The sequence below is a fragment of the Rugamonas sp. GW822-FHT03B10 genome (assembly GCF_058801745.1).
Genome location: NZ_JBXANP010000013.1, coordinates 1 through 114,508, shown reverse-complemented (window position 1 = coordinate 114,508; position 114,508 = coordinate 1). Strand labels below are relative to the sequence as shown.

Genomic DNA, 114,508 nt, shown 5'->3' with positions numbered 1-114,508 from the left:
CGCCGAACATGATGGGCAGGATGAAGCCGCCCAGGCCGCCGGCCAGGCCCACCACGCCGGACACGGCGCCGATGTTGTCGCTGAAGTCGTCGGCGATGAATTTGAAGACCGACGCCTTGCCCACCGCCATGGCCGTGCCGACGATGAACAGCAGGGCCGTGAACATCCAGGGCTTGACGGCCAGGTGCAGCACCATGTCGCCGTTGACGGTCTTGACCACCATGTCGGTCGGCGGGTACGACAGCAGGAAGAAGCAGACCCAGCACACCCACATCACGGCCCAGGTGACCTTGTGGGCGCCGTAGCGGTCCGCGATCCAGCCGCCCACGGCGCGCAGCACGCCGCCCGGCAGCGAGAAGCAGGCGGCCAGCAAGGCGGCCAGGTGCAGGTCGAAGCCGTATTCGGCCACGTAATACTTGGTCATCCACAGGGCCAGGCCCACGTAGCCGCCGAACACGACCGAGTAGTACTGGCAGTAGCGCCAGACGCGGCGGTCCTTGAGCACCGCCAGCTGCTGGGTGAACGTGACGCTGTTGGCCACCAGGTGCGACGGGTCGCTGTAGGTGAAGGCCCAGAACGCCAGCGCCGTCACCAGCATGGTGATGGCGTAGACGGTCGGCAGCATCTGCCAGCCGTACGCCAGGATGATGCCGGGGGCGACGAACTTGGTCAGCGCCGCGCCGGAGTTGCCGGCGCCGAAGATGCCCATGGCCAGGCCGCGGCGCTCCTTGGGGAACCAGCGCGCCACGTAGGGCGTGCCGACCGAGAACGAACCGCCGGCCAGGCCGACGAACAGGCCCAGGGTGAGGAACTGCCAGTATTCGGTGGCGCGGCCGATCAGGTAGATGGGGATGACGGAGGCCATCATCACGGCGAAGAATACGATGCGGCCGCCGAAGCGGTCGCACCAGATGCCCAGCGGGACGCGCACCAGCGAGCCACTCAGCACGGGCATGGCGGCCAGCAGGCCGAATTCCGTTTCATTCAGCCCCAGCGACTTCTTGATGGGGATACCGAGCACGGCGAACATCATCCAGATCGCGAAACAGATGGTGAAGGCCGTGGTGCTACTGACCAGCACCTGTATCGCCTTTCTCTTATTTTCCACTTGGCTTCTCCTGACACACTATGGGATGACGTCAGGTTACGCGTCCGCAACCAGAGACACTATCAGCCGTAGGGCTAATTCGACACGGCAATCAGGCTAGCCCCATCAGCCGAAAGAACTAGTTGTAACATCCAGTCGTTGTAACAATTGCATGGAACTGATGCCGCCCTGCCCCGGGCCCGGTCCGCAACCGCCGCCGCCGCCGCCGGGAAGGGCCACCAGGTCGGCCAGCGTGGCCCGGTCCAGCACCCCCAGGTAGGCGGCCGTGGCCTGGCCCAGCAGGCCCTTCAGGCCGCAACAGCTGGCGTACGGGCACACGTCGCGCGCCGCGTCGAAGCAGGCCGCCATATAGAAGTCGTTCTCCGTGTGGCGCACCACGGCGCCCACGCTGATGTCCTCGGGCGCCTTGGCCAGCCGCAGGCCGCCGTTGCGGCCGCGCACGGTCTGGACCAGGCCCGTCAGGCCCAATTGATACACCACCTTCATCAGGTGGTTCTTCGAAATGCCGTGCTGGCTGGCGATGTCCTGGATGGTCACCAGCTTGCCGGCCTGGCCCGCCAGGTGGATCAGCGTGCGCAGCGTGTAGTCGGTATATGCGGTCAGCCTCATGGCTCCCCCCGTTGTCGGTCTGGAAATTCTGAACGTGAAAACGCCCCTCATGAAGGCGTTGTTGGATTATTGATGCATCCAAAATATTTGTTCATAACTTGGATCAAGAAAAACATACATTTGTTATGCTTCTTTAAGCCGGCGGCCTATGATGCGTATCAGACGAGCACAAACACAGCAGCTCGCCCCGATTTACCACACCAACCATGAGGATCTTAGCCATGCACGCTACGCGCAAACTCTGGACCTGGCTGGCCGTCATCTGTGTTCTATCCTTCACCGTACTCGGGTGGGTAGGCGCGGAGATTTACCTGACAGCCCCGCCTATCCCTAAACACATCGCCACCACCGATGGCCAACAGCTCTTCTCGGGCGAACAGGTCCAGCGCGGCCAGGAAGCCTGGCTGTCGGCCGGCGGCCAGCAACTGGGCACCGTCTGGGGCCACGGCAGCTACGTGGCACCCGACTGGTCGGCCGACTGGCTGCACCGCGAGGCGCTGGCCCTGCGCGAGATCTGGGCCCAGAACGAGTACAAGGTGCCGTTCGAGCAGCTCAACAAGGCCACCCAGGGCGCGCTCAACGCCCGCCTGCAGGAGGAGATGCGCCGCAACACCTACGACAAGGCCAGCGACACCATCACGCTGTCGGCCGACCGTGCCGCCGCCGTGCGCGTCGTGGCCGAGCACTACATGGGCCTGTTCGGCACCGATCCGAAACTGGAGCCGCTGCGCATCCAGTACGCGATGAACGCCAACTCGCTGCCCGACCATGACGACCTGCAGGCGCTGCCCGCGTTCATCTTCTGGTCCTCGTGGGCGGCCGCCACCGACCGTCCGGGCGCCACCCTGCTAAGCTACACCAGCAACTGGCCGAGCGAACCGCTGATCAACAACCGTCCGACGGCCACCGCCGGCATCTGGTCGGTCGCCTCCATCGTCCTGATGATCGGCGCCATCGCCGCCATGATCATGTACCACTCGACCGCCAAGGAAGAGGAAGATCCGGTCCCACCGAAGAACGATCCGCTGTTCAGCCTGAAGGCCACGCCTTCCATGCTGGCCACCAAGAAGTACTTCTTCGTCGTCATCGGCCTGATCCTGGCCCAGGTCGGCATGGGCGCCATCACGGCCCACTACGCCGTCGAAGGCCATAGCTTCTTCGGCTTCCCGCTGGCCGACATCCTGCCGTTCACCGTCAGCCGCACCATCCACACCCAGTTCGCCGTGCTGTGGATCGCCACCGCCTGGCTGGCCACCGGCCTGTACATCGCCCCCGCCATCTCGGGCCACGAGCCGAAGTTCCAGAAGCTGGGCGTGAACGTGCTGTTCTACGCGCTGCTGTTCATCGTCGTCGGCTCCACCGCCATGGGCTGGATCGGCTCGGTCGCCCACAAGGGCAGCGCCTTCTCGTTCTGGCTCGGTAACCAGGGCCTGGAATTCACCAGCATGGGCCGTATCTGGCAGATCCTGCTGTTCGTCGGCCTGCTGTTCTGGGTCCTGCTGCTCGGCCGCGGCCTGTGGCCGGCGCTGAAGAAGCCATCGGAGAGCCGCGGCCTGATCGCCATGGTGTTCCTGTCGGCCCTGTGCATCGGCGGCTTCTACGCCACCTCGCTGACCTGGGGTCGCACCACCCACTACTCGATGATCGAATACTGGCGCTGGTGGCTGGTCCACCTGTGGGTCGAGGGCTTCTTCGAAGTGTTCGCCACGGCCGTCATCGCCCTGCTGTTCTCGCGCCTCGGCCTGATCCGCACCGCCACCGCCAACAGCGCCATCGTGCTCGAGACCATCGTGTTCCTGTTCGGCGGCATCCTGGGCACGCTGCACCACCTGTACTTCACCGGCACGCCGACCTTCGTGATCGCCATCGGCGCCATGTTCTCGGCCCTGGAAGTGGTGCCGCTGTCGATGATCGGCGTGGAAGCGTACCGCAACTACCAGCGCTCGAAGGCCGCACCATGGGTCCAGAGCTACAAGTGGTCGATCCTGTGCTTCATCGCCGTCGGCTTCTGGAACACGGTGGGCGCCGGCCTGCTGGGCTTCTCGATCAACACCCCGATCGCGCTGTACTACATGCAGGGCCTGAACCTGACGGCCGCCCACGGCCACGCCGCCCTGTTCGGCGTGTACGGCATGCTCGGCATCGGCCTGATGCTGTTCTGCCTGCGCGGCCTGTCGGCCCGCACGGCCTGGGCCGACAGCCTGCTCAAGCCCATGTTCTGGCTGCTCAACATCGGCCTGGCCATGATGGTGTTCATCTCGCTGGTGCCAGCCGGCATCTACCAGGCCTGGGCCAGCATCACCGAAGGCATGTGGTTCGCCCGCTCGCCTGAAGTGGTGCACTCGAAAGTGATGGAGACGCTGGTGTGGCTGCGCGTTCCCGGCGACATCGTGTTCGCCCTGGGCACGCTGTTCCTGGCCCTGTTCGCATGGCGCCTGATGACCGGCGGCAGCAAGGCCACCGCGTCGCAGGCGGCCGTGACCGGCGCCGACCGCGCCTGATCGGAGCAGTAGCTGATCCGGGCCGCGCAGGCGGCCCATCCCCCGGGGAGGCGCGCGCCGCCTCCCCACTTTGATTAAATTGAACTGGAGTGTTAACATGTCCCACGATTGCTCGCAACCGACCGGCCCCGATGGCATCTATCCCTTCGACGCGCGCGGCGTTGCCAAACGCTTCCGCCACGCCGCCATCTTCGGCGCGCTGGATTCCCTGAACCCCGGAGAAGTCATGCGCTTTTGTAACGACCACGACCCGCTGCCGCTGCTGAACCAGATCGCCAACTTCTTCGGCCCGCGCGTGAAGGTCGCCTACGTGTCGCGCCAGCCCGGCCAGGTCATCATCGACTTCCTGGTCGCGGCCTGACCGCCGGCATGGACTACTACGCCATCAAGCACTTCCACATGGGCTGCGCCGCCATGAGCGGCAGCCTGTTCCTGCTGCGCGGTTACTGGATGCTGCGCCATCCGGCCCGCCTGCAGCAGCGCTGGGTGCGCACGGCGCCGCACGTGATCGACACGGCGCTGCTGGCCAGCGCCCTGACCATGGTAGTCCTGTCCCACCAATATCCGTTCGTGCAAGGCTGGCTCACCGCCAAGGTGCTGGCCCTGCTGCTGTACATCGTGCTGGGCACCATCGCCCTCAAGCGCGGCAAGACCCGCGCCGTGCGCGGCACCGCGTTCGCGGCCGCCGTCGCCTCCTTCCTCTACATCGGCAGCGTCGCCTTCACCAAGCAAGTCTGGCCGTTCTGAGCGCGCCGCCGCGCGCGCCTCGCGTTTGGATAATCTGGATCAAGGATTGCCGCGCATCGACCGAGATTCGGTAACTTACATCAAGGAAAGTCTTCCACCCGGACCGTAGCATGGAACCGTCATCCACTTAAGAGATGACGCCATCAACCAACAAGGTGAAGAAGATGCAGAAAAAATACAAACTTGCCGCGACCTGGCTGGCCAGCGTCACCGCCGCTCTCAGCATGGTTCCCGTCAACGCTGCCGCCCCTGCGGCCCCGGCTGCCGAAGCCGCCCTGCCCGTTGTCGTGCAGGAACTGGTGGCGCCGCCCGCGCTGCCCGCGCGCATCACGCGCACCACGCCCGCGCGCGTGGTCGTCAACCTGACGGTGGAGGAAGTGGAACGCGAGATCGCCCCCGGCACGCGCTACACCTTCTGGACCTTCGGCGGCACCGTGCCGGGCAAGATGATCCGCGTGCGCGAAGGCGACACGGTCGAACTGCACCTGAAGAACCTGCCCGGCAACAAGCTGCCCCACAACATCGACCTGCACGCCGTGACCGGCCCTGGCGGCGGCGCCGCGCAGACCCTGATCGCACCGGGCAACGAGGCCACGTTCACCTTCAAGACCCTCAACCCCGGCCTGTTCGTGTACCACTGCGCCACGGCGCCGGTCGATATGCACATCGGCAACGGCATGTACGGCATGATCCTGGTCGAACCGAAGGAAGGCCTGCCGCCGGTCGACAAGGAATTCTACGTGATGCAGGGCGAGTTCTACACCTCCGGCGCCTACCGCGCCCCCGGCCTGCAGGCGTTCGACATGCAAAAGACCATCGACGAGAAGCCGACCTACGTGCTGTTCAACGGCGCCGACGGCGCGCTGACCGGCGCCAAGTCGCTCAAGGCCAACGCCAACGAGAAGGTGCGCATGTACTTCGGCGTGGGCGGCCCCAACATCACCTCCAGCTTCCACATCATCGGCACCATCTTCGACAAGGTGTACACGGAGGGCGGCAAGCACTACCAGGAGAACGTGCAGACCACCATGGTGCCGGCCGGCGGCTCGACCATCGTCGAATTCGTGCCGCGCGTGCCGGGCAACCTGACGCTGGTCGACCACTCGCTGTCGCGCGCGTTCAACAAGGGCGCCATCGGCCTGCTGAACATCAGCGGCCCGGATCGTCCGGACATCTACAGCAAGGGCATCAAGACGCCATTGCCCGGCGTGGTGGCCAAGGCCGCGCCGGCGGCGCCCGCCGCGCCGGTGGTGGCCGGCTCCGCCCACGCGGCCCAGCAGGTGCGCGGCAAGCAAGTGTTCGAGAGCACCTGCGCGGCCTGCCACCAGGCCGACGGCAAGGGCGTGGCCGGCGTGTTCCCGCCACTGGCCAACTCGGACTTCTTCCAGCAACGTCCGTATGAGATGGCGCACATCGTCATCAACGGCCGCAGCGGCGAGCTGGTGGTCAACGGCGACCACTACAACGGCGTGATGCCGGCCCAGAGCCTGGACGACGACGACGTGGCGGCCGTGATCAACTACGTCAACGTGGAGCTCAACAAGGGCAAGCCGGTGATCAGCCCGGCGCAGGTGCGCGACATGCGCAAGGCCAAGTAATCATGGCCACCGCGCCACGCCATCTGCTGGCCGGGTGCCTGGCGGCGCTGCTGTGCGCCGCCGGCGCCAGCGGCGGCGAATACCGCCCGCTGCCCGGCGGCCGGCTGCGCAGCGTGCTGCCGGCCGATGGCGTGGCGTCCGACGCCACCGTGGCCCCGTTCCGGATGCGCACCCGCCCCGTCACCAACGGCGAGTTCCGCGCCTTCGTGCGCGCGCATCCGGAATGGGAACGCGGCCAGGCGCCGGCCCTGTTCGCCTCACCCACCTACCTGCAAACGTGGGGCAGCGCGGACGACCCCGCGCCGCTGGCGGACGACGCGCCCGTGACCCGCGTGAGCTGGTACGCGGCCTCCGCTTTTTGCGCCAGCGAGCAGGCCCGCCTGCCGCGCTGGTATGAATGGGAATTCGCGGCCGCCGCCGACGAGCGCCGGCCCGACGCCCGCGACGACCCGGCCTGGCTGGCCCGCATCCTCGACTGGTACGCCTCGCCCGGCACCCAGCCGCCCCGCTCCGTGGCCGCCAACGCGCCCAACTACTACGGCCTGTACGACATGCACGGCCTGATCTGGGAATGGGTGGACGACTACAGCGGCCTGTTCGTGAACGCCGACAGCCGCGCGCGCGGCGAACAGAAATCGCTCGACTACTGCGGCGGCGCCGCCGTGTCGCTGGCCGACCGCCGCAACTACGCGGTGCTGATGCGCCTGGCCCTGCTGGCGGCCATGGAAAGCCAGCAGGACGGCGCCAACCTCGGCTTCCGCTGCGCCCGCGACCCCGCCCCCTGACGCCTCTCCCTGAACTCTAGGACTTCATCATGACCATCCGTTCAACCCTCGTACGCGGCGCGCTGGCCGGCGCGCTGCTGGCCGCCTGCGCCCTGCCCGCCACGGCGCCGCTGGCCGCCGCCGCCACGCCCGTGGCCCGGCCGACCTACGCCGGCGCCTCGCTGTACCAGCTCGACACCGCCCTCACCGACAGCACCGGCCAGCGCGGCAGCCTGCGCGACATGGCCGGCCAGGTGGCCATCGTCACCATGTTCTACGGCGACTGCAACGCCGCCTGCCCGGTGGTGATCGAGACGCTCAAGCGCACGGTGGCGGCGCTGGGCCCGCAGGGCCGCAAGCTCAAGGTGCTGATGGTGAGCCTGGACCCGTTCCACGATTCGCCGGTGTCGCTGGCGCAGCTGGCCAAGGTCCACCAACTCGACACCAGCCAGTTCAAACTGGCCGTGGCCAGGGACGAGGCGCAGACCCGCACGCTGGCGGCCGCCCTCAACATCAAGTTCCGCGTGATGGGCAGCGGCGAGATCAACCACACCACGCGCATCGTGCTGCTCGACGGCGGCGGCAACGTGCTGGGCGCCAGCAGCAAGCTCGACACCACGCCCGAACCGGAGTTCGTCAAGCAGATCGCGGCCGCGCTGAAGGCCGGCTGAAACGCGCCCGACAGCGCCGGTTCCATTTTTTTTAACCTGAATCAAGAATTAAGAAAGATGTTGCGGGAGTCGTTGACCACACCATATCTAGTGGTTAATCTGTAGATCCAAACTACAGATAGTATCCGGAGGGATTGTGGGCGAAGCCATACAACAAACATACATCATCAAGCGCGACGGCTCGCGCCAGCATTTCGACGCCGCCAAGATCGTCGCCGCCCTGCAAGGCGCCGGCCTGGCCACCGGCGAATTCGACGCAGACGGCGCCAGCCGCCTGGCCCAGGTGACCGTGCTGCGCCTGAGCGACATGACGGACCTGGCGCAACTGACCGTCGAGCGCGTGCAGGACACCGTGGAAGCCGTGCTGTACGACGCCGGCCACCGCAAGACCCTGCGCGCCTACGTGGTCTACCGCGAACAGCACCGCAGCCTGCGCCAGGACCGCAAATCGCTGGTGGACGTGGAATCGTCGATCAACGAATATTTGAACCAGCAGGACTGGCGCGTGAACGCCAACGCCAACCAGGGCTACTCGCTCGGCGGCCTGATCCTCAACGTATCGGGCAAGGTGATCGCCAACTACTGGCTCAACCACGTGTACCCGCCCGAAGTGGGCCAGGCCCACCGCGATGCCGACATCCACATCCACGACCTCGACATGCTGGCCGGCTACTGCGCCGGCTGGTCGCTGCGCACCCTGCTCAACGAAGGCCTGAACGGCGTGCCGGGCAAGGTCGAATCGAGCCCGCCCAAGCACATGTCGAGCGCCATCGGCCAGATCGTCAACTTCCTCGGCACGCTGCAGAACGAATGGGCCGGCGCGCAGGCGTTCAGTTCCTTCGACACCTACATGGCGCCCTACATCCGCAAGGACAGCCTGAGCTACGAGGAGGTCAAGCAGTACGTGCAGGAGCTGATCTACAACCTCAACGTGCCGTCGCGCTGGGGCACTCAGACCCCGTTCACCAACCTCACGTTCGACTGGGTGTGCCCGGAAGACCTGCGCGAACAGGTGCCCGTGATCGCCGGCCAGGAAATGCCGTTCACCTACGGCGACCTGCAGGACGAGATGGACATGATCAACCGCGCCTACATCGAGATCATGATGACGGGCGACGCCAAGGGGCGCGCGTTCACCTTCCCGATCCCGACCTACAACATCACCGAGGACTTCGCGTGGGAGAGCCCGAACGCGGAACTGCTGTTCGAGATGACGGCGCGCTACGGCCTGCCCTACTTCCAGAACTTCATCAACTCGGAGCTGAAGCCGAACATGATCCGCTCCATGTGCTGCCGCCTGCAGCTGGACCTGCGCGAATTGCTCAAGCGCGGCAACGGCCTGTTCGGCTCGGCCGAGCAGACCGGCTCGCTGGGCGTGGTGACGGTCAACTGCGCGCGCCTGGGCCACCTGCACCGCGGCGACGAGGCCGGCCTGCTGGCCGCGCTGGACCGCCTGCTCCAGCTGGGCAAGCACAGCCTGGAGATCAAGCGCAAGGTGATCCAGCGCCACATGGACAACGGCCTGTTCCCGTACACCAAACGCTACCTGGGCACGCTGCGCAACCACTTCTCCACGCTGGGCGTGAACGGCATCAACGAGATGATCCGCAACTTCAGCGGCGACGCCGACGACATCACCACGCCGATGGGCCGCGACTTCGCGCTGCGCCTGCTGGACCACGTGCGCGCGCGCATGCTGGAGTTCCAGGACGAGACGGGCCACATGTACAACCTGGAGGCCACCCCGGCCGAGGGCACGACCTACCGCTTCGCCAAGGAAGACCGCAAGCGCTACCCCGACATCCTGCAGGCCGGCACCAAGGACATGCCCTACTACACCAACTCCTCGCAACTGCCGGTCGGCTACACCGACGACCCGTTCGAGGCGCTGGAACAGCAGGACGCGCTGCAGCGCAAATACACGGGCGGCACCGTGCTGCACCTGTACATGACGGAGGCGCTGTCCAGTCCCGCCGCCTGCCGCACGCTGGTGCGCCGCGCGCTGGGCCGCTTCGGCCTGCCGTACATCACGATCACGCCGACGTTCTCGATCTGCCCCAAGCACGGCTATCTGAGCGGCAGCCACAAGTTCTGTCCCAAATGCGATGCAGACCTGATCGCACGCCAGCAACGCGACGTTGCGACCATCTAAACGAAAGGAACCACCATGAACGATATGAGCCACAATATGAGCCACACCGTGCAAGCCATGCCACGCACCGTGGTGCTGAACGACGCCGACCGCCAGCCGTGCGAGATCTGGACCCGCGTGATGGGCTACCACCGTCCCGTGTCGTCCTTCAACACGGGCAAGAAGGGCGAGTTCTACGAGCGCAAATACTTCCAGGAGCCGCAACCCACCGCGGCCTGCTGATCATGGAGGCCGGCCAGCTCAAGGTGGGCGGCTTCACGCCGTTCACCGCCACCGACTACCCCGGCCATCTGGCCGCGGTGGTCTTCGTGCAGGGATGCGCGTGGCGCTGCGGCTACTGCCACAACCCGCACCTGCAATCGCGTCCCAAGCGCAGCCCGCTGGCCTGGTCCAGCGTGCTGAAGGTGCTGCAGAAGCGGGCCGGCCTGATCGACGGCGTGGTCTTCAGCGGCGGCGAACCCACCACCGATCCGGCGTTGCCGGCGGCCGTGGACGAAGTGCGCGCGCTGGGATTCAAAGTGGGCCTGCACACGGCCTGCATCTACCCGGACCGGCTGCGCGAACTGCTGCCCAAGCTGGACTGGGTCGGATTCGACGTCAAGGCGCCGTTCGCCGACTACGCGGCCGTGACGGGCGCGCCCGGCAGCGGCGTGGACGCGGAAGCGTGCGCGCGCGCCATCCTGGAGAGCGGCATCCCCTACGAATGCCGCACCACCGTGCATCCCACCCTGCTCAAACCGGACGGCATCATCTCCCTGGCCTCCACGCTCGCCGGCATGGGGGTGAAGAACTACGTGCTGCAGGAATTCCGCTCGCAGGGCTGCGGCGACGCGGCACTGAACACCGGCGCGGTGGCGGGGTACCCCGGCCCGGCCATCGTCAGCGCCGTGTCCGACATGTTCCCCCACTTCACCATGCGGCGCAGCCACTAAAACAAACCGGGGTCAGGTCATGCCATTACGCAACTTGCGCGCAAGTTGCGTAATGGCATGACCTGACCCCGGTTTTCTGGGACTGGCCGCTTACTGGCTCTGCAGGCGTCGCACGCCATCCACGAACCGCGCCAGCGTGGCCGACAGGGCGCCGCGCGGCAGCATCGCTTCAATCAGCTGGAACTTGCCGCGCGTGGCCTTGGCCTTCTGCAACGCCTGCTGCAATTGTTCGCGCGTCTCGGCGCGATAGCCATCGCCGCCCAGCGCCGGCGCGGCGTCCGCGAAGTGCCAGTCGCTCAGGTCGTTGTAGCGGGCCGTGGGCTGGAACGTGCGCAGCATCTCCCAGCCGCAGTTGTTGAACACGATGACGATGGGGTCCCAGCCATAACGCTGGCAGTTGCCAAGCTCCCAGCCCGTCATCTGGAACGCGCCGTCGCCCACCAGGATGATGGGGCGCTCGCCGCTCGATGCCTGCAAGCCCAGCCCCGCCGGCACGCCGTAGCCCATGGTGGCGTAGTAGCCGGGCGCCAGCAGCGCCGTGTTCTCGATGTCGAGCGCCGTGAAGAAGCAGTCGCCGATGTCGGACACGATCGGCATGCGGCCATGGCCGGCCATCAGGTCGTTGACGGCGCGGGCGATGTCCATCGGCTCGATGCGCGCGCCGTCGGCCCGCAGTTCGTGCGGGTAGCGGGCCGTCTTGTGCTCGGGCGCCTGCGGCGCCAGCGATTGGGCGCTCTCCAGCAGGCCGTCCAGCAACGCCTCCAGCGGAATGTCGGGGTAGACGTGGTAGCCCATCGTGACCTGGCCGTCGAGCGCCAGGATGGCGCGCCGCATGTCGATCTTGCGCTCGGAGACGCCGAAATTGGTGTCGGAGATGAGTGCGCCCAGCATCAGCAGCGCGTCCGATTGCTCCACCGCCTGGGTGATGGCCGGATCGCCGGCCACGCCGAGGTAGGTGCCCAGCAGCGGCGCGTCCGTCTCGGCCAGCAGGCCGCGCCCCATGATGGTGGTGGCCACCGGCACGCGCAGCAGCTTGGCCAGCCGCGCGACCTTGTCCTCGACGCCGAAGCGGCGGATCTCGATGCCGACCAAGAGCACGGGGTTGCGCGCGCGCGCCAGGCGCGCCAGCAGCTCCTGCACGCACGCCTGCAGCGCTTCCGCGTCATGCGCGGGCGCGGGCAGGCGCGGCACGGGTTCGCACGGCACGGCCACCATGTCGCGCGGCAGTTCGATGTAGACGGGACGCGACTGGCTCTGGCAGTTGCGCAGCGCGCGGGCGATCTGCGCCGGCGCCGTCTCGGCGTTGTCCAGCACCACCTGGTCGCAGGTGATCTCGCGGAAGATGGCCAGCTGCGAATCGAGCGTGCGGGTCTGGTGGTGCAGCAGGAAGCCGTTGCGGCGCTCGTGCGCGGCCGGCGCGCCGGAGATGACCACCATCGGCACCTTCTCCGCGTACGACGAGGCGACGGCGTTGACCATGTTGAGCGCGCCGGCGCCGTATGTGACCACGGCCACCCCGAGCCCGCCGCCCTGGAAGCGGGCCGCCGCGTCGGCCGCGAAGCCCACGCCCGGCTCGTGGCTCAGCGTGTACAGCGGCAGCACCTGCGATTGTTCGACCTGCTGGAAGAACGGCAGCACGAAGTCGCCGGGCAGGCCGAACAGTTCGCGCGCGCCGTGCGCCTTGAGCGCGTGCAGCAGGGATAGGGATAGGTTCATGGTGTTGTCTCCTCGGGTAGATTTGATGGGGGCGCTGGAGGGGCCGATCGGGCGCCCTCCAGCATGGCCACGACCTCCGCGACGGCCTGGTCGGCCTGGGCGGGGTCGAAATCGGTATGGAACCGCTTCTTGATGCCCATGTGCTGCAGCAGCACATGGTGGGTGGGGACGACGGCGTGCCGTTCCAGGCAGTTGCGCGTGCATTCGAGCGCGCAGCCGTCGATGGCGACGACGACGCGGCCGGACTTGGCCAGCTTGACCAGCGGCGGCACGTCGCCGCCGACGCCGGCGATGCACGACATTTCAGCCACGCCGCGCCGGTCCAGTTGCAGCGCCACCTGGTTGGCGGTCTGCGCGGCGCTGGAACAGCCGGAACACGCGTAGACCAGCGGCAGATCCTTGTGTTTTCCAGCCATCGCGTGCTCCTCCGTTCAGTGATGCATCAGCCGCGCTTGGCGACGCCGGGTCTTAAGCCTTGCAGCCAACGTTGCAGCGCCTGGCGCGCCAGGTCCAGCATGGGCGCTTCGATCGCGTCCAGCGTGTTCTTGACCAGCAGGCCCAGTTCCGTGTCGCCCTCCATCGAGAGACGGCGGCAGAAGAACAGCGTGTCCGGATCCTCCTCGCGGCGCGCCAGGGCCAGGAAGTCGCGCGCGCTGGCGGCGATCTCCAGGTCCACCTGCGGCGCGCGGGGGCGCGCGGCGAAGCGCTCGCCCTGCCATTCGAAGTCGAACGACACGGACGCGTCGCGCACGGTGATGCGCAGGCTGCGCCCTTGCAGGCTGGCGCGCACGTCGGCCGGCAGGTGCTGGCGCAAGGTCAGGTTCAGGCCCGTGACGAACAGCAGCGAGCCGGGGAACGGCGGCAGGCGGCCGAAGAAGGCGGCCACGGGCGCCGGCAGCGTCTGGCCGCCGCGTTTGATGGTTGGATTCGCGCTTTGCATCATGCCGCCCTCCCCGCTTGTTGTTCCAGTCCCGGCTTGCCGTACCAGTAGCCGTTGCAGGCCTCGGCCGGCATCCAGTCGGCCAGCATGGCGTTGGCCGCCGCGCCGGACATGTCGCCACGGCGCACGGCGTCGTAGCTTTCGATCACGCGCGCCGTGTGCTGCGATTGCGGGCTCAGCCGCACCACGTCCACGCCCAGTTTGCTCATCTGGTCCAGTTCCTCGATCAGGTTGTACACCAGCGCGGACTGGGTCTGGGTGCCGTTCAGCACGAGGAACGGGGCGTCCTCGCGGGTCTGCATCAGCAGGCCGTCCGGGTAGTCCAGGCAGCTGAAGCGGCAGTCGTCCTTGGGCAGGTTGCGGTTGCGGGCCGTGAAGCAGCGCGCCGAGAACGCCAGCGGCATGCGGCCGTAGGCGAAGATCTCCGTCTCCATGCCTTGCGGACGGCCGTCCTGCATATGTTCCAGGCCATCGCGGCTCATCTCCAGCGGCATCACCCAGCGGCGCGCGCCCAGTTGGCCCATCAGCTGTAGCGTGGGCGGGTTGTAGACGTTCACGTGCGGGCCGGCCACGAACGGTATGCCGCCGGCCAGCAGGTGCACGGCGCCCATGTCGTTGGCCTCCACGGCGTAGCTGCCATTGCCGGTCAGGCGGCGCAGCGTCGTCACGTCCGAACCCGATTCCAGCAGGGCCAGGGTGGACAGCACCACTTCCTTGCCGGCCGCCTCCAGCTTGGCGGCGATCTCCAGCCAGTCGGCCAGGCGCAGCTCATGGCGGCGCGAGCAGACGGCTTCCCCAAGGTAGACGATATCGACCGGCGTGGTCGCGATCTCCTCGTAGAACTTCATTACGGTGTCGCGGGGCCAGTAGTACAAAATGGGCCCCAGGGCGAGTTTCAACATGCTTGCTCCCTAAGAGATTATTTCCAGGACCGGTGGTAGGCGCCCAGCGTGTGCTGCTGGCCTTCGGCCACCCGGTTCAATTCCGTCATCCAGTCCGGCTTGACGGAGTAACGCGCGGCGTTGTTCTTGGCCTGGTCGATGGCGTCGCGCCACACGCGCGTGACCTGCGCCACGTAGGCCGGGCTGCGCTGGCGGCCCTCGATCTTCACGGCGCGCACGCCCATGCTGATCAGCTGCGGCAGCAGTTCCAGCGTGTTCAGGCTGGTCGGCTCCTCGACGGCGTAGTAGGTCTCGCCCTCCACATTGAAGCGGCCCTTGCACAGCGTGGGGTAGCTGGCGTTCTCCTGTTCCTCGTAACGGTCGATCAGCACTCCGTTGAGGCGCGATTCCAGCCCCTTCGGGCCCTGCTGCCAGCGCACCGCCTTGGCCGGCGAGCACACGCCGTGGGTGTTGGGCGATTCGCCCGTGGCGTAGGACGACAGCGCGCAGCGCCCTTCCACCATCACGCACAGGCTGCCGAAGCCGAACACCTCGATCTCCACCGTCGTGTTGGCGGCCACCGACTCCACCTGCGCCAGCGACAGCACGCGCGGCAGCACGGCGCGCTGCACGTTGAAGTGCTTCTGGTAGAAGTTGATGGCCTCGTAGTTGGTGGCCGAGCCCTGCACCGACAGATGCAGCCGCAGGTCGGGGTGGTGCTCGGCCGCGTACTGCATCAGGCCCGGGTCGGCCAGGATCACGGCGTCCACCCCGGCGCCGGACGCGCGGTCGATGGCGGTGCGCCACAGGCCGCTGGCGGCCGGCTGCGGATAGGTGTTCAGGGCCAGCAGCACCTTGCGCCCGCGGCTATGGGCGTACTCGATGCCCTGGGCGATGGCCGCGTCGTCGAAATTGAGGCCGGCGAAGTTGCGGGCGTTGGTGGCGTCGCGGAAGCCCAGATAGACGCAATCGGCGCCGTTGTCGATGGCGGACTTGAGCGCCGGCAGGCTGCCGGCGGGGCAAACCAGTTCGATGCCGGCTGGGCTTGCGGCCGGACTGGATGTTTCGGATAAATTGCTCATGTGTGCGAGATCAATGCTAGGGTGAACCGGCCGCACCCGCTGCGGCCGGTGAAAAAAATGGCGGCGTCGGGGCCGCTCAGGCGGCCAGTGGCGGCGGCTGGGTGCCGTTCAGCATGTAGTCGATCAGTTCGCGCACGGGGCGCATGGCGGCGCCGAACGGCAAGGCCTCGCTGCCGCGGAAGAACAGGCCGCGCTTGCGGTCCCCCTCCAGCGCGAAGGCCAGTTGGGTGTCGATGCAGAACTGGCCGGCCCTGGCGTCTCCGTCGCGCCAGCCGCACTGCTGCAGGCATTCGATGCCCACCGTGCACGGCTTGGGACGGGCCTTCGATTGCAGCTTGCCTTCCTTGTCCAGGTAGCGCATCAGCCATGGCGTGCGCACGGCGCGCGCCGGCAGGCCGGCCGCGCTCATGAAGGTGACGGTGTCCTGCTCGCCCGCCTCCAGCAGCACGTCCTTGAACGTCTGGTGCGCGTCGCCCTCGGTGCTGACGGCGAACGGCGTGCCCAGTTGCACCGCGCTGGCGCCCATGCCGATCAAGTCCCTGACCTGCTGGTGCGAATGCACGCCGCCGGCCGCGATCAGGGGGATGCGTTCGCGTTCCAGGCCCAGTTCGCGCAGCAGCGCGTGGGCGCCTTCGAGCACGGTGGCGAAGCCGAAGCGCGGATCCTTGACGGCCTCGGTGCTGGGCGCGCCCAGGTGGCCGGCCGCGAAGCGGGGATTCTCGATGACGATGGCGTCCGGCAGGCGGTTGCGGCGCATCCATTTCTTGATCAGCAGGCCGATGCCGCGCGCGTCCGACAGCACGGGGATCAGCGCCACGTTCGGATGTTCAGCCGTCAGCTCGGGCAGGTCCAGCGGCAGCCCGGCGCCGACCACCAACGCATCGGCGCCGCTGGCGCAGGACTGGCGTATCAGGTCCGCGTACTGGCTCACCGCGCGCATCACGTTCACGGCGATCATGCCCTTGCCGGCGGCGATGCCGCGCGCCAGGCCGATCTCGCGGTCCAGCGCCGTCAGGTTGGCCGCCTCGATCAGGCCCTGGTCCTTGCTGCGTCCGGTCCGTTCCATCAGGTCCGGATGGTGGCGCCGCAGGTCCACGCTGGCGATGGTGCCCATCGCGCCCTCGCGCGCGACGCTGCCGGCCAGCCGGTGCGCGGACACACCCACCCCCATGCCGCCCTGCACGATGGGGAGCAGCAGCTTGTCCCGGATGTGGAACCTATTCAAAACAGTCAACAGCATAAAAGGCCTTCCTGATTGCAAGCCCGAACTGTAACGCTCATGCATCGTTGGAATCCTTGATGTGTATCAAAGATTTTCGGCTTGCCAGAATGTGACAATGCAACTCAATACTTCGCCAAGGAATAATCATGAGCAGCATCGGCACATTTTTAGGACGCGACCACCAGCAATGCGACGACCAGTACGCCCTGGCCGAGGCCCGCGTGGTGGGCAAACAATGGGAACTGGCCAGCGGCGACTTCGCCGCCTTCCGCGCCATGCTGGAGCACCACCTGGGCATGGAGGAACAGCTGATGTTCCCGGCGCTGGAGCAGGCCATGGGCCACAGCGGCGGCCCCACGGCCGTCATGCGCGGCGAGCATGGTCACATGCGCGAACTGGTGCAGGGGATGGTCGACGCCATCGCTGTCCAGGACGGCGACGAATTCTTCAACCATGCCGACACGCTGCGCATGCTGATGCGCCAGCACAATCTCAAAGAGGAGGGCATCCTCTACCCCATGGCCGACCGCTTCCTGGGCGGGCAGCTGCCCCAGTTGCTGGACCAGATGCGCGCCTTCGAGGCGGCGGCCGCACAAGGAGCACTGTCATGAGCGACGCCAACGCGCAATGGGTGGACCAGGATCTGGACGTGGGCGGGCTGGAACCGCCGGAACCGATGGTCCTGATTCTGGAGGCACTGGACCGGCTGGAGGGGCGCCAGCGCCTGCGCGTGCTGATCGACCGCGAGCCGCACCCGCTGTACCGGGTGCTGGAGCGTAACGGCTACGCCCACAGCATCTCGACCCTTCCCGACTACCGTTTCGAACTGCTGATCTGGGATCCGCAGCAGGCCGGCTGAACCGACTGACCCTCCGCTACCGCGCCCCACCCACACCATGCAACGCGCCCTGTCGTTCGATCAAAATCCGCCGTTGGCGCTTCCCATGCGCTATTTCCTCAGCGCGCCGCTGTTCGCCGCGCTGGCCGCCGCCCTGCTGCTGTGGCAGGGCGACGCCGCGCTGGCCTCGCGCTGGACGCCGGCCACGCTGGCCCTCACCCACCTGCTCACCCTCGGTTGCCTCAGCATGACCATGGTGGGCGCGCTGCTGCAGATGCTGCCCGTGGTGGCGGGCATCGGCCTGCCGCACGCGCGGCCCGTGGCCGTCGTCGTCCACATCGCCCTGTGCGCCGGCACCCTGCTGCTGGCCAGCGCCTTCTGGCTGGAGACACCGACCTTGTTCCAGCTGGCCCTGGCGGCGCTGCTGACGGCGCTCTGCCTGCTGCTGGTGGCCTGCACGGTCGGCCTGTGGCAGCAGCATGCGAGCGGCGCCACCGCCACCGTGGCCGCGATCCGCCTGTCGCTGGCGGCGCTGGCCATCACCATCGTGCTGGGCGGCCTGCTGGCCGGCGCGCTCGCCTGGCCGGAGCTGCTGTCGCTGCCGCTACCCGCGCTCACCGACGTCCACGCCATGTGGGGCCTGTTCGGCTGGGTGGGGCTGCTGGTGGTGGGCGTGGCGTTCCAGGTGGTGCCCATGTTCCAGGTGACGGAACCGTATCCGCAATGGCTCACGCGCTCCTTCACCACCGTCCTGTTCCTGTTGCTGCTGGCCTGCTCCATCGCCGCCACCATGGACCAGCCGCAAGAGCGCTGGTTCCACACGGCCGTCCAATCGGCCATCGTCGGCGGCTACGGCCTGTTCGCCGCCATCACGCTGGCGCTGCTGGCGCGGCGCAAGCGGCCCAAGGCCGATCCCACCACCCTGTTCTGGCGCACCGCCATGGCCAGCCTGCTGGCGGCGCTGGTGCTGTGGCTGCTGCCCGTGGCCGCCGGCGACGCCGCCCACCCGCTGGCGCTGGGCGTGCTGTTCATCGCCGGCTTCGCGCTCACCACCATCAACGGCATGCTGTACAAGATCGTGCCCTTCCTCACCTGGTACCACCTGCAGGAAGCGATCGGTCGCGGCGCGCCCAACGTCAACAAGATCATCCCCGAACGCCATGCGCGCGCGCAGTTCGCGCTGCACCTGACGGCGCTGCTGCTGCTGGTGGCAGCCTGCTACCTGCCGCAGCAACTGGCGCGGCCGGCCGGCGCCGCCATGTGCGCGTCGTGCCTGATGTTGTGGTTTAACCTGCTGCGGGTCATGCGCATGTACCGCCGCCTGCAGCGCCAAGCACAAACCGGCAAGCAACTGGCGCCGGCCTGAACGTCCTGTCCCCGAACGAGAACATCATGACCTTAGAACACTGGATACGCGTGAACACGCGGCAGATGGCGCCCCGCTCGACGGCGCTGCTCAAACTGATCTTCAGCGACCCCGATCTGGCCGGCGACGAGCCGGTCTGGCTGCACGAACTGATACGGCTGATGGCCCCCTTCGGCCTCGATGAACGCGCCACCCGCACCAGCGTGTTCCGCCTGACCGAACAAGGCTGCCTGCAATCGCGCCGCCATGGCCGCCGCGCCAGCTACGAGGTGGCGCCGTCCGCCGCCGAAGGCCTGCGCGCCGCGTGGCGCCGCCTGAACGCCGCCCCCGAGCGGCACTGGGATGGCGACTGGACGCTGCTGATCAACGCTGGCGGGCGCATCGGCGCGGCCACCTACACGACCTTGCGCAAAGCCCTGGCCAACCACGGTTACTGCGCGCTGGCGCCCAACGTGCTGGCCCGCCCCACCGACCACGAAACGCGCGGCCAGGACGATCTGGCCGAGTTGGGCGAGGAACCGCATCTCGAAATCTTCAAGGTCAGCGGACGCCAGGTGACGGGCGGCCGCGACCCGGCCGAATTCGGACGCGAAGCTTGGGACTTGAGCGCCGCCCGCGCCGACTACGAGCGCTTCATTCAGCAATGCGCCTCGCTGCGCGAAGCGCTCCACAGCGGCCAGGCGCCGACGCCGGAGCAGGCGTTCGTCATCCGTGTGCTGGTGGGGCTGGCCTGGCACCAGTGCCGCCACAACGACCCCATGCTGCCGCAGGAATTCCTGCCTGCGGACTGGCCGGCCCGTACCGCGTTCGATATGTACCGTGAATTGCGGCGCTACACGCAGGTAGGCGCGCAGCGCCACGTGCACAGCGCGCCCGTCGTGCTACCGGTCATGCTGACAAGGCCGATGCCGGAGCTGTGCGCACAGGCGGCCTGACGCCTGCCGCAACCGGGCCGGCCCCGCTGGCGCGGGGAACCGGCCCATTTTTTTTGACCAAACCGAAGTACAGGGAGACGGCATGAGGCCCTTCAAAAATTCGGGCTTGGTCTAAACCATTCTAATCCGGCAGGAACCGCTCTAATTCGCGCTAAAACCATAGAGTCGAGGTCTAAAACGGTCTAAAAAATCGGGGGCGAAGACTAATTCCGTCTATTTTTTGAGGGCGAAAGTCTAAAACGGTCTAAGAATCCGTTCCCTGCCACAACTTTTAGACTGATTTTGATTGCCGCGATACCGGTCTAAAACTTGGCGATCCACATGAAAATTTAGTCCGTTTTAGACTGTTTGCCCGAAAAATTAGACCGAATTAGAGTTTTGGCCCGACTTTTTAGACCGTTTTAGAATTGCGCTCCTGCGTTTTAGAGTGATTTAGAGCTGACCAGAGCAAATTAGACAGTTTTAGGCGAATGCGGGATTTTTGAAGGCACAGACCCTCTCTACCAGATCAGTCCTACATTGCCGCGACAATTCCCAAGGCGCTGTATCCGACAGGCTGACGCGTGGGCATCATGCATGGCACACTAGCGCTTTTCCCGCCGCGCCACGCGGCCCAGCAGAGGAATCGCCATGAACCAGCCCCGCCAACTGTTACGCCGCATGTTCGACGCGGCCGTCGCCGCCGCCCAGCCGGCGCTATGCCTGCCTCCCCACCTGCCGCAGCCGCCCAAAGGCCGCACGCTGGTAATCGGCGCCGGCAAAGCCTCCGCCGAAATGGCACGCGCGCTGGAACGGCACTGGCCCGGGCCATTGCAAGGACTGGTGGTGACGCGCTACGGCTACAGCGTGCCATGCCAGCGCATCGAGATCGCGGAGGCGGCGCATCCGGTGCCGGACGAAGCGGGATTGCAAGCGGCGCGCCGCATCCGCGCCATGGTCGATGGACTGACGGCGGACGACCTCGTGATCTGCCTGATTTCCGGCGGCGGCTCATCGCTGCTGGTACTGCCCGACGATGCCCTCACGCTGGCCGACAAGCAAGCCATCAACACCGCCCTGCTCAAGAGCGGCGCGACGATCGGTGAAATGAACTGTGTGCGCCGTCACCTGTCTGCCATCAAAGGCGGACGGCTGGGGGCGGCCTGCCATCCGGCGCGGGTGGTCACACTGCTGATCTCGGACGTGCCGGGCGATGACCCGGCCGACATCGCCAGCGGCCCCACCTGCGCCGACGCCAGCACTTGCGCCGACGCGTTGGCGATCGTGCGCCGCTATGGCATCGACGCGGCGCCGCATATCATCGCCCTGCTGGAAAGCGGCGCTGCGGAAACCATCAAGCCGGGCGACCCGCGCCTGGCCGGCAGCGAGATCCGCATGATCGCCACACCGCAAATGGCGCTCGAAGCGGCGGCCGCCGTGGCCCGCGCGGCCGGCGTCACGCCCTATATTCTGGGCGACAGCATCGAGGGCGAAGCGCGCGACGTGGGCATCGTCATGGCCGGCATAGCGCGGCAAGCGGCGACGCGAGGACAGCCATTCGCACCGCCATGCGTGCTGCTATCAGGCGGCGAAACGACCGTCACCGTGCGTGGCAATGGACGCGGCGGACGCAATGTCGAGTTCCTGCTATCGCTGGGGATCGCGCTCAATGGCCACCCGGCCATCCATGCCATCGCCTGCGACACGGACGGCGTGGACGGACAAGAGGAAATCGCCGGCGCCCTGCTCGGGCCGGACACGCTGGAACGGGCCTGGACGCTGGGCATCAAGCCGCGCGACGCGCTGGCCGACAACGACGGCCACGGCTTCTTCCAGGCGCTCGGCGACTCGGTCATTTGCGGCCCCACGCTGACCAACGTCAACGACTTCCGCGCCATCCTGATCGACGCGCCATCGCCGCCGCCATCGGAGGTTTAAGGACGACGGTCAGCCCTGCTGCGCCGGCCGCCAGCGTTTGAGCCGCAACGCATTGCTCACCACGGACACGCTGGAAAATGCCATCGCCGCGCCCGCGATCATCGGGTTGAGCAGGCCGAAAGCGGCCAGCGGCACCCCCACCAGGTTGAAGATGAAGGCCCAGAACAGGTTCTGCCGGATATTGCTGTAGGTGCGGCGCGAGATATCAATGGCGTCCACCAGCAGGCGCGGATCGCCGCGCATCAGCGTCACGCCCGCCGTCTGCATGGCCACGTCCGTGCCGCTGCCCATGGCCACGCCCACGTCGGCCGACGCCAGCGCGGGCGCGTCGTTGATGCCGTCGCCCACCATCGCCACCCGTTTGCCGGCCTTGCGCAACTCGGCGATCACCGCGCCTTTGGCTTGCGGCAGCACCTGCGCATGCACTTCGTCGATGCCGAGCTCCCGGCCGATGTGATCGGCCGCGCCCTGGTTGTCGCCGGTGAGCATGACGGTCCGCACGCCCAGCGCGTGCAGGCGCTCCACGGCCTGACGGCTTTCCGGCTTGACGGCATCGCCAAACGCCAGCATGCCGATCAGGGCCGGCGACGGGCCGAGCCGCGCCAGCCACGAAACGGTGGCGCCGCCCTGCTCCTGCGCGCGCGCCTGCCCGCGTAGCGGCTCGACACTCAGGCCATGCTGGTCCAGCATGCGCTCATTACCAAGCGCCAGCGGCTGACCGTCCACCACCGCCGTCACCCCGTAACCGGGCACCGCCTTCATGTCCTGCGCGGCCAGCGGCGCGATCTTGTCGGCCTGCGCGGCGTCGCGCATGGCGCGTGCCAGCGGGTGTTCGCTACCTTGCTGCACGGCCGCCGCCAGCGCAAGCAACCGCTCATGATCGCCATCGACCGCGACATGGGCCATCAGTCGTGGCTGCCCTACCGTGAGCGTGCCGGTCTTATCGAACGCCACCACCTGCACGCCATGCAGCAGTTCCAGCGCTTCCGCGTCCTTGATCAGGATGCCGTGGCGGGCTGCGACGCCGGTGCCGGCCATGATGGCCGTCGGCGTGGCCAGTCCCAGCGCACACGGGCAGGCGATGACCAGCACGGCCACCGCATTGAGGATGGCTGTGCTCCAGCCGGCGCCCGCCAGCCACCAGCCCACGCAGGTGAGCGCCGCGATGGCCACGATGGCCGGCACGAACACGGCGCTGACCTGATCGACCAGGCGCTGGATCGGCGCCTTGGCCGCTTGCGCATCCTCCACCGCGCGGATGATCCGCGCCAGCGTCGACTCGGTGCCCACCGCGCTGGTGCGGGCCACGAACAAGCCTTCGCCGTTGACGGCGCCGCCGATCACCTTCTCGCCCGGCCCCTTGCTGACGGGCAGACTCTCGCCGGTCAGCATGGATTCGTCGACGTGGGTGCCGCCTTCCAGGATCACGCCATCCATCGGAATGCGCTCGCCGGGGCGCACCTGCACCTCGTCGCCCACCCTGAGCGCGGCGGCCGGCACCTCGCGCCATGCGGAGCCGCTGCGCACGCGCGCCGTCTCAGGACGCAGCGATTGCAGGGCGCGGATCGCCTCCGTGGTCTGGCGCTTGGCGCGCGCTTCCAGCCATTTGCCCAGCCGGACCAGCGTGATGACGACCGACGCCGCCTCGAAATACAGGTTCATCGTGCCGCCCGGCTGCGTCAACCACAGGTACAAGCTCAATCCATAGGCCGACGAGGTGCCCAGCGCGACCAGCAAGTCCATATTGCCGGTGCGCGCCAGCAGCGCCTTCCAGGCGGCGCGGTAGAAGCGCGCACCGATCCAGAACTGGACCGGCGTGGCCAGCGCCCATTGCAGCCAGGCCGGCAGCATCAGGTGGAAGCCGAACAACTCCGCCACCATGGGCGTCAGCAGCGGCAGCGTGAGGGCGGCCGAGATGGCGATCTGCCACGGTTCGGATATCCGGCGGGCGGCGGCCGGCGCGGCGACGTCCGCAGGCACGTCGGCGGGGCTGGCTTCATAACCAGCCTTCGTCACAGCCGTCGCCAGCCGCGCCATGTCCACCTCGTCCCCGGCCACCGTCACGCTGGCCCGCTCCGTGGCCAGGTTGACGCTGGCCGACAGCACGCCAGGCACCGCCGACAATGCCTTCTCCACGCGACCCGCGCAGGACGCGCAGGTCATGCCGCCGATGGCGAGCGTGTATTCATGGGTCGGCACATCGTAGCCGGCCTTGCGCACCACACCGGCCAACGTGGCGGCCGACAGTCCCGCGTCGCCCGTCACCCGGGCCACTTCGCTGGCCAGGTTGACGGACACGCTGCGCACGCCGGGGGCGGCGGCCAGCGCCTTTTCCACCCGCCCCGCGCACGAGGCGCACGTCATGCCCGAGATGGGCAGGTCCAATTCCTTGATGCTGACTGCGGTCATTCCTTACTCCGGTAGCGGTACACATGCAACAGTGTGTACCTTACCACCGTTGTAAGGTCAAGCGCATGGCGTGCGGATCAGTCGTCGTCGCGCTCATGGTGCCCGGCCTGACCGGCCGCATGCTCGCCCGCACCGCTCAGCGCCGGGATGCCGGCCGGCGCGTAATGCCATTGCAGCGCGCCGAAGCCCAGCACGGCGGCCAGCAATACCACGGCCAGCGGCCGCCATGCGCTGCGGATCGCATCAGCCGCCGCCCCGCGCTTGAGGCCCGTGACCATGGCCGCCGCCAGATTCTCGCCATGCAGGCGGCTGCTCACCACCACCGCCGCCACGTGCAGCGCCACCAATCCCAGCATCAGGTTGGCCAGCAGTTCGTGGGTTTCCTCCAGCACGTCGCCGCCCAGATCCTGGTACAGCGTCCAACCCGTGGCGCCGATGGCCAGCGCCAGGCCCAGCATGCCGACAATGGCCAGCGCGCCGGCCGGATTGTGCCCCACGTAATGCGCCGGCTTGCGCTGCGCCAGGCCGCGCAGGTAGGCGAGCGCCATGCCCGGTCCGCGCACGAAATCGGTGAAGCGCGCATGACGCGTGCCGACCACGCCCCACAACAGCCGGAACACCACCAGCCCCACCATGCTGTAGCCCAGCGTGACGTGCAGCAGCCGCAGGCCATCCTGCTCCGCCGTCAAATACGCGCCGGCGAAGCACAGCGCCATCAGCCAGTGGAACACGCGCACCGGCGCGTCCCATACCAGCACTTTGCCATCGGCGGTCGGTGCGGCCGCACCATTCGATACACTCATCTTGCTCTCCTTGATCAATTGCGATCGGCCGATGTCCGACCTCTCATGATGTGCATGATCGGACGTACACATTAAGTAAATCTTACGCATCCAACAGGCAGGCCCGCCGTGCTAGACTAAGCCTGCCCCAACCCGGCCATGCGGCCAGCCAGGAACATGCCAGAAGACTTGAAGCAGGATGATTTGAGCAGCACGGAAGCGGCGCGGCGTCTGGAACAGGACGGCCCGAACGCCTTGCCCGTGTCCCGCCCGCGCACCGCGCTGCACCTGCTGATCGGTGTCGTCTTTGAACCGATGTTCCTGCTGCTGGTGGCCTGCGGCGCCATCTACCTGCTGCTGGGCGACCAGAACGAAGCGCTCATGCTGCTGGGCTTCGTGTTCGTGGTGATGGCCATCTCCTTCGTCCAGCAGCGGCGCACCGAACGATCGCTCGAAGCGCTGCGCGTGCTGTCCAGTCCTGTGGCCATGGTCATGCGCGATGGCCAGGTCAGCAAAGTGCCGGCGGCCACCCTCGTGTGCGGCGACATCGTCCTCATCGCCGAGGGCGACCGCGTTCCGGCCGACCTGTCGCTGCTGACAGCCACCAATCTGACGGTGGACGAATCCATGCTGACCGGGGAATCGGTCCCCGTCACCAAGTACGCCGCCGCGCCGGATGCGCCGCCCGATGTGGCCGCGCCCGACACGCCGCAAGCCGTCTGCCAGGCCTATTCCGGCACGCTCGTCACGCAGGGCACCGCGCGCGGGCGCGTGATCGCGACCGGGCCGCGCAGCGCGCTGGGGCGCATCGGCCAGTCGCTGGCGGCCATCGGCGCGCAACCGACGCCGGTGCAGGCGGAAACGGCGCGCGTGGTCAAGCTGGTGGCCGCCGCCGGCCTGGCGCTGGCCGTGTGCCTGGCGCTGTTCTACTGGCTGCGTCTGGGCGACTGGCTGCATGGCCTGCTGGCCGGCCTCACGCTGGCCATGGCCATCCTGCCCGAGGAATTGCCGGTGGTGCTGACCATCTTCCTGGGCCTGGGCGCATGGCGGCTGGCGCGCGAGAAGGTGCTCGCGCGCAGCATCCCCGCCATCGAACTGCTGGGCGCCACCACCGTGCTGTGCGTCGACAAGACCGGCACCCTGACCATGAACCGCATGCAGTTGCGCGCCCTCTGGTGCGACGACGCCCGCTACGACACGGTGGCCAACGCCGCCATGCCGCTGCAGGAGGAGCTGCACGGCGTGCTCGAATACGCCGTGCTGGCCAGCCACCGGCGCGCGTTCGACCCGATGGAGACGGCCATCGCCTCGGCCGGCAAACACCTGCTGGCCAATACCGAACACCTGCACGACGACTGGACGCTGGTGGACGACTACCCGCTCTCGCCGGAGATGCTGGCCAAGTCGCGCGTCTGGCAGTCGCCCGACCACAGCGCGCTGCTGATCGCGGCCAAAGGCGCGCCCGAGGCGATCATGGACCTGTGCCACCTGCCGCCCGAGCGCTGCGCCGCCATCGCGGCCCAGGTGACGGCCATGGCCGGCGAGGGCTTGCGCGTGCTGGGCGTGGCGCGCGCGGAATTCAGCACCCCCGTCACCGCACCCGCGCCTGTCGCCGCGCCCGGCCTGCCGGACAAGCAGCACGATTTCGATTTCGAGTTCCTGGGCCTGGTGGCGCTGGAAGACCCGGTGCGCGCCGACGTGCCCGAGGCGATCGCGCAGTGCCGCCGCGCCGGCATGCAGGTGGTGATGATCACCGGCGACCATCCATCCACGGCCCGCTCCATCGCCCGCCAGGCCGGCTTGACCGCCGACGGCGAACCCATCACCGGCGCCGAGCTGGAGACGATGGACGACGCGGCGCTGGCCGCGCGCCTGTCCGGCACCCACATCTTCTGCCGCGTGCAGCCGGCGCAGAAGCTGCGGCTGGTGCAGGCCTTCCGCGCGCGCGGCGAGGTGGTGGCCATGACCGGCGACGGCGTGAACGACGCGCCGGCCCTGAAGGCGGCCGACATCGGCGTGGCCATGGGCGTGCGCGGCACGGACGTGGCGCGCGAGGCGGCCGCGCTGGTGCTGCTGAACGACGATTTCGCCTCGCTGGTGACGGCCGTGCGCCACGGACGGCGCGTGTTCGCCAACCTGCGCAAGGCCATCGCCTTCATCGTGGCGGTGCACGTGCCGATCGTCGGCCTGTCGTTCATCCCGGTGCTGTTCGGCTGGCCGGTGTTGCTGATGCCGGTCCATATCCTGTTCCTGCAACTGATCATCGACCCCGCCTGCTCGGTCGTGTTCGAAGCGGAGGCGATCGAGCCGCACGCCATGACGGCGCCGCCGCGCGCGGCCAATGCGCGCCTGTTCGACCGCGAGGTGCTGATGCGGGGGCTGGTCCAGGGCATTGGCCTGCTGGCCATCCTGCTGGCGCAGTCGCTGGTGTTGCGCGCCATCGGCACGGATGGCGCGCAGGAACGGGCGCTCGCCTTCATCGCCCTGGTCTGCTCCAATCTGGGTCTCATCTTCGCCAACCGGACCTGGAGCGGCATGAGCTGGCGCAGCGCCGGCGCCGTCAACCACGCCTACCGCTGGAGCAGCGCCGCCACGCTGACGCTGCTGGCCCTGGTGCTGGGCGTACCGGGCGTGCGTGCCCTGTTTGGATTCGCGCTGCCCCCGGCGCCGCTGGTGGCGGCGGCGATGGGCACCGCGTTGGTCAGCACGCTCTGGTTCGAGGCGTGCAAGCACATGCTGAACCGGCGGGCGACGACGGCGATCGGTCAGTGCGACAAGTCGATGCCGTAAAGGGCGAAGCCCTTGCCGCCGCCGTCGTCCGCCTGCAACTGGCGCACATTCGTCAGACCGGCATCGCGCGCCAGCCGCTCCATGCCCGGCGGCGCGTGGAACACCACGGGGCCGGCATGCGCCACCGGCGCGAATCGCCAACTGCGGGCGGCGCCGTGGATGCCGCGGGTCAGATGCCGGGCGGCGCGGATGTAGGCGATCAGCACATCGCGGCTCGCGTCCGGCGCGGCCAGCACGGTCTTGCCGCCGTCCAGTCCGGGGAAACCGCCGCCGCCGTTGGCGCGGAAGCTGTTGGTGGCCACCACGAACGACTGCTCCGGCGCCACCGGCACGCCCCGGTAGCGCAGCGCCACGATGCGCTGGCCCACGGGGCGCGTGACATCGATCTCGTAGCGCACGTCGGGATCGGTGAGCATGTCGAAATTGAAGCCGGCGAAGGCCGTGTCGACCAGTTCCTGCGGCGCGCCCGCCGCCGGGTCTATGCGGTGGAAGCGGCCCGCCGCCTTCTCCAGCCACGCGCGCAGCTCCGCACCCGTCACTTTGACCGCGTATAAAGCGTTCGGGTACAGATACAGGTCGGCCGCGTTGTTCAGCGCCACCGGGCCCGGTTTGACGTCGGTGTAATCGCCCGGTCCGGCGGCCCCCGTCTTGAACGGCGAGGCCATCGACAGCACCGGCAGCGCGGCGTACTGCGGCAAACTGGCACGCACGTGGCGACGCACATAGTCGGTCTGGGCCAGGTTCACCAGTTCGATCGCGCTGGGGTCGCCCACATCGGCGAAATAGCTGGCCATGCGGAAGTCGCTATGCCCCAGCGGCGCCTGCACATAGGCGATGGTGGCCGCGTGTTCGTCCGCCACCAGCGGCGCGATGGCCGGATCGGCCGCCACGAAACTGCGGTCGGCGTTCTGGATGCCGCGCGCCTCGACCGTGGTGCGCTGCCGGTCCACCTGCCAGCGCTGGCCATCGTAGCGCAGGTGCAGGCCGATCACGCCCAGGTACTTGCCCCACAGGCTGGCCATCACGGTCGGCACGCCAAACACGGTGCCGCGCACCTTGTCCACGCCCGGCAGGTTGAAGGCGGGGACGGTGCTGGCGGCATCGGGGAAGGTCTGGTGCGCGTGGCCGATCAGCATCGCATCCACGCCGGGCACCTGGGCCAGATACAGGCCGGCGTTCTCCATGGCGGGCGTGTAGGGCGCGCCGTCGATGCCGCCGTGGGCCATGGCCACCACCAGGTCGGCGCCTTCGGCCCGCATCCGGGGGATGTACTTCTGCGCCGTTTCGCGCACGCCCTCCGCGTAGACCTTGCCTTCGAGCGCGCGCTTGTCCCAGTCGAGGATGCCCGGCGGGGTGAAGCCGATGATGCCGATGCGGATCGTCGCGCGCAGCGGCTTGCCATCCGGCCCGGTGGCGCTGACCTCTTTGTCGAGGATGCGGTAGGGCGCGAACAACGGCTGGTGCGTGCGGCTGCTGTAGACGTTGGCCAGCACCAGCGGGAAGCGGGGGCCGGCGCAGCGCGGTGCGGCCGGGTCCACGCCGTCCACCTGGAACGCGCTGCCCGTGACCCGGCTCAGGTAGGCCAGGCCGTAATTGAACTCGTGGTTGCCGATGCCGGCGCCCTCCACGCCCAGCGCGTCGAGCGCGCGGTAGATGGCCAGCGCCCGGTCGCACGGCGGCGGCGCCACCAGCGCCTGGTAGTCGGCCAGCGCCGTGCCCTGGATCGCGTCGCCGTTATCGAGCAGCAGCGTGTTGGGGAATTCGGCGCGGGCCTGGCGGATCAGCGTGGCCGTGCGTTCCAGGCCGATGGACGGTTCCGGCTTGAGCTTGTAATAATCATAACTGAGCACGGTCGCGTGCAGGTCGGTCGTCTCCAGCACGGCCAGCGTGGCGGCGCTGCCGGCCGGGGGCGCGGCCAGCGCCGTCGGCGTCCAGAACAACGCACAAGAGAGCAGCGGCAGGGTCAGGGCGGACAGGGGAAACACGGCATGCATGGGCGGCTCGGTCGTATGATTTTCGCAATGTCGGCCGCATGATACGCCCGCCGGGGACGCCGGTCCAGCCGGCGTGCCACGAGACGGGCCCGGAACACCCCTCGCTGGAGTATAATCCGGGGTTTGATTTCAGCCTAGAGAAGATCCAATATGGAAGCCGAACGCATCAACGCCCTCTCCGCCCTGCTCGCCGATCTCACGACGCGCGAAGCCGAACTTCGGAGGTATCTTTGACTTCGATAAGAAGTCGGAGAAACTAGAGCAAGTCAACGAGGAACTGGAAGACCCCACGGTCTGGAACGATCCCAAGCGCGCCCAGGACCTCGGTAAAGAGAAAAAATCGCTGGAGTCGGTGGTGTTCGCCCTCACCAAGGCCCACGCCGACCTGGCCGACATGAACGACCTGTTCGCCATGGCCAAGGAGGAAAACGACGACGACACGCTGGAAGCGGTGATCGGCGACACGGAAGAAATCCGCAAGGTCATCGAAGGCATGGAATTCCGCCGGATGTTCAACAATCCGATGGACCCCAACAACTGCTTCATCGACATCCAGGCCGGCGCCGGCGGCACGGAGGCCCAGGACTGGGCCTCGATGCTGCTGCGCCAGTACCTGCGCTATTGCGAACGCAAGGGCTTCAAGGTCGAGATCATGGAGCAGTCGGACGGCGAGGTGGCCGGCATCAAGACCGCCACGCTCAAGGTGGAGGGCGAATACGCCTACGGCCACCTGCGCACGGAGACCGGCGTGCACCGCCTGGTGCGCAAGTCGCCGTTCGACTCGGCCAACGGCCGCCACACCTCGTTCACGTCGCTGTTCGTGTACCCCGAGGTGGACGACTCGATCGACATCGAGGTGAACCCGGCCGACCTGCGCGTGGACACCTACCGCGCATCGGGCGCCGGCGGTCAGCACATCAACAAGACCGACTCCGCCGTCCGTCTGACCCACATGCCGACCGGGATCGTGGTGCAGTGCCAGAACGACCGCTCGCAGCACCGCAACCGCGCCGAGGCGATGGAGATGCTGAAGGCCAAGCTGTACGAGCAGGAACTGCGCAAGCGCATGAGCGAGCAGCAGAAGCTGGAGGATTCGAAGACGGACGTGGGCTGGGGCCACCAGATCCGCTCCTACGTGCTGGACCAATCCCGCATCAAGGACTTGCGCACCAACTTCGAGACCGGCAACACCAAGGGTGTGCTGGACGGCGACCTGGACGAGTTCATCTCGGCCTCCCTCAAGCAAGGCGTTTAAGGCATGAGTACTCCGCAGCGCGCTTTCATCTTCGACATGGACGGCACGATCGTCGACAACATGGCCTTCCACACCCAGTCGTGGGTGGCCTTCTTCGAACGCCGTGGCCACCGGATCGACCCGGACGAGTTCTTCCGGGCCACGGCCGGCCGCCAGGGGCACGAGATAATGCGCCACTATCTGGGCGAGCATCTGACGAAGGAGGAAAGCGCGCAGCTGGACTTTGAAAAGGAGTCGCTGTACCGCGAGCTGTACGCGCCGCACCTGGCCACCGTGCGCGGCTTCGACCAGTTCATCGCCGCCGCCAAGGGCGCCGGCGTGGCGCTGGCCGTGGCCACGGCCGCGCCCAACGACAACATCAGCTTCACGCTCGACGGGCTGAACCTGCGCGGCCACTTCCGCGCCGTCGTCGGCGCGGCCGACGTGGCGCGCGGCAAACCGAACCCGGACGTGTTCCAGCTGGCGGCCCAGCGCAGCGGCGCCCTGCCAGCCCACAGCATCGTGTTCGAGGACGCGCCGCTGGGCGTGGAGGCGGCGCGCCGCGCCGGCATGCGCGCCGTGGCCCTGACCACCACGCTGCCGGCTGAAGCCTTCGCCCAATTCGACAACGTGATTTGCATCGCGCGCGACTTCAGCGAGCTCGATATCGAACAACTGTTCGCCGCCGCGCCGGCGGCCACCGCAATCTGAATAAAAACATCCATCTACGAGAACAATATGACCACCGATCTTCAAGAACAAGCAGCCGCCCCGGACGAAAACAAGATCATCGCCGAACGCCGCGCCAAGCTGGCCGCGTTGCGCGAACAGGGCGTCGCCTTCCCCAACGACTTCAAGCCGCAGCACAAGGCGGCCGACCTGCACGAGCAGTATGGCCAGAAGTCGCGCGAGGAACTGGAAGAGCACCCCGTCACCGTGGTGCTGGCCGGCCGCATGATGCTCAAGCGCGAAGCGGGCAAGAAGGCCGCCTTCGCCACGCTGCAGGACGCATCCGGCCCGCGCGCCGACGGCCGCATCCAGATCTACGCCACGCTGGACCTGACCGGCGAGGCGGCCATGGCCGCCCTGCACCACTACGACCTGGGCGACATCCTGGGCGTGGTCGGCACCCTGTTCAAGACCAAGACCGATGAACTGACGATCAAGGTCTCCGAACTGCGCCTGATCACCAAGTCGCTGCGCCCGCTGCCCGACAAGTTCCACGGCCTGGCCGACCAGGAGACCAAGTACCGCCAGCGCTACGTGGACCTGATCATGAACGAGGAGACGCGCCGCACCTTCAAGGCCCGCACGGCAGCCATCTCGTCGATCCGCCGCTTCATGGACGCCAACGGCTTCATGGAAGTGGAGACGCCGATGCTGCACACCATTCCCGGCGGCGCAGCGGCCAAGCCCTTCGTCACCCACCACAACGCGCTGGACATGGAAATGTACCTGCGCATCGCGCCCGAGCTGTACCTGAAGCGCCTGGTGGTGGGCGGTTTCGACCGCGTGTTCGAGATCAACCGCAACTTCCGCAACGAAGGCGTGTCGATCCGTCACAACCCTGAATTCACGATGATGGAGTTCTACGCGGCCTACACCGACTACAAGTGGCTGATGGACTTCACCGAGGCCGTGATCCGCCAGGCCGCCATCGACGCGCACGGCACGGCCACCCTGACCTACGGCGGCCGCGAGCTGGACCTGGCCAAGCCGTTCCACCGCCTGACCATCGTGGGCGCCATCAACAAGTACGCGCCGCACTACACCAACGAGCAGCTGCACGACGCCGCCTTCATCACGGCCGAACTGGCCAAGTTCGGCGTCAAGCCGCACGCGCACTCGGGCCTGGGCGCGCTGCAACTGGCGCTGTTCGAGGAGACGGCCGAGGCGCAGCTGTGGGAGCCGACCTACATCATCGACTACCCGGTCGAAGTGTCGCCGCTGGCGCGCGCCTCGGACACGGTGCCCGGCATCACCGAGCGCTTCGAGCTGTTCATGGTGGGCCGCGAGATCGCCAACGGCTTCTCCGAGTTGAACGACGCGGAAGACCAGTCGGCCCGCTTCCTGGCCCAGGTGGCGGCCAAGGACGCCGGTGACGAGGAAGCCATGTTCTACGACGCCGACTACATCCGCGCGCTGGAATACGGCATGCCGCCGGCCGGCGGTTGCGGCATCGGCATCGACCGTCTGATGATGATCATCACCGACTCGCCCAACATCCGCGACGTGCTGCTGTTCCCGCACCTGCGCCGCGAAGAGTAAGCGCCGCGTCGCATGAAATAAAAAGCCGCCCGGTCGCAAAACCGGGCGGCTTTTTTTGCATGGGACTTCTCCCATTCGTCGTTCCCGCGAAGGCGGGAACGACACTATCTATTCCAAGAGCACCGCTTTACTGGATCACGCGGTAGCAAGGCGTGTAGTGCTTGCCCGCCAGCTTCATGCGGTGCTGGGCCACGAACGACGCCAGGAGCGCGTCCATCGGCCCCATGATGGAGGCGTCGCCGTGGATTTCGAAGTGGCCGTGCTTCTCGATCGCGCGGATGCCCTCGTCCTTCACGTTGCCGGCCACCACGCCGGAGAAGGCGCGCCGCAGGTTGGCCGCCAGCAGGTGCACTTCCTGGTTCTTGTGCAGGCTCAGGTTGCGCATGTTCTCGTGCGTGGGCGCGAACGGCATCTGGAATGCGTGGTCGATCTTCAGCAGCCAGTTGTAATAATAGGCGTCGCTGCGCGACTTGCGGAATTCGCGCACCTGCTTGATCCCGGCCTGCATCTCGCGCGCCACCAGTTCCGGATCGTCGATGATGATCTTGTAGCGCTGCTGCGCCTCCGGCCCCAGCGTGTCGTGGATGAACTGGTTGATCTGCACGAAGTATTCGCGCGACGTCTCCGGCCCCGTGAACACGAGCGGGAACGGGATGTCGGCGTTGTCCGGATGCAGCAGGATGCCCAGGATGTAGAGGATCTCCTCGGCCGTGCCGGCGCCGCCGGGGAACACGACGATGCCATGGCCGGTGCGCACGAACGCCTCCAGCCGCTTCTCGATGTCGGGCATGATCACGAGCGCGTTGACGATGGGGTTGGGCGACTCGGCGGCGATGATGCCCGGCTCCGAGATGCCCAGGTAGCGGCCCGTGTCCATGCGCTGCTTGGCGTGGCCGATGGTGGCGCCCTTCATCGGGCCCTTCATCGCGCCCGGCCCGCAGCCGGTGCAGATATCAAGCCCGCGCAGGCCCATCTGGTAGCCCACCTCCTTCGAGTAGTTGTACTCGGCGCGGTTGATCGAGTGGCCGCCCCAGCACACCACCAGGTTGGGATTGAGCTGCGGCTTGAGGATGCCGGCGTTGCGCAGGATGTGGAACACGGCGTCGGTGATGCCCTCCGTGCTATCGAGGTTGAACTCGGGGTTGTCCGTCACCTCGTTGCTGACGAAGATGATGTCGCGCAGCACCGCGAACAGGTGCTCGTGGATGCCCTTGATCATTTTGCCGTCCACGAAGGCGATCCCCGGCGCGCCCTTGATATCGAGCTTGATGCCGCGCTCGCGCTGGATGATGCTGATCTCGAACGACTTGTAGCGCTCCAGCAGTTCCTTTCCATCGTCGATGGTGCTGCCGCAATTGAGCACGGCCAGCGCGCAGTTGCGGAAGACTTTATAGAGGCCGCCCTGGCTGGTGTCGAGCAGCTTGTTTACTTCGGCCTTGGACAGGACTTCCAGCTGTCCCTCCGGCGCGATCAGGGTATCGACAACGTCATGTTCCATGATACAAAAATCCTTATTCAAATTCGCCGCAACTTGATGGCTTGCACTGCCAATATACGACAACTGAGCGCATTTGGGGCCGGAGAATGCGATGCGCGGCGGCGCCGGCCCGCGCGGCCATTATTATCACAACCGCCACAATTTCGCAGGCGGCGCCGCAAAAGATGCGCCCGGAGGGAATTGTGGATTAAAATGCCGCACCCGGAACACCGGCGTGCTGCGTTGCGCCCCCAAGCTTATCCAGCCAGGGCGCGGCCTGCCACCCACTTTTATCGACCATAATAAACTTTAGGAGAAACCGCATGAGCGGTGCTACCCAAACCAACCAGGAAGTCGCCGTCCCAGAGTTCAAACAGATCATGGGACACCCAGCTCCGCTTTGGATGTTGTTCATGACCGAGTTCTGGGAACGCTTCGCGTTCTACGGCATCCGCTGGGCCCTGGTGCTCTACATCGTCGCCCAGTTCTACCACGGCGACGCCGCCGGCGAGCAGTTCGCCAACCTGACCTACGGTTCCTACCTCGCGCTCGTGTATGCGGGCGCCCTGTTCGGCGGCTACGTGGCCGACCGCGTGCTGGGCTACCAGCGCTCCATCATCGTCGGCGCCATCTTCATGTCCGCCGGCCTGTTCATGATCGCGCTGCCCGATCCGAACATCTTCAAAATGGGCCTGGCCACCATCATCGTCGGCAACGGCATGTTCAAGCCGAACATCTCGACCATGGTGGGCAAACTGTACTCGCTGGGCGACGAGCGCCGCGATTCGGGCTTCACCATTTTCTACATGGGCATCAACGCCGGCGCGCTGCTCGCCCCCGTGCTGACCGAATACCTGGCCACGAAAATCTTCGGCACCGGCGGCATGCCGGCCTATAAGGTGGTGTTCATCTCGGCCGGCGTGGGCATGCTGATCAGCCTGTTCTGGTTCGGCGTCGGCCGCCGCGGCCTGAACGGCATCGGCGCGCCCGACGCGCAGATGCAGGACCCCAAGCGCATGCTGTGGGTGGCGCTGGGCGCGCTGTGCGTGATCCCCGTGGTCTACATGCTGCTGGCCGTGGGCGCCAACAACCTGCAGGGCGTGCTGTCGGTGCTGTTCATCATCCTGTCCGTGATGCTGATGATCGAAGGTATCCGCAACGGCAAGGTGGCGCGCGACAAGGTGATCGCCATGCTGGTGATCTTCTTCTTCAACATCATGTTCTGGATGTTCTTCGAACAGGCGGGCAGCTCGTTCACCTTCCTGGCCGACAAGATCGTCGACCGCATCATGTTCGGCTGGGAGTTCCCGAACGCCTACTTCCAGACGGTGAACTCGATCGCCATCATCACGCTGGCGCCGGTGATCGCCTTCATCTGGGTGGCCATGGGCCGCAAGAACGTCAACCCGTCCATCGCCCGCAAGTTCGGCCTGGGCCTGATCTTCAACGGCCTGGCCTTCGGCCTGCTGATGTTCGCGCTGTCGTCGCTGGTCGACGTGCACAACAAGATCCCGTTCTGGACCCTGTTCATGGTGTACGTGATCCAGTCCGTCGGTGAACTGTGCCTGTCGCCGATCGGCCTGTCGATGGTGACCAAGCTGGCGCCTACCCGCCTGGTGGGCCTGGGCATGGGCGGCTGGTTCCTCTCGACCGGCATCGGCAACAACCTGTCGGGCATCTTCGCCAGCTTCGTCAGCGGCGAAAAAGGCATGTCGGTGTCGTCCGCGCTGGAAGGCTACACCATGGGCTTCTACTCGCTGATGGCCGGCGGCATCCTGCTGTTCCTGATCGCGCCGCTGATCAGCAAGCTGATGCACGGCGTCAAATAAGCATCGCTTGACACCGGCAACGGCGGCCCGCGGGCCGCCGTTGTCGTTTGCGCGGCGCCTGTCAGGGCTTGCGCAGCGGGTGGGCGTCCAACCAATCCTGCAGGCGCCGCGCCGCGTCCGGCGGCAGGTGCAAACCGAGCTTGGAGCGCCGCCACAGGATGTCCTGCGCGCTGCGCGCCCACTCGTAGCGGCGCAGGTAGTCCACCTCCGCCTCGTACAAGCCGGCCACGATCTCCTCGCCCATGGCGCCCGGCGCCCCGCGCCCCGCCAGCAAGGTGTGCATGCGCGTGCCGTACGCGCGCGCGTAGCGCGCCACCAAGGCCGTGGGCAGCCAGCCATAGCGCAGCTGCTGTTCGCGCTGCCACTGGTCGAATTCGAGCACGGCGCGGTTCTGCGGCGTGGCGCCGAACAGGTCGCCGCCAGGCAGGCAGGCGCCGGCCGTCCAGCCGCCATGCCGGTTGTCGAGCGCGCGCGCGATGGTGTCCACCGCCTCCTCGGCCAGCTTGCGGAAGGTGGTGATCTTGCCGCCGAATACGCTCAGCAGCGGCGCACCGCCCGCCCCCTGCTCCACCTCGAGCCGGTAGTCGCGCGTGACGGCCTTGGCGTCCGCCGCCTCGTCCTCCACCAGCGGACGCACGCCGGCGTAGCTCCACACCACATCGACCGGCGCCACCGGCGCGGCGAAGTATTCGCTGGCCAGTTCGCACAAATAGCTGGTTTCGTCGGCCGTGATGGCGACCTGGCCGGGGTCGCCCTGGTAATCGAGGTCGGTGGTGCCGATCAGCGTGAACTCGTGTTCATAGGGGATGGCGAACACGATGCGTCCGTCCGGATGCTGGAAGATGTAGGCGTAATCGTGCGCGAACAGGCGCCGCACGACGATGTGGCTGCCCTTGATCAGCCGCAGCTGGCGCGCTTGCGCCCGCGGCGCCGCCGCTTGCAGGAAGGCCGCCGTCCACGGCCCGGCCGCGTTGACCAGGTAGCGCGCGTTGACCCGGATGCGGCCGCAATCGACCTTGTCCAGCAAGGCCTGCCAGCGCTCGCCGTCGCGCCGGGCCGAGTCGCAGGTGGTGCGGGTGAGGACGGTGGCGCCCCGCTCGGCCGCGTCGATCGCGTTCAGCACCACCAGCCGCGCGTCGTCCACCCAGCCATCGGAATAGACGAAGCCGCGGGTGAACACGGGCTTGAGCGGCTGGCCGGCCGGATGGCAGCGCAGCGCGATGCCGGACGACGCGGGCAGCAATTCGCGCCGGGCCAGGCTGTCGTACAGCAGCAGGCCGGCCCGGATCATCCACGCCGGACGCTGGCCGCGCGCGTGCGGCATCACGAAGCGCAACGGCCGCATGATGTGGGGCGCGCTGCGCAGCAGCACCTCGCGCTCCAGCAGCGCCTTGCGCACCAGGCCGAACTCATAATATTCGAGGTAGCGCAGGCCGCCATGGATCAGCTTGGTGGAGGCCGACGAGGTGTGGGAGGCCAGATCGTCCTTCTCGCACAGCACGACCGACAGCCCGCGCCCGGCCGCGTCGCGCGCGATGCCGGCGCCGTTGATGCCGCCGCCCACCACGAGGATGTCGCAATCTATCGTATGCTGCGGTTCTGTCATGGAATTCCCGCCAGGCCGATCGCCGCCCAAGCCGCCGGAGTGGCGGTGTTGGATTCATTATAAGGACTTCCCGCACGCCACCGCCAGTATCGTGGCGCGGCACGACGCGGCGGGACGCAGCGCGGCGGGGCGATTGGTCTATAATTCCCACCACTTCGCAACCATGAGTATCCTGTCTTGAGTGCTTCCCAACCCGCCACCTCCCCCTTGTTCAAGCGCCGTAACATCGTGCGCGGCCTGATCGCCGTCGTGCTGGCCGGCCTGATCGCCGTCGGCCTGCTGGTCGCCTACCTGCTGCTGGTGATCGCCCCCAACCTGCCGTCGCTCGACGTGATCACCGACTACCGGCCCAAGATCCCGCTGCGCATCTACACGGCCGACAAGGTGCTGATCGGCGAATTCGGCGAGGAACACCGCGACTTCATCCCCATCAAGGACATGCCGGAGATGATGAAGAAGGCCCTGCTCGCCATCGAGGACACGCGCTTCTACGAGCATGGCGGCATCGACTGGCTGCGCGCGCTGGGCGCGGCCCGCTCCAACCTGGGCGGCAGCTTCCGCCAGGGCGGCTCCACCATCACCATGCAGGTGGCGCGCAACTTCTTCCTCACCCGCGACAAGGTCATCGCCCGCAAGCTCAACGAGGTCATGCTGGCCTATAAGATCGAGGCGGCGCTCAGCAAGGACCAGATCCTGGAGCTGTACATGAACCAGATCTACCTGGGCCAGCGCTCGTTCGGCTTCGGCAGCGCGGCCCAGGTCTACTACGGCAAGCCGCTGAAGGACCTCAGCATCGGCGAGATGGCCATGCTGGCCGGCCTGCCCAAGAACCCGGCCCACCACAACCCGGCCGTCAATCCCAAGCGTGCCAAGCAGCGCCAGCACGTGGTGCTCAAGCGCATGCGCGAACTCGATTACATCACGGAAGACCAGTACCAGAAGGCCCTGCGCGAACCGCTGCGCGTGAACAACCGCGGCCAGGAGTTCGACACCCACGCCGAATACGTGGCCGAGCTGGCGCGCCAGGTGGTGTACGCCAAGTTCAAGGAAGACTCCTACAACAAGGGCATCAGCGTCTACACCACCATCCTCAAGGCCGACCAGGACGCGGCCTACGAATCGGTGCGCAGCAACGTGCTGGCCTACGACCAGCGCCACGGCTACCGGGGCCCGGAGGCGTACATCGAACTGCCGGCCGGCGACGAGGAACGCGACGACGCCATCGAGGAAGCGCTGCAGAAGCGCCCCGGCAGCGACCGGTTGATCCCGGCTGTGGTGCTGGAGGCGGGCCCCAAGAACGTCAAGGTGCAGGATCCGTTCGGCCAGGAGATCAGCATCAGCGGCGACGGCCTGCGGCTGGCCGCGCCCGCGCTGGCGGCCAACGCCAAGGACGGCTTGAAGCTGCGCCCCGGCGCCATCGTGCGCATCATGCGCGGCGAGAAGAACGCCTGGGTCATCACCCAGGTGCCGCAGGTGGCGGCGGCCTTCGTGTCGATCGACGCCGTCACCGGCGCCTACCACGCGCTGGTGGGCGGGTTCGACTACAACCTGCAGAAGTTCAACCACGTGACGCAGGCGTGGCGCCAGCCCGGCTCCTCGATCAAGCCCTTCATCTATTCGGCCGCGCTGGAGAAAGGCTTCTCGCCGGCCACCATCATCAACGACGTGCCGCTCGAACTGACGGGCGCCGAGACGGGCAACGAGACCTGGCGTCCCGGCAATGACGATGGCGTGTACGACGGCCCGATCACCATGCGCACGGCGCTGGCCAAGTCCAAGAACGTGGCCTCGGTGCGCATCCTGCGCAACATCACGGTCGGCTACGCGCACGACTACCTGGGCAAGTTCGGCTTCGACCTGGGCCGCCAGCCCAAGAACCTGACGCTGGCGCTGGGCACGGGCGCCGTCACGCCGCTGCAACTGGCCGGCGCCTACGCCGTGTTCGCCAACGGCGGCTACCAGATCGAACCCTACCTGATCGCGCGCATCGTGGACGGCAACGGCGCCGTGATCTCGGAGACCAAGCCGCCGGCCGGTCTGGAAGAGAATTCACGGGTGATCGACGTGCGCAACGCCTTCGTCACCGACAGCATGCTGCGCGAGGTGACGCGCAGCGGCACCGGCGCGGCGGCCGCCAAACTGGGCCGCCCCGACATCGCCGGCAAGACCGGCACCACCAGCGACGCCGTGGACGGCTGGTTCTCCGGCTATGGCGGCGGCATCGTGGCCGTGTCGTGGATGGGTTACGACGATCCCAAGTCGCTGGGCGGACGCGAATTCGGCGCCACGGTGGCCATGCCGATCTGGATGGATTACATGCGGGTGGCCCTGCAAAAGCGCCCGCCGCAGGAGCGGCCGGTGCCGGCCGGCCTGACCCAGGTCGACGGGGAATGGCTGTACGATGAATTCATGGGCGACGCGGCCGTCCATTCGCTCGACATGGGCGACGCGGCGCCGGTACCGGACGCGCCGGCGGCCGACCAGGCGCCGGCCGAGAAGCCGGCCATCAACTAGGCGCCCGCACATCGTCGTTCCCGCCCATGGAACGCGAGCGATTGCTTAGCGCACGCGTCCCATGGGTACCCGCGTTCGCGGGTACGACGAGCTTACATTGCCGGACTTGGGGTTGCGTTCACGCCGTGCGCGCCGCCGCCAGGTGCCCGCGCACGAAGCGCACCGTGCTTTCCGCGAACTGGTCGGGCGTGACCTTGGCGGCGCGGTACTTCCAGCGCTTGACGTACCAGTCCTGGAACATGGCCATGCAGTGGGCCGCCAGCAGCGCCGCGGCGCCGTCCGGGCGCGCCGGCACGCGCTCGACCAGCTCGACGATCAGCGCCTGCACGTACAACTCCGATTCCTTGGCCATGGCGCGCTGCTGCGGCGGCAGCGCGCGCGAGTCCATGAAGACGAAATAGAACCACGGCTGCAGGATCTCGGACAGGAAGATGGAGGCGCGGATCAGCGCCTCCAGCCGGTCGAGCGGATCGTCCACGTGGGCGAACATGCGCGGCACTTCCTGGGTGGCGTGCCGCACCACCTCCTCGATCATTTCGGCCAGCTGGTCCTTGCCGCTGATGTAGCCGTACAAGCCGCCCATCGACAAGCCCGTCTCGCGGCACAGGTCGCGCAAGTTCATGGCGCGGAAGCCCACCTCGTTGGCGAGGCGGAAGGTGGCGTTGAAGATTTTCTCCAGATTCTCCAGCGCCGGCTTGCGGCGCTTGACGCCGATGCGCTCGGCGTAACGGTCGAGCAGGAAGGCCCAGATGTTGGCGCCATCGAGCGGCGTCATGCGCTGGAACTGTTGGAACGTGAAGTGGACAGGCAAGATCACCCCGGAGATTGATTTCGGGAACGATTATAGCGCAGGAAAACAACTGTCCCGGCCGATTTTCCAATTTCGGCGCCTGAATTCGACCAGCGCCGAAACATTGATCGAAGCACAATGTTACAGTCCAAAAACCGAGCGAGCGCTCGTTTTATTCCTGCCGGAGAGCGGGAGGGAACGGGGGCCGCCGGGGTACGACGGCCGCCGCCAAGGCGCTTCGTGCGCGGCGCAACGGCCGTCCCTTCCCTTGATAACCTTACGGAGACAACATGAAACACCGCTTCTGGAAAACCCTGTCGCTATTGCTGATCGCGCTCACGGCGCTTCCCGCCCCGTCCTGGGCCACCGGCTACACCCAGACCAAATACCCGATCGTGCTGGTGCACGGCCTGTTCGGCTTCGACAGCCTGGGCCCGGTCGACTACTTCTACGGCATCGCCTCCGCCCTGCAAAGCGGCGGCGCCAAGGTCTACGTCACCACCGTGTCGGCCGCCAACAGCACGGAGGTGCGCGGCGAACAGCTGCTGACCCAGGTCCAGCAGATCCTGGCCGCCACCGGCGCCACCAAGGTCAACCTGATCGGCCATAGCCACGGCGGCCCCACGTCGCGTTACGTGGCCTCCGTGCGGCCCGACCTGGTGGCCTCGGTCAGCAGCGTCGGCGGCGTGAACAAAGGTTCGCGCGTGGCCGACGTGCTGATCGGCGCCGTGCCCGACGTCACCTACACGGTGGCCAACGCCGTCGCCGGCCTGATCAGCTTCCTGTCGGGCAGCCCCACGCTGCCGCAGGATTCCGTGGCCGCCGCCCAGTCGCTCAGCACGGCCGGCACGGCCGCCTTCAACAGCCGCCATCCGGAAGGCGTGCCCACCACGGCCTGCGGCGAGGGCGCCTACCAGGTCAACGGCGTGTACTACTTCTCGTGGAGCGGCGCCCAGCCCTACACCAACGTGTTCGACATCAGCGACCCCGTGCTGGCCCTCACCGCGCTGGCCTTCAACGGCGCCAAGAACGATGGCTTGGTCAGCAGCTGCTCGAGCCACCTGGGCCGCGTGATCCGCGACGACTACGCCATGAACCACCTGGACGAGGTGAACCAGATGATCGGCATCACCAACCTGTTCGAGACCAGCCCGGTCACCATCTTCCGCCAGCAGGCCAACCGCCTGCAAGGCCTGGGCCTGTAAGGGAGCAGCCATGAACGCACGCGCAAAGCTGTTGCGGGCCGGCGGGCTGGCACTGGTCGCCGCCGTCCTGTACCTCACGCTGCACCAGCCGCAGGCGCCGGCCCAGGCCGCCCGCTCCGACCCGAACTACTTTGCGTTCGTGCGTTCGATGGACGGCACCACGCCCGACGGCGAGGTGCGCCAGAACGACGCCGACCAACTGGTGATCGACGCCGAACTGGCGCACCTGTTCGACTACTATCTGGCCGGACTGGGCGAGCGCTCGCTGGACGCGATCCGCACCGAGATCGGGCGCGAGCTCGATCGGCGCCTGAAACCGGCCGCCGCCGCCAAGGCGCGCCGCCTGCTGGGACAATACCTGGACTACAAGGCCGCGCTGGTGGACCTGGAGCGCGGCCTGCCCAAACCGGCCAGCCTGACCGACGGCGCGCGCGCGCGGCTGGAGGCCATGCAGCAGCTGCGCCACCGCTATTTCAGCCAGGACGAGATCGACGGCCTGTTCGGCGACAGCGACGCCTACGACACGGACGCCATCGCCCGCATGGAGATCAACGCCGACACCACGCTCACGCCGGCCCAGCGCCAGCAGAAGCTGGCCGCGCTCGACGCCAAGCTGCCCGCCGCCCTGCGCGAGCAACGCGACGCGCCCACCCGCGTGCTGCGGCTCGAGGACGACGTGCAGCGGCGCCGCGCGCAGGGCGCGGGCGACAACGAGATCTACCAGCTGCGCGCCGCCACGCTGTCGCCGGCCGCCGCCGACCGGCTGGCGGAGCTGGACCGCGAGCAGGCCGACTGGCAGCGCCGCATCGCGGCCTACCAGCAGCAGCGCCGCCAGTTGCAGGCGCGCGCCACGCCGCCCAGCGCGGCCGAACTGCAGCAACTGCGCGACGCCGGCTTCACCCCGCTCGAGCAGAAGCGCCTGCCCGCCTACGAATAGATGCCACACTGCTTGCGGCGCCTCAAGCTTGGTGCGGCTGGACCGCCACAACGGCCCGCCGCATCGCCGCGGCGAAGAATTTCGATGCTACAATTCTTGCATATCGAACATCTTCCGGGTGCGGCATGGCGATGTCACGGCTCAGCGTCACCATCAGCGCGCCCATCATCCTGATCGGGGCGCTGGCCATCGGCCTGAACGCCTATCTGAGCGTCGGCAAGCTCGATCGCACGCTCACCGAGCTTGAGCAGTCGCGCCTGCACCTGATCCTCGACGACCTGCGCGCCAATCTGGAGACGGGGCTGGACCTGGGCCTGCCCGTCAAGGGGCTGGGCAACGCGCAGGCGGCGATCGAACGGGAGGCGCGCCAGGATGGCGCCATCGTCGGCATCCGCGTGCTCGACGCGGACGGCGCCGCCGTCTTCAGCACCGGCGACCCGCTCCACGGCGACGCGCTGCGCGCCCCGCTGTCCAACAACCTCGGCGTGGCCATGGGCGCCATCGAACTGCGCTACGCGCGCCAGGCCGAGGATCTGGCCGTGGCCGCCTACGCGGACCAGCTGACCCGCGCCGCCGCCTGGATCGCCGCCATCGGCACGCTGCTGGCGCTGGCCGCGATCCGGCTGTGGATGCGCCGCATCGCGCGCACCGTCGACAGCATCGCCTCCACACTGGACCACCAGCCGCCGCCGCCCCATCCCGACGCGGAGGCGGCCGCGCTGGCCAGCCGCGCGCGCGACCGCGCCGACCTGGCGCTGCGCGAACTGGAACAGGCCCGGCGCGCCATCAGCGACGCCAGGCGGACGGGGGAGCGGCCGTGACGCCGGACCAGCGCCTGACGGCGCGCCCGGTGCGCCAGCTGTTCGCGTTCGCGCTGGCGCTGCTGCTGGCCACGCAGCTGGCCCTGTCGTACTACGCGTGGACGCGCGCCGAGGAACGGCTGCTGCCGGAACTGGGCAACAAGGCCCACACGGCCGCCCTGTCGCTGGCGGCCCGGCTGGAACGGGCGCTCGGCTACGGCATACCGCTGCCCAAGCTGGTGGGCGTGCCCGACTATTTCGCCGACGTGCTGCGCCAGAATCCCGACCTCGCGTACGTGCGCGTGAGCGGCACCGACGGCGTCACGCTGTTCGGCGGCGGCGACGACGGCGGCCCGCCTGCCGGCTACCTCGACCAGCCGATGCCGCTGCGGCTGCACGGCGCCATCGTCGGTCAGCTGCACGTGGGCGTGCACCGCAACTACCTGGCCGCGCGCGTGCTGGAACTGCGCTACGACATCGGCATCGTGCTGCTGGCCAGCCTGCTGATCGCCTTCGAAGTGTTGTGGTTCGTCGTCACCCTCAATTTCACGGCGCCCATGCGCCAGATCGCCGCCATGTTGACGCGCCTGGCCGCCGGCGACTTCCGCCGCTCACACCTGCGCGACGGCAGCGAGCCGCTGGCCGTGCGTCTTGGCGCGATCGCGGCGGCCGTCAACCAGGGCTACGAGAAGCTGGCGGCGCTCGCCACCAGCGCCCGCCAGACCCACGCCAGCGCCGCCATGCTGGGCCAGTTCCAGCGCGAATACGCGTTCGGCGATGCCGGCGCCGAGAGCGAACTGACGCAGCAGCGCATCGTGCTGGTGCGGGCGCTGAGCTTCCTGTTCATGTTCGCGGAAATGCTGTCGCGTCCCTTCCTGCCCGTGTACGCGGCCGCCTTGCCCATCCCGGGCCTCGCGCTGTCCGAGGGCCTGCGCGCCAGCCTGCCCGTCACCGCCTTCCTGCTCGCGGTGGCCCTGAGCATGCCGGCCGCCGGGCGCTGGTCCGACAGCGCGGGCCGGCGCACCAGCTATCTGGCGGGCGCCATGATGGTGATAACGGGACTGGCCGGCACCGCCCTGGTGCCGCAATACTGGGTGCTGCTGGGCGCGCGCGGCGTCACCGGCGTCGGCTACGCGCTCATGTTCATGGCTTGCCAGGGCTATGTGTTCGACAGCACCGACAGCGCCAACCGTGGCCGTGGCATGGCCCTGTTCGTGGGCGCCATCATGGTGGCCGAGATCTGCGCCCCGGCCGTGGGCGGCATCCTGGCCGACCGGCTCGGCTACCGGCCCGTGTTCGCGCTCGGCGCCGCGATCGCGCTGATCGCCGCCTTGATCGCCGGCGCCGTGCTCGACAACCGCGGCGCCGCGCCCCGGGGCCGCCAGCGCGCCCCGTTGCACAGGCTGGCCCGCAACCGGCGCTTCGTGGCGCTCACCGTGCTGTCGGGCATACCGGCCAAATTCCTCTATACCGGCTTCCTCGTGTTCCTGGTCCCGTTGCTGCTGACCGGGCTTGGCCTGTCCAAGTCCGAGATCGGACGCTACACCATGGTCTACGGCCTGTGCTGCCTGCTGCTGGCGCCCCTGTTCGCCCACCTGGCCGACCGCCACAACGCCCACGCCGTCATGGTCGCGGGCGGCGGCCTGCTGACGGCGCTGGGCATGCTGCCGGTGATGCGCGGCGCCAGCACCCAACTGGTCATGCTCGGCATCGCGGGGCTGGGCATCGGCCAGGCCATGAGCATCTCCGCGCAGCTGGTGCTGGTGGCGCGCACCACCAGCGACGAAACGCTGGAGAGCGGCAGCGGCCCCGTGATGGGGGTGTTCCGCCTGATCGAACGCCTGGGCGCCGCCGCCGGCCCGGTGGTCACGGGCGCGCTGGTGGCGCGCCATGGCGCGGCCAGCGCCATGCTGACACTGGGCGCGGCGGGGCTGGCGTCGTCGCTGCTGTTCGCGGCCACGCTGTGGCCGGCGCGGCACCGGCGTTCAGCGCGCGCGGCGAGTCCGCCATGAGCCGCTTCGACCTGGCCCCGGCCAGCCCCTTGCCCCGGCGCGCCGTGCTGCGCGCCGCCGGCGCCGCGTGCGCCTGGCTGGCCGCGCCCGCCGTGCGCGCCGGTCCGCGCCCGTACCGCATCTACATGATGCTGTACCGGGGCCAGAGCGCCGTCGAACAGGGCTTCCGCGACTACTTCGCCGTCAACGACATCGCGGTGGAACTGATCATGCGCGACGTGGCCCAGGATGTCGGCAAGGTGCCGCGACTGGTGGCCGAGGCGCGCGCGCTGCGCGCGGACCTGATCTACACCTGGGGCACGCCGGTCACGCTGGCCGTGGCCGGCCGCGCGGGCGCCATCGACCCGGCCGTGCATGTGACGGACATCCCCATCGTGTTCACCATGGTGGCCTCGCCGCTCGGATCGGGGCTCGTCACGTCGCTCGCCTCATCGGGACGCAACGTCACCGGCGCCTGCCACGTGGTGCCGTTACAGCAGCAGCTGAGCGCCATCCGCGCCTACCGGCGTTTCGAGCGGATCGCCGTGATCTACAATCCGGCCGAGCCGAACTCGGTGCAGAATGTGGCCGAATGGCGGACCCTGGCGGCCGCCAGCCACGTGCGGCTGCAGGAAAAGCCCGTGCCGCTGGACGTCCAGGGCCAGCCCGACGCGGCCGCCCTGCCCCAGCTGGTGGCCAGTCTTGCCCGCGCCGGCAACCAGTTGCTCTACATCGGCCCGGACAGCTTCCTCGCCGCCAACCGCAAGACCCTGACGGCCGCCGCGCTGGCGCAACGCCTGCCCACCTTCGCCGCCACGGAAGTCTACCTGCGCGACGGCAAGGCCCTGTTCGGCCTGGTGTCGGGCTACGACAGCGTGGGCCGGCTGACGGCGCACAAGGCGGCGCAAATCCTCGTGCACCACGTGGCGCCTGCCGCCGTCCCGATCGAAACACTGGCCCGCTTCTCCTATCTGGTCAACATGGCCGCCGCCGACCAGCTCCAGCTCTACCCGCCGCTCAAGGTGATCAACTACGCGGAGCTGCTGCGATGAACGAGGACAGCCCGTTCCGCTGGCGCCCGTTGCGCCACGACGAAGCCCACCTGGCCTGGGCGCTGCACGCCGAGGTGTTCGCGGCCACCCCGGCCGGCATGGTGCGGCCCGACCGGCTCGACCATTTTGAGCAGCACATAGAGATGTCGGGCCGCGTGTTGGGCTGCTTCATGGGGGACCAGCTGGTGGCATACGGCGTGCTGGGCACGCGGTCCGGGACGGTCGACCATCTGGCCGCCCTGCTGGCGCTGTGCCCGGACGACCGCCAGCGCGCCTGTGTGCTGGACGGCGCCGCCTCGCTGCCACCGTGGCGCGGCCACAACCTCCACCGCGCCGCCATCGACGCGCGTGGCGACCTGGCCAGGGCGCTGGGACGCACACTGGTGCTGGCCACGGTGGCGCCGGAGAACATGCGCAGCCTGCGCGGCCTGCTGCTGCAAGGTTATGCCGTGCATGGCTACGCGACCGTCTATGGCGGCCTGCCACGGTTGCTGATGGCCCGTGATCTGCTCCGGCCGCTAACTGAATGGCAACCGGCGCGCCAGGTGGCGGCGTCGGACCACGCCGGCCACCAGCGCGCGCTGGCCGACGGCCTGCGCGGCTATGGCTGTCAACAGGACGCCAACAAGGCCTGGCACATCATGTACGGCGAGAGCTGATGCGTCGCACCCGCGCAGTCGGGTGCCCAGAGGACGCCGGCGCTACCTGATCGCGGGCGTTCCATGGGGGGATTCCAGGCAACGGCTGGATTCCCGCATGTGCAGGGACGACCGTCATCGCCGCCGTCGCCCCAGTCCACCGCGCCGCTGCTCGCGCTCACGCTGGCGCAGCACGTCGATCATCACGTTGAAGGTGCGGGCCAGCTGGCCGATCTCGTCGCCGGTGGTGACCTGGATGTTGGCCCGCTCATAATCGCCTTCCTTGAGCGCATTGGCGGCATCCGTCAGCCGCCGCACCGGCCGCACGATGCCGCGCGCGAACCACAGCGCCAGCAGCAGGAACACCAGTCCCACCACGGCCACGCTGTAGAGCACATTGTCGAACAGGTGCCGCAGCGGCGCCTCGAAACGCTGGCGCGACTCCGTCACCCCCACCACCCAGTCATGCCCGGCCACGGGCGCGTAGCCGGCGTATTCGTCCACATTCGTCAGCGTCGAATGGAAGCGGATGCTGCCTGTGGTGCGCGCGCCGACCATGGCACGCGCCAGCGTCGGCATGTCCAGGCTCTCGATGCGCTGGCGGCGGAAGCGCTGGTCCGCCACGATGCGCGCCAGCGCGTCGCGCGGCAGCGGCATCAGGCTGCGGTACAGCATCCGGTCGTCGGCATATTGCACCAGCACGCCGTCGCCATCGATCATCAGTGGCAGCCGCGCGCTCTTGGCGCGCACCTGGTCGAGGATGGTCGTGATGGTGGAACCCTTGATCCGCAACACCACCACACCGATCACCGTGTGGTGCGCATCGAACACGGGGTTGGCGTAGTAGACACCGGGCTTGCCCTCGGTGGACCCGACGATCACGCCCGTCATGAACGGATGGCCGCGCATCGCATGCTGAAAGTACTCCCGGAACTTGAAATTGAGGCCCGCCACGCCCGGCTCGCTGGACACCAGCGCCTGGCCGTCCGCGTTCATGAGGAACATCAGGTGCACGTCGGGATTGGACTTGACCACGCTGAGCAGGCGCGCGTACACGGCGTCGCGCCCCGCCGCCGTGGGCGCGCGCAGGTAGTGGATGAAGACCGGATCCGTCGCCAGGTAAGCGGCCAGATGGCGGCTGTCGGCCAGCAGTTGCGCCACCCGGCCGGCCGTGCTCCTGGCCAGGCTCTCCAGGTTGCGCAACTCGCTGGCCGAGACGGTGGCCACGCTGGCCCGCAAGTTGTAATAGGCCGTGATGGTCATCGGCAGCAGCGCGGCCAGCACCAGCGCCAGCGTCAGCTTCACCCCCAGCGACCAGGCGGCGGGACGCCACAGGGCGCGCCCCAGCCGCCGCACTCCCGTCGACAGGCGCCGCTGTGCCTCCATCTCCCCCACTCGCAGCGCATCCTGCAACCCCAGGCTGCCGGCATGGGCCGCGAACAGCGCGTGCGCGAACTCGGCCACCGATTGCGGACGCAGCGCGGGGTCCAGCACCAGCGCCTGGTCGATCGCCAGCAGGAACGCTTCACTGTAGCGGCCCGCCGCCGCCTCGCGCGCCGGCACGTGCAGCGCAACGCCGTGCTGGCGCTCGGGCGCGGGCGCGGGCTTGCTGCCCGTGACCATCCAGTACAGCGTCGCGCCCAGCGCGTAGATATCGGTCCACGGCCCCTGCGGGCCGCCCTCGTACTGTTCCGGTGGCGCATAGCCGGGCGTGACCACGTCGGCCATGGCCTGCGGGCCGCCGGCCGTCTGCCGCGCGGCCCCGAAGTCGAGCAGCACCAGGCTGCCATCCTCCTTGCGCACGTAGATGTTGTCGGGCTTGATGTCGCGGTGCAGATAGCCCGATTCATGCACCAGCGCCAGCCCGTCGAGCAGCGGATGCAGCAGCGACAACAACTGCTGCTCCGGCATCGCCTTGCGCTTCTCCCACCATTGCTTGAGCGGCTTGCCGCGCTCATACTCGAGCACCATGTAGGCCGTGCGATGGGCCTCGAAGAAGCGCGCCACGCGCACAATGTTCGGGTGCCGGAAGGTCGCCAGCGTGCGCGCCTCGACCAGGAAGCTTTCCAGTCCGCTCAGAAAGAAGTCGTTGTCCTCGGCCCAGCGCGGCGACACCGAATGGTCCGACGCGCGCGTCGCGTAGTCGCCGGGCAGGTACTCCTTGATCGCCACCTTCGCGTTCAGGTTGACGTCCGTGGCCAGGTAAGTGATGCCGAAGCCGCCCTGTCCCAACACCGCGTCGATGCGGTACTCGAACAGCTGGAAGCCGGGGCTGAGCGCCAGCGGCAGCTCCACGCCCGGCGCGGCGCGGGCCGGTGGCGGCGCGGCCGGCAGCACGCTACGCGGCACCGCCGTGGGTATGGCCGACGGGCCGCTGGCGTTGCTGGCGTTGTTGGCGTTGTTGGCGTAGTTAGCTCCGGTGACGACGCCCATCGCCGCGAGCGACACGCTAGGTTGCGCCCCCACCCCGCCAGAGGCGATGCGGGTGGCGTCATCGCCCGGCGCCACGGGCGCGGTGGGCGCAACGCGGGTGGCGTCATCGGCCGGCACGACAGGGACGAGGGGCGCAACCGGCGCGACGCGGGTCGCATCGTCGTCCGCCGGCGTGGCCGACGCCAGCCGCGTGGCGTCGTCGTCGCGCGGCGCCGGTTGCGGCGCGGCGCCGCCGCCAGCTTGCGCCTGCAGCGCGGCCAGCTGGCTGTTGGCGCTGCGGGCCGCCTCCGCATGCACTTCGCGCAGCCGGCGCTCAAGGGTGACGACCGCCTCCAGCGCCACCACCCGGCGGGCCAGCTCGGCCTCGCGCGACGCCGCGCCGGCGCCATCATTGGCATCATCGTGCTGGGGACGGTCGGCACTACGGTCCATGCGGCTCCACTTTTTTGGGGAAATACCATCGAACTAATGCATGGCTCATGCTAGCATGGGATACTTCGTCATTGGCGAAAAGTCATCTTCGCGGTTGCGTTTTTTCTGGCCAGGAGACACCTTGGACAACTGGAAACAATTATCGCCATCCGTGCTGCACCGGCTCGACTTCGGCGTGGCGTTCGGCCTCACGGACATCGGCACCGTGCGCGAATCGAACCAGGACAACTTCTTCATCGCGCCCGACCTGGGCCTAGTGATGGTGGCCGATGGCATGGGCGGCCACAACGGCGGCGAGATCGCCAGCGCCGACGCGCTCAACCTGGTCTACAACTTCGTGCGCGCCGCGCGCGATGCGCCGGCCGTGCCGCCGGGCAGCGAGACCACCGTGCCGCTGTTCCGCGCCACCCCGTTCGACCCTGCCCTGGCCGACCCGGACGCCACCTGGTCCGACGCCGCCATGAAGGCCATGATCACGCTGCACGACGCGGTGGAATACGCCAACGACCGCATGTACCAGACCAACCTGGCCAACGACCGCGCCGACGGCAGCGGCATGGGCACCACCTTGACGGGACTGTGGCAACTGCCGCCCGACGGCCCCATGTTCGTGTTCCACGTGGGCGACAGCCGGCTGTACCGCTATCGCCAGGGCCGCATGGTGCAAGTCACGCGCGACCAGACGCTGTACCAGCAGGCGCTGGACGCGGGCGGACACACGCCGCTCCCCCCGCGCAACCTGCTGCTGCAAGCGCTGGGGCCGGGGCCGGAGCTGGTGCCGGAACTGCAATCGCAGGTGATGATGGCGGGCGACGTCTACCTGCTGTGCAGCGACGGCCTGTATGGCGAATCGGCGCCGGGCCAGATCGAGACCATCCTGGCCGGCGCCACCGAGGACAACCTGGACGCCTGCTGCGCGGCGCTGGTGGAGATGGCCAAGCGCGACGGCAGCCGCGACAACATCACGGCGCTGCTGGTCAAGTGCACGGGCTGACTGCCGGCGGCCAGGCGCCGGCCAGCATGCCGCCGAACGTCTCCGCTGAGGGCAGCCCCCGGCACAGCAGCAACGACGGCGCCACCTCGGCCGATCCCTCCGTCCACCACAGGCTGTGACCGCGCAGCGCGGCGGCCGCGATCCGCGGCCCCAGCGCGGCCAGCGCCTCGAACGGCGCCTCCACCCGCCAATGATCGGCGCCCAGCTGACCGGCCAGCGGCGCGTCGGGCAACGGCGCGAGCGCCTGCACGGCGGCGTCGAAGCGCTCCAGCACGAATCCCTCGTCGAGCGTGGACAAGGCCAGCGCCTCGGCCCGGGCATGCCAGTCCTGCCCGTCAGCCAGCCAGTCCAGCAGCGCTGCCCCGCCGGGCGCGCCCGCCGCGATGGTCAACGGGAAGTGGCGCCCCACCCGGTCCACGCTCGGCATCAGCACCCCGGCCCACGCATGCTCATCGCAGGCGCCGGGCGCCAGCGCGAAGCGCCACACGGGGCTGGTCAGGTAGACCTCGAGCCAGCGCGCGCCCAGTCGTTCGCGGCTGGCCTGCAGGCCAGCCTGTAGCCAGGCATCCCACAGCCCCACCAGCGCGGGCGGCAGCCGGCGCGACACGAAATCCCCGTTCGACACCACCTTGCCGAAGAAGCCGGCCGTGGCGCTGAACGTCACGGGCGCGGCGCCTGCGATCACATCGTCCATGGCCATGTCCCGTTATTTGCGGATGGCCCAGAACTCCATCTGCAGGCCCGGGAAATCGCCGGCCACGTGCATGGCGAATCCGGCCGAGGTGGACAACTGCTGCCAGTATTCGCTGTTGCGGTCCAGCTCGAAATACGTGAAGCCGGCGTGGAACGGCAACTGGCGCGGCGCCACCGGCAGCGGCCGCAGCGCGATGCCGGGCAACTGCAGGTTGACCAGGTCGCGGATCTTCTCCACCGAACCGATCTTGACCTGGCGCGGGAACGTGGAACGGATGGTCTCCGGCGGCACCTGCGCGTTCACCACCAGCACGAAGGTGGACGACTTCACCAGCTCCGGATCGCGCAGCACGGCCACGCGGATGCCGAACTGGCGCTCCTCCAGCGGGATCGGCACGGCGTGCGTGTCGAGCACCATCGACAGCGCCTCGCGCAGGTCGTCGATCACGGGCTGGAAGCTCTCGCGCAGCTGGTCGTGGCGGTACACGGGATACTGCTGCGCGCGTTTGTTGACGGGGCTGAAGGTGGCCAGTTCGCCGGCCAGCTGCACCGCTTCGCGGAAGAACTCCTCCGGGTGCAGCCCCGTCATCGTCGCCAGGTGGCCGAACAGCGGTTCGCTGCGGTTGATCAGTTGCAGCAGCAGGAAGTCCGCGATCTCCGCCGCGCCGGCCGCGCCGGGCTGCGACAGGCGGTTGCCGAGCGCGTCGCCGCGCTGGTGCAGCAGGCCCACCAGCTCGTCGGCGAAGGCGCCCAGCCGCGCCGCCACGCGCAAGTCCAGGCACGGCGGGCAGTACTCGGGGTCCAGCACCAGCCGGTTGTCCGGCCGCCGCTCGATCACGCGCGCCACGCCCAGGCAGGCGTAGGCGTTGGCCACCTCCGGCTCCAGCGCCAGCCGCAGGCGCAGCCGGCCCACCTGCATCAGCGCGCTGTTGTCGATGCCGTTGCTATCCCACGCCTCGTGGTCCACCGTGCCGTAGCGGGCGTAGTTGTCGGGCGCGGGACTGTCGCCCGTCTCGGCGATGCCGGGCCGGCGCACCGGCAGCGCCAGCACCACCATCACGTTGCGCGCATCCTCGGGAATATCGAGCGGCAGCGGCAGGTCGTCGTCGGCCGGCAGCGTGAACGGGGTGCCGTCCGGCAGCACGGCGTGGCACGACAACAGCGCCAGCTTGCCCAGCGCCAGCTGCTGCTCGTCGATGCGCAGCGAGGAGAAGCCCCAGGCATAGGGCCGCAGGCGCGCCACCCGGGCCTCGAGCTGGGTTTGCAGGTAACGGTCGTGCTGCTGCAGGTGCTGCGGCTGCAGCAGCATCCCTTCGGACCAGATGACTTTACGATTCCATGACATGGTTTCTCGCTTCGGCAAAATGTTCAGGTGGTTCAGTTCTTGTGCTGCAGCCTTGCTATCTGCTCCTCGTACGCGGCGGCGAACTTGTCGCCGAACAGGCGCTGGAAGTCGTCGTCCGCCTCGCGCGCGATGGCGCCGTACTGCTCCACCATGCGGTCCCACATGCGGGACTTGCGGCTGGCGCCCATCATCTTGTCCATCACCCCGCCCGGCTCCATGGCCGCCTCGATGCGAGCCGGATCGAAGCGCGCCAGCACGCCCGCCAGCGCCGCCCGCATGCCGGCGATCACGGCCAGCTCGTGCGACTTGAGGTCGTCGAACGCGCTGGCGACGGCCCGCAATGGCGGCATGTAGCCGCCCACGGAGCCGGTCAGCATCTGGGTCAGCGCCATCTCGGCGTCGGGGAAGAATTTGAGCGGATTGTTGGCCTGCGCGCCCAGCACCGTCACTTCCAGCCGGGTTTCGCGCTTGGTCAGGGCGCGCGCCATCAGCACCGCCATGGTGCCGGTCATGGCTTCGCGCAGCATGGCGCCCACCAGCTCGGCCGTCTCGGCCGGTGGGCGCGACGGCGTGATGTCGGGTACGCCGAGGCCGCGCAGCAGCGCTTGCAGCACCTGCTGGTCCGCGCCATCCGGCGCGGCGGCGGACGTCGCAGCTTCCGCATGGACGGCAGTAGCGGCTGGTGCAGCGGCTGCGACGGGTGTAGCGGGTGCGGCGTTTGCGGTGGCTGGGGCGGCTGGGGCGGCTGGTACAGCGGGTGCGGCAGGTGCGAACGGCGCCACGGGCGCCTGGCCATGCGCCGGCGTGGCCACCGCTTCCTGTGCCGGCACCGGCACCGGCGCTGGCGCGGGCATCGGCATCGGCACCGGCATCGGCGCTGGCGCCGGCGCATAGACGGTTTCCGCCTCCACCGCCACCGTCACGCGCGGCGGGACGAAGGACGCCAGCGGATCGAAATCATCGGGAATCAGCGCCACGGGCGGCGCGGCCGGCGCCACGGCGGCGGCGGGCAGGGGTGCGGGCACCAGCACGCCCGGCATGGGCACGAACTGCGGCGCCACGTGGTCCGCTTCCGAGCCCCGGAACGCCGACGCGGGCACGATGGCGCCCCGCCCCCCGCCACCGTGCTGGATGTTGAGCCCGAGCGGATCGTCCCGCGACGGCGCGACAACCGGATCGAAGCTGCCCGTCGCGTCCAGTATCCGCGCTCCGGCCAGGGTATCCATCCATTCCTCGCTGGCCATGCCCGATGCGCCGGCGCCGGACGCCGCCGGCTGCGCCTGGAACGGCAAGGCGTCCGAAGTCTCGGGCTGGAACACGGGGATGGCGGGCGCCGGCGCCTCGTCCACCTCGGCCACCAGCACGTAGTCGCCGATCAGCAGCACGTCGCCGTGGCGCAGACGCACGCTCTTGCCCAGCCCCACCGGCGCGTCGTTGACCCAGGTGGGGTTGCTGCCCATGTCCGTCAGCACGAAATGACCGTCCACGAAATCGACCTTGCTGTGGTTGCGGGAGATGTACTTGCCCGGATCGGGCAATTCCAGGTCGTTGCCGGCGGCGCGGCCGATGGTGCCGCCCAGACGGTCGAAGCTGCGCGCAACCGGCGTCGCCGGCGCTTGCTTCTGGTAGGACTGGATACGCAGGGTCAGTGGCATCGGGTTGTCGGACTCGTTCAGTTGATCCTCACCAGCGCGCCTTCGATGGTCATGATGGCGCCCGATTTTATCTGCATCATGGCGCCGGCCTTGATGGTGGTGTTGGCGTCCGATTCCACCATGATCTCGGGCGACTTGACGGTGATCTTGGCAGGTTCGATCTTGATGCTGCTGGCGCCGACCTTCAGTTCGATCGACGTGGTGGCTTCGATCACGATGGTCTTGGACACCGTCACCTTCTGGTCGCCCGTGATCTTCTCGGTCTGGTTGCCCGTCACGTCCAGGCTCTGGTCCCCGGTGATCTTCACGGTCTGGTTGCCGCCCACGTCCATGCTCTGGTCGTTCTTGATGGAGATGGTCTGGTCGCCCTTGTCCGCCTTCTCGAAGCCCACCTTGAGCGTGTCGTTGTTCTTCACCACCCGGTTGAAGTCCTTCTCGGCCTGGATGAAGATCTCCTCCGAGCCCTTCTTGTCCTCGAAGCGGATCTCGTTGTAGCCGCCGCCGTCCTTGGAGCTGTTGCTCTTGATGGTGGACTTGGTCTGGTCGGCGGGCAGCGCGTACGGCGGCATGGCGTCGCTGTTGTAGACGCAGCCCGTCACCAGTGGCCGGTCCGGGTCGCCCTCGAGGAAGCTGACGATCACCTCCATGCCGATACGGGGCAGGAACATCGCGCCCCAGTTCTTGCCGGCCCAGCCCTGCGCCACGCGCACCCAGCAAGAACTGTTCTCGTCGTCCTTGCCTTCGCGGTCCCAGTGGAACTGCAGCTTGACGCGGCCGTACTTGTCGGTCCAGATCTCCTCGCCCGCCTTGCCCACCACCATGGCCGTCTGCGGCCCCCGCACCACGGGCTTGTCGTAGTGCCGCGGCGCGCGGTAGCTGTGCTCCTTGCCGATGGCCGTGAACTGGCATTGCATGTCGAACGGCGTGCCGCCGCCGGTGGCGTAGTCGTCGCCCACCAGCTCGTAGCTGGCCGACGTCACCAGGTACTCCCGGTTCTGGTCGCCGCGCGGATGCTCCTTGAGCGCGAACAGGCCGCCCGGATACAGGCCGCGCGCATTGGTGTCGGCGCGGATCTCCTCGCACTGCCCGTGCAGCGCCTCCATGCGTCCGCGCGCCAGCGCCGTGCCGTCGCCGGCCGCCACGTAGCCACCGGGATAGTCGTACATCTCGTAAGCCTGCTGCGAGAACGCGGCCGCGATGGTGGACTTCACGCGCAATCCGCCGCTGTTGCTGGAGGCGGTCTTCTCGAAGTCGAAATCGTTGAGCGCATAGCTGCTGGCCTGGATGGTGCCGGCCGCCTCCCAGCCGTACACGGCCTCCTGGTCCACGATGCGCTGCCCCGCCTCGCCCGAATACTCGACCGAGCCGTAGCCGGCGATCGTCGTGTGGGCGCCGTAGGAATCGGCCAGCACCATGGTGTGCTTGCGCTCCTCGTGCGAGAAGAAGAAGTAGATGCCGGCCGTCTCCAGCAGCCGGCACACGAACTGGAAGTCCGTCTCGCGGTACTGCACGCAGTACGGCAGCGGATCGTAGGTGCCGCTGAGCGAGCCGGCGTCCAGTTCCACCACGCCGCCGTAGGCCGCGTCGCCGCACACGGCCTTGACGATGTCGACCACGGACTTGTCCTGGAAGATGCGGCAGTTGGAGGAGCGCGTCAACAGCCAGAGCCAGGGATGGATCACGGCCTCGTAACGGCACAGGGAACCCTTCCAGCCGCAACTGGCGAAGCGCGTGACGACGCCGCCGAAGTGGCGTTTGCCGCCGTTGGGCAGGTCCAGGTGTACGCCCATCGGTTTGCCGAGCACGTCGGCGATCTTGATGTCGGCGCGGGTGCTGAGCAGCTGCACCCGGTATTCGGACAGGCGGCCCAGCTGCTCGGTGCCGCTCATGTGGTCGAACAGCAGCACGTCGGCACCCAGGTCTGTGCTCACATCCACTTCGCGGTTGGCTTGGGTGATCGGCATGGCGGCGTCTCTGGCTGGTGAACGGGTTCGAAGTCGAGGTCGGGATCAGAATCGCGTCGGGTCAGGGTATCATGGTCTTGGTGGTGCCGGGGTTGCTGAATGTGATCACCCCGCCCCAGTTGCACATGCACTGGGAGACGTTGTCGAGCGCCGGCATATTGGCGATCATCACGGTCGGCGCGCCCGGCACCCACGGCGCGGCCGTGGCGGGGATGCAGGGCATGGGCGTGAGCACGCCCAGCGCGGCGGCCGTGGCGGCGGCCACGGTGGGGTTGGCGAGCGACGTGCACACGCCGAACGGCATGATGTTGACCAACGGGATATGGTCCATGATGTTGGCCGCCGGCGGCCCCTCGGCCAGCACCTTGTTCGTCGGCAATACCACCAGCGACGATGGCGCCGCCCCGAAGGTGCAGGTCATCATCGCTCCCATCGACACTTGATTCGGCATCGCATCCTCCCGTCGCTTGTGAGTGTTGCTGCGCGTTAGCTAGTGTGGTCTATTATGACCGATAAAACTGTAAGAAAGGAAAGGTTTTAGGGTAAGCTGGCATACGATGACCGGGCCGCGCGTGGCGCACGCACGACGCGAGGACGTTGACCTTCAGGAGGCTGACATGGCAGGATCGCTGATCTTCGAATTCCAGCTCGAATTGCCCGCCCAGGACGCGGAACCGGCCGCGCCCGGGCGCCCCATGCGGATGCTGGTGCTGGGCGATTTTTCCGGCCGCGCGCCCGGCACGCCGCTGGCCCGCCGCCCCATCCACCGCATCGACCTCGATAATTTCGAGCAGGTGATGGCCCGCTGCGCGCCGGCCCTGGACCTGACGCTGGACGGCGTTCCCGCCACGCTGCGCTTCGAGCGGCTGGACGACTTCCATCCCGACCAGTTGTACCTGCAGGCCGACGTCTTCCAACCCCTGCGCGACCAGCGCCAGCGCCTCAACTGCCCCGCCAGTTTCGCGGCCGCCGCCGCGCAGATGCAAGCGCCGCCCGCACCTGCGCCGACACCCACGCCCGCGCCCACACCGACGCCCGCGTCCACGCAAGCGGGCGGCGGCGATTTCGCCAGCCTGCTGGGCGGCACGGTGCGCCCGGCCGCGCGCCACAGCGATATCGACGCCCTGGTCAAGGCCCTGGTGGGCGCCGTGCCGGGCACCGATATCCGTCAGTCCAGCTACCTGGCCGCCGCCGACTGTGTGATCGGCGAACGCATGCGCGCCCTGCTGCACACGCCCGCGTTCCAGCGGCTGGAGGCCGCTTGGCGCGGCGTCCACCTGCTGGTGACGGGGCTCGAACTCGACAGCGGACTGCAACTGTACCTGGTCGATATCGGCAAGGATGAACTGGCGGCCGACCTGCGGGCCGCCGGCGCCGAGCTCCAGCGAAGCGCCCTGTATCAGTTGCTGGTGGAGCAGCCGCGCCAGTCGCCGGATGGCGCGCCATGGTCCGTCCTGGTCGGCGATTACCACTTCGACGCCGGCGAGGACGACGTGCAAACGCTGTCGGCGCTGGCCGCACTGGCCAGCCAGGCCGGCGCGCCGTTGCTGGCGGGCGCCCGCGACAGCGTGCTCGGATGCGCACGGCTGGCCGCCACGCCCGATCCCGACGACTGGCCCGCGCCGGCGCCGGAAGCCGGCGCGCGCTGGCAGGCGTTGCGCGCCAGTCCCCATGCCGGTTGGCTCGGACTGGCCCTGCCGCGCATGCTGCTGCGCCTGCCCTACGGCAAGCTGACGGACCGCATCGAACACTTCAACTTCGAGGAAGCGGACGGCCAGCTCGATCACGACCACTACCTGTGGGGGAACGCCGCGTTCGGCGCGGCCCTGCTGCTGGGGCAATCGTTCAACGCCGAGGGCTGGGACATGGAACCGGGCGACCGCCTGGAGCTGGACGACCTGCCGGCCCACACCTTCCGCCGCGATGGCGAGGCGCACATGCAGGCGTGCGCCGAGACGTGGTTGTCGGACCGCGCCGCCGACGCCATGCTGGCGCACGGCCTGATGCCGCTGCGCAGCCTGCGCGACCGCGCCGCCGCCCGCTTCCAGCGCTGCCAGTCGCTGGCCCAGCCGCCCCGGGCGCTGTCCGGCCCCTGGCAACCCTAGTTCACAAGAGAATCGGACAGCCGCTGTCCTGACCACCCCGTTCCCGGAGCCCGCATGCCGAAGTCGTCCCGCCCCACGCCGCGCCACTCCCGCCGCCCCTCGCAGCAGATCAGCGTGGCGGACGCGTTCCAGTTGGCCATATCGGTGCACCGGCGCGGCCAGCCGGGACTGGCCGCGCGCCACTACCGCGCCATCCTGCAGGTAGCGCCCAGCCATACGGACGCGCTGCATTACCTGGGCGTGGCCCAGCACCAGCTCGGGCAGCACGACGACGCGCTGCGCCTGATCGGGCGCGCGCTGGCGCTGGCGCCCGACTACGTGGACGCGCGCAACAACCTGGGCAACGTGCAGAAGGAGCGCGGCCACTACGCCGAAGCCGAACACGCGTACCGCATGGTGATCGCGGCCCGTCCCGAATTCGCCCAGGCCCACAACAACCTGGGCGTGGTGCTCAAGGAGCAAGGCCGCCACGTCGAGGCCATCGCCGCCTACCGGCGGGCGGTGGCGCTGGCGCCGGGCTTCGTGGAGGCGTGGACCAATCTGGGCCACGTTCTGAAAAAGACCGGCGCGCAGGAGGACGCCCTGAGCGCCTACCGCGAAGCGATCCTGCTCAAACCGGACGACAACACCATGCTGCACAGCCTGGGCCGCGCGCTGGTGGCCTATGGACGCGATGCGGAAGCGCTGGAAGTCTACCGCCGCTGGCAGGAACGGGAGCCGGACAATCCGGTGGTGGCCCACATGGTGGCCGCCTGCCAGGGCGCCAACGCGCCCGCGCGCGCGTCCGACGCCTTTGTGCAAACCACGTTCAACCGCTTCGCCGACAGCTTCGACCAGGTGCTGGCGCGGCTCGACTACCGCGCCCCCACCCTGTGCGCGCAGCTGGTGGCCAGGCTGGCGGGCTCGCCTGCGCGCCAGCTCGACGTGCTCGACGCGGGCTGCGGCACGGGCCTGTGCGGCCCGCTGCTGCGGCCCTACGCGCGCACGCTGCACGGCGTCGACCTGGCGGGCGCCATGCTGGAGAAGGCCGCCCGGCGCGGCGACTACGACGGGCTCGACGAAGCGGAGCTGACGGCCTGGCTTCGCCGGCATCCGGCCGCTTATGACCTGATCGTATCGGCCGACACGCTGTGCTATTTCGGCGCGCTGCAGGACGTGTTGGCGGCGGCCAGGCTGGCCCTGCGCGCGGGCGGCCTGCTGGTGTTCACCGTCGAACAGGGCGCGGACGATGGCCACGGCGACGGCTACCGGCTGCATGGCCATGGCCGCTACAGCCACACGGAACGCCACGTGCGGCTGGCGCTGGCGGCGGCCGGCCTGACGCCGGCCGCGCTCGAACCCGTCACGTTGCGGCTGGAAGCGAGCCAGCCGGTGGCCGGACTGCTGGTGGCTGCGACGGCGGCGTAATCGGCGTAATCGGCGTAATCGGCTTCACCCAGCGACCACCCGGTTGCGGCCGGCCCGTTTGGCCGCATACATGGCGGCGTCGCCGGCCACGATCAGTTCCAGCAGATCGTAGCCGTGCTGGTCCGAGCACACCACGCCCATGCTGGCCGTGTAGCGCACCGTGTGGCCGGCCACCTCCACCTGCTCCCCCTCGATCTTGGCGCGCAGCCGCTCGGCCACGCGCTGCGCATCGTCGAGGTTGACGCCGTCGAGCAGCAGCACGAACTCCTCGCCGCCGTAGCGGGCCAGCAGATCGAGCGGCCGCAGCTCCGCCTTGATCTGGCGCGTCAAATGGCGCAGCACGGCGTCGCCCACCGGGTGGCCCCAGGTGTCGTTGATGTCCTTGAAATGATCGGCGTCGAGCATGACGACGGCCAGACAGCGCCCGGCCCGCAGCGTGCGCTGGGCCACGCGCCGGCCTTGCGCCTCCAGTCCCGCGCGGTTCAGCGCCCCCGTCAGGCTGTCGACCCACGACAGGTTGCGCAGGCGTTCGGCGTAGCGCCGCATCACCATCAGGATCAGGCCGAACGCGATGCCGACCTGGGCCAGCGGTATGGTCAGCATCACCACGCCCAGCACCAGCAAGGCGCTTTCATCGCCGGACCCATGGCGCAGCAGATAGACGCCGCGCACCCACAGCGCCAGCCCCAGCACCGAGAAGCCCACCACGCTCGCGCCCACGCCGCGCCAGTCCGCATGGCGCGCCAGCGTGAGGGCGCACACGCCGTTGAGCAGGCCGAAATAGAAGCCCGTCGCACTCAGGCGGCCGGTCAGGCTCGGCGTCACGTAGGTGAAAAATGCCGTCATCAGCAACGGGCCGGCGACGATGGCGGCGATCCAGCGCCAGCTGAGCGTCTGGTTGCAGAACAGGCGCAAGCCGCGCAGCACCAGCGCCTCGCCCAGGCCAACCACGCCATAGCCGACCACCGCGTGCAGCAGCGGCGGTCCGCTATCGAGGCTGCACAGCGCCAGCCCCACGGACGACACCACATTCCCCAAGGCCCACCAGCGCTGCTCGTTCGCCCCTTCCGAATACAGCGCGGCCATGGACAACAACACCGTCGTCAGCACGGTGATGCAGATCTGGACCAGTAAAAGCGTGTCGTAATTGAGCACGTTGTATCCCATTGGCACTTCACGCCAATGTAACGCAGCGGCGCGGCAGTGGCAATCGCCGTGCCCATCGCGCCGTCATAAAAAGCGACGCGGCGGGGTCAGGTCCAACATGCACACATCATTCCGTGCATGGATGTTGGACCTGACCCCGCCGTGGGAGTCCTGCCGGGGAAGCGAGCCGCGTCGCCGGTGATGGGGCCGATGGTGGCGCCCGGGCCGCGCTACTCGAAGGCGTAGGCGAATTCCCCGTCCGGCGCCGTCACCTGCACCCGCTCGATCTGGCCGCCCTCCATCATCCGCGTGAGGAAGGCGCGGCTGATGTCGGGCAGCATGGTGTTGGTGAGGATGGCGTCGATCATGCGCCCGCCCGACTCGCCCTCGGTGCAGCGCGACACCACCAGCTTGACCACGTCGTCGCTGTACTCGAACGGGATCTTGTAGCGCGCCTCGACCCGCTTCTTGATGCGGTCCAGTTGCAGCCGCACGATGCGGCCCAGCATCTGGTCCGACAGCGGATAGTAGGGGATTGTCACAAGGCGCCCCAGCAGCGCGGGCGGGAACACCTTGAGCATCGGCTCGCGCAGGGCCTTGGCCATGCCTTCCGGGTCCGGCATCAGGTCCGGGTCCTTGCACAGGCCCGCGATCAGGTCGGTGCCGGCGTTGGTGGTGAGGATGATCAGCGTGTTCTTGAAGTCGATGAAGCGGCCCTCGCCATCCTCCATGAAGCCCTTGTCGAACACCTGGAAGAACATCTCGTGCACGTCCGGGTGGGCCTTCTCCACCTCGTCGAGCAGCACCACGGAATACGGCTTGCGCCGCACCGCCTCGGTCAGCACGCCGCCCTCGCCATAGCCCACATAGCCGGGCGGCGCGCCCTTGAGCGTGGACACCGTGTGTGCCTCCTGGAATTCGCTCATGTTGATGGTGATCAGATTCTGCTCGCCGCCGTACAAGGCCTCGGCCAGCGCCAGCGCGGTCTCGGTCTTGCCCACGCCGGAGGTCCCGGCCAGCATGAACACGCCGATCGGTTTGCTCGGATTGTCCAGCCCCGCGCGCGAGGTCTGGATGCGCTTGGCGATCATCTCCATCGCGTGGTCCTGGCCGATCACGCGCTGGCCCAGCAGATCGGCCACCTTGAGCACCGTCTCCATCTCGTTGCGGGCCATGCGGCCGACCGGGATGCCGGTCCAGTCGCCCACCACGGCCGCCACGGCCTGGTAATCGACGGTGGGCAGGATCAGCGGCGTCTCGCCCTGCAGTTCCGTCAGCTGGTTCTGCACCGCGTGCAGCTGCTCCATCAGCGCCGCGCGTTCGGCCGGGTCCAGCACCGGGGCCACCGCCTCGGCCGCCTCCTCCAGCTGGCTCCCGGTGCCCTCAACGGGATGCACGCCGTCGCGCAGGCGCGCGCGCAGGGCCAGCAGCTCGTCCACCAGTTCCCGCTCGGCGTTCCAGCGTTCCTCCAGCGCCGTCAGGCGCCCCTGCTCGCTGGCGAGCAGCACGTGGGCCTCCGCCTCGCGCTTGCCGATGTCGATCCCGATCGCCTTTTCACGGGCGATGATGCCGAGCTCCGTCTGCAGCGCCTCGATGCGCTTGCGGCAATCGTCCACCTCGGCCGGCGTCGCGTGCAGGCTCACGGCCACGCGCGCGCAGGCCGTGTCGAGCAGGCTCACCGACTTGTCGGGCAGCTGGCGGGCCGGGATGTAGCGGTGCGACAGCTTGACGGCCGCCTCCAGCGCCTCGTCCAGGATCTGCACCTTGTGGTGCGCCTCCATGGTCGAGGCCACGCCGCGCATCATGAGGATGGCGCGTTCCTCGCCCGGCTCGTCCACCTGCACGGTCTGGAAGCGCCGCGTCAGCGCCGGGTCCTTCTCGATGTGCTTCTTGTACTCGGCGAAGGTGGTGGCGCCGATGGTGCGCAGCGTGCCGCGCGCCAGCGCCGGCTTGAGCAGGTTGGCGGCGTCGCCGGTGCCGGCCGCGCCGCCCGCGCCCACCAGCGTATGCGTCTCGTCGATGAACAGGATGATGGGCTTGGGGCTGCCCTGCACCTCGTCGATCACGGAGCGCAGCCGCTGCTCGAATTCGCCCTTCATGCTGGCCCCGGCCTGCAGCAGGCCCACGTCCAGCGCCACCAGCTGCACGTCCTTCAGGCTGGGCGGCACGTCGCCGCGCGCGATGCGCTGGGCGAAGCCCTCCACCACGGCCGTCTTGCCCACGCCGGCCTCGCCCACCAGGATGGGATTGTTCTGCCGGCGCCGCATCAGGATGTCGACCACCTGGCGGATCTCGTCGTCGCGGCCGACGATGGGGTCCATCTTGCCGCCGCGGGCCTGGGCCGTCAGGTCCACCGTGAACTTCTTCAGGGCCTCCTGCTTGCCCATGGCCGCCGGGGCGATGGCGCCGGACGCCTCGCCCGGCGCCGCGCCGGCCGCGCCGGCGGCCTGGAAGCCGTCGGTCGCGCCCATGATGGCCTCGGGCGACTCCTTGAGCAGGCTGCCGAAGCGCTCGCACAAGTCCTCCACCTTGACCCGCTCGAACTGGCGCGACAGGCCGTACAGCGCGTTGCGCAGGCTGGCCGTCTTGAGCATGCCGACCACCAGGTGGCCCGAGCGCACCTGCGACTCGCCGAACATCAGCGTGCCGTAGACCCAGGCCCGCTCGACCGCCTCCTCCAGCTGCGACGACAGGTCGGTGACCGAGGTCGAGCCGCGCGGCAGCCGGTCCAGCGCCGCCGTCAGGTCGCGCGCCAGCGCCGCCGGGTCCAGCTCGTACTGGCGGATGATGCGGGCCAGGTCCGAGTCCTGCAGCTGCAATATCTGATGGACCCAGTGCGCCAGTTCCACATAGGGATTGCCACGCAGCTTACAGAACACGGTGCTGCTTTCAATGGCCCGGTAGCACAGGGGATTGAGTTTGCCGAACAGGGCAACGCGACTGATTTCCGCCATGATGATGTCCTAAAGGTAGGCACTGGGGTTGATGAGCAGATCGTCCGGATCGCGCGTGACCGGCCCGCTCATGGGCCAGGTACTCCAGCCCAATCGCGCGCCCGCCTCGCCGCCACCCAGCCGCAGGGGCGGGATTTCACCCTTGTCCAGGATCAGGCGCACGTCCCAGTCCAGTGCGCCGCCCACGTAATTGCGTACCCATGCCAGCAGCCGCTTCATGCTGTCGCCGCCGGGCAGCATGCGCCGGTAGTCGGCGTAGTTGAGCGGTCCGATCACGATGCGGAACTTGTTCTGGCTGTCCCACACCTTGCTGCCCAGGACCGTGGACACGCCGAGCCGGTTGCCCTCGCCCTGCCCGCCGGCCCCGCCCAGGCGCGACTGCACCTCCGGCGGCAGCCGCATCCAGTGGCCCACGAACTGCTCGACCCGCACCGGCAGCCTGAAATATTCGCGCAGGATGGCCACCAGCCCGGACGCCGGCCGGGCGTTGTTGGCCAGCAGGCCGGCGAAATGGAGCTTGGCGAAGTCGCCCACGGCGTCGCGCCCGCGCAGGCCCGGCGCGCCGATGCCGAACAGGCTGCCCACGAATTCGGCGTAGCGGTCCGTCTCCGGCCGGTCCAGGCTCACGGCCGGCTCGGCCTGGGCCCGGGCCCGGTAGAACAGCGACAGCAGCCGGTGGTGGAACACGTCGAGGAACGCCAGCAGGGTGCCGTCGCCGCCGTTGCGCAGGCGGTCGCGCGTGTACTCGGTCAGGTGCAGCGGCAGCGGGCCGTTGGCGCCCAGCAGGCCGAAGAAGTTGACGGCCAGCCGCGCGCGCGCCGCGCCGCTGGCGCGCGTGAAGCGGCCCAGCGCGGTGGGATGGAAGCACAGCGAGGGGTCCTGGCCCAGGCGCACGGCGTCGTCGCGCGGGCGCAGCGAGGTGCCGATGCGCGGCTGTTCGGGATGGGACGCCTCGATCAGCCGCAGCACCTGGAAGAAATCCATGCGCGCCGAATGGGCCTCCAGCTGCAGTTCCACCGCTACAGGATCGCGCATACGCCCCCCGTGGCCGGCCACCGCATGATGTCGCCGCGCGCCAGCGTCCTGACCACGGTCTCCGTGAACGAATTGATGGACACGTACTGCGCGAAGAAGTGGCTGAGCACCGCGCCCAGCAGGAAGGCGCCGGTGCCCTCGAAGGCCGCGTCGTCCAGCGTGAGCGTGACCTGCAGGCCGCGCCCGAACGTGATGGGGCCGGGCGACGGCATGCGCCGCGTGACCGGGGTGGCCGCGATCGAACGCACGCCCTCCACCTGGCGCTGGGCATTGAGGTCGCCCGGGTGGCAGTACAGGGCCAGCATCTCGCGCAGCGCCACGGCGCCCTGGCGCGGATCGCTGTCGGCCAGCGACAGGTAGTTGAGCGACAGGTGGTTGAGCAGGCGCCAGGTCACGTTGCCCTCGGCGAACGAGGGATGGGGCGCGCTGGGGCCGGCCACGCAGCGCACGGCCGTCACCGGCGCGCCCGAATCGAGGATGAAGTCGGTCTTGCCGACCCCGATGGGCATGGACAGCGGCAGGTCGCGGTTGGTGCACCAGACGGACAGGCCAAGCTGGCGCAGCTCGCTGCGGTACGGCGCCTCGGCCGCGTCCACGATGGTGATGAACATCTCGCTGCCGATGTAGCTCGAGCGCGGTCCCACGCGGCGCTGGCGCTGCGAGATGGTGCGCGGCTCGCGCCGCACCTGGTAGAACGCGCGGTCCTGGTGCAGGCTGCCGATGTCGCGCGCGGTGTAGAACGCGCGGAAGGTCTGCTCCGCGTCCGGCCCCGTGCCATAGCCGGTCACTTCCTCGATCTGGTACACCTCGTAGTCCATGGGCCGGGTGCGGTCCACCAGCACGTGGTGCTCGAACTGCTCGCCCGAGATGTTGATGCGGTCGGCCCGGCGCAGGAACAGGTTGATGGCCGGCGTGCAGTTGAGGGCGAAATTGGAGGCGTCGAGCACCTGCTCCAGGTGCGGGTCGGCGCGGTTGAGCAGGATCACGACCTCGCATTCCTCGCCGCCGCAGCGGGCCAGCGCCTGGCGCAGCCCTTGCAGCTTGAGGAACTGGAAGCGCTGGGGGAAGGCGAAATATTCCTGCAGCAGCCGGTAGCCGTGGAACGTGCGCTTGCCGGTGGGCAGCAGCGCCTCGTGCTCGTCGAAGCCCATCGGCGAGAGCACGGTCTTGGGCAGCAGCGTGTGCGTCCGCCCCGCCCCGCGCGCGCCCTGCGGCGGCTGCACCAGCACGCCCTCGACGCAGGCCAGCAGTTTTTCGTAGATCCGCACCGGCATGTCGTCGCCGCCGCGCAGGTGCAGCACCAGGCTGTCCATGGCCAGCTCCTGCAGCGGCAGGCCGCCGCTGGTGCGCAGCCGCAGCCGCAGGCCGGCCTTGACGGCGGGCGGCAGCTGCAGGTCGCTGCCGGCCTGCACCCCGCTGTGGGTGTAGAACCTGGCCTCGGTCAGCTCCACCGGCCACAGCGTCACGTCATGGCTGGTGCGGTACTCGCAGGCCGTGGTGTCGCCCTTGCCCAGCACGCTGCGCAGCGCGCTGCCGCGCGGCACGAGGAAGCCCTGTTTGAGGCTGGGATTGCTCAGGTCCGGCTGCAGCTGCACCACCGCCATCGACGGCGTGGGCGCCAGGAAGTGCGGATAGACGAGCTCCGACAGGTGCTGCGTGAAACGGGGGAATTCCGCGTCCAGCTTCATCTGCACGCGCGCCGTGAGGAAGCTGAAGCCCTCCAGCAGCCGCTCCACGTAGGGATCGGCGCACTCGAAGCCTTCGAGGCCCAGACGCCCGGCCACCTTCGGGTATTCGCGGGCGAACTCGCCGCCCACCTCGCGCAGGTGCTGCAACTCCTGGCTGTAGTAACGCAGGAACAGCGGATTCATCGCGGCCCTCCCATCTCGCTCAGGCGGATGGCGGCCCGGTCGAGGTCCAGTTCCGTCTTCAGGTACAGGCGCTCCGGATAGGGCTGGGCCCACATGTCGGCCTCGATCTCGAACGTCACCTTGTTGCTGTTGGACTGGGACGCGACGGCGCGCACCACCACGGAGGCGCGCAACAGGCGCGGCTCGAAGTCCCAGATGGCCTGGCGGATGCCGCGTTCGAGGTCGGACAGGTTCAGGCCGGCCACGGACAGGCCGGAGATGTCGGGCATGCCGTAGTTGACGACGGAGCCGGCCACGTGCGGCAGCCCGCCGCCGTCCGTGACGGAGAACAGGTTGGTGGCGTTGAGCAGCCAGCCCAGGTCGCGCAGCACGCTCTCGCGCAGCGTGCGCACCGACAGCACGCGCCGCTCGCGCGACTCCACCGTCTTGTCTGGTTCGTCGTCCGTCAGGCGGTCCAGCAGCGACGGCTGCAAGCGTTCACGGGGCGCCAGTTCAGCCATGCTCGCCGTCCGCCTGGCCCTCGCCAGCACCGGCGCCGGCGCCATCGCCGTCGAAGGCGACGGTGCGCACGTCCATCAGCGCATATTCAGCGGCGTCCGTCGCCAGCAGGCGCTGGCCCAGGCCATAGCCGCACAGCGGCCCCTGCGCGGCCCATTCCGTGCGCCGCGCCAGCAGCAGAGCGTCGTCGGCGCCGGCGCGGGTGTCGGGGTAGCGGGTCGGAATCAGGCCCACGGTGGTGGCGCCGTTGGTCCAGGTGAAGCGGGCCGGCGTCCACACGGCGTCGCGCAGGTCGGCCGGCGCGTCGCATTCGATGCGGCTGATGCGCTGGAACGGGATCCAGAAATAGCGGCCGTTGACGATGGCCTCCAGCACGGGCCCGAGGCGCTGGTCGGCGTCGGCCAGCCAGCCGAACGGCTCGCCGTTGACGCTGCCGGCGCCGGCCGGCGCGTCCTCGAACGCGCGCGCGCGGGCTTCGGCCGCCTGCTGGTACTGGCCTTCGCCATCGAGGCGCAATGCTTCGATCAGCAGCGCCAGCCACGACGGCGGCTCGCCGAACACCAGCGGCGCGCGCTTGCCGGCGAAGATCTCGGCGCGCAGCGCCTCGCACTGGATCGCCTCGCGGTAGGTCTGCGCCATCGGCAGCGTGGCCGCGTCCAGTTCGGCCGCCACGTTCAGTTGCGTCAGCGCGCGGTTCCACTGCCCCATCACGGCCAGCAGCTGGAACAGGAAAATCCGGTACTTCGCATTCGATGCGTCCTTGCGCACCTGGTCCTGCAAGGCCGCCAGCGCGGCGTCGAGCTTGCCCTCGGCGATCAGCTGTTGCGCATCCATCTGCGTGTTCTCCCCCGGCCCATGGCGGTGCGGTCTGTCGCGGGAACGGGGCCGGCGCTGCCGTCCCCGCGCAACCGTCTGTTACTTGGTGATGTTGCCGGCGATGTCGTAATGGAATTCGCCGCCCGACGCCGTCACGCCCTTCTCGTTCTGCAGGAAGTACTCGAACTTCACTTCCGCGAAGTTGAGCGAGATGTTCTCCGTCAGGCGGTCCTCGCCGCCGCTGCCGCCGGTGGAGACGGACGTGACCAGCACGTTGGTGAGCGTGATCTCCAGGTATTTCTGCTGGCCCTCGCCGGCCTTACGCACCAGCAGCTTGGCCGTGGGGATGTGCGATCCCTTGGCCAGGGCGCTGAGCAGCGCGGGCGAGGCCTTGTCCAGGTACTTGGTGACGGACAGGTCCTGGAAATTGGCCTTGCCGGCGCCGCCGCCGCCGCCGGTGTGGAACGAGCCCGAATTGCTGGCGCCCCAGCTCCAGGCCAGCACGTCGATGTCGCCCGCTTCCTTCTGGGCCGAATCCTTGGTTTCGCCCTTGATGGTGGCGCCTAAATTGAGGAACATGTCTACGGACATTTTGCTCTCCTAATATGGCCGGCTTGGCCGGCATGGGTTGGAACTGACAATGCCGGGCGGCGGGACCGCCCGGCGCGACTGCCTGCGATGAAAATCAACCGGCGTCAGGCGCCTTTACCTGACGGCAGCTTGGACACCAGCCGCAGCGACACCGTCAGCCCTTCGAGCTGATAGTGGGGCCGCAGGAAGAACTTGGAGGTGTAGTAGCCCGGATTGCCCTCGACCTCCTCCAGCTGCACCTCGGCCGCCGCCAGCGGCTTGCGGGCCTTGGTGCCCTCGCTGGAGTTGGCCGGGTCGCCGTCCACGTACTTGTTGATCCAGTTGCTGAGCCAGCGCTCCATCTCGTCGCGGCCCTTGAACGAGCCGATCTTGTCGCGCACGATGCACTTCAGGTAGTGGGCGAAGCGGCAGGTGGCGAACAAGTACGGCAGGCGCGCGGCCAGGTTGGCGTTGGCGGTGGCGTCCGGATCGTCGTATTCGGCCGGCTTGTGCAGCGACTGGGCGCCGATGAAGGCGGCGAAGTCGGTGTTCTTCTTGTGCACCAGCGGCATGAAGCCGTTGGCCGCCAGCTCGGCCTCGCGGCGGTCGGAGATGGCGATCTCGGTCGGGCACTGCATGGCCACGCCGCCGTCGTCGGTGGGGAAGCTGTGCACCGGCAGCCCCTCGACGGCGCCGCCCGACTCGATGCCGCGGATGCGCGAGCACCAGCCGTATTCCTTGAACGAGCGGTTGATGTTGACGGCCATGGCGTAGGCCGCGTTGGCCCAGGTGTAGTCCTTGCTGCCGGGGGCCGAGGTGTCCTCCTTGAAGTCGAAGGCCTCGACCGGATCGGTCTTGGCGCCGTACGGCTGGCGCGCCAGGAAGCGCGGCATGGCCAGGCCCACGTAGCGCGCATCCTCGGACTCGCGGAACGAGCGCCAGGCCGCGTGCTCCGGGGTCTGGAAGATCTTGGTCAGGTCGCGCGGGTTGGACAGCTCCTGCCACGACTCCATCAGCATCACCGACGGCGCGGCGGCCGAAATGAACGGGGCGTGGGCGGCGGCGGCCACCTTGGCCATCGACGACAGCAGCTCGACGTCGGGCGCCGTGTTGTCGAAATAGTAGTCGGCCACGATGGAGCCGAACGGCTCGCCGCCGAACTGGCCGTACTCCTCCTCGTACATCTTCTTGAAGATCGGGCTCTGGTCCCAGGCCGTGCCCTTGTACTTCTTGAGCGTCTTGGCCAGGTCGTTCTTCGAGATGTTCATCACGCGGATCTTGAGCATCTCGTCCGTTTCCGTGTTGTTGACCAGGTAGTGCAGGCCGCGCCAGGCGCCTTCGAGCTGCTGGAACTCGGGCGTGTGCAGGATCAGGTTGATCTGCTCGGTGAGCTTCTTGTCCAGTTGCGCGATCAGGCTCTCGATGGTGCCCAGCACGTCGCCCGACACCACGTTGGCGCCCACCAGCGCCTGTTCGGCCAGCGTGCGCACGGCGTTCTCCACCGCCTCCTTGGCCTTGTCCGATTGGGGTTTGAATTCCTTCTGCAGCAGGCTGCTGAAATCGCTCATCTCGAGCGTGCCGGTGGCGCCTTGCTGCAATTCCGCTGTAGTCTCAGCCATGTCTGTTCCTCCTCGTGGTCTTTATTCCTGGGGCTTGGGCGCGGACGTCAGCGCCTGCATCAAAGTGGGTTCGGCCAGCAGCTTGGCGATCAGCTCCTCGGCGCCGGTCTTGCCGTCCATGTAGGTGAGCAGGTTGGACAGCTGGCCGCGCGCCTCGAGCAGCTTGTTGAGCGAACCGACCTTGCGCGCGATGGCGGCCGGGGTGAAGTCGTCCATGCTCTCGAACGTCATGTCCACGCTCAGGTTGCCCTCGCCCGTGAGCGTGTTGGGCACCTGCACGGCCACCCGCGGCTTCATGGACTTGAGTCGCTCGTCGAAGTTGTCGACGTCGATCTCAAGGAACTTGCGGTCCGCCACCGGCGCCAGCGGATCGGCCGGCTGGCCCGACAGGTCGGCCAATACGCCCATCACGAAGGGCAGTTGCACGGCCTTCTCGGCGCCGTAGACCTCGACGTCGTATTCGATCTGCACGCGCGGCGCGCGGTTGCGCGCGATGAATTTCTGGCTACTCTCTTTGCCCACGATAGACTCCTCCACGTTGATAAATACTGCCCCGCATTGCCAACCACTGCGCCGGCGCCGCCACGGACGCCGGCCGCCAATCCTGTCGCTACGATTCCGGCGTGTCGCGCGGCCCGCTCACCACCAGCAACTGGGCGATGCCGTCGGGCGCCAGGTCTTCCAGCACTTCGAAGAAATTCTTGGGCACCAGCCGCCTGGCGCGGCCCAGCAGCAGCGGCACGGGACTGGCCGGCTCGTGCTGGGCGTAGTAGTGGATGATCTTGTCGAGCATGCGCACGACGTCGGCCCGGCTGGCGATCTCGCCACTGATGGCGGCGGCCGGCGCACGCGCGGCGCCTTCAGCCGGCGCGGCCGCCGCGGCGCCGCCCGATTCGTCGGCCACCGGCGCGGCCGCGTCCCCGGCCGCCGGCAGGCCGGCGTTGGCGAAGTCGCGCGCGCGGCGCAGGTATTTGACCAGCGCATCGAGGTTCAGCGCCTGCGAGCTGCCGACCTGGCGCACCAGCAGCGTTTCGATGTTGGCCGCGCTGTCGTGGGCCTGGGTCAGGGCCGCGCCCAGCGCCCGCACCCGCTCCGGGTCGGCGTCGCGCAGGGCCGCTTCGATGGACGACAGTTCGATCTTCGCCTCGCCCTCGGGCGGCGGCACCTCGCCGCTGGCGATATCGAGCGTGCGCAGGCTCACGGGGCCCAGCGCCGGCAGCACGATCAGCGGCGCCTCCTTCAGCTCGCGCAGCAGCGTGGCGCCGTCGGCCAGCACGGCCAGCGAGTTGATGCGCAACATGGGGTCGTTGTCGTCGTCCGGGTCGAGCTGGGGGTGGACGCTGTCCCAGCGCTGCACCAGCAGCGATTCGATCAGCCGCAGGCCGTCGGCGCAGCCGGCCATGCCCTGCAACGCCAGCTGGGCGCGCAGCATGGCCACGGCCAGCCGCAGGTCGCGGCTGCGATCGAGCAGCTCGCTGGCCAGGCGCTGCACATGCTTCCAGTCCGGCGGCACGGCCGGCGTGATGGTGTCGCCGTACTGGACTTCGGGCTTGCCCTGCAATGCCTGCTCCAGCTCCAGGAAAGCCGGGTCATACTCGAGATTGGGACCGCACGGGTTGGCGGGGTCCACGTCCTGCAATAGCGCATCTATATTCAACATACCCATCTTGATCCAGAACCTCGCGTTGACGACGATCAGAATTGCGGAATGAAGCAGCGAAACAGAAACCGGATGACAGAAACTGGTGGAACAGAAGCGAATACAACCACCTCACCGGGCACGTGGTCCGGCGGGCGAGGCTTGAAGGCGGGATGACGCTGAAACTGGTGTGGCTGTGGTCGCCTGTCAAGTTTTCAACAATGTGTTCGACTATACTCGAAAACCCAATAAATATCGGAAAAATAATTTTAGGTCCAAGCCGCTTTTTTGTGTGCCGCCGTTGTAGAAAAGTAACTACCCCCATCCAGGGACGGCGCGGCTCCCGTGCTGCGGTGCAGCGAGCTCAGGCCGCCGCGGCCGCGGCCAAGGCGGCGGCGAACTGGCCCGCGCCCTGGAAGCGCAGCGCCGGCTCGCGCGCCAGCGCCCGCGCCAGCAAGGCGTCGAAGCGGGGGCCCAGGACCGGGCGCCGCAGCGACGGCGCGGGCGGCGGCGCGGCCAGCGCCTGCTGCACCACGGCGCCCGCGTTGCCCTCGAACGGCGGGCGCCCCGTCAGCAGCTGATACAACACCGCACCGGCCGCGTACAGGTCGGCGCGGGCGTCGGCCGGCGCGCCGCGCATCTGCTCGGGCGCCATATAGGCCGGCGTGCCGCCCGCGCCGGCCGCGTGGCCGGCGCGGGCGGCCAGGCCGAAGTCCGTCACTTTCAACTGGCCAGCGGACGCGATCAGCAGATTGGATGGCGTGACGTCGCGGTGGACGATGCCGGCGCCATGCACGCAGTCGAGCGCCGCCAGCAATTCGGCTATCCAGTCCAGCGATCGGGCCAGGGGCGGCACGCCATCGGCCAGCACGGCCCGCAGCGGCCGCCCCGGCACCCATTCGAGCGCCGACCACGGCTGGCCATGGTCCAGGCCCGTGGCCAGCACGGCGGCCAGGTGCGGATGGCGCAGCCCGGCCAGCAGCGCATCGCCGGGGCTGCCCAGCTTGAGCAGCACCGCCTCGCCGCTGGACGGATCGCGCCCGGCGCACGCGCAGCGCCCGGCCCGCGCCGACAGCAGCGCCGTGACGGGAAAGCCGCCGATGGTGGCCGGCGCGGCGAAGGAGCCTGCGTTCATGGGGGGACGGGGCACGATGGCATTGTCCGGCCATGATAGCCCGGATTTGCTTTACACTTGGCCTTTCCGACAAGCTTAACCGGACTCCATGGTCTATCCTATCCAGCACAAACTCGTCATCGGCATCGCCTCCAGCGCCCTGTTCGACCTGACCGATTCCCACCACGTCTATCTGGAACAGGGCGAGGAAGCCTACCGCAAGTACCAGGAGCAGCACCACGACGTGATCCTCGACAGGGGCGTGGCCTTCCCGTTCATCCGCCGCTTCCTCAACATCAACAAGCAGTTCGCGCGCCATCTGCCGGTCGAGGTGGTGCTGTTCTCCCGTAATTCGCCGGAGACGGGCTTGCGGGTCATGCATTCGATCGCCCATTATGGCCTCGACATCACGCGCGCCTGCTTCGTCACCGGCAAGTCGGCCCACGCCTACCTGCCCGCGTTCAACACGGCGCTGTTCCTGAGCGCGAACGAGGACGACGTGCGCAGCGCGCTGGCGGCCAACCATCCGGCCGGCCTGGTGCTGCCCTCGCGCACCGAGGACGACGAGGCCGACGGCGAACTGCGGGTGGCCTTCGACTTCGACGGCGTGATCGCCGACGACGAAGCCGAAACCGTCTTCAAGCGCAACAACGACGTGGACGAGTTCCACGCCCACGAGCGGCGCCACGTGGCCACGCCGCACCGTCCCGGCCCGCTGGCCGACCTGTTCCAGAAGCTGGCCCTGATGCAGCGCATGGAGGAAAAGCAGCTGCGGCGCGACCCGAGCTACCGCAAGATCCTGCGCATCGCCATCATCACGGCCCGCAACGCGCCGTCGCACGAGCGCGTGGTGACGACGCTCAAGAGCTGGGGCGTGTCGGCCAACGAGACCTTCTTCCTGGGCGGGATGGAGAAGGCGCGGGTGCTGGAGGTGTTCCGGCCCCACATCTTCTTCGACGACCAGCTCAGCCACCTCAAATCGGCCGGCGGCACGATACCGATGGTGCACGTGCCGTTCGGCGTGGCCAACCTGCGCCGCCCGGCCTGAGCCGGGACCGCCGCCCCGGCCCGGCGCCGCCGCCCGGGGCGACGTGCCAGGGTGGCATCGTCTATAATGTCGCCAGCGGCATTGCCACTGTGGGCGATGCGCCTAACCGTACTATTGTGTTGCAGCCTGCATGTCTTTCGACCTGAAAAAATCCCTTCCCAAGTCCGGCACCCGATACACACTGCCCGCCCTGCATGGTTCGTCCGACGCGTACGCGCTGGCGCAATGCGCGCTTGAGCTGAAATCGCAGGGCCGCATGCTGGCCGTGGTGGTGGCCGCCGCCAGCGACGGCCAGCGCCTGCTGGACGAGATGCCGTGGTTCGCCGAGGGCCAGCTGCGCTGCCACCTGCTGCCCGACTGGGAAACGCTGCCCTACGACGCCTTCTCGCCGCACCAGGACCTGGTGTCCGAGCGCCTGGCCACGCTGCACGAGATCAGCTCCGGCCAGTGCGACGTGCTGATCGTGCCGGCCACCACGGCGCTGGTGCGCATGGCGCCGCCGTCGTTCCTGGCCGCCTACACCTTCTTCTTCCGCCAGGGCGAGACGCTGGACGAGGCGCGCCTGAAGGCGCAGCTGACGCTGGCCGGCTACGCCCACGTGGCCCAGGTCATGTCGCCCGGCGAATACTCGGTGCGCGGCGGCCTGCTCGACCTGTTCCCCATGGGTTCTGCCCTGCCCTACCGGCTCGACCTGTTCGGCGACACCATCGAATCGATCCGCACCTTCGACGCCGACACCCAGCGCTCGCTGTATCCGGTCAAGGAAGTGCGGCTGCTGCCGGGCCGCGAATTCCCCATGGACGACGCGGCCCGCACCACCTTCCGCAGCCGCTGGCGCGAGCAGTTCGAAGGCGACCCGTCGCGCGCCGTCGTGTACAAGGACATCAGCGCCGGCATCGCCTCGGCCGGCATCGAATACTACCTGCCGCTGTTCTTCGAGCAGACGGCCACCCTGTTCGACTACCTGCCGCAGGGCGCCCTGCTGGCCACGGTGGGCGACATCGACAGCGCCATCGGCCGCTTCTGGACCGACACCAGCTCGCGCTACCGCTTCCTGAAGGCCGACCGCGAGCGCCCCATCCTGGCGCCGGACGCGCTGTTCCTGTCGGACGAGCAGTTCTACACGCTGGCCAAGCCGTTCGGCCGCCTGGCCATCGCGCGCGACGCGGGCGCGCCCGCCTCCGAGCTGTCGGCGCCGGTGCCCAACATCGCCGTCAACCGCCACACGGAGGACCCGCTCACCAACCTGCGCGCCTACCTGCTGCAGGCGGGGCGGCGCGTGATGATCTGCGCCGAGTCCAACGGCCGGCGCGAAACGCTGCAGCAATACTTCAACGAATACGACCTGGCCCTGACCCCGGTGGAAGGCTACGCCGGCTTCGCCGCCTCGCAGGCCAAACTGGCGCTGGGCGTGGCGCCGCTGCACGCCGGCTTCGAGCTGTCCACGCCGGACGAAAACCTGATCTTCATCACCGAGACGGAACTGTACGCGGGCTCCGGCCGGCGCGCCGGCAAGAAGAAGCAGGAAGGCGTGACCCAGGTCGAATCGATGGTGCGCGACCTGTCGGAGCTGAAGATCGGCGACCCGGTGGTGCACATCAACCACGGCATCGGCCGCTACATGGGCCTGACCAGCATGGACCTGGGCGAAGGCGAGACCGAGTTCCTGCACCTCGAATACGCCAAGGACACCAAGCTGTACGTTCCGGTGTCGCAGCTACACGTGATCTCGCGCTACTCGGGCGCCTCGCCGGAGGACGCGCCGCTGCACGCGCTGGGCTCGGGCCAGTGGGAAAAGGCCAAACGCAAGGCGGCCGAGCAGGTGCGCGACACGGCCGCCGAGCTGCTCAACCTGTACGCGCGCCGCGCGCTGCGCCAGGGCCACGCCTTCGAATACTCGGCCCACGACTACGAGCGCTTCGCCGACAGTTTCGGCTTCGAGGAGACGCCGGACCAGGCCGAGGCCATCAACAACGTCATCAAGGACATGACTTCCGGGAAGCCGATGGACCGCCTCGTGTGCGGCGACGTCGGCTTCGGCAAGACCGAGGTGGCGCTGCGGGCTGCCTTCATCGCCGTCATGGGCGGCAAGCAGGTCGCCATCCTGGCGCCCACCACGCTGCTGGCAGAGCAGCACGCCCAGACCTTCGCCGACCGCTTCGCCGACTGGCCCGTGCGCATAGCCGAGATGTCGCGCTTCCGCACCGGCAAGGAGGTGGCGCAAGCCATCAAGGGCATGGCCGACGGCACGCTCGACATCATCATCGGCACCCACAAGCTGCTGTCGGACGACGTCAAGTTCACCCGGCTGGGGCTGGTCATCATCGACGAGGAGCACCGCTTCGGCGTGCGCCAGAAAGAGGCGCTCAAGTCGCTGCGGGCCGAGGTCGACGTGCTGACGCTGACGGCCACGCCGATCCCGCGCACGCTGGGCATGGCGCTCGAAGGACTGCGCGACTTCTCCGTGATCGCCACCGCGCCGCAGAAACGGCTGGCCATCAAGACCTTCGTGCGCAGCGAGGGCGAGGCCATCATCCGCGAAGCCTGCCTGCGCGAGCTGAAACGGGGCGGCCAGGTCTACTTCCTGCACAACGAGGTCGAGACCATCCAGAACCGCATGGCCATGCTGACCGAACTGCTGCCCGAGGCCCGCATCGCCGTGGCCCACGGCCAGATGCACGAGCGCGACCTGGAGAAGGTGATGCGCGACTTCGTGGCGCAGCGCTTCAACATCCTGCTGTGCACCACCATCATCGAGACCGGCATCGACGTCCCCACGGCCAACACCATCATCATGCACCGGGCCGACAAGTTCGGGCTGGCCCAGCTGCACCAGCTGCGCGGGCGCGTGGGCCGCTCGCACCACCAGGCCTACGCCTACCTGCTGGTGAACGACGTGCAGGGCCTGACCAAGCAGGCGCAGCGCCGGCTGGACGCGATCCAGCAGATGGAGGAGCTGGGCAGCGGCTTCTACCTGGCCATGCACGACCTGGAGATCCGCGGCGCCGGCGAGGTGCTGGGCGACAGCCAGTCCGGCGAGATGCACGAGGTGGGCTTCCAGCTGTATTCGGACATGCTCAACGAGGCCGTGCGCGCGCTCAAGAACGGCAAGGAGCCGGACCTGGCCGCGCCGCTGTCGTCCACCACCGAGATCAACCTGCACGTGCCGGCCCTGCTGCCGGCCGACTTCTGCGGCGACGTGCACGAGCGGCTGTCGATCTACAAGCGCCTGGCCAACTGCGGGGAGCAGAACAAGATCGACGACATGCAGGAAGAACTGATCGACCGCTTCGGCAAGCTGCCCGACGCCGTCAAGGCGCTGGTGGAGACCCACCGCCTGCGCATCGCCGCCCGCACCGTGGGCATCGTCAAGATCGACGCCCACGGCGAGGCGGCCACGCTGCAATTCATGCCGCAACCGCCGATCGACCCGATGCGCATCATTGAGCTGATCCAGAAGAACCGCCAGATCAAGCTCAATGGCCAGGACAAGCTCAAGATCACGGCCACCATGCCGGACCTGGCCGCGCGCGTCACCCACATCAAGAACGCCATCAAACAACTGACCGCCTAGCGCGAACGAACTGATTTTATGACCAACGCCACCACCTCCATGAACCTGGTCCTGCAGGGCCTGGACGACTGCAAGGCCCGCCTGGAGCGCATCGCCGCGCTGACCGCCCCCACCAACCTCACCTGGCTCGGCGAACGCGCCGTGCGCTGCGAGGGCATCGCGTTCTCGCCGGCCCTGCGCCAGACCATCGAGGTGGCGGCCCACGCCGCCCAGCTCGACGCCACCTACATGGTCGGCGTCCGCCACCTGAGCGAATTCAAGCTGGTGGCGATGGACATGGATTCGACCTTCATCACCATCGAATGCATCGACGAGATCGCCGACATGCAGGGCCTGAAACCGCAGGTGGCGGCCATCACCGAGGCGGCCATGCGCGGCGAACTCGATTTCGCCGCCAGCCTCACGCGCCGCGTGGCGCTGCTTGAAGGACTGGACGCGTCGGCCCTGGAGCGCGTGTACGAGGAACGCCTGCGCCTGTCGCCGGGCGCCGAGACCATGCTCAAGGCGGTGCAGGCGGCCGGCCTGAAGACGCTGCTGGTGTCGGGCGGCTTCACCTTCTTCACCAGCCGCCTCAAGGCGCGCATGGGGCTCGACTACACCCACGCCAATGAACTGGAGATCGTGGACGGCAAGCTGACGGGCAAGGTCCTCGGCGGCATCGTCGACGCGGACGAGAAGAAGCGCACGGTGGAGCGCGTATGCGCGGAACTGGGCATCACGCCGGCCCAGGCCATCGTCATGGGCGACGGCGCCAACGATTTGAAGATGATGGGCATCGCCGGCCTGTCCGTGGCGTTCCGCGCCAAGCCCGTGGTGCGCGAACAGGCCAGCGTGGCGCTCAACTTCGTCGGCCTGGACGGCATCCTGCCACTGCTGGCCTGACCGGGCCCCTCTGACCAGCGGGTGGCCGGTCGCGCCGGCGCCCCCGCCGGCTGCGGCCCCGGGTCCAGTTCCGTCGGCGGCCCTTTGCCGCTCAGCGCCATTGTGAGAAAATAAAAATTGTTTATCTCACCAAGGAAGCCGCCATGTCGCAACAACTGATCCTCGACGACCGCCTCGACGCGGCCAAGAACCTCGCCTGGTGGCTGTATCTGGGTCACGCGCTCAGCTTCGTGTTCTCGCTGGGCGCGTTCTCCTTCATCCCGCTCATCATCAACTACGTCAAGCGGCCGGAGACGGAAGGCACGTTCGTGCACAGCCACCATGGCTGGCAGATCCGCTCGTTCTGGTGGTATCTGGTGTGGATGGCCGTGGGCGTGGCCCTGTTCCTGACCATCATCGGCATCCCGCTGGCCTGGCTGGTGTGGGTGGGCGCGTGGCTGTGGAAGGCTTACCGCCTGATCGCCGGCTTCAGCGCCCTGAACCAGAACCGCCCCATGCCGGAATAAGACTTGGCCGTCCGCGACGGCGCCATGCCGACCCGCGCCGCGTCGTCGGCCGCCAGCCGCGCCGAATACGCGCGCCGCATGAACCCGGGCGGACGCTACGCCGTGGCCCGCTTCCAGGGGCCGACCTCCACCATCGCCGACGCGTGGATGACGCTGACGCGCGAATGGCTGCCGTCGAGCGGCTTGCAGTGCGACGAGCGGCCGTGCTTCGAACGCTTCCACGCGCTGCGCGCGCTCGATCCGGCCACCGGTGACTTCAGCTGCGACATCTGCATCCCCGTGCGCGCGCTGTAACGGCACGCGCACCGGGCGCTGGCTACATGACGGCCAGCGCCTGCTCGATGTCGGCGATCAGATCCACCGTGTCTTCCAGTCCCACGTTGAAGCGCACCAGGATGCCCTCGTCGCGCCAGTCCTGGCGCATGTGGGCGATCCGGTACGGCATCACCAGGCTGTTGGCGCCGCCCCAGCTGTAGCCGATCTTGAACAGTTTGAGCGCGTCGACGAAGCGGTCGGTGCGCGCCTCCGCGATGGACGGGTCGAACAGCACCGAGAACAGGCCGCCGGCGCCGCTGAAATCGCGCTGCCAGATGGCGTGGCCGGGGCAATCCTCGAATGCCGGATGCAGCACCTTGCTGATCTCGGGCCGCGCCCGCAGCCACGCGGCCAGCTTGCGCGCGCTGGCGTCGTGCGCGTCGAAGCGCAGCTTGAGGGTCGGCAGGCCGCGCAGCACGAGGTAGGCATCATCGGCGCCGACGCCCATGCCGAGCCGCATGTGGGCCATGCTCAGGCGCTCGTGCAGCGCGCGGTCGCGCGTGATCAGGGCGCCCATCAATACATCCGATCCGCCGGACTGGTACTTGGTCAGCGCCTGCATGATGATGTCGGCGCCCAGCTCGAAGCCGCGCAGCGCCAGTCCCGCCGACCACGTGTTGTCGAGCGCCACCAGCACCCCGCGCGCGTGCGCGGCCTGGCAGATGGCCGGCAGGTCCGGCACCTCCATCGACACGGAACCGGGCGCCTCGGTCCAGATCAGTTTCGTGTTGGGCTGGATCAGGGCCGCGATGCCGGCGCCGATCAGCGGATCGTAGTAGCGCGCCGTGACGCCGAAGTCGGCGCTCAGCCACTTGCCCAGCTCACGGTTCGGGTTGTAGACATTGTCGGGCAACAGCACATCGTCGCCGCTCCTGAGCAGCGCGAAGTCCACCATCGCGATGGCGGCCAGGCCGCTGGGCGCCAGCAGGCAGTGGCGGCCATCCTCGATCTCGGCCAGCCGCGCCTCCAGCGTGAACGTGGTGGGCGTGCCGTGCAGCCCGTAGGTATAGGCGTTCTTCTCCTTCCAGTCGCCCGAGCGCATGGCCGCCACGTTCTTGAACAGCACGGTCGAGGCATGGTGGATGGCGCTGGGGAAGGCGGCGAAACCGGGCGGGGCCTGGTAATCGGTGTGCACCAGCGCGGTCTGCGGGGATTTTTTCACGGTCATGGGCGGTGTGGGGACGGTTGCGGGAACGGGCCGCCAGCATGCCGGCCCGCCTGCGATTATAGGTGCTGCCGCCCGATTTGTCCGCGCGCCACCGCCGTAGGCGCCCCGGGTGGCGCCGAGCGGCACGCCGGCGGCAAGTCGCGGCTGTTTCGTGGCGCCGCGCGCGCGGGTGCGCGCCGGCCCCGATGAAATGTGCTAAATTGCGCAGAGATTAATTGCCGGCTGGGCAATATTGGGCCGGCATGATCTGAAGAATGTTGTAAAGACGATGACAGGCTTATGCTATGGACCCACAAGCGGCGCCGGTCCACGGCGCGCATGCCGCACGGGAAAGGGAACGCGATGAACGACCTGACATGCCAGCTGGCTCCGGCCGCCTTGCGCAACAGCGCCTGCTTTTGCGTCAGTCTGGATGAGGAAGCGCTGCGGCTGGCGCTGAACACGCAACTGGACCAGCCCGATATCGCCGAACTGGTGCGCCAACGCTGCCCCTACCTGTTCGCGGCCCGTCCCGTGTTCCTGTCGACGGCGCGGCTGATGCGCATGGAGGAACTGGTGCAAACCATCGAATCGGTGGTCGCCCTGCCCGCCTACCGCGAGCGCGTGCTGGCCTACGCCCCCGACATCGCCCGTCACGACACCGGCGCGCACGGCGTGTTCATGGGCTACGACTTCCACGCCGACGACCAGCACTTCGGCCTCATCGAAATCAACACCAACGCCGGCGGCGCCATGCTCAACGCCGTGCTGGCGCGGGCCCAGCGCGCCTGTTGCGCGGAGGCCGAATTCCTGGTCCCGCCGGTGGCCACGGCCGGCGCCTTCGAGCGCGAGATCATCGCCATGTTCCGCCGCGAATGGGCGCTGGCCGGTCACGAGCGCCCGCTGCGCAGCATCGCCATCGTCGACGAGGCGCCCGAACAGCAGTACCTGTACCCTGAATTCCTGCTGTTCCAGCAGCTGTTCGAACGCCACGACCTGCGCGCCGTGATCGCCGCGCCGGAACAGCTCAAGCTCGAAGGCGGCGCCCTGTGGCATGAAGGCCAGCCCATCGACCTGGTCTACAACCGCCTGACGGACTTCGCGCTGGAAGCGCCGGCCAGCGCCAGCTTGCGCGCCGCCCATCTGGCGCGCGCCGCCGTGCTCACGCCCCACCCGCGCGCCCACGCGCTGTACGCCGACAAGCGCAACCTGGCGCTGCTCAGCGATGCGGACGAACTGGAGCGCATGGGCGTGCCGGCCGCGCAGCGCGCCATCCTGCTGGCCGGGATTCCGCATACGGAACTGGTGCGGCCCGAACACGCGGAACGTTTATGGAAAGAGCGGCGCGGCCTGTTCTTCAAACCGTATGGCGGCTACGGCGGCAAGGCCGCCTACCGGGGCGACAAGCTGACCCAGCGCGTATGGCAGGAAATCCTGGCCGGCGGCTACGTGGCGCAAGCGCTGGTGGCGCCCGGCGAGCGCACCATCGCGCGCGAAGACCCGCCCCAGAAACTGAAATTCGACGTGCGCAACTACGCCTACGACGGCGCCGTGCAATGGGTGGCCGCGCGCCTGTACCAGGGCCAGACCACCAACTTCCGCACCCCGGGCGGCGGCTTCGCGCCCGTCTACGAGAATGTGATGGCGCCCGTCTGACAGCAACAACAAAAAACCGGGGTCAGGTCATGCCCGCGCGCAAGATGCGCGCGGGCATGACCTGACCCCGGTTTTTGTTTATTGGGCCTCGCCCCACAGGTCGTGGGCGTCGGAGGCCGTGATGGTCACGTCCACGAACTGGCCCACGGCCAGCTTCTTGTGCGGCTCATACGGCGGCTTGACGTACACCACGCCGTCGATTTCCGGCGCGTCGGCGGACGAGCGGCCCACGCCGCCACTGCGCGTCACTTCGTCGATCAGCACGCGCACGGTCTTGCCGACCTTGGCCTTCAGGCGCTTCTTCGAGATCTCCTCCTGCAGCAGCATGACGCGGCCACGGCGTTCCTCGCGCACTTCCTCCGGCACCGGATTCTCCAGTTCGTTGGCCGTGGCGCCTTCGACCGGCGAGTAGGCGAAGCAACCCAGACGATCGATCTCGGCTTCCTTCAGGAAGTCCAGCAGGTATTCGAACTCGGCCTCCGTCTCGCCAGGGAAGCCGGCGATGAAGGTGGAGCGGATCGTCAGCTCGGGATTCATCTTGCGCCAGGCCTGGATGCGGTCCAGGTTCTTCTCGCCGCTGGCCGGGCGCTTCATGCGCTTCAGCACTTCGGGGTGGGCGTGCTGCAGCGGCACGTCCAGGTAAGGCAGGATGTGGCCGCCGCTCATCATCGGGATGATCTGGTCCACGTGCGGGTACGGGTACACGTAATGCAGGCGCACCCAAGCGCCATACGACTTGGCCAGCTCGCCCAGCGCTTCGGTCAGCTGGGTCATGTGCGTCTTGACCGGGCGGCCGTTCCAGAAGCCGGAGCGGAACTTGACGTCCACGCCATAGGCCGACGTGTCCTGCGAGATCACCAGCAGTTCCTTCACGCCGGACTTGAACAGGTTCTCGGCTTCGAGCATCAGTTCGGCGATCGGGCGCGACACCAGGTCGCCGCGCATCGACGGGATGATGCAGAAGCTGCAGCGGTGGTTGCAGCCTTCGGAGATCTTCAGGTAGGCGTAGTGCTTGGGCGTGAGCTTGATGCCCTGCGGCGGCAGCAGGTCGATGAACGGCTCGTGCGGCTTGGGCAGGTGGACGTGCACCGAATTCATCACCTCGGCCAGCGCGTGCGGGCCGGTCACGGCCAGCACCTTCGGGTGCACCTTGGTGATGATGTCGTCGCCGGCCGCATCCTTCTTCGCGCCCAGGCAGCCGGTCACGATCACCTTGCCGTTTTCGGCCAGCGCCTCGCCGATGGCGTCCAGCGATTCCTGCACGGCGGCGTCGATGAAGCCGCAGGTGTTGACGATCACGAGGTCGGCGCCGTCATACGACTTGGCCGTCTCGTAGCCTTCGGCGCGCAGCTGGGTCAGGATCTGTTCGGAATCGACCAGCGCCTTGGGGCAGCCGAGGGAGACGAAGCCCACTTTCGGCGCGGCGGCGGGCGTGGCGGGCGTGCTGGCGTCCTTGGGAATACGGGAGATGGAATGCATGGTCACTTTGCTCAGGAAATTCAGGCCAATCGGAGATTATACATCGTTCCGCCCCTGCTGGAGGGCAACAACACGGCGACCATGGCCACCCGCCGCCGACAGGAAAGCCACACCGCCCCGCCATTGCGCCCCCGCTTGAGCGGACAACGCTTGCGCCCGTCCCGAACGGTGCAACAATGACATGACACTTCAACCATAAACGTCACCACCCGAGGCCCTCCATGACCAAGCCGACCGCGCGCGCCACCTGGCGCACCCTCACCGCCCTCCTGCTGGCCACCGTCTGCGCCGCCGCGCCGGTGCTGGCCGACGCCGCCAAGGGTGGCGGCAATGGCGGCAAGCTGCCGTATGAATACTATGCGACCGGCGACCCGCAGGCCACCGTCACCCTGCCCGCGTCCTACGCCACCACCTCGCTGGTGCTGATGGGCGGCGGCCCGGACGTGGACGAGGCGTTCCGCTGGATGATCAAGCGCGCCGGCATCAAGCCCGGCACGGGCGGGCGCTTCGTGGTGATCCGCGCCACCGGCACCGACGCCTACGATCCCTACCTGTACTACAGCGACGCCGCGCTCAGCACCTCCACCACCGCCGCCGACCAGTGGGTGGGCGGCGCGGCGCTGGGGCTGACCTCGGCCGAGACGCTGGTCATCCCCAGCGTGGCGGCCGCCAACGATCCGACCGTGAACGCCATCGTCGCGCGCGCCAACGCCGTGTTCATCGCCGGCGGCGACCAGAGCGACTACATCAACTACTGGAAAGGCACGGCGCTGGACCAGACCCTGCGCGGCCTGCTGGCGCGCAACGTGCCGGTGGGCGGCACCAGCGCGGGCCTGGCCGTGCTGGGCCAGTTCGACTACGCGGCGCTCAAGGGCTCCGTCACGTCGACGCAGGCGCTGGCCAACCCCTACCACCGCTACATCACGCTGGACCCGAACCCGCTGGCGCTGACGGGCGGCTTCCTGGCCCCGCCCGCGCTCGACAGCATGATCCTCGATTCCCACCTGGACAGCCGCGACCGCATGGGCCGCCTGGTCACCTTCGTGGCCCGGCTGGTGGCGCAGAACGGCAGCGTGGGCTGCCCGGGCGGCGTGCTGCCGGCCGCCGGCGGCGGCGCGGCCACGGCGCGCGGCATCGGGGTGGGGGTGGAGACGGCGCTGCTGGTGCAGGGCAACCAAGGCACGGGCGGCGCGACGGCGCGCCGCGTGACCAATGTGTCGACCACGACGGAAAGCGCGGTCTACTTCGTGCGTCCGGTCGTGGCGCCGTCGACCTGCGCGGCCGGCACGCCGCTGGCCATGTATGGCGTGGAGATCCGCAAACTGGCCGACTCGGCCACCGTGTTCGACCTCGGCAACTGGAGCGGCCTGCCCGTCTACAAAACGGTGGACGCCGTGGCCGGCCAGCTGTCGCCGGCCAACCCGTACTGATCAGGCCATGTGCAGGCGGTCGGACGTGACGTAATCGACGATGCGCGCGACGGCGTCGTCGGAGATGGAGATGAAACGGGCGCCGTTGCGGTAGCGCCCCTCCGTGCCCAGCGGCGCGCTGTGCACGACGGTCAGCAGCACCTCATTGCGCACGCTGTCGCCGGGGAAGCAGAAACTGAACAGGAACGGCACGTCGCAGGGCATCGGGTGGTCGCTGACGAAGGCCACGCCCATGCGCGCGATGTCGACGATCTGCACCGCCCAATGTTGCGAGCCGAACTCGTCCGCGATCGACGCGTCGACCTGCAACAAGCGCCGCACGTGCGCTCTTCTTGGATCCGTTTGCACTGCCTGTCCCTGCTATTTGTGTGATACCGGATGGTACGGTGCCCGCTGCGCGGCGCCTGAAAAAACGGCACAGGCACTCGCGTGCTGTGCCGTCTGGCCGCGCGGGACGAGGATTACTTCTTGTCGGTCGGCGGGGTCGGCACGAACGGGAAGGCGCCAAATATCGTCTTGCTCTGGTTTTGCATCTGTTCCTGCATCTGCACGAACAGGCTCTTGCTCTGGTCGATGTAGTTGTTCATCATGCCCTGCATCATCGGCCCCTGCACGTTCATGAACTGGGTCCACATCTCGGGGCTGAACGGCTTGCCCTCGAAGGTGCTGCCCGTGAACTTGCGCTGGATGTCGGTGAACGCCTGGATATTCTTCTCCAGATACGAGCCCATCATACCCTGCATTGCATGACCGTAGTAACGGATGATCTGGGCCAGCACGGCGCTGGAGAACATCGGCACGCCGCTCGCCTCTTCCTCCAGGATGATCTGCAGCAGGATGCTGCGGGTCAGGTCTTCATTGGTCTTGGCGTCGACCACCGTGAATTCTTCGTTGTCGAGCACGAGCTGCTTGACATCGGTGAGGGTGATGTAGGAACTGGTCTGCGTGTCATACAGACGGCGGTTGGGATATTTCTTGATCAAACGGTCTGCATTTTTTTTCGCACTACTCATCACAAGTCCACTTATTGCGCCGCAGCGCGTACTTTAACAATTCGAAAAAAAAGCGAACTTCGGTCCGCTTTCCCACCAGCCTACTGCGCCTATTATAGAGTGGAAAAACCAGTATATGCACGTCCACTTATAACTTTTGAGCCTTTATTGCAACGCAACGGGAATTGCAGTCCAACAAGCAGCCCGGCGCGCGCGCCGCCAAAGCGAGGCGGCGCGCGGCCTGCCGCCGCTTAGCCGGCCTTGACTTTCACGTAACGGCCGGGCGCCGCCTCGATCGGCTGGTGCTTGGCGTTGCCGTGCGCGGCGGGCGCTTTCACGTCCTTGCCGCCATGCTCGGCCAGGAATTGCGCCCATTGCGGCCACCAGCTGCCCTTGTGTTCGGTGGCGCCGGCGAACCAGTCGTCGGCCGCCACCGGTTTGGCGTTCTTGCCGCCCTTGACCGGCGCATCGTTGACCCAGTAGCTGCGCTTGTTCTTGGACGCCGGATTGATCACGCCCGCGATGTGGCCCGACGCGCCCAGGACGAAGCGGTTGGCCTTGGGCTTGCCCGGGTTGAGGATGTTGAGCGAGCCGTAAGCCGACGTCCACGGCACGATATGGTCTTCGCGCGAGGCGTAGATGAAGGTGGGCGCGTCGATCTTGCCCAGGTCCACCTGCTGGCCGGCGACGGCCAGCTTGCCCGGCACCTTGAGGTTGTTTTCCAGGTAGGTGTTGCGCAGATACCAGCAGAACATCGGGCCCGGCAGGTTGGTGCTGTCCGAGTTCCAGTACAGCAGATCGAACGGCGGCGGCTCGTTGCCCTTCAGGTAGTTCGACTGCACATAGTTCCACACCAGGTCGTTCGGCCGCAGGCTGGAGAAGGTGCTGGCCAGGTCGCTGCCCTTCATCAGGCCGCCCTTGCTCAGCAGGTTCTCGCGCATGGCCACCTGGCTCTCGTCGACGAACACGCTGATCACGCCCGTGTCGCTGAAATCGAGGAAGGTGGTCAGCAGGGTCAGGCTGGCGGCCGGCTTCTCGCCGCGGCCGGCCAGCACCGCCAGCGCCGTCGAGATGATGGTGCCGCCCACGCAGAAGCCCAGCATGTTCAACTGGTCCTGGCCCGTGATGTCCTGCACCACGTGGATGGCCTCGATCACGCCCTGGTCCACATACTGGTCCCAGGTGGTCGTGTCGAGCGAGGGGTCGGGATTGCTCCACGACACGAGGAACACGGTGTTGCCCTGCTCCACCGCGTACTTGACCAGCGAATTCTCAGGCTGCAGGTCGAGGATGTAGTATTTGTTGATGCACGGCGGCACCATCAGCAGCGGCCGCTCGTGCACGGTGGCGGTGACGGGCGTGTACTGGATCAGCTGGAACAGCGGGTTCTCGTACACCACCTTGCCCGGCGTGGTGGCCAGGTTGCGGCCCACCTCGAACGCCGTTTCGTCCGACAGCGAGATATGGCCCTTGTTCATGTCGGCCAGCATATTGGCCAGGCCGCGCGCCAGGCTCTCGCCCTTGGTTTCGATCAGCTTCTGCTGCGCTTCCGGATTGGTGGCCAGGAAGTTGGCGGGCGACATGGCGTCCACGATCTGCTGCACGGCGAACTGGATTTTCTGCTTTTGCTGGGGCGTCGCGGCCACCGCGTCGGCCATGGCCGTGAGGAAACGGGCGTTCAGCAGGTATGATGCTGCATTGAACGAGGACAAGGCGCTGCCCTGCCAGGCGGGCGTGCTGAAGCGGCGGTCGGCCACGGCGGGCGGTTTGCCGGCCATGAATTGCTGCCACAGCTCGCCCACGTTGGCCATGTAATCGTTTCTGAGTTGCTCGATGGTTTCAGGTTCGATGGCGGCGCCCACTTCCTTGAGCAGCGCGGCGACCGGGTTGGCTTCCGCCTCCGGCACCATGTGGAACCAGGATTGCCATTGGCCGGGGTCGCGCAGATGCGACATCCATGCGTTGGCAATGACTTGAGGATCGGGCAAATTCATGTTTGATTCCCTAAAAATAGTTAAATTTTCTTACCAAGACTGCTTATGCTGATTGTCGCTATCGCATGGATCTACGTCGTGGGGCTGATGGCCCTGACGGAACCCACGGTTGTTGCCGGGATTGTAACGTTTTTGTTCTATTGTGTTGTGCCACTGGGCATATTGTTCTATCTGGCCGGCACGCGCAAGCGCAAGGCCCGCCGCGTGGCGCAGGAACAGGCGGCCCATGCGGCGCGGATGGCGGCGCGCGAGGCCGGCGGGGATGAACCCATCGAATAACAAAGTATCCGTCATTGCTCCCCCGGAGCAATGACTTCCCGCGCAGGCGGGAATCCATACAGCGCCTCTTGCCATGCGGCCTATGGGTTCCCGCCTGCGCGGGAACGACGGCTCAAAATTTGCCGGGATTGCCGTCATTTGAGCCACACCAGGCTGGCTTGCCGGCCCGTCACGCCATCGCGCCGGTAGGAATAGAAGCGGCTGGCGTCCGTCACCGTGCAGTATTCGCCGCCGGCCACGTGCTCCACGCCGTCCGCGCGCAGCGTGTGGCGCGCCAATGCGTAGATGTCGGCCAGATATTTGCCCTCCTGCCCAGGCTTGGGCCGGAACGCCGATTGCACCACTTGCCGGCCCTGCCCATCGGCCGCGCCGGCCAGGAACGCTTCCAGCACGTCGGCGCCCACTTCGAACTGGGACGGCCCGATGGCCGGACCGAGCCACGCCAGAATCTCTCCGGCGCCGGCGGCCCGCATGGCCGCCACGGTGCGGCCCAGCACGCCACCCGCCAAGCCGCGCCAGCCCGCATGGGCCGCCGCCACCACCGTGCCGGCCCGGTCGCAGAACAACACGGGCAGGCAATCGGCCGTCATCACGACGCACACGGCGCCGCGCGTGGTGGCGATGCTGGCGTCCGCCTCGAACGCACCGGCGTAGCTGTCCGCCCCGGCGGCTTGGGCCGCCGCCACGGCCGCCGCGTCGGCCACCGCCGTGCCATGCACCTGCGTCAGCCAGGCCGGTTCGGATGGCAGCACGGCGCGCAACCGCGCACGGTTCTCCAGCACATGCGCGCGCGCATCGTCGACGTGCACGCCAAGATTGAGACCGCCGCCGCCCGCCCCGTCATCGTACGGCGCGGGACTCACGCCACCCTGGCGGGTGGTGGACAGCGCCCCGACGCCGGCCGGCAGGTCCGGCCAGTGCGGAATCAGCCACGATCGATGGTCCGGCATCAGTCCTGACCCGGCTCGTGACCAGGCTCACGACCCGGCTCGGCGATGCCGGCCTTGGCGATCAGTTCGGCGAAGTCGTCGGCCAGCGGCACCGTCCACTCGCACGCCTCGCCCGTGGCCGGATGCACGAGACCGAGCCGGCGCGCCTGCAGCGCCTGCCGCGGGAAGATGTTGGCCAGATGCTGCTTGCCATAGGTGACATCGCCCACCAGCGAGAAGCCGATCGACATCATGTGCACGCGGATCTGGTGGGTGCGGCCCGTCTCCAGCCGGCACTGCACCAGGCTCACGGGACGGCGGTCCAGCTCGCCGTTGGCCAGCACCTCGTAGTGGGTGATGGCGGGCTTGGAGCCCATGCTGGTGGACACGGCCATCTTGATGCGGTCCTTCGGATGGCGGCCCATGGCGGCGTCGATGGTGCCGCTCTGGCGCGGCGTGCCCCACACCAGCGCATAGTATTCGCGCTTGACGGTGCGCGCGGCCAGCTGTCGCACCAGGTCGGTCTGGGCCGGCAGCGTCTTGCCGACCACCATCAGGCCGCTCGTATCCTTGTCGAGCCGGTGCACGATGCCGGCGCGCGGCACGCCCGACAGTTGCGGGCAGTGGTGCAGCAAGCCGTTGAGCAAGGTGCCCGACCAGTTGCCGGCGCCCGGATGCACGACCAGCCCGGCCGGCTTGTTGATGACGATCAGATGCTCATCCTCGTACACGATGTTGAGCGGCACCGGCTCGGGCTTGAAGGCCACGTCCTCGGGCGCCGGCTGCGGCAGGATGACGATGTGCTCGTCGCCGTACACGGTGTCCTTGGTGCTGCGGGCCGGCTTGCCGTCCACGCTGACGAAGCCGTCCGTGATCCATAATTGCAGGCGCCCGCGCGAAAATTGCGGCACCAGGTGGGAAATGACCTTGTCGAGGCGCTGTCCGCACACGTCCGGCGTCAATTGCAGTTCGATCGGCGCCAGGCCGTCGTCGCCGTCATCGGCCAGCAGCTCGCCATCGAAATCAGCGTCAAATTCCGTATCGGAGGTAGAATCGGCCGGATTCGGCTTTGGAGTTAATATCACAGCATTCCCATCGGCTATAATCAGCCTATTGTAAAACTTTGGTTAAACAGCTTCTTGCACAACTTTATGCAAAAAAAATTATCGGTAGTCGCAGCAACTGTCGTTCTGCTTGGTTTGTCCGGTTGCGGTCTCCTGCCCGAGAAAGTCGATGAGACCAAAGGCTGGAGCGCTTCGAAATTATACTCGGAGGCGATGGAAGAACTCGAGGGGCAACATTACGAACGTGCGGTGCAATTGTTCGAGAAGCTGGAAGCTAGCTACCCGTTCGGCACCTACGCGCAACAGGCGCAGATGGAAATCGCCTACGCCTATTACAAATCGCAGGACCAGGCCCAGGCGCTGGCGGCCGTGGAGCGCTTCATCAAGCTGCACCCGAACCACGCCAACGTCGACTACATGTACTACCTGCGCGGCCTGATCAACTTCAACGACCAGATCGGCTTCCTGAACTTCATCTACGAACAGGACCCGACCGAGCGCGACCCGAAGGCGACGCGCGAAGCGTTCATCGCCTTCAAGGCGCTGGTCGACAAGTTCCCCAACAGCAAATACACGCCCGACGCCATCGAGCGCATGAAGTATCTGATCAACGCGATGGCCTCGTATGAAGTGCACGTGGCGCGCTACTATTACCGCCGTGGCGCCTACCTGGCGGCCGTCAACCGCGCCATGGGCGCCGTCAACGACTACCGCGACTCGCCGGCCATCGAGGAAGCGCTGTACATCATGTACCGCGGCTACGACAAGATGGGCATGACCGTCCTGCGCGACGACACGCTGCGCGTGCTCAAGCTGAACTACCCCAAGACCGCCTTCCTCGACGAAGGCGTGAAGGCCGAGCGCCACTGGTGGAAGATCTGGTAAGGAAAATGTCGTTCCCGCGCAGGCGGGAACGACGAGCATAGGTTGGCGGCCGGAGGATCCGACCATGGCTTGGATCAATCGGCCACGCGGCGGCGGAAGATCCAGGTCTTGGCGTTGGAATCGTCAGCGTTGTAGGCGTAGCCGTCGACCGTGAACTCCTTGAGCCGCTCGGGGTCGGTGATGCCGTTGACGGCCGCGTAACGCGCCATCAGCCCGCGCGCCCGCTTGGCGTAGAACGAGATGATCTTGTATTTGCCGTTCTTCCAGTCCTCGAACTGGGGCGTGACGACCGGCATCGCCAGCTGGCGCGGCTTGACGGACTTGAAATATTCCTCCGACGCCAGGTTGACCAGCGTGGTCGCGCCCTTCTCCCCGGCCGTGCGGTTCAGCGCGTCGGTGATGGTGTCGCCCCAGAACGCGTACAAGTCCTTGCCGCGCGGGTTGGCCAGGCGCGTGCCCATCTCCAGGCGGTGCGGGTGGATCATGTCGAGCGGGCGCAGCATGCCGTACAGGCCGGACAGGATGCGGATGCGCGCTTGCGCGTAATCGAGCTGGCCCGGGGTCAGCGTGCGCGCCTGCAGGCCGGCGTAGACGTCGCCATTGAAGGCCATCACGGCTTGCCGGCCTTCCGCCGGGTCCGGCGACCACGAGGCGTAGCGGCCCACGTTCAGGTGCGACAGCGCGTCGGAGATATCCATCAGGCTGCCCACTTCGGCCGGCGAGAACTGGCGCAGGCGGTCGATCAGCTGGGCCGAGTGGTCGAGAAAATCGGGCGTCGTTTGCACGTTGGTGGTGGGAGGCGTCTCCAGGTCGAGACTTTTGGCGGGCGAAAGCACTATCAGCATAAGAATCCAGAACAACACATTTACAGAATTGCCGACATGATACCTGTTCCACCGAAACGCATCGTGCTAGACACCAATGTCTGCCTCGACCTGTTCGTCTTCAACGACCCGCGCTGGTCCGCCCTGCTGGCCGCCATCGAGAGCGGCGCCGTGGAGGCGATCACGCGCGAGGACTGCCGCGCCGAATACCGGGTCGTGCTGCACTACCCCCACCTGCCGCTGGACGAAGCCAGCCGTCCTGTGAGCGAAGCGCGCTTCGACGCGCTGATCAAGGTGGTGGCGCCACCCGTGTCCGGCGTGCGCCTGCCCGTCTGCAGCGACCGCGACGACCAGAAGTTCCTGGAACTGGCGCGCGACGCCCAGGCCGACATCCTGATCACCAAGGACAAGGCCCTGCTCAAGCTGGCGCGGCGCCTGACCAAGGCCGGCATGTTCCGCGTGATGGTGCCGGAGGCGTGGTCGCTGGAAGGCTGATACCGGCAGTCCCGCGCGGCTCGCCAGGCCGCCTTTTTGGCAACACGCAAGACTAGGCCCTGCGCTAGAATAAGCACTAGCCCATCACTTGCACTCCGTCATGAATCAGCCGCACCATCCGCCCGTCACGCCCGCCCTGACCAGCCGCCTGCCCAAGGTGGGCACGACGGTGTTCACCCGCATGTCGCAGCTGGCGGCCGAGTCCGGCGCCGTCAACCTCGGCCAGGGCTTCCCCGACTTCGCGTGCGAACCGGCGCTGGTGGACCTGGTCACGGAGGCCATGCGCAGCGGCCACAATCAATATCCGATGATGACGGGCGTGCCCGCGCTGCGCGCCGCCATCGTCGCCAAGATCGCCGCCATCTACGGCCACCGGTACGACGCCAACACCGAGATCACCGTCACGGCCGGCGCCACCGAGGCGCTGACCACGGCCATCCTGTGCTGCATCCACCCGTGCGACGAAGTGATCGTGATCGAACCGGCCTATGACAGCTACCTGCCCGCCATCACGCTGGCCGGCGGCGTGCCCGTGCTGGTGCAGATGACGGTGGACGCCGGCGGCTACCGCGTGCCGTGGGACCAGGTGGCCGCCGCCGTCACGCCGCGCACCCGGCTCATCATCGTCAACACCCCGCACAACCCCACCGGCAGCGTGCTGCGCGCGGCCGACCTGCAGGCGCTGGCCGACATCGTGCGCGGCACCAACATGCTGATCCTGTCGGACGAGGTGTACGAGCACATGGTCTACGACGGCCAGCGCCACGAGTCGATGTGCCGCTATCCGGAGCTGGCGGCGCGCAGCTTCGTCGTCTCCAGCTTCGGCAAGACCTACCATGTGACGGGCTGGAAGGTCGGCTACGTGGCCGCGCCGGCCGCGCTGAGCGCGGAGTTCCGCAAGGTCCACCAATACAACGTGTTCAGCGTTAACACACCGATGCAGCACGGCCTGGCCGGCTACATGGCCGATCCGGCGCCGTACGAAACCCTGCCCGCGTTTTACCAGCGCAAGCGCGACCTGTTCCGCGACGGCTTGCGCGGCAGCCGTTTCGAGCTGCTGCCGGCCGACGGCACGTATTTCCAGTGCGTGCGCTATGACCGCATCTCGTCGCTGCCGGAGGCGCAATTCGCGGAATGGCTGACGAGCGAAATCAAAGTGGCCGCGATTCCGGTGTCGGCGTTCTACCAGCGCAGCCAGGAGTCGGGCGTCGTCCGCTTCTGCTTCGCCAAGAAAGAGGAGACGCTGGCGCTCGCCTTACAGCGACTGACCAGCCTATAAGAATCAGCCCGCCGGTCCCGCATGCGGACACAGGCAGGCCAGCAGGACGGGAACGATCATGGTGCAACGACGCATTACCTTCAAGGACCTGGTGCTGGGCGAGCCGCTGCGGTGGGACTTGTTCGGCGCCGACTCGGGCGGCCGCCCGCTGCTGCACAAGGGTCAGATCGCCGACGACAGCAAGCAGCTCCACACGCTGATCGACGCCGGCCTGTTCGCCGAGGAGGAACCGCCGCCGTCCGTGCTGCACCAGCTCAACCAGTGCAACCGCCGGCTGGAACGCATGCTGCGCGACCTGCGCAACGAACACAACGCGGAGGCCGAACTGCGCGACATCGCGCGCGACGTGATCGCCGCCGTCGAACTGAACGCCGACATCGCGCTGGCCTGCATCTTCCTGGCCCAGATCGCCGGCACCTATGCCGTCCGGCACTGCATCGAGACGGCCGTGGTGGTGGTGGTGGTCGCGCGCGGCATGGGCAAGCCGCCGGAGGAGATCCTGACCGTGGCCGCCGCCGCCCTCACCATGAACGTCGGCATGCTGCGCCACCACGACACGTTCCAGAACAAGCGCATGCCGCTCTCGCGCGAGGAAATGGCGATCGTCCGGCGCCACCCGGAGGACAGCGTCGACCTGCTCAAGTGCGCCGGGGTGAAGGATGAGGAATGGATATCCTGCGTGCTGCTGCACCATGAGAACGACGATGGCAGCGGCTACCCGGCCGGCCTGGTCCGGCCCGCCGTCACGCAGAACGCCAAGCTGATCAGTCTGGCCGACCGCTATTGCGCCCAGGTGTCGGCCCGCAACTACCGCTGCTCCATGCTGCCCGACCGGGCGCTGCGGGCCGTGCTCGACGATCCCGCCATCCCCGTCGACAAGGAGCTGGCCGGGCACTTCGCGCGGGAACTGGGCAGCTACCCGCCCGGCTGCCTGGTGCGTTTGCAGAACGGCGAAATCGGCGTGGTGCGCCAGCGCACCGGCGATGGCGCACTGGCCATGTCCAGCCTGCGCGACGCGGCCGGCATCGCGTTGACGCCGGCCGCGCCGCGCAGCACGCAAGACGCCCAGTGCGCCATCACAGCCGCGCTCAGCGAGGACGAAGCGGCCGTGCGGTTCAGCATGAAGCAAATCTGGGGACCACAGGCCAGCCTGTAGCGTAAAAAAACGGGGTCAGTTCCGGCAATCCGCCATCTTGGCCAGATTGCCGGAACGGCCCCCGCCGCTTGCTGCGGGCCCGTCAGCGGCCCAGCGCTTCCAGCTTACGGTCCACGAAAGCCAGCAGTTCAGGGGTCATGCCAATCGCAGACTTGGCGCGGGTGTAGGCGACGCGCGCTTCGGGCAGCCGCTTCTCGGCCTGCAGGGAGATGCCCAGCCCCATCCACCACACCCCTTTCTGCGGCGCCAACTTGAGCGCGGCCTGATAGTGCTCGACCGCCTCGCCATGACGTTGCGCCCGCTGCAACACGCCGGCCACGAATCCCTGGTAGTCGGCGTTGTCGCCCGCGTAGGGCAGCGTGCGCAGCAAGGTGTCGAGCGCGGGGCCGCCGCTTTCGAGCTGCAATCGGGCCAGCAACATGGCCATGTCCGGCTGCCGATGATCGAGCGCCAGCGCCTGCTGCAACTGTTGGACGGCCTCGTCAGTTCGGCGGTTTTCGATCAGCAGCGTCACCAGCGTCTGGCGGGCCGCTTCGTGGCGCGGCGCCAGGTCGACGGCGCGCTGCAATTCCACCAGCGCCTCCGATGTGCGCCCTTCCTGCAAGTCCTGCAACGCCCGGCGGTAACGGTTCTCCGCCAACTGGGCCGGGCCCAGGTCGCGGCTGACGCCGCCTGCGACTTGCGCACTGTCCGCCGGGAGCGCCGGTTTCGTCCGGGGCTCGGCTCTCTCGCCGCGCCGGCTCGTCAATCCCGCTCCGCCCTTGTCCGATTTGACGCGCGCCTTTCCCTCGCGCGCGAGAGGCGCGGGATGGCGGCCGGCGTCGTCGCTTGTGCCGCGCACCGCAGCCGACTGCGCCGAAGGCGCGGCGGCTGCTGCCGGCGCCGCGTCGATCGCGGCCACACTGATTGGAGCAGAAGCGGACTCGGGAGCGGCAGCGGCAGCGGAAGCCGGATGCTGGCCCAAGCCAGATGCCGGAACAGGCGCCTGCGGCACCACCACCATCACCGGCGCGGGACGCGGCTTCACAGTATGTTTGGTGAAATAGTGCCAGCCATACCAACTGCCCACCGCCGCCGCCACGACACCCACGGCGCCAACGCCAAGCAACACCGGCCACCAGCGCTTGCGCGGCGTGCTCACGGGACGCAGCTCCATCTGCCCGGGCGCGGCGCCGGGCTTGCCGCCGCGTGCGTCCAGGTCCTGCAACATTTTGTTGATCAGGCTCATTTGGTCAGCGCCCACGTCAATCCGCACGCGGCCAGCAGCGCGCTGGTGCCCAGCGCGGCCAGCCACGGCCAGCGCGCTCGGCGCACGCCGATGGTGTCGCCGGCGGCCAGCTTCACGTGCCGCCTGGCCACCTGCTGCTTGCCTTCGCCGTATGCGAGCATCAGCGACTTGTGGGCCATGATGTTGATCAGCCGGGGAATGCCGCCGCTGGCGCGGTACAGCACGCCGATGGCGCCACGGCTGAACAGCCGGCTGCCCGTGTAGCCGGCCACCCGCAGCCGGTGCGCCAGGTAGTATTCCATGTCGTCGCGCGTGAGCGGCCCCAGGTGGTAGTGAAAGGTGATGCGCTGCGCCAGCTGGCGGATCGAATCGCGTTGCAGGTGCTCGTTCAATTCCGGCTGGCCGAACAGCACGATCTGCAGCAGCTTGCGCTTCTCCGTCTCCAGGTTGGTCAACAGGCGCAAGGCCTCCAGGCTGTCCAGCGGGATGGCCTGCGCCTCGTCCAGACACAGCAGCACGCGCTTGTCCTGCGCCGCCAGCTCCATCAGGCGCGTCGTGATCGCCTTGAGCAACTGGTGCTGGTCCACGTCGCGCGCCAGCGTGAGCGACAGTTCATCGGCCAGCGCCAGCATCAGCGAGCGCGGTTCGAGATAGGGATTGGGGATGTAGGCGGTGACGAAATCGTCGCCCAGCGTGGTGATGAACTTGCGGCACAACAGCGTCTTGCCGGTGCCGACCTCGCCCGTGATCTTGATGAAGCCCTCCCCGCTGCGGGCCGCCGCCAGCAAGGTGTTGAGCGCCTCCTGCGAATGGGGGCTGGTGAAGAAGAAGCTGGTGTCGGGCGTGATGCCGAACGGCGCCTCCTGCAGGCCGAAGTGCTGCAAATACATCATCAGTTGCGCTCCTTCAGGCCGCGCGGATCGAGATCCTTGACGCGGCGGCCCGTCTCCAGCAAGTCCTCGTTCCAGTCGCTGCCCTCGGCCACGATGGTGGGCTTGATCAGCACCACCAGTTCGCGCTTCTGCATCACGTCGCTGGTGTTGCGGAACAGCGCGCCCAGGACCGGCACGTTGCCCATGCCGGGCACCTGCGAGCGGTCCATCGTCGTCGCCTGGCGCATCAGGCCGCCGATGGCGACCACGCGCCCATCCTGGCCGCGCACCATGCTGTCCATCTCGGAGGTGGACGAGGCGGCCAGCGGCAGGCTCAAATTGCCGGCCGTGCCCAAATTAATGCCCTTGTTCACGGTCGACACCTGGCTCACGGACGGGTGCACATGCAGCGTCACGTTGCCGTGGTCGTCGATCTGCGGCGTCACGTCCAGCACCACGCCGGAGAAGAACGGTTGCAGCGTCACGCTGGGCGAGACCACGCCGCTGCCGGTGCCGTTGGTGGTGGTGGTGGTGCTCACGCCGGTGACGAAGAATTCGTCGGTGCCGATCTTCAGCACGGCCTTCTGGTTGTTCAGCGTGGCGATGCGCGGGCTAGACAGCACGTGCACCGTGCCCTGCGATTCCAGGAACGAGATCAGGGCGGCGAAATTGCTGGTCTGGAACGCCAGCCCGAACAGCGAGCCGGCCGCGTCCGCCGCGCTGCCGAGCGACACGCCGGTGGTGGCCGTGATCCCGCCCTTGCCGGTGCTGGCGATGGCCGTCTGCGGCGTGTTGAGCGGATTGAGCGAGGTGCCGGGCGTGAGGAAGCCACCGGAGATCTTGTTGTTGCCATGGCCGTCGCGGAAGTTGGCGAAGCCGGCCCAGTTGATGCCGGTCTGGTAGCCGCTGTTCAGTTCCACTTCCAGGATCTTGGCCTCCAGGATCACCTGGCGATCGACGGACAGCTGGGTGGCCTTCAGATACTGGTCCACGTTGCGCAGCTCGTCCGGCATGGCCTTGATCAGCAACACGCCCGATTGCGGGCTGATGACGACCTTGCGGCCATCCTTGCCCACGGGGACGATGGCTTCCAGCGCTTCCTTCAGCTCGCCCCAGAAATCGCTGTTCGAGGCGGTGCTGACGTTGCTCGCATCGCGCAGGCGCTGATTGCCGCCCGTCGGATTGCCCGGGTTGTTGGGTGTGTTGTCGAGGTTCTGGTTGTTCTGGTTGTTCTGATTGTTCTGATTGTTCTGGTTGCCGCTATTGCTGGTGCCGGCATTGGCCACCGAGGTGGACGTCACGCGCAGGCTGGAACTGCCCTTGCGCGTCGCGTTCAGGTACTGGACGCGGAACATGCGGGTCTGCATCGTCAGCGGACGGATGTAGATGCGGCTGCCGTCGACCCGGTAATCGTAGCCGTACAGTTCGCGGATGGCGTCCAGCGCTTCGAACAGCGTCACGTCCTTCAGATTGGCCGAGATGGTGCCGCTCACGTTGGGATCGATCAGCATGTTGTAGCGCGTGCCGGCCACCAGCGAATTGAAGAACTGCTGCACCGGCACGTTGTTGAACGCGACGTTGAAACGCTCCTCCAGCACCGTACGCGCCTTGGGCAATTGCTCGGCCAGTTGCGCGGCGGGCGGCAGCAAGGCGCTGGCCACGGCGTCGTTCTGGACCGGCGCGGCCGGCTTGGCGGCCGCCGACGCCAGCTCGGCGCCGATCTTGTCGTAGGTGTCGCGGGTGGGCTGGGTGGCGCAGCCGGCCAGAGCCAGGGCCACGGTCGGCACGATCAGTAATTTATGCATGGGCTATCTCAGTCATTATTTGCTGGCTGTTGCGCTGGCGTTATCGTCACGTGCCGCTTGCCGGCCCGGGTGTTGCTTGCGGCGTGGTCCGGGTACAGCGTCAGCACCTGGGTCCGGGCGCCACGACGCAGCACCGCATGGTTCTTGTCCACCTTGACCAGCAAGGCGCCGTTGAACTTCTCGCCGCGCCGCACGGTCTGGCCGTCGATCACGGCCACTTGCCGCCCATTGCTGCCCACCAGCACCGATTGCAATTGCGGCCCCTTGTCCACCGGCGGCGACGCCGTCATGCCGAGCGCTTGCCGCGCCTCCGGCGGCGGCATGGTGGGATCGGCCAGGCCTTGCGCGCGCGCGCACGCGGCCCACAGCAGCAGCGGCGACAGCGCCAACAGCGCCAATTGCCCCGGTGCGCGCTTGCGCATGGGCGCGGGGCCGGTCACAGTTTCATCCATTTCGTATCCAGGCTCAAGGTGTAGAGAGTCAGCGTCAGGCGCGCAGCCGGATACTGGCCCGCATCCAGCTTCGCCTTGCCCCAGAACAGTTGGTCAGGCAACGCCTGCAGCGCATCCATGTACTGGATCATGTCGAGAAAGCTTCCTTGCAGGACGATTTCCACTCCATGCCGGTACAGCAGTTCCCTCGACTTGGCCGCCGCAGGCAAGGCAGCAGTAGCAGTACCCGCCGCTACCGTGCTCGCGGGCTGGGCCGCCGCCGTGCCGGCCGCCGGCGCTGCCGGGCTTGCGTTGGCGCCGGACGGGCCGGCCACAGCCGCCTGCGGTGGCGTGGCGCCCGCCGGTCCGCCGGCAGCCAGTTTGGCTTCGCTCAGGCCGCTCACCGGCAAGGTCTTCATGGACAGCAAGCGCAACTTGCCATTGCCGCGCAGGATATGTTCGAGCAGCGGGGCGACCTTCTCCGGCGCCACCAATCCCTTTTGCATGTTCTGCAGCGCGGCGCTACCCTCGTCGATCTGGCGTTGCAGCGTTTGCAAGCGCGCACGACCTTCCGCGTCGGGATCGACCACGAAGGCGGCCGCCATCTGCGCGATCTCGCGGTCGATGCCGGCGATCTGGTTCTGCTGCTGGTTGATCTGCGCCAGCAAGACCTTCTGCTTGGCCAGCAAAGGTTCCAGCACCATCGTATAGGCCAGGAACACGATGCTGGCGGCGACGGCGACGAACACCATCATCCGCTCGCGCAAGCTCATGGCGTCGAGCCGCGTGCACAACTTGATCCACAATGGCTTCATTTGTTGGCCTCCGGCATGGCCGATTGCAAGCTGAACTCCACGTAGGGCGACATGGCCGCACCCCGCCCGGCGGCACCGGCCCCAGCTCCGGACCCAGCGCCGGCACCGGGCGTAGCCGCCGGCGACGCCGGCCCTGCCGCCGGCGCGTCATCGGGCCGCGCGATTTGCAGGCTGGCGAAGGTACGACCGCGCAGCACTTTCTCCGACGTCAAACGGGCGATGTAGCTGGGAATCAGGGTCGGCTGCATGGCCTTGCCTTGCAGGCCGATGCCGTTGCCGGCGCCCTCGATCGTCAGCCCCGTCAGCCACAAGCCGTTGACGTTCTGGCGCGCGAAGGCGCGGAAGTATTCGGCGTAGCCGGTCCGGTCGCCCAGCGCGCCGCTGCGCAGCACGCCTTCGACCTCATGCAGCGCGGCCAGCCGCCCTTCCGCCGCCACGATGTCGGCGGCGATCTGCGGGCTCTTGGGCCGTGGCGCGAACTGGGCCACGGCCTTGTTCAGCATCGTCTCGCGTCCGGCCACCACGGTCTTGCCGGACGCGGCGGCGCGTTCCAGCTGGCCCACTTTGTACGATGCGTACCACGTCAGCGTGACCGTCCCCACGAGGATCAGGGCCAGCGATTCGAGCATCGGCACGGCACCGAACACCTTCTTCTGTTTCAGGAAGATGGGATTGAACAGGTTGATCTGCTGGCTCACAGGGCCACCTCCTCAACCCGCAACGCCGCGCCCAGCGTGAGGAAGAAACGCTGTTGTTGCGCCACGTCCTGCAACTCCGGCTGCTTGCCCAGGTCGAACACGTCACCGAGCTCCATCGCCTCGACCGGCATGTACATATTGCCGGCCAGGTGCTCGTGCAAGCCCTCCACCCCGGTGGGCGCCAGCAACAGCTTGGAGATGCTGATGAAATTGAACTGGCGGTCGAAGTGGTCGAACGAGCGTTGCAGTTCCAGCGTGATCTTGTCGAAACACGCATGCTGCTTGTCCGTGTCCGGCTCCAGCAGCTGGGGCAGCGTCACCTCGATCCGGCGCGCCAGGTACAGCTCGCCCTTGAACGTGATGGTCAGCAGGCCGCCATCGTCATGGAACGACAGCATGGCCAGGCCACGCCCCGGCGGCTCCAGCAGGGCCGAGATATTACGCTGCGCCATCTCGGGAATGTCGATCACGGTCAAGGGAATCTTCGCCTCGCTGAACAGTTCCTGGCACGACTGGATCAGGCTGTTGCGCGCGGCGACGGCGAACAGGGAATGGCTGCGCGATCCGCCGGCGCTGTCAACGGGAATGTCGAGCACGTCGATGGTGGCGTCGTCGATGTGGAAATCCAGCATGTCTTTGAGGCGCCAGCGCACGGCCGTCTTCAATTCCTCCGGCGGCACGTTGGGCGCCTCCACCGTCAGCAACTGGTACTCGCCGCCGGCCAGCAGGGTGCCGCAGTGCATGCGCGCCGCGTGCAACTCCTTGCCCACCCGCTCCAGCGCCTCCGCCGACCGGCTGGTCTGGACGGGAAAGAAGGCCGCCACGTCCACCGTCGGCTTGCCCTCGCGCGGGCGCTTGACGCTGCCCGCGCAAATGCCGTCGCTGAGGAACGAGAGCGTCAGCCAGCCATCATTTTTTTTTGCTTTAGAAAAGAAACCCATGCCGGCAATCTAGTTGTTGAGCAAGCCGCAAAAGGCTGCGCTGCGCTTGATTATATTCAAGTCACATGAAAAATTTGCGGGATTGTTGCATTCCGCCCCTAAAAACATAGACCTTTTTGTCCCTATCCTCATTAAAGCTGCGCCTCCACCACGCGCTGCGCATAATCGGGGCCCTTGCTCGCGTTGGGGCAACCGCTGGCGCCCGGCTGGTTGCAGGCCGTGGCCCGGATCCAGAAGTGCTCCGCCCCACCGGACAGGCCCGCGTTCGCGCCGCAGGTGATGGTCACGCTGAACGCCGACAAGGTGGTGTTGGCCGGCAAGGCAAACGTCACGCCGGACCCGGCCGCCTTGGGACAGCCGAGGCTGGCCGACGGCCCCGTGCCCGCGCCGCTGCGCAAGGCCCGCCACAGCGCCCACTCCATGCCGGCGCGCGCGGCCTGGTAGGCGCGCGCGCCCTGCTGGTCCTGCGCGGCGCCGGCCTGCTGCGACGTGACCACCGACACGATGGCCACGCCGAGTCCGGCCAGCGCCACCAGCAGGAAGATGGCGGTGACGATGCCGATGCCGGCCGCCCGCCGCATGGCCCGGATGCGTGGGTAGTGTGGATGGATCATGGCGTGTTCTCCACGGCGGCCTGATGCGCGAGCGTGACCGTTTCCGTGCTGTCCGCGCGGCCCACGATCAGGGTGATGCCGACCAGCCCGCTATGCACATTCTGCAACTGGGCGTACGAGAAATTGCAGCCCGCGACGTTGCTGGCCAGGATCGCGTGCTGGATGGTCTGGCCGGGTGGATTGGCCATCGTGGCCGGATCGGTCTGGCTGGCGTTGAACTGATAGTTCCAGTAGCGCGTCAGTTCCATGCCGCCCGTGGCCGCCGGCGCGCAGCGGAACGTGACAGGCTGCGTGGCCACGCTGAAACGCTGCGTGGGCGAGGTGTTCGGTATGCCGTTGACGGGAACGGCGAACGGATTGCTGACCAGCGTCACGACATTGTTCACTGGCGCGGAGGCCACTTGCGCCCGGTTGCCGCCCGCGTAGGCGTCGGCCGTGATGTAGTCGGGTCCAAGGTTGTAGACCACGATGTAGTCGCCGGCCACGATGTTGTACGGGAAGGCCGGCATGTCGCCCACCACCTTGAAGGTCAGCTTGTCCTTATCCCCGAAGTCCAGCACCGGGGCGCCCGCGTTATCGTCCGCCGACAGATAGGTGCCGGCCGCCTTGGTGGGAATGAACTCCAGCAGCACCACGCTGCCCGCCGTCAGCACGCGCACGCTGTTGGGCAAGGCGCTGTGCAGTTCGCGCGTGATGCGCCGCAGCGCCAGGTCGGCCACGTCGCTCATTTCAGCCCGCCCCGCCGCGTCCACGTAGTTCTGCACGGGACGGCGGATGAACAGCACCATGATGCCGGCCAGGATGCTGGTGATCACCATGACGACGATCATCTCGATCAGCGTGAAGCCGCGCGCGGGCATTGGGGGGATGCGGATGGCCATCATCAGTCCGTCGTCCTGGGCGCGTAGCGCGTGCGGTAGCCGTCCAGCGTGACCTTGCCGCTGCCGTAATCGACGTTGATCGTGATGTGCAGCGCCTCCATGTTGGCGGGCGTCGTGTCCGCCGTCACCGCCATGCCGGCAGGGCCCAGCGTGGCCGGCTCCATCGCCACGGTGGCCGTGAAACCCGTCAACGGCGTGGCCGGGCCACCCATGGCCTGGCCGGCAGCATCGACCAGTTGGCTGCCGCTGAGGAAGGATTGCTGGGGCGTGCCGGAAGCTGTCACGTAATCGTTCACGTTGTTGTAGGGGCGCGATTCGCCGTTCTCGGGGCCGAACGCCTCCACGGTCGTCGCGCACTTGGTGGTGTCGCCGGGCGCACCGACGGCGGCGCTGGTGGCGGTGGCGGCGTTGGCGTCGGACGGGTCGCAGAACGTGAAGCGCGCTTGCTGCACCTCCTCCATCAACGCCTCGGCCAGCAGCAGAGCCTGCTTGCGCCGGGCCGGCTCGGCGCTGGCCTTGGTAGACATGTTCAGCAACTGCAGCACCGTCACGGCGGCCACGCCCATGATGACCATGAACATCACCAGTTCGATCAGGCTCAGGCCGCGCTGCCTAGTGTACATAGCCCGTCTCCGCTTCCACGATGACGTTGACGCTCGTGCCACCGCCGCTGACGGTGATGGTCAGCGGCGTGGTGAAGGTGGAAGCCGTGCCCAGCGGATTGGCGGCGTCGGCAGCGTTGTAGGGACGGCCCATGGCATCGAAGAAGAACATGCCGCCCGCGCCCACTTCGGTGGCGCGGCTGGCGGTGACGGTCAGCCCGTCCGGTTTGCCTTCGCACATCCAGTTCGACACGTAGCTGCCGCCGATCTGGCACTGGGCCTTGGTGCTGGCGTTACCGCTGTTGTTGCCGCCCGGCGCGGGAACGGCATCGCCGGCCGCGCACGCGGGCTGCACGCACAGCGCGAAGCGGCTGCCGGTCGCGCTCACGTACACGGGACGGTTCTGCGCGATCGCCAGTTTCTGGCCGTAGCGGATGACGGCCTTGGCCTGGTCGGCGTACGCGCGCGCCTGGATCGGACCATTGTCGAAGAAACGGGCGATGGCGACGGCGCCCAGCACGCCCATCACCACAAGGACGGTAATCAGTTCAACAATGGTGAAGCCGGCCGCATCCCGGCGTATCAAACGCCGGGCGCCGCGGCAATTGCCCAGATGGGCAGTCCCAGAGTCGGCCACTGATCGGGGATACGGTATAGCTTATTGGCAAGCACTGGATACCAGCGTGACAACTGGTGGCACATTTGCGGCAGTAGATTCCGTATAGCTCAGGTAGCACGTCAGCGCGGTTGCGGTAGCGGCGATGCTCTTCGGGACAACGATGAAACCGTTCGCGGGAACGGCGGGTTGCGTACCTGTCGCGGTCTGAGCCGTACCACCACCAGCCACGATCGTATAATCGGCGCTGGTCAGGCCTGCGGCGTTGGCGGTCCCGACAAGGCCGGTAGGATAGCCGTTGACCACCGTCACCGTCACGCCCTCATTGACCACGCCGCTGGCGGCGACGGTAGTTGGATTAAGCAAGTACTGCCCATGCACCATCGAAACGGTGGTATTTAACGCACCCTGTGCCGCCTGCAACGCCGCCTTGCGCGCGTCGCCTCCCAAGCTCGCGAACCGGGGCAAAGCGGTCGCCGCCAAAATACCGAGGATGACAATCACGACGATCAATTCGATCAGGGTGAAACCAGCCTGTGCGGACGGACGGACGCTGTGCATTGCTTGCTTGTTCATTGACTTCTCCAAATCGCCATACAAATCAGAAATTCACAAGGGACAGCGCGCGGCGGGCAGTCGGGCGGCGCTAATCGTTCACTTGCTCGAAGGTCACACCTGCGTTCTCAGATGCTCCTGATGGCTTGGCGACTTTTGTGGGCAAGCGCAACAATTTTACCTTGAATTTCAATAGTTTCGCGGGAGCATTTCCAAAAGTTTCGCGATTATTTAACAAATAAATCAGCGTCTTATCATGCCGGTCAAAGTACCAGTTTCCAGCAGGCAATTCGTTGTTATCAGGAGAGAAATACTCCCCCAGATAATTCGCCGGCTTGCGGTCCAGCAGCGCGATGGGATTTTGCGCCGCCAGCAAACCGGGATCGACCGCGCGCCCCGGCAACCGCGCCTGCGCCATCCTCGCGTCCAGCGCCGTGCGGATGCTGGCCGCCACCTCCTGCACCGCCACCAGCTCCGCCTGCTCCTGATAGAACGCCACCCGCTCCAGCAGCACCCCGGCCAGGATGGCCAGGATGGCGGTGGCCACGGCGAACTCGAAGCGGCTCACGCCGCGCTGGCGCCACCGTTGCAAACGCCCCACAGGCGCCCGCGTCTTCATTTGTGCAGGGCCACTTTGCCCAGGTCCCAGATCGGCAGGAAGATGCCCAGCGCCAGCACCAGCACCAGCACGCCGAGGAAGGTGATCAGGATAGGCTCGATCTGGGCCGACAAGGTCTTCAATTCATAGTCGACTTCGCGCTCGTACATCTGGGCGATCTCGTCCATGAGATCGTCGAGCGCGCCCGTCTCCTCGCCCACCGCGATCATCTGCAGCACCACGGGCGTGAACACGCCGGCCGCCGCCGCCGTGCGCAGGATGCTGTCGCCGCGCTCCACGCCGTCGCGCATCTGCTCCACGCGCGCGGCCAGGTAGGCGTTGTCGACCGTCTGCGCCACCACCGTCAAGCCCTGCACGATGGGCACGCCGCTGCGGGCCGACAGCGCGAAACTGCGCGCGAAGCGGGCCATGGTGCCCTTGAGGATGATCTTGCCCGCCACCGGCACCTTCAGCTTGAACTTGTCCCAGCGGTAGCGCCCCTTGGCCGTGGCGATCCAGGCCCGGAAGCCGAACACGGCCGCCACCGCCACCGCCGCCAGCAGCGGCCAGAAGCGCACGGTGAAGTTGGAACTGCCGATCAGGATGCGCGTCATCAGCGGCAATTCGGCGTGGAACGACTCGAACACCTTGACGAAGGCGGGAATGACGAAGATGTTCACGATGACCATGGCCGCCACCATCGCCACCACCACGAAGGTCGGGTAGCGCATGGCCGTCTTGACCCGCTCGCGCATGTCGCGGTCGAACTCCATGTGGTCGAACAGGCGCAGGAACACTTCCTCCAGCCGGCCCGTCATCTCGCCCACGCGCACCATCGACAGGTAGAACGGCGTGAACACGGTGGGATGGCGGCGCATGGCGGCCGACAGTTCGCGGCCCGAATCGAGCGATTCGCGCATGTCCTTGATGACGCGCCCGAACGACTTGCTGACGGCCGATTCCTGCAGCCCGGCCAGCCCGCGCATGATGGGCACGCCGGCCTTGAGCAGGGTGTACAGCTGACGGCTGAACAACTGCACGTCCATCGCCGTCACCTTCTTCTCCATCAGCTTGACCCACCACGCGTCGCCGTTGTCGGCGGCCGCGGCGGCCCGCTTGGTGACGCTGATGTCGATCGGCGTCACGCCGGTATTGAACAACTGGTCGGCCACGGCGCCGCTGTCGGCCGCCTCCAGCACGCCCTGCATCAGTTCGCCGCGCGCGTTGCGGCCCTTATAGGCATACAGCGGCACGTCAATCCTCGAACTGGTTGCTGATACGCATGGCCTCGGCCACCGTCGTGCGGCCCTGCACCACCAGCTGCACGGCATGGCGGCGCAAGGTGTTGCCGGCCATCTGGGCCGCGGCCGCCTTCAGGAACGCGTTGGCGTCGTGGTGGTTGGCCGCGTCCACCACGGCGCTCGTCATCTCCAGCAATTCGTAGACCCCGGTGCGGCCCCGGTAGCCCATGCCGTTGCAGTGCGAGCAACCCTTGCCGTGGAAATAATGGCCGGCGCCGGCCTGGTCGCCCAGCTCCAGCCGCAGCCATTCCGTTTCCGTGGGGCTGGGCTCGTACGGCGTGGTGCAGCTCTCGCAGATCACGCGCACCAGCCGCTGGGCCAGCACGGCCTGCAGCGAACTGCCCACCATGTAGCGCGGCACGCCCATGTCCATCAGGCGCAGCGGGGTGCCCAGCGCGTCGTTGGTGTGCAGCGTGGACAGCACCAGGTGGCCCGTCATGGCGGCCCGCAGGCCGATCTGGGCCGTCTCCTGGTCGCGCATCTCGCCCACCAGCACGATGTCCGGGTCCTGGCGCAGGGCCGAGCGCAGCACGCGCGCGAAGTCGAGGTCGATCTTGTCGTTGACCTGCACCTGGTTGATGCCGCGCAGCCGGTATTCGATCGGGTCTTCCACCGTGATCAGCTTCTTCTCCACGGAATTGAGCTCGGCCAGCGCGCAGTACAGCGTGGTGGTCTTGCCGCTGCCGGTCGGCCCCGTCACCAGCACCAGGCCGTTGGGGCGCTGGATGATGGCGCGGAATTTGTCCAGGATGGGCTTGGGCATGCCGATCGCGTCCAGCCGCAAGGTGGTGCCGGCCTGGTTGAGCAGACGCATCACCACCGATTCGCCGTACTGGGTCGGCATGGTCGAGATACGCACGTCGATGCGCTGCTGCTTGACGCGCACGGCGAAGCGGCCGTCCTGCGGCAGGCGCTTCTCGGAGATGTCCAGGTCGGACATCAGTTTCAGGCGCAGCGCCAGCGAGGCGGCGATCTTGATGTCGGCCTCGGTCTGCAGGTGCAGCACGCCGTCGATGCGGAAGCGGATCTGCAAGCGCCCTTCCTGCGGCTCGATGTGGATGTCGGACGCGCCCACCTGGGCCGCGTCGTCGAACACCGATTGCAGCAGCTTGACGATGGGCGCCTCCTCCAGATTCGGATTGACGGCCAGCGCGCCGAAGTCGACCGACACGTCGCCCAGGTCCTGCTCCAGCTCGCGCGCCAGGTCGGTGATGTCGTCGGTGCGGCGGTAGATGCGGTCGATCGCGCCCAGCACCTCGGTCTCGTTGACCACGGCCAGTTGCACGGTCTTCTTGAGGATGCGCGAGATCTCGTCGTAGGCGAACAGGTCGGTCGGGTCCGACATGCCCACCAGCAGCGCCGCGCCGCGGTCCTCGAGCGCCAGCGCGCGGAAGCGGCGGGCCTGGGTCTCGGGCAGCAGCCGCACCACGTCCGGGTTGATGTTGTAGAACTTCAGGTTCAGATAGGGAATGTCGAGCTGGCGGGCCAGCGCGCCGGCGATCTGCTCCTCGGTCACGTAGCCGCTCTCGATGAACAGCCGGCCCAGCTTGCGCCCGCTGCGCTTCTGCTCGGCCAGGGCCAGGCCCAGCTGCTCCTCGGACAGCAGCTTTTGCTGCACCAGGATTTCTCCCAGGCGGACTTTTTCCGGCCTTGCCATGTACTTCCCTCCAGTTCGATCGCCGCCCAGCGCGTGCTGCGGCCATTCTAGTCCAGAAAATTGTCCTTGCCAGCAATCTACACCACGGAAAATCATGAACGTCGCCAGAATGCCGCCACATAGGGGAATTTCGCGTTTGCACTAGCAAAATCCCCGGGGAATGCGCTACAGTGTGGGTCGCCTACCACTCGCGCGCCCAGACCGCCACACATGACCGAACCCGCACTGCGTTTTCACCAGCTTGCCAAGCGTTATGGCGACACCAGCGTATTGCGGGGCGTGGATCTGGAAGTGGGGGCCGGCGAATGCGTGGCGCTGGTGGGCGTGAACGGCGCCGGCAAGACCAGCCTGATGAAATGCCTGCTCGATTTTTGCGCAGTCGATGGCGGCAGCATCGCCATCTTCGGCCGCGACCACCGCCAGCCTGCCGCGCGCGCGCCGCTCGGTTTTCTGCCGGAACGCTTCACCCCGCCCTATTACCTGACGGGGACGGAATTTATACAGTACATACTGACCCTGCACGGCCAGGCGGCCGACCCGGCCGCCATCGCCGGCATGGCGCAGGCGCTGGACCTGGAGGGATCGGCCTTGAAACGCACGGTGCGCAGCTATTCCAAAGGCATGACCCAGAAGCTGGGGCTGGCGGCCTGTCTGCTGGCGCCCAAGGCCCTGTACGTGCTCGACGAGCCCACCAGCGGCCTCGACCCCAAGGCCCGCGCCCTGCTCAAGGCCCAGCTGCTGGCCAAGCGCGCGGCCGGCAGCGCGCTGTTCTTCACCTCCCACCTGCTGGCCGACGTGGATGAGCTGTGCGACCGCATGGCCATCCTGCACGACGGGCAAATCCGCTACGCCGGCACCCCGGCCGCGTGCCGCGCCCGCTACCAGGCCGACAGTCTTGAGCAGGCCTTCCTGCGCTGCATCGCCTGAGGCCGCCACCATGTACCGCTCCCATTTCGGCCTGCACGAATCGCCGTTCGGCATCACGCCGAATCCGGCCTTCTTCTACGCCGGCAACACGCGCGGCGAAATTCTGCAGGCGCTGCTGTACGTGGTCACGCACGGCGAAGGCATCATCAAGGTCACCGGCGAGGTCGGCAGCGGCAAGACCATGCTGTGCCGCATGCTCGAAAGCCAGCTGCCACCCCACATCGAAGTGATCTACCTGGTCAACCCCAGCCTGTCGCCGCTGGAGGCGCTGTTCGCCATCGCCAGCGAACTGGGCCTGCAGCCGGCCGGCAAGCGCGGCGACGAGGTGCTGCGCGAACTGCACGCCGACCTGATCGCCAAGCACAGCGCCGGCAAGCAGGTGGTGCTGCTGGTGGAGGAGGCGCAAGCGATGCCGCTGGCCACGCTGGAGGAGATCCGGCTGTTGACCAATCTGGAGACGGCCCGCAACAAGCTGCTGCAGATCGTGCTGTTCGGCCAGCCCGAGCTCGACGAGCACCTGGACCTGGCCAGCATGCGCCAGTTGAAGGAGCGCATCACCCACAGCTTCGAGGTGCCGGCCATGGCGGCCGAGCTGGTGCCCGAGTTCCTCGACTTCCGGCTGCGCGCGGCCGGCTACGCGGGACCGCCGCTGTTCAGCCGGAAGGCGGCGCTGCGGCTGGCGCGCGCCTCGGGCGGCATCGTGCGGCGCATCAACATCCTGGCCGACAAGGCCATGCTGGCCGCCTACGCGGCCGACGCCGAGCGGGTCGAGGTCGGGCACATCAACAAAGCGATACAGGAATCTCAATTCAAGAATAAAAACAGTATCGTATCGCACGCCACCACGGCGCTGTCGCTGATCATCGTGCTGTTGTTGGCGGGCATCGCCTGGCTGCTGTGGCGCCCGCCGGCGCCGGCGCCCGTCCGCCCGGCCGCCGAGGCCCGGGCCGCGCCGCGAGCGCTGTCGCCGCCGCTGGCGGCGGCCCCTAAATATTTGCCACAATGAAACGTAATGGTTGCTGGACAAGTTAAATTGTAAGATCATGTCGACTAGAATTCCAAAAGCACAACATTCAGCGCAAGGGGCGGACAAGAGTATGAAAAACCACGTTGCTCCCTTGATCCCGGCCCTGTGCGGCGTGCTGCTGGCCGGCTGCGCCAGCGCGCCGCTGCCCGACTCGCGCAGCCACATCACCGAGCCGGCCCGTCCGGCCGGCGCCATCCCGGAGCCGGTGCAGGAAAGCGTGGCGCTGGCGCCGCCCAAGCCGGCCGCCAAGCTGGAGACCTACAGCGTCACCGTGCACAAGGTGCCGGTGCAGTCGCTGCTGTTCGCGCTGGCGCGCGACGCCGGCCTGAACGTCGACATCCACCCCGGCATCGAAGGCACGGTCACGCTCAACGCGCTGGACCAGACCATGCCGCAGTTGCTGAGCCGCATCGCCAAGCAGGTCGACATGCGCTACGAGATCGACGGCAACAACCTGGTGGTGCAGCCGGACACGCCCGTGTGGCGCAACTACAAGATCGACTACGTCAACATCGCGCGCAGCACCAGCAGCAGCGTCAACATCGCGACCCAGATCTCGACCACGGGCGGCGGCTCGTCGAGCAACGTCAACACCGGCTCTACCAACAGCCCCAGCGCCCTCAACAGCACCAACAACGGCGCCACCGGCAACAACAATTCGACCACGGCCGTCAACAACCGTTCGGACAATAATTTCTGGTACACGCTGGAAAAGAACATCCGCGACATGCTGCGCCCGTCCAACCTGTACGACACGCCGATCGACCCGCTGGCCGCGTTCCACGAGCAGCCGGCCAACGCGTCCGCGCAAAGCCAGGCGCTGGCCATGCAGCAGCAACAGCAGCAAGCCAACCAGAGCAACCAGCTGACGCCGGCCATCTTCAGCCCGCAGGGCGCGCCCGCGTTCAACGCCAATCCGGCCGCCCAGCAGCAGCAACAGCTGCAGCTGCAGGAGAAGCAGACCGCCATCAAGAACCAGGCCTCCGTCATCACCAACGTCGAGGGCGGGCTGATCGCCGTGCGCGCCACCGCGCGCCAGCATGAGAAGATCCGTGAATTCCTCGACATCGTGCTGGGCGCGGCCAAGCGCCAGGTGCTGATCGAGGCCACCATCATCGAGGTGCGGCTGGGCGACCAGTACCAGCAGGGCATCAACTGGAGCAGCCTGGGCAAGGGCGGCCTCAAGCTGACCCAGGGCCAGGTCGGCAACGCCACCCTGCCGTCCGACGTCACCCCCGGCACCTCGCCCGGCGTGTTCGTGCTCAACTACGCCAACCCCACCTCGCGCCTGGGCAACATCGCCACCACCATCCAGCTGCTGGAGACGTTCGGCAAGGTCAAAGTGCTGTCCAGCCCCAAGATCAGCGTGCTCAACAACCAGACCGCGCTGCTCAAGGTGGTCGACAACAATGTCTTCTTCACCATCAAGGTCACGCCGGCCGTGCTGGGCAGCAATGGCTCACCGACCACGCCGGCCACCTATGAATCGCGGCTGGAGACGGTGCCGGTGGGCTTCGTGATGAGCGTCACGCCGCAGATCTCCGACAGCGACGAGGTCACGCTCAACGTGCGCCCCACCATCACCCGCATCGTCGGCTACGTGCAGGATCCCAATCCGGCGCTGGCGGCCGGCCAGGTGGTGAGCAAGGTGCCGGTGATCCAGGCCCGCGAGCTGGAATCGATCATGAAAGTGCCGAGCGGCCAGGTGGCCGTGATGGGCGGGCTGATGCAGGATTCGGTGGACAACACCAAGGACGGCGTGCCCGGCCTGAGCGCGCTGCCCGTGGTGGGCAACCTGTTCTCCTACCGTAACGAAAACAATGTCAAGACGGAGCTGGTCATCTTCATGCGGCCGGTGGTGATCAAGGACGCCAGCATCAACGGCGACTTCAAGGATTACCGCTACCTGCTGCCCAACCAGGACGCGGCGGCGCCCCCGGCCCCGGCCGCCAGCGCCGCCCCTGCCGCACCCTTGAAGGCGGATGGAACATGAGCCTGCTGATGCAAGCGCTGAAAAAAGCTGAGCGCGCCAAACAGAACAGCATTCCCGAGACGGAGCTGGAAAAGCCGTCCGAGGCCTTCGACGATCTGCTGGCCCTGACGCCGCAGGAGACGCCGCCGCCGGCCAGCCCCGGCGGCGAATTCATGCTCGACCTGGAACCGCTGGACGGCCCCGCCCCGTCCGCCGCGCCGGCGCCGGCCGCCAGCGCACCGCCGGCCGCGCTCGCGCCGTCGCAGGAACCGTCGCTGGAACCGTTGTCGTTCGAGACGGAGCCGCCCATCCCCGTGCTGGCCGTGGCCGACGAGGCGATCCACGACCCGGTGCCGCCGCAGGCGCGCCATCAGGGAGCGGCGCGCCCGGCGCCGCCGCCGGCCGCGCAGGCGGCGGCGCAGGCGGCGCAAGCGCGCCAGAACGGCAAC

The 114,508-nt window shown here is 67.7% G+C and carries 98 protein-coding genes and 1 pseudogene (1 of these 99 cut by a window edge); 45 read left to right on the top strand and 54 right to left on the bottom strand.

What is annotated here, in order from left to right:
* Both AC1RQG_RS19870 and AC1RQG_RS19865 read right to left on the bottom strand, forming a co-directional pair.
* On the bottom strand, positions 1 to 1,108 hold the 5' portion of the coding sequence (locus AC1RQG_RS19870) for an MFS transporter (RefSeq protein ID WP_493133841.1). Its footprint begins 149 nt before the window's first position; only the first 1,108 of its 1,257 coding nucleotides appear in the window; its start codon is at positions 1,106 to 1,108; its stop codon lies beyond the left edge, outside the window.
* Positions 1,109 to 1,213: 105 nt separating this feature from the next.
* Positions 1,214 to 1,717, bottom strand: a complete 504-nt coding sequence (locus tag AC1RQG_RS19865) for an RrF2 family transcriptional regulator (protein WP_493133839.1) — start codon at positions 1,715 to 1,717, stop codon at positions 1,214 to 1,216.
* A gap of 221 nt (positions 1,718 to 1,938) precedes the next feature.
* Between AC1RQG_RS19865 and AC1RQG_RS19860 the strand changes: the two genes are divergently transcribed.
* The 9 genes from AC1RQG_RS19860 to AC1RQG_RS19820 all read left to right on the top strand — a co-directional run bounded on the left by AC1RQG_RS19860 (position 1,939) and on the right by AC1RQG_RS19820 (position 11,082).
* Positions 1,939 to 4,218: a nitric-oxide reductase large subunit gene (locus tag AC1RQG_RS19860; RefSeq protein ID WP_493133837.1), complete on the top strand. Its 2,280-nt coding sequence runs from the start codon at positions 1,939 to 1,941 to the stop codon at positions 4,216 to 4,218.
* Between the two features lie 97 nt (positions 4,219 to 4,315).
* On the top strand, positions 4,316 to 4,579 hold the full coding sequence (locus AC1RQG_RS19855; protein ID WP_493133835.1) for a DUF2249 domain-containing protein: 264 nt from the start codon (positions 4,316 to 4,318) through the stop codon (positions 4,577 to 4,579).
* 8 nt (positions 4,580 to 4,587) lie between these two features.
* Positions 4,588 to 4,965 (top strand): SirB2 family protein, encoded by a 378-nt coding sequence (locus AC1RQG_RS19850; RefSeq protein ID WP_493133833.1) that lies wholly within the window; start codon positions 4,588 to 4,590, stop codon positions 4,963 to 4,965.
* Positions 4,966 to 5,120: 155 nt separating this feature from the next.
* Positions 5,121 to 6,563 carry a copper-containing nitrite reductase gene (gene nirK, locus AC1RQG_RS19845; RefSeq protein WP_493133907.1) on the top strand — a complete coding sequence of 481 codons (1,443 nt, stop codon included), beginning with the start codon at positions 5,121 to 5,123 and terminating at the stop codon, positions 6,561 to 6,563.
* Positions 6,564 to 6,565: 2 nt separating this feature from the next.
* A complete protein-coding gene (locus tag AC1RQG_RS19840) occupies positions 6,566 to 7,348 on the top strand; it encodes a formylglycine-generating enzyme family protein (RefSeq protein WP_493133831.1) in 783 nt (260 codons plus the stop codon).
* A 29-nt stretch (positions 7,349 to 7,377) separates the two neighbouring features.
* Entirely contained in the window at positions 7,378 to 7,998 is a 621-nt protein-coding gene (locus tag AC1RQG_RS19835; protein WP_493133829.1) for an SCO family protein, read from the top strand.
* A 136-nt stretch (positions 7,999 to 8,134) separates the two neighbouring features.
* Positions 8,135 to 10,150 carry a ribonucleoside triphosphate reductase gene (locus AC1RQG_RS19830; RefSeq protein ID WP_493133827.1) on the top strand — a complete coding sequence of 672 codons (2,016 nt, stop codon included), beginning with the start codon at positions 8,135 to 8,137 and terminating at the stop codon, positions 10,148 to 10,150.
* Positions 10,151 to 10,186: 36 nt separating this feature from the next.
* Positions 10,187 to 10,372: an anaerobic ribonucleoside-triphosphate reductase gene (gene nrdD / locus AC1RQG_RS19825; protein WP_493133905.1), complete on the top strand. Its 186-nt coding sequence runs from the start codon at positions 10,187 to 10,189 to the stop codon at positions 10,370 to 10,372.
* Positions 10,373 to 10,374: 2 nt separating this feature from the next.
* Positions 10,375 to 11,082, top strand: a complete 708-nt coding sequence (locus tag AC1RQG_RS19820) for an anaerobic ribonucleoside-triphosphate reductase activating protein (protein WP_493133825.1) — start codon at positions 10,375 to 10,377, stop codon at positions 11,080 to 11,082.
* Positions 11,083 to 11,172: 90 nt separating this feature from the next.
* On the opposite strand, the gene ipdC is transcribed toward AC1RQG_RS19820, so the two are convergent.
* The 6 genes from ipdC to AC1RQG_RS19790 form a co-directional block, all read right to left on the bottom strand.
* Complete coding sequence (ipdC, locus tag AC1RQG_RS19815; RefSeq protein ID WP_493133823.1) at positions 11,173 to 12,798, bottom strand: indolepyruvate/phenylpyruvate decarboxylase; 1,626 nt, start codon at positions 12,796 to 12,798, stop codon at positions 11,173 to 11,175.
* Positions 12,795 to 13,214 carry a putative zinc-binding protein gene (locus tag AC1RQG_RS19810; RefSeq protein ID WP_493133821.1) on the bottom strand — a complete coding sequence of 140 codons (420 nt, stop codon included), beginning with the start codon at positions 13,212 to 13,214 and terminating at the stop codon, positions 12,795 to 12,797. The genes ipdC and AC1RQG_RS19810 overlap by 4 nt, the downstream gene beginning before the upstream one ends.
* A gap of 26 nt (positions 13,215 to 13,240) precedes the next feature.
* The gene (gene ubiT, locus AC1RQG_RS19805) at positions 13,241 to 13,741 is read right to left on the bottom strand and encodes a ubiquinone anaerobic biosynthesis accessory factor UbiT (protein WP_493133819.1); all 501 of its coding nucleotides are present in this window, start codon (positions 13,739 to 13,741) and stop codon (positions 13,241 to 13,243) included.
* The gene (gene ubiV / locus AC1RQG_RS19800; protein ID WP_493133817.1) at positions 13,738 to 14,640 is read right to left on the bottom strand and encodes a ubiquinone anaerobic biosynthesis protein UbiV; all 903 of its coding nucleotides are present in this window, start codon (positions 14,638 to 14,640) and stop codon (positions 13,738 to 13,740) included. The genes ubiT and ubiV overlap by 4 nt, the downstream gene beginning before the upstream one ends.
* A 17-nt stretch (positions 14,641 to 14,657) precedes the next feature.
* On the bottom strand, positions 14,658 to 15,701 hold the full coding sequence (gene ubiU / locus AC1RQG_RS19795; RefSeq protein WP_493133815.1) for a ubiquinone anaerobic biosynthesis protein UbiU: 1,044 nt from the start codon (positions 15,699 to 15,701) through the stop codon (positions 14,658 to 14,660).
* 76 nt (positions 15,702 to 15,777) lie between these two features.
* The gene (locus tag AC1RQG_RS19790) at positions 15,778 to 16,941 is read right to left on the bottom strand and encodes an NAD(P)H-dependent flavin oxidoreductase (RefSeq protein WP_493133813.1); all 1,164 of its coding nucleotides are present in this window, start codon (positions 16,939 to 16,941) and stop codon (positions 15,778 to 15,780) included.
* 128 nt (positions 16,942 to 17,069) lie between these two features.
* Between AC1RQG_RS19790 and AC1RQG_RS19785 the strand changes: the two genes are divergently transcribed.
* The 5 genes from AC1RQG_RS19785 (at position 17,070) to AC1RQG_RS19765 (ending at position 21,979) form a co-directional block, all read left to right on the top strand.
* Positions 17,070 to 17,534, top strand: coding sequence for a hemerythrin domain-containing protein (locus AC1RQG_RS19785; protein WP_493133811.1), 465 nt, complete (start codon positions 17,070 to 17,072; stop codon positions 17,532 to 17,534).
* Positions 17,531 to 17,782, top strand: a complete 252-nt coding sequence (locus tag AC1RQG_RS19780) for a DUF2249 domain-containing protein (protein WP_493133809.1) — start codon at positions 17,531 to 17,533, stop codon at positions 17,780 to 17,782. The genes AC1RQG_RS19785 and AC1RQG_RS19780 overlap by 4 nt, the downstream gene beginning before the upstream one ends.
* Positions 17,783 to 17,867: 85 nt before the next feature.
* Positions 17,868 to 19,127, top strand: a complete 1,260-nt coding sequence (locus AC1RQG_RS19775; RefSeq protein ID WP_493133807.1) for a permease — start codon at positions 17,868 to 17,870, stop codon at positions 19,125 to 19,127.
* A gap of 26 nt (positions 19,128 to 19,153) precedes the next feature.
* Positions 19,154 to 20,062, top strand: coding sequence for a PaaX family transcriptional regulator (locus AC1RQG_RS19770; protein WP_493133805.1), 909 nt, complete (start codon positions 19,154 to 19,156; stop codon positions 20,060 to 20,062).
* A 630-nt stretch (positions 20,063 to 20,692) separates the two neighbouring features.
* Entirely contained in the window at positions 20,693 to 21,979 is a 1,287-nt protein-coding gene (locus tag AC1RQG_RS19765) for a glycerate kinase type-2 family protein (protein ID WP_493133803.1), read from the top strand.
* Positions 21,980 to 21,988: 9 nt separating this feature from the next.
* Here the strand turns inward: AC1RQG_RS19765 and AC1RQG_RS19760 are convergent, their stop codons facing one another.
* Together AC1RQG_RS19760 and AC1RQG_RS19755 are read right to left on the bottom strand one after the other, a co-directional pair.
* A complete protein-coding gene (locus AC1RQG_RS19760; RefSeq protein ID WP_493133801.1) occupies positions 21,989 to 24,388 on the bottom strand; it encodes a heavy metal translocating P-type ATPase in 2,400 nt (799 codons plus the stop codon).
* A gap of 77 nt (positions 24,389 to 24,465) precedes the next feature.
* Positions 24,466 to 25,191, bottom strand: a complete 726-nt coding sequence (locus tag AC1RQG_RS19755) for a cytochrome b/b6 domain-containing protein (protein ID WP_493133799.1) — start codon at positions 25,189 to 25,191, stop codon at positions 24,466 to 24,468.
* A gap of 156 nt (positions 25,192 to 25,347) precedes the next feature.
* Here AC1RQG_RS19755 and AC1RQG_RS19750 point away from each other — a divergent pair, with 156 nt between their 5' ends.
* The gene (locus AC1RQG_RS19750; RefSeq protein WP_493133798.1) at positions 25,348 to 27,960 is read left to right on the top strand and encodes a cation-translocating P-type ATPase; all 2,613 of its coding nucleotides are present in this window, start codon (positions 25,348 to 25,350) and stop codon (positions 27,958 to 27,960) included.
* On the opposite strand, the gene AC1RQG_RS19745 is transcribed toward AC1RQG_RS19750, so the two are convergent.
* Positions 27,936 to 29,954 carry a bifunctional 2',3'-cyclic-nucleotide 2'-phosphodiesterase/3'-nucleotidase gene (locus AC1RQG_RS19745; RefSeq protein ID WP_493133796.1) on the bottom strand — a complete coding sequence of 673 codons (2,019 nt, stop codon included), beginning with the start codon at positions 29,952 to 29,954 and terminating at the stop codon, positions 27,936 to 27,938. The genes AC1RQG_RS19750 and AC1RQG_RS19745 overlap by 25 nt on opposite strands.
* A 150-nt stretch (positions 29,955 to 30,104) precedes the next feature.
* Here AC1RQG_RS19745 and prfB point away from each other — a divergent pair.
* The 3 genes from prfB to lysS all read left to right on the top strand — a co-directional run bounded on the left by prfB (position 30,105) and on the right by lysS (position 33,456).
* Positions 30,105 to 31,209, top strand: a protein-coding gene (gene prfB / locus AC1RQG_RS19740; protein ID WP_493133794.1) for a peptide chain release factor 2 whose coding sequence is annotated in 2 segments (ribosomal slippage) — positions 30,105 to 30,185 and positions 30,187 to 31,209 — 1,104 coding nt in all. Because the reading frame shifts where the segments join, the coding sequence is not laid out codon by codon here.
* Between the two features lie 3 nt (positions 31,210 to 31,212).
* Positions 31,213 to 31,899 carry an HAD family hydrolase gene (locus AC1RQG_RS19735; protein WP_493133793.1) on the top strand — a complete coding sequence of 229 codons (687 nt, stop codon included), beginning with the start codon at positions 31,213 to 31,215 and terminating at the stop codon, positions 31,897 to 31,899.
* Between the two features lie 27 nt (positions 31,900 to 31,926).
* Positions 31,927 to 33,456, top strand: coding sequence for a lysine--tRNA ligase (gene lysS / locus AC1RQG_RS19730; protein WP_493133792.1), 1,530 nt, complete (start codon positions 31,927 to 31,929; stop codon positions 33,454 to 33,456).
* Between the two features lie 127 nt (positions 33,457 to 33,583).
* Here the strand turns inward: lysS and ppnN are convergent, their stop codons facing one another.
* Positions 33,584 to 34,954, bottom strand: coding sequence for a nucleotide 5'-monophosphate nucleosidase PpnN (gene ppnN / locus AC1RQG_RS19725; RefSeq protein ID WP_493133790.1), 1,371 nt, complete (start codon positions 34,952 to 34,954; stop codon positions 33,584 to 33,586).
* Positions 34,955 to 35,256: 302 nt separating this feature from the next.
* Between ppnN and AC1RQG_RS19720 the strand changes: the two genes are divergently transcribed.
* Positions 35,257 to 36,762 (top strand): peptide MFS transporter, encoded by a 1,506-nt coding sequence (locus AC1RQG_RS19720; RefSeq protein ID WP_493133788.1) that lies wholly within the window; start codon positions 35,257 to 35,259, stop codon positions 36,760 to 36,762.
* Positions 36,763 to 36,823: 61 nt separating this feature from the next.
* Here the strand turns inward: AC1RQG_RS19720 and glpD are convergent, their stop codons facing one another.
* A complete protein-coding gene (gene glpD / locus AC1RQG_RS19715) occupies positions 36,824 to 38,368 on the bottom strand; it encodes a glycerol-3-phosphate dehydrogenase (RefSeq protein WP_493133786.1) in 1,545 nt (514 codons plus the stop codon).
* A 177-nt stretch (positions 38,369 to 38,545) separates the two neighbouring features.
* Between glpD and AC1RQG_RS19710 the strand changes: the two genes are divergently transcribed.
* Positions 38,546 to 40,882: a penicillin-binding protein 1A gene (locus tag AC1RQG_RS19710; protein WP_493133784.1), complete on the top strand. Its 2,337-nt coding sequence runs from the start codon at positions 38,546 to 38,548 to the stop codon at positions 40,880 to 40,882.
* 118 nt (positions 40,883 to 41,000) lie between these two features.
* Here AC1RQG_RS19710 and AC1RQG_RS19705 read toward each other — a convergent pair whose 3' ends face one another.
* Positions 41,001 to 41,699: a TetR/AcrR family transcriptional regulator gene (locus tag AC1RQG_RS19705; protein ID WP_493133782.1), complete on the bottom strand. Its 699-nt coding sequence runs from the start codon at positions 41,697 to 41,699 to the stop codon at positions 41,001 to 41,003.
* Positions 41,700 to 41,962: 263 nt separating this feature from the next.
* Here AC1RQG_RS19705 and AC1RQG_RS19700 point away from each other — a divergent pair, with 263 nt between their 5' ends.
* The 6 genes from AC1RQG_RS19700 to AC1RQG_RS19675 all read left to right on the top strand — a co-directional run bounded on the left by AC1RQG_RS19700 (position 41,963) and on the right by AC1RQG_RS19675 (position 48,316).
* Positions 41,963 to 42,877 (top strand): lipase family alpha/beta hydrolase, encoded by a 915-nt coding sequence (locus AC1RQG_RS19700; RefSeq protein ID WP_493133780.1) that lies wholly within the window; start codon positions 41,963 to 41,965, stop codon positions 42,875 to 42,877.
* Between the two features lie 10 nt (positions 42,878 to 42,887).
* Positions 42,888 to 43,814: a lipase secretion chaperone gene (locus AC1RQG_RS19695; RefSeq protein WP_493133778.1), complete on the top strand. Its 927-nt coding sequence runs from the start codon at positions 42,888 to 42,890 to the stop codon at positions 43,812 to 43,814.
* A 125-nt stretch (positions 43,815 to 43,939) separates the two neighbouring features.
* The gene (locus AC1RQG_RS19690) at positions 43,940 to 44,635 is read left to right on the top strand and encodes a hypothetical protein (RefSeq protein ID WP_493133776.1); all 696 of its coding nucleotides are present in this window, start codon (positions 43,940 to 43,942) and stop codon (positions 44,633 to 44,635) included.
* The gene (locus AC1RQG_RS19685; protein ID WP_493133774.1) at positions 44,632 to 46,626 is read left to right on the top strand and encodes an MFS transporter; all 1,995 of its coding nucleotides are present in this window, start codon (positions 44,632 to 44,634) and stop codon (positions 46,624 to 46,626) included. The genes AC1RQG_RS19690 and AC1RQG_RS19685 overlap by 4 nt, the downstream gene beginning before the upstream one ends.
* Entirely contained in the window at positions 46,623 to 47,657 is a 1,035-nt protein-coding gene (locus tag AC1RQG_RS19680; RefSeq protein WP_493133772.1) for an ABC transporter substrate-binding protein, read from the top strand. The genes AC1RQG_RS19685 and AC1RQG_RS19680 overlap by 4 nt, the downstream gene beginning before the upstream one ends.
* Positions 47,654 to 48,316 (top strand): hypothetical protein, encoded by a 663-nt coding sequence (locus AC1RQG_RS19675; protein WP_493133770.1) that lies wholly within the window; start codon positions 47,654 to 47,656, stop codon positions 48,314 to 48,316. The genes AC1RQG_RS19680 and AC1RQG_RS19675 overlap by 4 nt, the downstream gene beginning before the upstream one ends.
* A gap of 114 nt (positions 48,317 to 48,430) precedes the next feature.
* Here AC1RQG_RS19675 and AC1RQG_RS19670 read toward each other — a convergent pair whose 3' ends face one another.
* Complete coding sequence (locus AC1RQG_RS19670; protein ID WP_493133768.1) at positions 48,431 to 51,160, bottom strand: serine/threonine protein kinase; 2,730 nt, start codon at positions 51,158 to 51,160, stop codon at positions 48,431 to 48,433.
* Positions 51,161 to 51,281: 121 nt separating this feature from the next.
* On the opposite strand from AC1RQG_RS19670, the gene AC1RQG_RS19665 reads away from it, so the two are divergent.
* Positions 51,282 to 52,154 (top strand): PP2C family protein-serine/threonine phosphatase, encoded by an 873-nt coding sequence (locus tag AC1RQG_RS19665; RefSeq protein WP_493133766.1) that lies wholly within the window; start codon positions 51,282 to 51,284, stop codon positions 52,152 to 52,154.
* Here the strand turns inward: AC1RQG_RS19665 and tagF are convergent.
* From tagF to AC1RQG_RS19640, 5 genes are all read right to left on the bottom strand, one after another.
* The gene (tagF, locus tag AC1RQG_RS19660; protein WP_493133764.1) at positions 52,138 to 52,848 is read right to left on the bottom strand and encodes a type VI secretion system-associated protein TagF; all 711 of its coding nucleotides are present in this window, start codon (positions 52,846 to 52,848) and stop codon (positions 52,138 to 52,140) included. The two genes, AC1RQG_RS19665 and tagF, sit on opposite strands and share 17 nt — an antisense overlap.
* A 12-nt stretch (positions 52,849 to 52,860) precedes the next feature.
* Complete coding sequence (gene tssK, locus AC1RQG_RS19655; RefSeq protein WP_493133762.1) at positions 52,861 to 54,192, bottom strand: type VI secretion system baseplate subunit TssK; 1,332 nt, start codon at positions 54,190 to 54,192, stop codon at positions 52,861 to 52,863.
* Positions 54,193 to 54,224: 32 nt separating this feature from the next.
* Positions 54,225 to 55,847 carry a type VI secretion system-associated FHA domain protein TagH gene (gene tagH / locus AC1RQG_RS19650; protein WP_493133760.1) on the bottom strand — a complete coding sequence of 541 codons (1,623 nt, stop codon included), beginning with the start codon at positions 55,845 to 55,847 and terminating at the stop codon, positions 54,225 to 54,227.
* Between the two features lie 17 nt (positions 55,848 to 55,864).
* Positions 55,865 to 57,811 (bottom strand): type VI secretion system Vgr family protein, encoded by a 1,947-nt coding sequence (locus tag AC1RQG_RS19645; RefSeq protein WP_493133758.1) that lies wholly within the window; start codon positions 57,809 to 57,811, stop codon positions 55,865 to 55,867.
* A 61-nt stretch (positions 57,812 to 57,872) separates the two neighbouring features.
* On the bottom strand, positions 57,873 to 58,262 hold the full coding sequence (locus AC1RQG_RS19640; protein ID WP_493133756.1) for a DUF4280 domain-containing protein: 390 nt from the start codon (positions 58,260 to 58,262) through the stop codon (positions 57,873 to 57,875).
* A gap of 166 nt (positions 58,263 to 58,428) precedes the next feature.
* Here AC1RQG_RS19640 and AC1RQG_RS19635 point away from each other — a divergent pair, with 166 nt between their 5' ends.
* The gene (locus tag AC1RQG_RS19635) at positions 58,429 to 59,916 is read left to right on the top strand and encodes a type VI secretion system contractile sheath domain-containing protein (RefSeq protein WP_493133754.1); all 1,488 of its coding nucleotides are present in this window, start codon (positions 58,429 to 58,431) and stop codon (positions 59,914 to 59,916) included.
* Positions 59,917 to 59,970: 54 nt separating this feature from the next.
* Complete coding sequence (locus tag AC1RQG_RS19630; RefSeq protein WP_493133752.1) at positions 59,971 to 61,323, top strand: tetratricopeptide repeat protein; 1,353 nt, start codon at positions 59,971 to 59,973, stop codon at positions 61,321 to 61,323.
* A gap of 24 nt (positions 61,324 to 61,347) precedes the next feature.
* Here the strand turns inward: AC1RQG_RS19630 and AC1RQG_RS19625 are convergent, their stop codons facing one another.
* The 11 genes from AC1RQG_RS19625 to AC1RQG_RS19575 form a co-directional block, all read right to left on the bottom strand.
* Positions 61,348 to 62,490: a GGDEF domain-containing protein gene (locus AC1RQG_RS19625; protein WP_493133750.1), complete on the bottom strand. Its 1,143-nt coding sequence runs from the start codon at positions 62,488 to 62,490 to the stop codon at positions 61,348 to 61,350.
* A 209-nt stretch (positions 62,491 to 62,699) separates the two neighbouring features.
* Positions 62,700 to 65,423, bottom strand: coding sequence for a type VI secretion system ATPase TssH (gene tssH, locus AC1RQG_RS19620; protein ID WP_493133748.1), 2,724 nt, complete (start codon positions 65,421 to 65,423; stop codon positions 62,700 to 62,702).
* A gap of 9 nt (positions 65,424 to 65,432) precedes the next feature.
* Entirely contained in the window at positions 65,433 to 66,458 is a 1,026-nt protein-coding gene (gene tssG, locus AC1RQG_RS19615; protein WP_493133746.1) for a type VI secretion system baseplate subunit TssG, read from the bottom strand.
* On the bottom strand, positions 66,443 to 68,329 hold the full coding sequence (gene tssF / locus AC1RQG_RS19610; protein ID WP_493133744.1) for a type VI secretion system baseplate subunit TssF: 1,887 nt from the start codon (positions 68,327 to 68,329) through the stop codon (positions 66,443 to 66,445). The genes tssG and tssF overlap by 16 nt, the downstream gene beginning before the upstream one ends.
* Entirely contained in the window at positions 68,326 to 68,829 is a 504-nt protein-coding gene (gene tssE, locus AC1RQG_RS19605; RefSeq protein ID WP_493133742.1) for a type VI secretion system baseplate subunit TssE, read from the bottom strand. The genes tssF and tssE overlap by 4 nt, the downstream gene beginning before the upstream one ends.
* Positions 68,822 to 69,661: a type VI secretion system accessory protein TagJ gene (locus AC1RQG_RS19600; RefSeq protein ID WP_493133740.1), complete on the bottom strand. Its 840-nt coding sequence runs from the start codon at positions 69,659 to 69,661 to the stop codon at positions 68,822 to 68,824. Before AC1RQG_RS19600 ends, tssE begins: the two co-directional genes overlap by 8 nt.
* A gap of 81 nt (positions 69,662 to 69,742) precedes the next feature.
* Entirely contained in the window at positions 69,743 to 70,234 is a 492-nt protein-coding gene (locus AC1RQG_RS19595) for an Hcp family type VI secretion system effector (protein WP_493133738.1), read from the bottom strand.
* A gap of 104 nt (positions 70,235 to 70,338) precedes the next feature.
* Positions 70,339 to 71,832 (bottom strand): type VI secretion system contractile sheath large subunit, encoded by a 1,494-nt coding sequence (tssC, locus tag AC1RQG_RS19590; RefSeq protein ID WP_493133736.1) that lies wholly within the window; start codon positions 71,830 to 71,832, stop codon positions 70,339 to 70,341.
* Positions 71,833 to 71,853: 21 nt separating this feature from the next.
* Positions 71,854 to 72,354 carry a type VI secretion system contractile sheath small subunit gene (tssB, locus tag AC1RQG_RS19585; protein ID WP_493133734.1) on the bottom strand — a complete coding sequence of 167 codons (501 nt, stop codon included), beginning with the start codon at positions 72,352 to 72,354 and terminating at the stop codon, positions 71,854 to 71,856.
* An 88-nt stretch (positions 72,355 to 72,442) separates the two neighbouring features.
* Entirely contained in the window at positions 72,443 to 73,492 is a 1,050-nt protein-coding gene (tssA, locus tag AC1RQG_RS19580; protein WP_493133732.1) for a type VI secretion system protein TssA, read from the bottom strand.
* 343 nt (positions 73,493 to 73,835) lie between these two features.
* Positions 73,836 to 74,606: a serine/threonine-protein kinase gene (locus tag AC1RQG_RS19575; protein WP_493133730.1), complete on the bottom strand. Its 771-nt coding sequence runs from the start codon at positions 74,604 to 74,606 to the stop codon at positions 73,836 to 73,838.
* Positions 74,607 to 74,694: 88 nt separating this feature from the next.
* Here AC1RQG_RS19575 and AC1RQG_RS19570 point away from each other — a divergent pair, with 88 nt between their 5' ends.
* From AC1RQG_RS19570 to AC1RQG_RS19550, 5 genes are all read left to right on the top strand, one after another.
* A complete protein-coding gene (locus tag AC1RQG_RS19570) occupies positions 74,695 to 75,633 on the top strand; it encodes a 5'-nucleotidase (RefSeq protein WP_493133728.1) in 939 nt (312 codons plus the stop codon).
* A 130-nt stretch (positions 75,634 to 75,763) separates the two neighbouring features.
* On the top strand, positions 75,764 to 79,207 hold the full coding sequence (gene mfd / locus AC1RQG_RS19565; protein WP_493133726.1) for a transcription-repair coupling factor: 3,444 nt from the start codon (positions 75,764 to 75,766) through the stop codon (positions 79,205 to 79,207).
* A 39-nt stretch (positions 79,208 to 79,246) separates the two neighbouring features.
* On the top strand, positions 79,247 to 80,089 hold the full coding sequence (serB, locus tag AC1RQG_RS19560) for a phosphoserine phosphatase SerB (protein ID WP_493133903.1): 843 nt from the start codon (positions 79,247 to 79,249) through the stop codon (positions 80,087 to 80,089).
* A 143-nt stretch (positions 80,090 to 80,232) separates the two neighbouring features.
* Positions 80,233 to 80,595 carry a DUF4870 family protein gene (locus AC1RQG_RS19555; RefSeq protein WP_493133724.1) on the top strand — a complete coding sequence of 121 codons (363 nt, stop codon included), beginning with the start codon at positions 80,233 to 80,235 and terminating at the stop codon, positions 80,593 to 80,595.
* A 3-nt stretch (positions 80,596 to 80,598) separates the two neighbouring features.
* Positions 80,599 to 80,889, top strand: coding sequence for an AraC family transcriptional regulator (locus AC1RQG_RS19550; protein ID WP_493133722.1), 291 nt, complete (start codon positions 80,599 to 80,601; stop codon positions 80,887 to 80,889).
* A 22-nt stretch (positions 80,890 to 80,911) separates the two neighbouring features.
* Here the strand turns inward: AC1RQG_RS19550 and AC1RQG_RS19545 are convergent, their stop codons facing one another.
* Positions 80,912 to 82,078 carry a cystathionine beta-lyase gene (locus AC1RQG_RS19545; RefSeq protein WP_493133720.1) on the bottom strand — a complete coding sequence of 389 codons (1,167 nt, stop codon included), beginning with the start codon at positions 82,076 to 82,078 and terminating at the stop codon, positions 80,912 to 80,914.
* Between the two features lie 342 nt (positions 82,079 to 82,420).
* Here AC1RQG_RS19545 and AC1RQG_RS19540 point away from each other — a divergent pair, with 342 nt between their 5' ends.
* Positions 82,421 to 83,713: a hypothetical protein gene (locus tag AC1RQG_RS19540; protein ID WP_493133718.1), complete on the top strand. Its 1,293-nt coding sequence runs from the start codon at positions 82,421 to 82,423 to the stop codon at positions 83,711 to 83,713.
* Between the two features lie 78 nt (positions 83,714 to 83,791).
* Here the strand turns inward: AC1RQG_RS19540 and rimO are convergent, their stop codons facing one another.
* Positions 83,792 to 85,192 (bottom strand): 30S ribosomal protein S12 methylthiotransferase RimO, encoded by a 1,401-nt coding sequence (gene rimO / locus AC1RQG_RS19535; RefSeq protein ID WP_493133716.1) that lies wholly within the window; start codon positions 85,190 to 85,192, stop codon positions 83,792 to 83,794.
* 221 nt (positions 85,193 to 85,413) lie between these two features.
* On the opposite strand from rimO, the gene AC1RQG_RS19530 reads away from it, so the two are divergent.
* A complete protein-coding gene (locus AC1RQG_RS19530) occupies positions 85,414 to 86,622 on the top strand; it encodes a cyanophycinase (protein ID WP_493133714.1) in 1,209 nt (402 codons plus the stop codon).
* Here AC1RQG_RS19530 and AC1RQG_RS19525 read toward each other — a convergent pair whose 3' ends face one another.
* From AC1RQG_RS19525 to phaC, 3 genes are all read right to left on the bottom strand, one after another.
* Positions 86,623 to 86,943 carry a PilZ domain-containing protein gene (locus tag AC1RQG_RS19525; protein ID WP_493133712.1) on the bottom strand — a complete coding sequence of 107 codons (321 nt, stop codon included), beginning with the start codon at positions 86,941 to 86,943 and terminating at the stop codon, positions 86,623 to 86,625.
* Between the two features lie 140 nt (positions 86,944 to 87,083).
* A complete protein-coding gene (gene phaR / locus AC1RQG_RS19520) occupies positions 87,084 to 87,635 on the bottom strand; it encodes a polyhydroxyalkanoate synthesis repressor PhaR (RefSeq protein WP_182167366.1) in 552 nt (183 codons plus the stop codon).
* A gap of 230 nt (positions 87,636 to 87,865) precedes the next feature.
* Positions 87,866 to 89,608, bottom strand: coding sequence for a class I poly(R)-hydroxyalkanoic acid synthase (gene phaC / locus AC1RQG_RS19515; protein WP_493133709.1), 1,743 nt, complete (start codon positions 89,606 to 89,608; stop codon positions 87,866 to 87,868).
* A 45-nt stretch (positions 89,609 to 89,653) separates the two neighbouring features.
* On the opposite strand from phaC, the gene AC1RQG_RS19510 reads away from it, so the two are divergent.
* Entirely contained in the window at positions 89,654 to 89,887 is a 234-nt protein-coding gene (locus AC1RQG_RS19510; RefSeq protein ID WP_493133707.1) for a hypothetical protein, read from the top strand.
* A gap of 134 nt (positions 89,888 to 90,021) precedes the next feature.
* Here the strand turns inward: AC1RQG_RS19510 and pgeF are convergent, their stop codons facing one another.
* A complete protein-coding gene (gene pgeF / locus AC1RQG_RS19505) occupies positions 90,022 to 90,837 on the bottom strand; it encodes a peptidoglycan editing factor PgeF (RefSeq protein WP_493133705.1) in 816 nt (271 codons plus the stop codon).
* Entirely contained in the window at positions 90,837 to 91,901 is a 1,065-nt protein-coding gene (locus AC1RQG_RS19500; RefSeq protein WP_493133703.1) for an RluA family pseudouridine synthase, read from the bottom strand. Before AC1RQG_RS19500 ends, pgeF begins: the two co-directional genes overlap by 1 nt.
* 66 nt (positions 91,902 to 91,967) lie before the next feature.
* Between AC1RQG_RS19500 and AC1RQG_RS19495 the strand changes: the two genes are divergently transcribed.
* Positions 91,968 to 92,765, top strand: coding sequence for an outer membrane protein assembly factor BamD (locus tag AC1RQG_RS19495; RefSeq protein ID WP_493133701.1), 798 nt, complete (start codon positions 91,968 to 91,970; stop codon positions 92,763 to 92,765).
* A 74-nt stretch (positions 92,766 to 92,839) separates the two neighbouring features.
* Here the strand turns inward: AC1RQG_RS19495 and yaaA are convergent, their stop codons facing one another.
* Entirely contained in the window at positions 92,840 to 93,610 is a 771-nt protein-coding gene (gene yaaA, locus AC1RQG_RS19490) for a peroxide stress protein YaaA (protein ID WP_493133699.1), read from the bottom strand.
* A 36-nt stretch (positions 93,611 to 93,646) separates the two neighbouring features.
* Between yaaA and AC1RQG_RS19485 the strand changes: the two genes are divergently transcribed.
* The 3 genes from AC1RQG_RS19485 to AC1RQG_RS19475 all read left to right on the top strand — a co-directional run bounded on the left by AC1RQG_RS19485 (position 93,647) and on the right by AC1RQG_RS19475 (position 96,519).
* Complete coding sequence (locus tag AC1RQG_RS19485; RefSeq protein ID WP_493133697.1) at positions 93,647 to 94,084, top strand: putative toxin-antitoxin system toxin component, PIN family; 438 nt, start codon at positions 93,647 to 93,649, stop codon at positions 94,082 to 94,084.
* Positions 94,085 to 94,184: 100 nt separating this feature from the next.
* Positions 94,185 to 95,363: a pyridoxal phosphate-dependent aminotransferase gene (locus AC1RQG_RS19480; RefSeq protein WP_493133695.1), complete on the top strand. Its 1,179-nt coding sequence runs from the start codon at positions 94,185 to 94,187 to the stop codon at positions 95,361 to 95,363.
* A 58-nt stretch (positions 95,364 to 95,421) separates the two neighbouring features.
* Positions 95,422 to 96,519: an HD-GYP domain-containing protein gene (locus tag AC1RQG_RS19475; RefSeq protein ID WP_493133693.1), complete on the top strand. Its 1,098-nt coding sequence runs from the start codon at positions 95,422 to 95,424 to the stop codon at positions 96,517 to 96,519.
* Between the two features lie 82 nt (positions 96,520 to 96,601).
* Here the strand turns inward: AC1RQG_RS19475 and AC1RQG_RS19470 are convergent, their stop codons facing one another.
* The 15 genes from AC1RQG_RS19470 to AC1RQG_RS19400 form a co-directional block, all read right to left on the bottom strand.
* Positions 96,602 to 97,747, bottom strand: a complete 1,146-nt coding sequence (locus tag AC1RQG_RS19470) for a tetratricopeptide repeat protein (RefSeq protein ID WP_493133692.1) — start codon at positions 97,745 to 97,747, stop codon at positions 96,602 to 96,604.
* Positions 97,744 to 98,637, bottom strand: coding sequence for an ExeA family protein (locus tag AC1RQG_RS19465; protein ID WP_493133901.1), 894 nt, complete (start codon positions 98,635 to 98,637; stop codon positions 97,744 to 97,746). The genes AC1RQG_RS19470 and AC1RQG_RS19465 overlap by 4 nt, the downstream gene beginning before the upstream one ends.
* Positions 98,638 to 98,639: 2 nt before the next feature.
* Positions 98,640 to 100,424 carry a pilus (MSHA type) biogenesis protein MshL gene (gene mshL, locus AC1RQG_RS19460; protein WP_493133690.1) on the bottom strand — a complete coding sequence of 595 codons (1,785 nt, stop codon included), beginning with the start codon at positions 100,422 to 100,424 and terminating at the stop codon, positions 98,640 to 98,642.
* 8 nt (positions 100,425 to 100,432) lie between these two features.
* Positions 100,433 to 100,876, bottom strand: a complete 444-nt coding sequence (locus tag AC1RQG_RS19455; RefSeq protein WP_493133688.1) for an MSHA biogenesis protein MshK — start codon at positions 100,874 to 100,876, stop codon at positions 100,433 to 100,435.
* Entirely contained in the window at positions 100,861 to 101,670 is an 810-nt protein-coding gene (locus tag AC1RQG_RS19450; protein WP_493133686.1) for a type II secretion system protein GspM, read from the bottom strand. Before AC1RQG_RS19450 ends, AC1RQG_RS19455 begins: the two co-directional genes overlap by 16 nt.
* The gene (locus AC1RQG_RS19445; protein ID WP_493133685.1) at positions 101,667 to 102,368 is read right to left on the bottom strand and encodes an MSHA biogenesis protein MshA; all 702 of its coding nucleotides are present in this window, start codon (positions 102,366 to 102,368) and stop codon (positions 101,667 to 101,669) included. Before AC1RQG_RS19445 ends, AC1RQG_RS19450 begins: the two co-directional genes overlap by 4 nt.
* Positions 102,365 to 103,309 (bottom strand): agglutinin biogenesis protein MshI, encoded by a 945-nt coding sequence (locus tag AC1RQG_RS19440; protein WP_493133684.1) that lies wholly within the window; start codon positions 103,307 to 103,309, stop codon positions 102,365 to 102,367. The genes AC1RQG_RS19445 and AC1RQG_RS19440 overlap by 4 nt, the downstream gene beginning before the upstream one ends.
* A 131-nt stretch (positions 103,310 to 103,440) precedes the next feature.
* Positions 103,441 to 103,923: an agglutinin biogenesis protein MshP gene (locus AC1RQG_RS19435; protein ID WP_493133682.1), complete on the bottom strand. Its 483-nt coding sequence runs from the start codon at positions 103,921 to 103,923 to the stop codon at positions 103,441 to 103,443.
* Positions 103,920 to 104,807, bottom strand: coding sequence for a type II secretion system protein (locus tag AC1RQG_RS19430; RefSeq protein WP_493133681.1), 888 nt, complete (start codon positions 104,805 to 104,807; stop codon positions 103,920 to 103,922). Before AC1RQG_RS19430 ends, AC1RQG_RS19435 begins: the two co-directional genes overlap by 4 nt.
* Positions 104,807 to 105,427, bottom strand: coding sequence for a prepilin-type N-terminal cleavage/methylation domain-containing protein (locus tag AC1RQG_RS19425; RefSeq protein WP_493133680.1), 621 nt, complete (start codon positions 105,425 to 105,427; stop codon positions 104,807 to 104,809). Before AC1RQG_RS19425 ends, AC1RQG_RS19430 begins: the two co-directional genes overlap by 1 nt.
* Positions 105,417 to 105,992: a pilus assembly FimT family protein gene (locus AC1RQG_RS19420; protein ID WP_493133679.1), complete on the bottom strand. Its 576-nt coding sequence runs from the start codon at positions 105,990 to 105,992 to the stop codon at positions 105,417 to 105,419. Before AC1RQG_RS19420 ends, AC1RQG_RS19425 begins: the two co-directional genes overlap by 11 nt.
* Before the next feature lie 72 nt (positions 105,993 to 106,064).
* Positions 106,065 to 106,598 (bottom strand): type II secretion system protein, encoded by a 534-nt coding sequence (locus AC1RQG_RS19415; RefSeq protein WP_493133677.1) that lies wholly within the window; start codon positions 106,596 to 106,598, stop codon positions 106,065 to 106,067.
* A 70-nt stretch (positions 106,599 to 106,668) separates the two neighbouring features.
* A complete protein-coding gene (locus AC1RQG_RS19410) occupies positions 106,669 to 107,124 on the bottom strand; it encodes a type II secretion system protein (RefSeq protein WP_493133676.1) in 456 nt (151 codons plus the stop codon).
* A 68-nt stretch (positions 107,125 to 107,192) separates the two neighbouring features.
* Positions 107,193 to 108,428: a type II secretion system F family protein gene (locus tag AC1RQG_RS19405; RefSeq protein WP_493133675.1), complete on the bottom strand. Its 1,236-nt coding sequence runs from the start codon at positions 108,426 to 108,428 to the stop codon at positions 107,193 to 107,195.
* 1 nt (position 108,429) lies between these two features.
* Positions 108,430 to 110,133 carry a GspE/PulE family protein gene (locus AC1RQG_RS19400; protein WP_493133673.1) on the bottom strand — a complete coding sequence of 568 codons (1,704 nt, stop codon included), beginning with the start codon at positions 110,131 to 110,133 and terminating at the stop codon, positions 108,430 to 108,432.
* 210 nt (positions 110,134 to 110,343) lie between these two features.
* On the opposite strand from AC1RQG_RS19400, the gene AC1RQG_RS19395 reads away from it, so the two are divergent.
* The 4 genes and pseudogenes from AC1RQG_RS19395 to AC1RQG_RS19380 all read left to right on the top strand — a co-directional run.
* Positions 110,344 to 111,060 (top strand): ABC transporter ATP-binding protein, encoded by a 717-nt coding sequence (locus AC1RQG_RS19395; RefSeq protein WP_493133672.1) that lies wholly within the window; start codon positions 110,344 to 110,346, stop codon positions 111,058 to 111,060.
* Positions 111,061 to 111,070: 10 nt separating this feature from the next.
* On the top strand, positions 111,071 to 112,066 hold the full coding sequence (locus AC1RQG_RS19390; RefSeq protein ID WP_493133671.1) for an ExeA family protein: 996 nt from the start codon (positions 111,071 to 111,073) through the stop codon (positions 112,064 to 112,066).
* Positions 112,067 to 112,157: 91 nt separating this feature from the next.
* Entirely contained in the window at positions 112,158 to 114,080 is a 1,923-nt protein-coding gene (gene mshL / locus AC1RQG_RS19385; protein ID WP_493133669.1) for a pilus (MSHA type) biogenesis protein MshL, read from the top strand.
* Positions 114,077 to 114,508 (top strand): annotated as a pseudogene (locus tag AC1RQG_RS19380) (tetratricopeptide repeat protein); the annotation flags it as partial. The gene mshL (AC1RQG_RS19385) and the pseudogene AC1RQG_RS19380, both read left to right, overlap by 4 nt.

Bases quoted from the DNA above. Each gene is read 5' to 3' on its own strand.
- AC1RQG_RS19540 (WP_493133718.1), top strand. From the start codon at position 82,421: ATGAACGACCTGACATGCCAGCTGGCTCCGGCCGCCTTGCGCAACAGC.
- serB (WP_493133903.1), top strand. From the start codon at position 79,247: ATGAACCTGGTCCTGCAGGGCCTGGACGACTGCAAGGCCCGCCTGGAG.
- AC1RQG_RS19390 (WP_493133671.1), top strand. From the start codon at position 111,071: ATGTACCGCTCCCATTTCGGCCTGCACGAATCGCCGTTCGGCATCACG.
- AC1RQG_RS19435 (WP_493133682.1), bottom strand. From the start codon at position 103,923: ATGATCCATCCACACTACCCACGCATCCGGGCCATGCGGCGGGCGGCC.
- tssG (WP_493133746.1), bottom strand. From the start codon at position 66,458: ATGCGCGATCCTGTAGCGGTGGAACTGCAGCTGGAGGCCCATTCGGCG.
- AC1RQG_RS19835 (WP_493133829.1), top strand. From the start codon at position 7,378: ATGACCATCCGTTCAACCCTCGTACGCGGCGCGCTGGCCGGCGCGCTG.
- AC1RQG_RS19760 (WP_493133801.1), bottom strand. From the start codon at position 24,388: ATGACCGCAGTCAGCATCAAGGAATTGGACCTGCCCATCTCGGGCATG.
- AC1RQG_RS19455 (WP_493133688.1), bottom strand. From the start codon at position 100,876: ATGGATGAAACTGTGACCGGCCCCGCGCCCATGCGCAAGCGCGCACCG.
- ipdC (WP_493133823.1), bottom strand. From the start codon at position 12,798: ATGAACCTATCCCTATCCCTGCTGCACGCGCTCAAGGCGCACGGCGCG.
- AC1RQG_RS19645 (WP_493133758.1), bottom strand. From the start codon at position 57,811: ATGCCGATCACCCAAGCCAACCGCGAAGTGGATGTGAGCACAGACCTG.
- AC1RQG_RS19860 (WP_493133837.1), top strand. From the start codon at position 1,939: ATGCACGCTACGCGCAAACTCTGGACCTGGCTGGCCGTCATCTGTGTT.
- AC1RQG_RS19865 (WP_493133839.1), bottom strand. From the start codon at position 1,717: ATGAGGCTGACCGCATATACCGACTACACGCTGCGCACGCTGATCCAC.
- AC1RQG_RS19690 (WP_493133776.1), top strand. From the start codon at position 43,940: ATGGCGATGTCACGGCTCAGCGTCACCATCAGCGCGCCCATCATCCTG.
- AC1RQG_RS19510 (WP_493133707.1), top strand. From the start codon at position 89,654: ATGCTGATTGTCGCTATCGCATGGATCTACGTCGTGGGGCTGATGGCC.
- nrdD (WP_493133905.1), top strand. From the start codon at position 10,187: ATGAGCCACACCGTGCAAGCCATGCCACGCACCGTGGTGCTGAACGAC.
- phaR (WP_182167366.1), bottom strand. From the start codon at position 87,635: ATGAGTAGTGCGAAAAAAAATGCAGACCGTTTGATCAAGAAATATCCC.
- AC1RQG_RS19780 (WP_493133809.1), top strand. From the start codon at position 17,531: ATGAGCGACGCCAACGCGCAATGGGTGGACCAGGATCTGGACGTGGGC.
- AC1RQG_RS19635 (WP_493133754.1), top strand. From the start codon at position 58,429: ATGGCAGGATCGCTGATCTTCGAATTCCAGCTCGAATTGCCCGCCCAG.
- AC1RQG_RS19770 (WP_493133805.1), top strand. From the start codon at position 19,154: ATGACCTTAGAACACTGGATACGCGTGAACACGCGGCAGATGGCGCCC.
- AC1RQG_RS19450 (WP_493133686.1), bottom strand. From the start codon at position 101,670: ATGAAGCCATTGTGGATCAAGTTGTGCACGCGGCTCGACGCCATGAGC.
- AC1RQG_RS19575 (WP_493133730.1), bottom strand. From the start codon at position 74,606: ATGAACGCAGGCTCCTTCGCCGCGCCGGCCACCATCGGCGGCTTTCCC.
- AC1RQG_RS19790 (WP_493133813.1), bottom strand. From the start codon at position 16,941: ATGCTGTTGACTGTTTTGAATAGGTTCCACATCCGGGACAAGCTGCTG.
- rimO (WP_493133716.1), bottom strand. From the start codon at position 85,192: ATGCATTCCATCTCCCGTATTCCCAAGGACGCCAGCACGCCCGCCACG.
- AC1RQG_RS19840 (WP_493133831.1), top strand. From the start codon at position 6,566: ATGGCCACCGCGCCACGCCATCTGCTGGCCGGGTGCCTGGCGGCGCTG.
- AC1RQG_RS19595 (WP_493133738.1), bottom strand. From the start codon at position 70,234: ATGTCCGTAGACATGTTCCTCAATTTAGGCGCCACCATCAAGGGCGAA.
- lysS (WP_493133792.1), top strand. From the start codon at position 31,927: ATGACCACCGATCTTCAAGAACAAGCAGCCGCCCCGGACGAAAACAAG.
- AC1RQG_RS19810 (WP_493133821.1), bottom strand. From the start codon at position 13,214: ATGGCTGGAAAACACAAGGATCTGCCGCTGGTCTACGCGTGTTCCGGC.
- AC1RQG_RS19785 (WP_493133811.1), top strand. From the start codon at position 17,070: ATGAGCAGCATCGGCACATTTTTAGGACGCGACCACCAGCAATGCGAC.
- ubiU (WP_493133815.1), bottom strand. From the start codon at position 15,701: ATGAGCAATTTATCCGAAACATCCAGTCCGGCCGCAAGCCCAGCCGGC.
- AC1RQG_RS19395 (WP_493133672.1), top strand. From the start codon at position 110,344: ATGACCGAACCCGCACTGCGTTTTCACCAGCTTGCCAAGCGTTATGGC.
- AC1RQG_RS19820 (WP_493133825.1), top strand. From the start codon at position 10,375: ATGGAGGCCGGCCAGCTCAAGGTGGGCGGCTTCACGCCGTTCACCGCC.
- AC1RQG_RS19425 (WP_493133680.1), bottom strand. From the start codon at position 105,427: ATGTACACTAGGCAGCGCGGCCTGAGCCTGATCGAACTGGTGATGTTC.
- tagF (WP_493133764.1), bottom strand. From the start codon at position 52,848: ATGGACGATGTGATCGCAGGCGCCGCGCCCGTGACGTTCAGCGCCACG.
- AC1RQG_RS19570 (WP_493133728.1), top strand. From the start codon at position 74,695: ATGGTCTATCCTATCCAGCACAAACTCGTCATCGGCATCGCCTCCAGC.
- glpD (WP_493133786.1), bottom strand. From the start codon at position 38,368: ATGACAGAACCGCAGCATACGATAGATTGCGACATCCTCGTGGTGGGC.
- tssF (WP_493133744.1), bottom strand. From the start codon at position 68,329: ATGAATCCGCTGTTCCTGCGTTACTACAGCCAGGAGTTGCAGCACCTG.
- tssK (WP_493133762.1), bottom strand. From the start codon at position 54,192: ATGTCATGGAATCGTAAAGTCATCTGGTCCGAAGGGATGCTGCTGCAG.
- AC1RQG_RS19480 (WP_493133695.1), top strand. From the start codon at position 94,185: ATGAATCAGCCGCACCATCCGCCCGTCACGCCCGCCCTGACCAGCCGC.
- AC1RQG_RS19530 (WP_493133714.1), top strand. From the start codon at position 85,414: ATGACCAAGCCGACCGCGCGCGCCACCTGGCGCACCCTCACCGCCCTC.
- AC1RQG_RS19720 (WP_493133788.1), top strand. From the start codon at position 35,257: ATGAGCGGTGCTACCCAAACCAACCAGGAAGTCGCCGTCCCAGAGTTC.
- AC1RQG_RS19675 (WP_493133770.1), top strand. From the start codon at position 47,654: ATGAACGAGGACAGCCCGTTCCGCTGGCGCCCGTTGCGCCACGACGAA.
- ubiV (WP_493133817.1), bottom strand. From the start codon at position 14,640: ATGTTGAAACTCGCCCTGGGGCCCATTTTGTACTACTGGCCCCGCGAC.
- AC1RQG_RS19765 (WP_493133803.1), top strand. From the start codon at position 20,693: ATGAACCAGCCCCGCCAACTGTTACGCCGCATGTTCGACGCGGCCGTC.
- AC1RQG_RS19700 (WP_493133780.1), top strand. From the start codon at position 41,963: ATGAAACACCGCTTCTGGAAAACCCTGTCGCTATTGCTGATCGCGCTC.
- AC1RQG_RS19400 (WP_493133673.1), bottom strand. From the start codon at position 110,133: ATGGCAAGGCCGGAAAAAGTCCGCCTGGGAGAAATCCTGGTGCAGCAA.
- mshL (WP_493133690.1), bottom strand. From the start codon at position 100,424: ATGCATAAATTACTGATCGTGCCGACCGTGGCCCTGGCTCTGGCCGGC.
- AC1RQG_RS19850 (WP_493133833.1), top strand. From the start codon at position 4,588: ATGGACTACTACGCCATCAAGCACTTCCACATGGGCTGCGCCGCCATG.
- AC1RQG_RS19415 (WP_493133677.1), bottom strand. From the start codon at position 106,598: ATGAACAAGCAAGCAATGCACAGCGTCCGTCCGTCCGCACAGGCTGGT.
- AC1RQG_RS19440 (WP_493133684.1), bottom strand. From the start codon at position 103,309: ATGGGTTTCTTTTCTAAAGCAAAAAAAAATGATGGCTGGCTGACGCTC.
- AC1RQG_RS19625 (WP_493133750.1), bottom strand. From the start codon at position 62,490: ATGGGATACAACGTGCTCAATTACGACACGCTTTTACTGGTCCAGATC.
- AC1RQG_RS19600 (WP_493133740.1), bottom strand. From the start codon at position 69,661: ATGGATGCGCAACAGCTGATCGCCGAGGGCAAGCTCGACGCCGCGCTG.
- AC1RQG_RS19555 (WP_493133724.1), top strand. From the start codon at position 80,233: ATGTCGCAACAACTGATCCTCGACGACCGCCTCGACGCGGCCAAGAAC.
- AC1RQG_RS19855 (WP_493133835.1), top strand. From the start codon at position 4,316: ATGTCCCACGATTGCTCGCAACCGACCGGCCCCGATGGCATCTATCCC.
- phaC (WP_493133709.1), bottom strand. From the start codon at position 89,608: ATGAATTTGCCCGATCCTCAAGTCATTGCCAACGCATGGATGTCGCAT.
- AC1RQG_RS19775 (WP_493133807.1), top strand. From the start codon at position 17,868: ATGCGCTATTTCCTCAGCGCGCCGCTGTTCGCCGCGCTGGCCGCCGCC.
- tagH (WP_493133760.1), bottom strand. From the start codon at position 55,847: ATGCCACTGACCCTGCGTATCCAGTCCTACCAGAAGCAAGCGCCGGCG.
- AC1RQG_RS19745 (WP_493133796.1), bottom strand. From the start codon at position 29,954: ATGCATGCCGTGTTTCCCCTGTCCGCCCTGACCCTGCCGCTGCTCTCT.
- pgeF (WP_493133705.1), bottom strand. From the start codon at position 90,837: ATGCCGGACCATCGATCGTGGCTGATTCCGCACTGGCCGGACCTGCCG.
- AC1RQG_RS19475 (WP_493133693.1), top strand. From the start codon at position 95,422: ATGGTGCAACGACGCATTACCTTCAAGGACCTGGTGCTGGGCGAGCCG.
- AC1RQG_RS19735 (WP_493133793.1), top strand. From the start codon at position 31,213: ATGAGTACTCCGCAGCGCGCTTTCATCTTCGACATGGACGGCACGATC.
- tssE (WP_493133742.1), bottom strand. From the start codon at position 68,829: ATGGCTGAACTGGCGCCCCGTGAACGCTTGCAGCCGTCGCTGCTGGAC.
- yaaA (WP_493133699.1), bottom strand. From the start codon at position 93,610: ATGCTGATAGTGCTTTCGCCCGCCAAAAGTCTCGACCTGGAGACGCCT.
- AC1RQG_RS19495 (WP_493133701.1), top strand. From the start codon at position 91,968: ATGCAAAAAAAATTATCGGTAGTCGCAGCAACTGTCGTTCTGCTTGGT.
- tssH (WP_493133748.1), bottom strand. From the start codon at position 65,423: ATGGCGGAAATCAGTCGCGTTGCCCTGTTCGGCAAACTCAATCCCCTG.
- AC1RQG_RS19695 (WP_493133778.1), top strand. From the start codon at position 42,888: ATGAACGCACGCGCAAAGCTGTTGCGGGCCGGCGGGCTGGCACTGGTC.
- AC1RQG_RS19680 (WP_493133772.1), top strand. From the start codon at position 46,623: ATGAGCCGCTTCGACCTGGCCCCGGCCAGCCCCTTGCCCCGGCGCGCC.
- mshL (WP_493133669.1), top strand. From the start codon at position 112,158: ATGAAAAACCACGTTGCTCCCTTGATCCCGGCCCTGTGCGGCGTGCTG.
- AC1RQG_RS19640 (WP_493133756.1), bottom strand. From the start codon at position 58,262: ATGCCGAATCAAGTGTCGATGGGAGCGATGATGACCTGCACCTTCGGG.
- AC1RQG_RS19465 (WP_493133901.1), bottom strand. From the start codon at position 98,637: ATGTATTTGCAGCACTTCGGCCTGCAGGAGGCGCCGTTCGGCATCACG.
- AC1RQG_RS19545 (WP_493133720.1), bottom strand. From the start codon at position 82,078: ATGACCGTGAAAAAATCCCCGCAGACCGCGCTGGTGCACACCGATTAC.
- AC1RQG_RS19755 (WP_493133799.1), bottom strand. From the start codon at position 25,191: ATGAGTGTATCGAATGGTGCGGCCGCACCGACCGCCGATGGCAAAGTG.
- AC1RQG_RS19470 (WP_493133692.1), bottom strand. From the start codon at position 97,747: ATGAGCCTGATCAACAAAATGTTGCAGGACCTGGACGCACGCGGCGGC.
- AC1RQG_RS19670 (WP_493133768.1), bottom strand. From the start codon at position 51,160: ATGGACCGTAGTGCCGACCGTCCCCAGCACGATGATGCCAATGATGGC.
- mfd (WP_493133726.1), top strand. From the start codon at position 75,764: ATGTCTTTCGACCTGAAAAAATCCCTTCCCAAGTCCGGCACCCGATAC.
- AC1RQG_RS19630 (WP_493133752.1), top strand. From the start codon at position 59,971: ATGCCGAAGTCGTCCCGCCCCACGCCGCGCCACTCCCGCCGCCCCTCG.
- ppnN (WP_493133790.1), bottom strand. From the start codon at position 34,954: ATGGAACATGACGTTGTCGATACCCTGATCGCGCCGGAGGGACAGCTG.
- AC1RQG_RS19485 (WP_493133697.1), top strand. From the start codon at position 93,647: ATGATACCTGTTCCACCGAAACGCATCGTGCTAGACACCAATGTCTGC.
- tssA (WP_493133732.1), bottom strand. From the start codon at position 73,492: ATGTTGAATATAGATGCGCTATTGCAGGACGTGGACCCCGCCAACCCG.
- AC1RQG_RS19430 (WP_493133681.1), bottom strand. From the start codon at position 104,807: ATGATGGCCATCCGCATCCCCCCAATGCCCGCGCGCGGCTTCACGCTG.
- AC1RQG_RS19750 (WP_493133798.1), top strand. From the start codon at position 25,348: ATGCCAGAAGACTTGAAGCAGGATGATTTGAGCAGCACGGAAGCGGCG.
- tssC (WP_493133736.1), bottom strand. From the start codon at position 71,832: ATGGCTGAGACTACAGCGGAATTGCAGCAAGGCGCCACCGGCACGCTC.
- ubiT (WP_493133819.1), bottom strand. From the start codon at position 13,741: ATGATGCAAAGCGCGAATCCAACCATCAAACGCGGCGGCCAGACGCTG.